114 protein-coding genes, 2 riboswitches and 1 other annotated feature (1 of these 117 running past the window's edge) are annotated in these 115343 nt (G+C 44.1%); of the genes, 33 read left to right on the forward strand and 81 right to left on the reverse strand.

Annotation, left to right across the window (positions count from 1 at the left end; all coding sequences use genetic code 11):
* Nucleotides 1-247: 247 nt before the first annotated feature.
* From EKC99_RS03075 to mgtE, 4 genes are all read right to left on the reverse strand, one after another.
* On the reverse strand, nucleotides 248-658 hold the full coding sequence (locus EKC99_RS03075) for a type II toxin-antitoxin system HicB family antitoxin (RefSeq protein WP_035046170.1): 411 nt from the start codon (nucleotides 656-658) through the stop codon (nucleotides 248-250).
* A 28-nt stretch (nucleotides 659-686) separates the two neighbouring features.
* The gene (locus tag EKC99_RS03080) at nucleotides 687-878 is read right to left on the reverse strand and encodes a type II toxin-antitoxin system HicA family toxin (RefSeq protein ID WP_035046168.1); all 192 of its coding nucleotides are present in this window, start codon (nucleotides 876-878) and stop codon (nucleotides 687-689) included.
* Nucleotides 879-1063: 185 nt separating this feature from the next.
* A complete protein-coding gene (fabI, locus tag EKC99_RS03085; protein WP_163150476.1) occupies nucleotides 1064-1840 on the reverse strand; it encodes an enoyl-ACP reductase FabI in 777 nt (258 codons plus the stop codon).
* 90 nt (nucleotides 1841-1930) lie between these two features.
* Nucleotides 1931-3256 (reverse strand): magnesium transporter, encoded by a 1326-nt coding sequence (gene mgtE / locus EKC99_RS03090; RefSeq protein ID WP_163150478.1) that lies wholly within the window; start codon nucleotides 3254-3256, stop codon nucleotides 1931-1933.
* A 110-nt stretch (nucleotides 3257-3366) separates the two neighbouring features.
* Between mgtE and EKC99_RS03095 the strand changes: the two genes are divergently transcribed.
* On the forward strand, nucleotides 3367-4533 hold the full coding sequence (locus tag EKC99_RS03095; protein WP_163150480.1) for an FtsW/RodA/SpoVE family cell cycle protein: 1167 nt from the start codon (nucleotides 3367-3369) through the stop codon (nucleotides 4531-4533).
* A gap of 38 nt (nucleotides 4534-4571) precedes the next feature.
* The gene (gene prpE, locus EKC99_RS03100; RefSeq protein WP_163150482.1) at nucleotides 4572-5306 is read left to right on the forward strand and encodes a bis(5'-nucleosyl)-tetraphosphatase PrpE; all 735 of its coding nucleotides are present in this window, start codon (nucleotides 4572-4574) and stop codon (nucleotides 5304-5306) included.
* Here the strand turns inward: prpE and EKC99_RS03105 are convergent.
* Genes EKC99_RS03105 through EKC99_RS03120 form a run of 4 tightly spaced genes read right to left on the reverse strand, consistent with a single transcriptional unit; the run spans nucleotide 5303 to nucleotide 7999 of the window.
* The gene (locus EKC99_RS03105; RefSeq protein ID WP_163150484.1) at nucleotides 5303-6181 is read right to left on the reverse strand and encodes an RluA family pseudouridine synthase; all 879 of its coding nucleotides are present in this window, start codon (nucleotides 6179-6181) and stop codon (nucleotides 5303-5305) included. The two genes, prpE and EKC99_RS03105, sit on opposite strands and share 4 nt — an antisense overlap.
* A gap of 12 nt (nucleotides 6182-6193) precedes the next feature.
* Nucleotides 6194-6985, reverse strand: a complete 792-nt coding sequence (locus tag EKC99_RS03110; RefSeq protein WP_009362167.1) for an NAD kinase — start codon at nucleotides 6983-6985, stop codon at nucleotides 6194-6196.
* A 6-nt stretch (nucleotides 6986-6991) separates the two neighbouring features.
* Nucleotides 6992-7630 carry a GTP diphosphokinase gene (gene yjbM / locus EKC99_RS03115; protein WP_009362168.1) on the reverse strand — a complete coding sequence of 213 codons (639 nt, stop codon included), beginning with the start codon at nucleotides 7628-7630 and terminating at the stop codon, nucleotides 6992-6994.
* A gap of 12 nt (nucleotides 7631-7642) precedes the next feature.
* On the reverse strand, nucleotides 7643-7999 hold the full coding sequence (locus EKC99_RS03120) for a UPF0738 family protein (protein WP_370628341.1): 357 nt from the start codon (nucleotides 7997-7999) through the stop codon (nucleotides 7643-7645).
* Between the two features lie 129 nt (nucleotides 8000-8128).
* On the opposite strand from EKC99_RS03120, the gene EKC99_RS03125 reads away from it, so the two are divergent.
* From EKC99_RS03125 to EKC99_RS03145, 5 genes are all read left to right on the forward strand, one after another.
* The gene (locus tag EKC99_RS03125; RefSeq protein WP_035064967.1) at nucleotides 8129-8719 is read left to right on the forward strand and encodes a CYTH domain-containing protein; all 591 of its coding nucleotides are present in this window, start codon (nucleotides 8129-8131) and stop codon (nucleotides 8717-8719) included.
* Nucleotides 8716-9327 carry a lytic transglycosylase domain-containing protein gene (locus EKC99_RS03130; RefSeq protein WP_163150486.1) on the forward strand — a complete coding sequence of 204 codons (612 nt, stop codon included), beginning with the start codon at nucleotides 8716-8718 and terminating at the stop codon, nucleotides 9325-9327. The genes EKC99_RS03125 and EKC99_RS03130 overlap by 4 nt, the downstream gene beginning before the upstream one ends.
* Before the next feature lie 56 nt (nucleotides 9328-9383).
* The gene (locus EKC99_RS03135) at nucleotides 9384-9785 is read left to right on the forward strand and encodes a globin domain-containing protein (RefSeq protein ID WP_009362172.1); all 402 of its coding nucleotides are present in this window, start codon (nucleotides 9384-9386) and stop codon (nucleotides 9783-9785) included.
* Nucleotides 9772-10614 carry a ClpXP adapter SpxH family protein gene (locus EKC99_RS03140; RefSeq protein WP_019417859.1) on the forward strand — a complete coding sequence of 281 codons (843 nt, stop codon included), beginning with the start codon at nucleotides 9772-9774 and terminating at the stop codon, nucleotides 10612-10614. The genes EKC99_RS03135 and EKC99_RS03140 overlap by 14 nt, the downstream gene beginning before the upstream one ends.
* Nucleotides 10615-11102: 488 nt before the next feature.
* Complete coding sequence (locus EKC99_RS03145) at nucleotides 11103-11267, forward strand: hypothetical protein (RefSeq protein ID WP_009362174.1); 165 nt, start codon at nucleotides 11103-11105, stop codon at nucleotides 11265-11267.
* A 30-nt stretch (nucleotides 11268-11297) separates the two neighbouring features.
* Here EKC99_RS03145 and pepF read toward each other — a convergent pair whose 3' ends face one another.
* Both pepF and EKC99_RS03155 read right to left on the reverse strand, forming a co-directional pair.
* Nucleotides 11298-13094, reverse strand: coding sequence for an oligoendopeptidase F (pepF, locus tag EKC99_RS03150; RefSeq protein WP_163150488.1), 1797 nt, complete (start codon nucleotides 13092-13094; stop codon nucleotides 11298-11300).
* A gap of 37 nt (nucleotides 13095-13131) precedes the next feature.
* Entirely contained in the window at nucleotides 13132-14316 is a 1185-nt protein-coding gene (locus EKC99_RS03155; RefSeq protein WP_163150490.1) for a competence protein CoiA, read from the reverse strand.
* A 223-nt stretch (nucleotides 14317-14539) separates the two neighbouring features.
* Here EKC99_RS03155 and mecA point away from each other — a divergent pair, with 223 nt between their 5' ends.
* A complete protein-coding gene (mecA, locus tag EKC99_RS03160; protein ID WP_009362177.1) occupies nucleotides 14540-15208 on the forward strand; it encodes an adaptor protein MecA in 669 nt (222 codons plus the stop codon).
* 57 nt (nucleotides 15209-15265) lie between these two features.
* Nucleotides 15266-16774 carry a cardiolipin synthase gene (gene cls / locus EKC99_RS03165; RefSeq protein ID WP_163150492.1) on the forward strand — a complete coding sequence of 503 codons (1509 nt, stop codon included), beginning with the start codon at nucleotides 15266-15268 and terminating at the stop codon, nucleotides 16772-16774.
* Between the two features lie 17 nt (nucleotides 16775-16791).
* On the opposite strand, the gene spxA is transcribed toward cls, so the two are convergent.
* Nucleotides 16792-17202: a transcriptional regulator SpxA gene (gene spxA / locus EKC99_RS03170; RefSeq protein WP_009362179.1), complete on the reverse strand. Its 411-nt coding sequence runs from the start codon at nucleotides 17200-17202 to the stop codon at nucleotides 16792-16794.
* Nucleotides 17203-17452: 250 nt separating this feature from the next.
* On the opposite strand from spxA, the gene EKC99_RS03175 reads away from it, so the two are divergent.
* Entirely contained in the window at nucleotides 17453-17644 is a 192-nt protein-coding gene (locus EKC99_RS03175; protein WP_009362180.1) for a hypothetical protein, read from the forward strand.
* A gap of 100 nt (nucleotides 17645-17744) precedes the next feature.
* On the opposite strand, the gene EKC99_RS03180 is transcribed toward EKC99_RS03175, so the two are convergent.
* The 5 genes from EKC99_RS03180 to EKC99_RS03200 all read right to left on the reverse strand — a co-directional run bounded on the left by EKC99_RS03180 (nucleotide 17745) and on the right by EKC99_RS03200 (nucleotide 23355).
* Nucleotides 17745-18686, reverse strand: a complete 942-nt coding sequence (locus EKC99_RS03180) for an ABC transporter ATP-binding protein (RefSeq protein ID WP_009362181.1) — start codon at nucleotides 18684-18686, stop codon at nucleotides 17745-17747.
* 3 nt (nucleotides 18687-18689) lie between these two features.
* Nucleotides 18690-19757 (reverse strand): ABC transporter ATP-binding protein, encoded by a 1068-nt coding sequence (locus EKC99_RS03185; RefSeq protein ID WP_009362182.1) that lies wholly within the window; start codon nucleotides 19755-19757, stop codon nucleotides 18690-18692.
* Between the two features lie 14 nt (nucleotides 19758-19771).
* Entirely contained in the window at nucleotides 19772-20689 is a 918-nt protein-coding gene (locus EKC99_RS03190; RefSeq protein WP_009362183.1) for an ABC transporter permease, read from the reverse strand.
* 2 nt (nucleotides 20690-20691) lie between these two features.
* A complete protein-coding gene (locus EKC99_RS03195) occupies nucleotides 20692-21627 on the reverse strand; it encodes an ABC transporter permease (protein ID WP_009362184.1) in 936 nt (311 codons plus the stop codon).
* Between the two features lie 87 nt (nucleotides 21628-21714).
* Nucleotides 21715-23355, reverse strand: coding sequence for a peptide ABC transporter substrate-binding protein (locus EKC99_RS03200; protein ID WP_163150494.1), 1641 nt, complete (start codon nucleotides 23353-23355; stop codon nucleotides 21715-21717).
* Nucleotides 23356-23860: 505 nt separating this feature from the next.
* Nucleotides 23861-24087, forward strand: a binding site (T-box leader).
* Nucleotides 24088-24134: 47 nt separating this feature from the next.
* Here EKC99_RS03200 and trpS point away from each other — a divergent pair.
* The gene (trpS, locus tag EKC99_RS03205; RefSeq protein WP_009362186.1) at nucleotides 24135-25124 is read left to right on the forward strand and encodes a tryptophan--tRNA ligase; all 990 of its coding nucleotides are present in this window, start codon (nucleotides 24135-24137) and stop codon (nucleotides 25122-25124) included.
* Between the two features lie 29 nt (nucleotides 25125-25153).
* On the opposite strand, the gene EKC99_RS03210 is transcribed toward trpS, so the two are convergent.
* From EKC99_RS03210 to EKC99_RS03245, 8 genes are all read right to left on the reverse strand, one after another.
* Entirely contained in the window at nucleotides 25154-25894 is a 741-nt protein-coding gene (locus EKC99_RS03210; protein ID WP_042534481.1) for a YjbA family protein, read from the reverse strand.
* Between the two features lie 76 nt (nucleotides 25895-25970).
* Complete coding sequence (locus tag EKC99_RS03215; RefSeq protein ID WP_009362188.1) at nucleotides 25971-26177, reverse strand: YuzI family membrane protein; 207 nt, start codon at nucleotides 26175-26177, stop codon at nucleotides 25971-25973.
* Between the two features lie 55 nt (nucleotides 26178-26232).
* Nucleotides 26233-26955, reverse strand: coding sequence for a DUF2268 domain-containing putative Zn-dependent protease (locus EKC99_RS03220; RefSeq protein ID WP_163150496.1), 723 nt, complete (start codon nucleotides 26953-26955; stop codon nucleotides 26233-26235).
* A gap of 70 nt (nucleotides 26956-27025) precedes the next feature.
* Nucleotides 27026-28267, reverse strand: coding sequence for a beta-ketoacyl-ACP synthase II (gene fabF, locus EKC99_RS03225; RefSeq protein WP_163150498.1), 1242 nt, complete (start codon nucleotides 28265-28267; stop codon nucleotides 27026-27028).
* A 33-nt stretch (nucleotides 28268-28300) separates the two neighbouring features.
* The gene (locus EKC99_RS03230; protein ID WP_163150500.1) at nucleotides 28301-29233 is read right to left on the reverse strand and encodes a beta-ketoacyl-ACP synthase III; all 933 of its coding nucleotides are present in this window, start codon (nucleotides 29231-29233) and stop codon (nucleotides 28301-28303) included.
* A 348-nt stretch (nucleotides 29234-29581) separates the two neighbouring features.
* Nucleotides 29582-30097 carry a type II toxin-antitoxin system PemK/MazF family toxin gene (locus tag EKC99_RS03235; protein ID WP_035046128.1) on the reverse strand — a complete coding sequence of 172 codons (516 nt, stop codon included), beginning with the start codon at nucleotides 30095-30097 and terminating at the stop codon, nucleotides 29582-29584.
* 14 nt (nucleotides 30098-30111) lie between these two features.
* Complete coding sequence (locus EKC99_RS03240) at nucleotides 30112-31071, reverse strand: BMP family ABC transporter substrate-binding protein (RefSeq protein WP_483296090.1); 960 nt, start codon at nucleotides 31069-31071, stop codon at nucleotides 30112-30114.
* Between the two features lie 84 nt (nucleotides 31072-31155).
* On the reverse strand, nucleotides 31156-31857 hold the full coding sequence (locus tag EKC99_RS03245; RefSeq protein ID WP_163150504.1) for an alpha/beta fold hydrolase: 702 nt from the start codon (nucleotides 31855-31857) through the stop codon (nucleotides 31156-31158).
* A 138-nt stretch (nucleotides 31858-31995) separates the two neighbouring features.
* Here EKC99_RS03245 and EKC99_RS03250 point away from each other — a divergent pair, with 138 nt between their 5' ends.
* Nucleotides 31996-32175: a YjzD family protein gene (locus EKC99_RS03250; protein WP_009362195.1), complete on the forward strand. Its 180-nt coding sequence runs from the start codon at nucleotides 31996-31998 to the stop codon at nucleotides 32173-32175.
* Between the two features lie 25 nt (nucleotides 32176-32200).
* Here EKC99_RS03250 and clpB read toward each other — a convergent pair whose 3' ends face one another.
* The 9 genes from clpB to argC form a co-directional block, all read right to left on the reverse strand.
* Nucleotides 32201-34783: an ATP-dependent chaperone ClpB gene (gene clpB / locus EKC99_RS03255; protein ID WP_163150506.1), complete on the reverse strand. Its 2583-nt coding sequence runs from the start codon at nucleotides 34781-34783 to the stop codon at nucleotides 32201-32203.
* A gap of 85 nt (nucleotides 34784-34868) precedes the next feature.
* Nucleotides 34869-35048, reverse strand: a complete 180-nt coding sequence (locus tag EKC99_RS03260) for a YjzC family protein (protein ID WP_003395421.1) — start codon at nucleotides 35046-35048, stop codon at nucleotides 34869-34871.
* A gap of 89 nt (nucleotides 35049-35137) precedes the next feature.
* Nucleotides 35138-36082 (reverse strand): ornithine carbamoyltransferase, encoded by a 945-nt coding sequence (gene argF / locus EKC99_RS03265; RefSeq protein WP_205597788.1) that lies wholly within the window; start codon nucleotides 36080-36082, stop codon nucleotides 35138-35140.
* Nucleotides 36079-39183, reverse strand: coding sequence for a carbamoyl-phosphate synthase (glutamine-hydrolyzing) large subunit (locus tag EKC99_RS03270; protein ID WP_163150508.1), 3105 nt, complete (start codon nucleotides 39181-39183; stop codon nucleotides 36079-36081). Before EKC99_RS03270 ends, argF begins: the two co-directional genes overlap by 4 nt.
* Nucleotides 39176-40243, reverse strand: coding sequence for a carbamoyl phosphate synthase small subunit (locus tag EKC99_RS03275; RefSeq protein ID WP_163150510.1), 1068 nt, complete (start codon nucleotides 40241-40243; stop codon nucleotides 39176-39178). The genes EKC99_RS03270 and EKC99_RS03275 overlap by 8 nt, the downstream gene beginning before the upstream one ends.
* Nucleotides 40244-40292: 49 nt before the next feature.
* On the reverse strand, nucleotides 40293-41450 hold the full coding sequence (locus EKC99_RS03280) for an acetylornithine transaminase (RefSeq protein WP_009362200.1): 1158 nt from the start codon (nucleotides 41448-41450) through the stop codon (nucleotides 40293-40295).
* The gene (argB, locus tag EKC99_RS03285) at nucleotides 41447-42238 is read right to left on the reverse strand and encodes an acetylglutamate kinase (RefSeq protein ID WP_205597789.1); all 792 of its coding nucleotides are present in this window, start codon (nucleotides 42236-42238) and stop codon (nucleotides 41447-41449) included. Before argB ends, EKC99_RS03280 begins: the two co-directional genes overlap by 4 nt.
* A complete protein-coding gene (gene argJ, locus EKC99_RS03290; protein WP_035064931.1) occupies nucleotides 42219-43445 on the reverse strand; it encodes a bifunctional ornithine acetyltransferase/N-acetylglutamate synthase in 1227 nt (408 codons plus the stop codon). The genes argB and argJ overlap by 20 nt, the downstream gene beginning before the upstream one ends.
* 14 nt (nucleotides 43446-43459) lie before the next feature.
* On the reverse strand, nucleotides 43460-44485 hold the full coding sequence (gene argC / locus EKC99_RS03295) for an N-acetyl-gamma-glutamyl-phosphate reductase (RefSeq protein ID WP_163150514.1): 1026 nt from the start codon (nucleotides 44483-44485) through the stop codon (nucleotides 43460-43462).
* 175 nt (nucleotides 44486-44660) lie between these two features.
* Between argC and EKC99_RS03300 the strand changes: the two genes are divergently transcribed.
* Entirely contained in the window at nucleotides 44661-45344 is a 684-nt protein-coding gene (locus tag EKC99_RS03300; protein ID WP_163150516.1) for a Crp/Fnr family transcriptional regulator, read from the forward strand.
* Nucleotides 45345-45362: 18 nt separating this feature from the next.
* Here EKC99_RS03300 and EKC99_RS03305 read toward each other — a convergent pair whose 3' ends face one another.
* Both EKC99_RS03305 and EKC99_RS03310 read right to left on the reverse strand, forming a co-directional pair.
* The gene (locus EKC99_RS03305) at nucleotides 45363-46070 is read right to left on the reverse strand and encodes a YwiC-like family protein (protein ID WP_163150585.1); all 708 of its coding nucleotides are present in this window, start codon (nucleotides 46068-46070) and stop codon (nucleotides 45363-45365) included.
* Between the two features lie 70 nt (nucleotides 46071-46140).
* Entirely contained in the window at nucleotides 46141-46896 is a 756-nt protein-coding gene (locus tag EKC99_RS03310; RefSeq protein ID WP_163150518.1) for an alpha/beta fold hydrolase, read from the reverse strand.
* A 108-nt stretch (nucleotides 46897-47004) separates the two neighbouring features.
* Between EKC99_RS03310 and EKC99_RS03315 the strand changes: the two genes are divergently transcribed.
* From EKC99_RS03315 to EKC99_RS03325, 3 genes are all read left to right on the forward strand, one after another.
* Nucleotides 47005-47811, forward strand: a complete 807-nt coding sequence (locus EKC99_RS03315) for a Cof-type HAD-IIB family hydrolase (RefSeq protein ID WP_163150520.1) — start codon at nucleotides 47005-47007, stop codon at nucleotides 47809-47811.
* An 89-nt stretch (nucleotides 47812-47900) separates the two neighbouring features.
* Nucleotides 47901-48053 carry a hypothetical protein gene (locus EKC99_RS03320; protein ID WP_009361918.1) on the forward strand — a complete coding sequence of 51 codons (153 nt, stop codon included), beginning with the start codon at nucleotides 47901-47903 and terminating at the stop codon, nucleotides 48051-48053.
* 1 nt (nucleotide 48054) lies between these two features.
* On the forward strand, nucleotides 48055-48228 hold the full coding sequence (locus EKC99_RS03325) for a DUF3813 domain-containing protein (RefSeq protein ID WP_019417884.1): 174 nt from the start codon (nucleotides 48055-48057) through the stop codon (nucleotides 48226-48228).
* A gap of 24 nt (nucleotides 48229-48252) precedes the next feature.
* On the opposite strand, the gene EKC99_RS03330 is transcribed toward EKC99_RS03325, so the two are convergent.
* Complete coding sequence (locus EKC99_RS03330) at nucleotides 48253-49086, reverse strand: YitT family protein (RefSeq protein ID WP_009361920.1); 834 nt, start codon at nucleotides 49084-49086, stop codon at nucleotides 48253-48255.
* A gap of 87 nt (nucleotides 49087-49173) precedes the next feature.
* Between EKC99_RS03330 and EKC99_RS03335 the strand changes: the two genes are divergently transcribed.
* Together EKC99_RS03335 and EKC99_RS03340 are read left to right on the forward strand one after the other, a co-directional pair.
* On the forward strand, nucleotides 49174-50037 hold the full coding sequence (locus tag EKC99_RS03335; protein ID WP_163150522.1) for a DegV family protein: 864 nt from the start codon (nucleotides 49174-49176) through the stop codon (nucleotides 50035-50037).
* A gap of 30 nt (nucleotides 50038-50067) precedes the next feature.
* Nucleotides 50068-50193, forward strand: a complete 126-nt coding sequence (locus EKC99_RS03340) for a DUF3941 domain-containing protein (RefSeq protein ID WP_003395443.1) — start codon at nucleotides 50068-50070, stop codon at nucleotides 50191-50193.
* A gap of 29 nt (nucleotides 50194-50222) precedes the next feature.
* On the opposite strand, the gene EKC99_RS03345 is transcribed toward EKC99_RS03340, so the two are convergent.
* Both EKC99_RS03345 and EKC99_RS03350 read right to left on the reverse strand, forming a co-directional pair.
* Nucleotides 50223-51878, reverse strand: coding sequence for a methyl-accepting chemotaxis protein (locus tag EKC99_RS03345; RefSeq protein WP_240468791.1), 1656 nt, complete (start codon nucleotides 51876-51878; stop codon nucleotides 50223-50225).
* Nucleotides 51879-51887: 9 nt separating this feature from the next.
* Nucleotides 51888-52853, reverse strand: a complete 966-nt coding sequence (locus EKC99_RS03350) for a BMP family lipoprotein (RefSeq protein ID WP_163150524.1) — start codon at nucleotides 52851-52853, stop codon at nucleotides 51888-51890.
* 167 nt (nucleotides 52854-53020) lie between these two features.
* Here EKC99_RS03350 and EKC99_RS03355 point away from each other — a divergent pair, with 167 nt between their 5' ends.
* The 3 genes from EKC99_RS03355 to metH all read left to right on the forward strand — a co-directional run bounded on the left by EKC99_RS03355 (nucleotide 53021) and on the right by metH (nucleotide 59004).
* Nucleotides 53021-53512, forward strand: coding sequence for a YajQ family cyclic di-GMP-binding protein (locus tag EKC99_RS03355; protein ID WP_009361924.1), 492 nt, complete (start codon nucleotides 53021-53023; stop codon nucleotides 53510-53512).
* A gap of 90 nt (nucleotides 53513-53602) precedes the next feature.
* Nucleotides 53603-53705: riboswitch (SAM riboswitch) on the forward strand.
* Nucleotides 53706-53774: 69 nt separating this feature from the next.
* The gene (locus EKC99_RS03360; protein WP_163150526.1) at nucleotides 53775-55622 is read left to right on the forward strand and encodes a bifunctional homocysteine S-methyltransferase/methylenetetrahydrofolate reductase; all 1848 of its coding nucleotides are present in this window, start codon (nucleotides 53775-53777) and stop codon (nucleotides 55620-55622) included.
* Nucleotides 55615-59004: a methionine synthase gene (gene metH, locus EKC99_RS03365; RefSeq protein ID WP_163150528.1), complete on the forward strand. Its 3390-nt coding sequence runs from the start codon at nucleotides 55615-55617 to the stop codon at nucleotides 59002-59004. The genes EKC99_RS03360 and metH overlap by 8 nt, the downstream gene beginning before the upstream one ends.
* 40 nt (nucleotides 59005-59044) lie before the next feature.
* Here the strand turns inward: metH and cobO are convergent, their stop codons facing one another.
* From cobO to EKC99_RS03490, 25 genes are all read right to left on the reverse strand, one after another.
* Complete coding sequence (gene cobO / locus EKC99_RS03370; protein WP_163150530.1) at nucleotides 59045-59566, reverse strand: cob(I)yrinic acid a,c-diamide adenosyltransferase; 522 nt, start codon at nucleotides 59564-59566, stop codon at nucleotides 59045-59047.
* A complete protein-coding gene (gene cobA, locus EKC99_RS03375) occupies nucleotides 59560-60309 on the reverse strand; it encodes a uroporphyrinogen-III C-methyltransferase (protein ID WP_035062932.1) in 750 nt (249 codons plus the stop codon). Before cobA ends, cobO begins: the two co-directional genes overlap by 7 nt.
* A complete protein-coding gene (gene cobT / locus EKC99_RS03380; RefSeq protein ID WP_075039291.1) occupies nucleotides 60302-61327 on the reverse strand; it encodes a nicotinate-nucleotide--dimethylbenzimidazole phosphoribosyltransferase in 1026 nt (341 codons plus the stop codon). Before cobT ends, cobA begins: the two co-directional genes overlap by 8 nt.
* Nucleotides 61317-62831, reverse strand: coding sequence for a cobyric acid synthase (locus EKC99_RS03385; protein ID WP_021094032.1), 1515 nt, complete (start codon nucleotides 62829-62831; stop codon nucleotides 61317-61319). The genes cobT and EKC99_RS03385 overlap by 11 nt, the downstream gene beginning before the upstream one ends.
* Nucleotides 62824-64182, reverse strand: coding sequence for a cobyrinic acid a,c-diamide synthase CobB (locus tag EKC99_RS03390; RefSeq protein WP_021094031.1), 1359 nt, complete (start codon nucleotides 64180-64182; stop codon nucleotides 62824-62826). The genes EKC99_RS03385 and EKC99_RS03390 overlap by 8 nt, the downstream gene beginning before the upstream one ends.
* Nucleotides 64179-65258: a cobalt-precorrin 5A hydrolase gene (locus EKC99_RS03395; RefSeq protein ID WP_021094030.1), complete on the reverse strand. Its 1080-nt coding sequence runs from the start codon at nucleotides 65256-65258 to the stop codon at nucleotides 64179-64181. The genes EKC99_RS03390 and EKC99_RS03395 overlap by 4 nt, the downstream gene beginning before the upstream one ends.
* Nucleotide 65259: 1 nt before the next feature.
* Nucleotides 65260-66027: a precorrin-4 C(11)-methyltransferase gene (gene cobM, locus EKC99_RS03400; RefSeq protein WP_021094029.1), complete on the reverse strand. Its 768-nt coding sequence runs from the start codon at nucleotides 66025-66027 to the stop codon at nucleotides 65260-65262.
* Nucleotides 66024-66725, reverse strand: a complete 702-nt coding sequence (gene cobI / locus EKC99_RS03405; protein WP_021094028.1) for a precorrin-2 C(20)-methyltransferase — start codon at nucleotides 66723-66725, stop codon at nucleotides 66024-66026. Before cobI ends, cobM begins: the two co-directional genes overlap by 4 nt.
* Nucleotides 66715-67926 (reverse strand): precorrin-6y C5,15-methyltransferase (decarboxylating) subunit CbiE, encoded by a 1212-nt coding sequence (gene cbiE, locus EKC99_RS03410; RefSeq protein ID WP_163150532.1) that lies wholly within the window; start codon nucleotides 67924-67926, stop codon nucleotides 66715-66717. Before cbiE ends, cobI begins: the two co-directional genes overlap by 11 nt.
* On the reverse strand, nucleotides 67892-69004 hold the full coding sequence (locus EKC99_RS03415) for a cobalt-precorrin-5B (C(1))-methyltransferase (RefSeq protein WP_163150534.1): 1113 nt from the start codon (nucleotides 69002-69004) through the stop codon (nucleotides 67892-67894). Before EKC99_RS03415 ends, cbiE begins: the two co-directional genes overlap by 35 nt.
* Nucleotides 69005-69006: 2 nt before the next feature.
* Nucleotides 69007-69654, reverse strand: a complete 648-nt coding sequence (locus EKC99_RS03420; RefSeq protein WP_163150536.1) for a precorrin-8X methylmutase — start codon at nucleotides 69652-69654, stop codon at nucleotides 69007-69009.
* Nucleotides 69655-70431, reverse strand: coding sequence for a precorrin-6A reductase (gene cobK, locus EKC99_RS03425; RefSeq protein WP_163150538.1), 777 nt, complete (start codon nucleotides 70429-70431; stop codon nucleotides 69655-69657).
* 10 nt (nucleotides 70432-70441) lie between these two features.
* Nucleotides 70442-71269: a sirohydrochlorin chelatase gene (locus tag EKC99_RS03430; RefSeq protein ID WP_163150540.1), complete on the reverse strand. Its 828-nt coding sequence runs from the start codon at nucleotides 71267-71269 to the stop codon at nucleotides 70442-70444.
* A gap of 5 nt (nucleotides 71270-71274) precedes the next feature.
* Complete coding sequence (gene cobJ / locus EKC99_RS03435; RefSeq protein ID WP_163150541.1) at nucleotides 71275-72795, reverse strand: precorrin-3B C(17)-methyltransferase; 1521 nt, start codon at nucleotides 72793-72795, stop codon at nucleotides 71275-71277.
* 6 nt (nucleotides 72796-72801) lie between these two features.
* Entirely contained in the window at nucleotides 72802-73581 is a 780-nt protein-coding gene (locus EKC99_RS03440) for an energy-coupling factor ABC transporter ATP-binding protein (RefSeq protein WP_163150543.1), read from the reverse strand.
* Nucleotides 73565-74287: a CbiQ family ECF transporter T component gene (locus EKC99_RS03445; protein WP_021094020.1), complete on the reverse strand. Its 723-nt coding sequence runs from the start codon at nucleotides 74285-74287 to the stop codon at nucleotides 73565-73567. The genes EKC99_RS03440 and EKC99_RS03445 overlap by 17 nt, the downstream gene beginning before the upstream one ends.
* On the reverse strand, nucleotides 74280-74549 hold the full coding sequence (locus EKC99_RS03450) for an energy-coupling factor ABC transporter substrate-binding protein (RefSeq protein ID WP_163150545.1): 270 nt from the start codon (nucleotides 74547-74549) through the stop codon (nucleotides 74280-74282). Before EKC99_RS03450 ends, EKC99_RS03445 begins: the two co-directional genes overlap by 8 nt.
* Nucleotides 74546-75274 carry an energy-coupling factor ABC transporter permease gene (locus EKC99_RS03455; protein ID WP_033383458.1) on the reverse strand — a complete coding sequence of 243 codons (729 nt, stop codon included), beginning with the start codon at nucleotides 75272-75274 and terminating at the stop codon, nucleotides 74546-74548. The genes EKC99_RS03450 and EKC99_RS03455 overlap by 4 nt, the downstream gene beginning before the upstream one ends.
* Nucleotides 75275-75291: 17 nt before the next feature.
* Nucleotides 75292-75654 carry a (2Fe-2S) ferredoxin domain-containing protein gene (locus EKC99_RS03460; protein WP_019417908.1) on the reverse strand — a complete coding sequence of 121 codons (363 nt, stop codon included), beginning with the start codon at nucleotides 75652-75654 and terminating at the stop codon, nucleotides 75292-75294.
* A 157-nt stretch (nucleotides 75655-75811) separates the two neighbouring features.
* Nucleotides 75812-75993, reverse strand: a riboswitch (cobalamin riboswitch).
* Between the two features lie 83 nt (nucleotides 75994-76076).
* The gene (locus EKC99_RS03465; protein ID WP_019417910.1) at nucleotides 76077-77111 is read right to left on the reverse strand and encodes a LacI family DNA-binding transcriptional regulator; all 1035 of its coding nucleotides are present in this window, start codon (nucleotides 77109-77111) and stop codon (nucleotides 76077-76079) included.
* Nucleotides 77112-77165: 54 nt separating this feature from the next.
* Nucleotides 77166-77435 (reverse strand): DUF4968 domain-containing protein, encoded by a 270-nt coding sequence (locus tag EKC99_RS03470; protein WP_240468792.1) that lies wholly within the window; start codon nucleotides 77433-77435, stop codon nucleotides 77166-77168.
* Nucleotides 77436-77454: 19 nt separating this feature from the next.
* Nucleotides 77455-78969: an alpha-amylase family glycosyl hydrolase gene (locus EKC99_RS03475; RefSeq protein ID WP_163150547.1), complete on the reverse strand. Its 1515-nt coding sequence runs from the start codon at nucleotides 78967-78969 to the stop codon at nucleotides 77455-77457.
* Between the two features lie 97 nt (nucleotides 78970-79066).
* Entirely contained in the window at nucleotides 79067-79909 is an 843-nt protein-coding gene (locus EKC99_RS03480; RefSeq protein ID WP_009361935.1) for a sugar ABC transporter permease, read from the reverse strand.
* A gap of 1 nt (nucleotide 79910) precedes the next feature.
* Nucleotides 79911-81194 carry a carbohydrate ABC transporter permease gene (locus EKC99_RS03485; RefSeq protein WP_163150549.1) on the reverse strand — a complete coding sequence of 428 codons (1284 nt, stop codon included), beginning with the start codon at nucleotides 81192-81194 and terminating at the stop codon, nucleotides 79911-79913.
* Between the two features lie 111 nt (nucleotides 81195-81305).
* Nucleotides 81306-82598 (reverse strand): extracellular solute-binding protein, encoded by a 1293-nt coding sequence (locus EKC99_RS03490; protein ID WP_163150551.1) that lies wholly within the window; start codon nucleotides 82596-82598, stop codon nucleotides 81306-81308.
* A 273-nt stretch (nucleotides 82599-82871) separates the two neighbouring features.
* On the opposite strand from EKC99_RS03490, the gene EKC99_RS03495 reads away from it, so the two are divergent.
* Entirely contained in the window at nucleotides 82872-84635 is a 1764-nt protein-coding gene (locus EKC99_RS03495; RefSeq protein WP_163150553.1) for an alpha-glycosidase, read from the forward strand.
* Here the strand turns inward: EKC99_RS03495 and EKC99_RS03500 are convergent.
* Nucleotides 84619-85467 (reverse strand): helix-turn-helix domain-containing protein, encoded by an 849-nt coding sequence (locus EKC99_RS03500; RefSeq protein ID WP_064221305.1) that lies wholly within the window; start codon nucleotides 85465-85467, stop codon nucleotides 84619-84621. The genes EKC99_RS03495 and EKC99_RS03500 overlap by 17 nt on opposite strands.
* A gap of 113 nt (nucleotides 85468-85580) precedes the next feature.
* Between EKC99_RS03500 and EKC99_RS03505 the strand changes: the two genes are divergently transcribed.
* A complete protein-coding gene (locus EKC99_RS03505; RefSeq protein ID WP_163150555.1) occupies nucleotides 85581-86933 on the forward strand; it encodes an MATE family efflux transporter in 1353 nt (450 codons plus the stop codon).
* On the opposite strand, the gene EKC99_RS03510 is transcribed toward EKC99_RS03505, so the two are convergent.
* From EKC99_RS03510 to asnB, 8 genes are all read right to left on the reverse strand, one after another.
* Nucleotides 86911-88377, reverse strand: coding sequence for a phytoene desaturase family protein (locus EKC99_RS03510; RefSeq protein WP_205597790.1), 1467 nt, complete (start codon nucleotides 88375-88377; stop codon nucleotides 86911-86913). The genes EKC99_RS03505 and EKC99_RS03510 overlap by 23 nt on opposite strands.
* Nucleotides 88353-89435: a glycosyltransferase family 2 protein gene (locus tag EKC99_RS03515; RefSeq protein ID WP_055440496.1), complete on the reverse strand. Its 1083-nt coding sequence runs from the start codon at nucleotides 89433-89435 to the stop codon at nucleotides 88353-88355. Before EKC99_RS03515 ends, EKC99_RS03510 begins: the two co-directional genes overlap by 25 nt.
* Nucleotides 89432-90097 (reverse strand): lysophospholipid acyltransferase family protein, encoded by a 666-nt coding sequence (locus tag EKC99_RS03520; RefSeq protein ID WP_163150559.1) that lies wholly within the window; start codon nucleotides 90095-90097, stop codon nucleotides 89432-89434. Before EKC99_RS03520 ends, EKC99_RS03515 begins: the two co-directional genes overlap by 4 nt.
* Nucleotides 90094-90822: a carotenoid biosynthesis protein gene (locus tag EKC99_RS03525; protein WP_055440494.1), complete on the reverse strand. Its 729-nt coding sequence runs from the start codon at nucleotides 90820-90822 to the stop codon at nucleotides 90094-90096. The genes EKC99_RS03520 and EKC99_RS03525 overlap by 4 nt, the downstream gene beginning before the upstream one ends.
* A complete protein-coding gene (locus tag EKC99_RS03530) occupies nucleotides 90809-91660 on the reverse strand; it encodes a phytoene/squalene synthase family protein (RefSeq protein WP_082435671.1) in 852 nt (283 codons plus the stop codon). Before EKC99_RS03530 ends, EKC99_RS03525 begins: the two co-directional genes overlap by 14 nt.
* Nucleotides 91660-93084 carry a phytoene desaturase family protein gene (locus EKC99_RS03535; RefSeq protein WP_163150561.1) on the reverse strand — a complete coding sequence of 475 codons (1425 nt, stop codon included), beginning with the start codon at nucleotides 93082-93084 and terminating at the stop codon, nucleotides 91660-91662. Before EKC99_RS03535 ends, EKC99_RS03530 begins: the two co-directional genes overlap by 1 nt.
* A complete protein-coding gene (locus tag EKC99_RS03540; RefSeq protein WP_240468794.1) occupies nucleotides 93084-94553 on the reverse strand; it encodes a phytoene desaturase family protein in 1470 nt (489 codons plus the stop codon). The genes EKC99_RS03535 and EKC99_RS03540 overlap by 1 nt, the downstream gene beginning before the upstream one ends.
* Nucleotides 94554-94687: 134 nt before the next feature.
* A complete protein-coding gene (gene asnB / locus EKC99_RS03545) occupies nucleotides 94688-96538 on the reverse strand; it encodes an asparagine synthase (glutamine-hydrolyzing) (RefSeq protein WP_035064824.1) in 1851 nt (616 codons plus the stop codon).
* A gap of 124 nt (nucleotides 96539-96662) precedes the next feature.
* On the opposite strand from asnB, the gene EKC99_RS03550 reads away from it, so the two are divergent.
* Nucleotides 96663-97184: a DUF2777 family protein gene (locus EKC99_RS03550; protein ID WP_163150566.1), complete on the forward strand. Its 522-nt coding sequence runs from the start codon at nucleotides 96663-96665 to the stop codon at nucleotides 97182-97184.
* Here EKC99_RS03550 and EKC99_RS03555 read toward each other — a convergent pair.
* Together EKC99_RS03555 and EKC99_RS03560 are read right to left on the reverse strand one after the other, a co-directional pair.
* Entirely contained in the window at nucleotides 97178-99124 is a 1947-nt protein-coding gene (locus EKC99_RS03555; RefSeq protein ID WP_163150568.1) for an EAL domain-containing protein, read from the reverse strand. The genes EKC99_RS03550 and EKC99_RS03555 overlap by 7 nt on opposite strands.
* A gap of 112 nt (nucleotides 99125-99236) precedes the next feature.
* The gene (locus EKC99_RS03560) at nucleotides 99237-99593 is read right to left on the reverse strand and encodes a YisL family protein (protein ID WP_019417927.1); all 357 of its coding nucleotides are present in this window, start codon (nucleotides 99591-99593) and stop codon (nucleotides 99237-99239) included.
* 149 nt (nucleotides 99594-99742) lie between these two features.
* On the opposite strand from EKC99_RS03560, the gene EKC99_RS03565 reads away from it, so the two are divergent.
* Complete coding sequence (locus EKC99_RS03565; RefSeq protein ID WP_009361952.1) at nucleotides 99743-100933, forward strand: ornithine--oxo-acid transaminase; 1191 nt, start codon at nucleotides 99743-99745, stop codon at nucleotides 100931-100933.
* An 86-nt stretch (nucleotides 100934-101019) separates the two neighbouring features.
* Here EKC99_RS03565 and EKC99_RS03570 read toward each other — a convergent pair whose 3' ends face one another.
* Nucleotides 101020-101883 carry a fumarylacetoacetate hydrolase family protein gene (locus EKC99_RS03570; RefSeq protein WP_163150569.1) on the reverse strand — a complete coding sequence of 288 codons (864 nt, stop codon included), beginning with the start codon at nucleotides 101881-101883 and terminating at the stop codon, nucleotides 101020-101022.
* A 185-nt stretch (nucleotides 101884-102068) separates the two neighbouring features.
* Here EKC99_RS03570 and EKC99_RS03575 point away from each other — a divergent pair, with 185 nt between their 5' ends.
* A complete protein-coding gene (locus tag EKC99_RS03575; RefSeq protein ID WP_020424565.1) occupies nucleotides 102069-102248 on the forward strand; it encodes an aspartyl-phosphate phosphatase Spo0E family protein in 180 nt (59 codons plus the stop codon).
* Between the two features lie 5 nt (nucleotides 102249-102253).
* Here EKC99_RS03575 and EKC99_RS03580 read toward each other — a convergent pair whose 3' ends face one another.
* Together EKC99_RS03580 and EKC99_RS03585 are read right to left on the reverse strand one after the other, a co-directional pair.
* Nucleotides 102254-103363, reverse strand: a complete 1110-nt coding sequence (locus EKC99_RS03580) for a DUF418 domain-containing protein (protein WP_163150571.1) — start codon at nucleotides 103361-103363, stop codon at nucleotides 102254-102256.
* Nucleotides 103364-103434: 71 nt separating this feature from the next.
* Nucleotides 103435-105027: a long-chain-fatty-acid--CoA ligase gene (locus EKC99_RS03585; protein ID WP_163150573.1), complete on the reverse strand. Its 1593-nt coding sequence runs from the start codon at nucleotides 105025-105027 to the stop codon at nucleotides 103435-103437.
* Nucleotides 105028-105164: 137 nt separating this feature from the next.
* On the opposite strand from EKC99_RS03585, the gene EKC99_RS03590 reads away from it, so the two are divergent.
* The 7 genes from EKC99_RS03590 (at nucleotide 105165) to EKC99_RS03620 (ending at nucleotide 107293) form a co-directional block, all read left to right on the forward strand.
* Nucleotides 105165-105389 carry a spore germination protein gene (locus EKC99_RS03590; RefSeq protein WP_009361956.1) on the forward strand — a complete coding sequence of 75 codons (225 nt, stop codon included), beginning with the start codon at nucleotides 105165-105167 and terminating at the stop codon, nucleotides 105387-105389.
* Nucleotides 105390-105392: 3 nt separating this feature from the next.
* Nucleotides 105393-105614 (forward strand): spore germination protein, encoded by a 222-nt coding sequence (locus tag EKC99_RS03595; protein ID WP_009361957.1) that lies wholly within the window; start codon nucleotides 105393-105395, stop codon nucleotides 105612-105614.
* Between the two features lie 12 nt (nucleotides 105615-105626).
* A complete protein-coding gene (locus EKC99_RS03600; RefSeq protein ID WP_035064814.1) occupies nucleotides 105627-105839 on the forward strand; it encodes a spore germination protein GerPB in 213 nt (70 codons plus the stop codon).
* A gap of 72 nt (nucleotides 105840-105911) precedes the next feature.
* Nucleotides 105912-106508 carry a spore germination protein GerPC gene (gene gerPC / locus EKC99_RS03605; protein ID WP_042534540.1) on the forward strand — a complete coding sequence of 199 codons (597 nt, stop codon included), beginning with the start codon at nucleotides 105912-105914 and terminating at the stop codon, nucleotides 106506-106508.
* Nucleotides 106505-106702 (forward strand): hypothetical protein, encoded by a 198-nt coding sequence (locus EKC99_RS03610; RefSeq protein ID WP_009361960.1) that lies wholly within the window; start codon nucleotides 106505-106507, stop codon nucleotides 106700-106702. Before gerPC ends, EKC99_RS03610 begins: the two co-directional genes overlap by 4 nt.
* Nucleotides 106699-107097, forward strand: coding sequence for a spore germination protein GerPE (locus tag EKC99_RS03615; protein WP_042534542.1), 399 nt, complete (start codon nucleotides 106699-106701; stop codon nucleotides 107095-107097). The genes EKC99_RS03610 and EKC99_RS03615 overlap by 4 nt, the downstream gene beginning before the upstream one ends.
* Nucleotides 107072-107293, forward strand: a complete 222-nt coding sequence (locus EKC99_RS03620) for a spore germination protein (protein ID WP_042888186.1) — start codon at nucleotides 107072-107074, stop codon at nucleotides 107291-107293. Before EKC99_RS03615 ends, EKC99_RS03620 begins: the two co-directional genes overlap by 26 nt.
* Here the strand turns inward: EKC99_RS03620 and EKC99_RS03625 are convergent.
* The 4 genes in view from EKC99_RS03625 to addA are tightly spaced (at most 12 nt apart) and all read right to left on the reverse strand, a layout consistent with a single transcriptional unit that may run on beyond the window.
* On the reverse strand, nucleotides 107290-107568 hold the full coding sequence (locus tag EKC99_RS03625; RefSeq protein ID WP_042534546.1) for an HNH endonuclease family protein: 279 nt from the start codon (nucleotides 107566-107568) through the stop codon (nucleotides 107290-107292). The genes EKC99_RS03620 and EKC99_RS03625 overlap by 4 nt on opposite strands.
* 12 nt (nucleotides 107569-107580) lie before the next feature.
* Nucleotides 107581-110940, reverse strand: coding sequence for an AAA family ATPase (locus EKC99_RS03630; RefSeq protein ID WP_042534549.1), 3360 nt, complete (start codon nucleotides 110938-110940; stop codon nucleotides 107581-107583).
* Entirely contained in the window at nucleotides 110937-112100 is a 1164-nt protein-coding gene (locus EKC99_RS03635; protein WP_009361965.1) for an exonuclease SbcCD subunit D, read from the reverse strand. Before EKC99_RS03635 ends, EKC99_RS03630 begins: the two co-directional genes overlap by 4 nt.
* A gap of 1 nt (nucleotide 112101) precedes the next feature.
* Nucleotides 112102-115343: the 3' portion of a helicase-exonuclease AddAB subunit AddA gene (gene addA, locus EKC99_RS03640; protein WP_163150575.1), read on the reverse strand. The gene runs 388 nt beyond the window's last position; the window shows 3242 of its 3630 coding nt (coding positions 389-3630); the start codon falls outside the window, past its right edge — the gene reads right to left on this strand; its stop codon occupies nucleotides 112102-112104.

The raw sequence follows: 115343 nt of genomic DNA on the forward strand, positions 1-115343 counted from the left end.
TTGGTCAAGGGCGAATCCGATTCCACCATCCCCTTTATTTCCCTTCAAAAGGTAGCCCGTGATGACTTTTCATAGATTTTTTGACGCTACCTTTACGAATATATGCGCAAAAAGAAAGGGGCATGCCATAATAAAAGCTGTTCGGCAAATGCCAAACAGCTTTTTGATTAGCGCGCTAAAACATGCTTCATTTAGTCCCTGGAGAATTTTTTCTTCATGTACGGATGAGGCTTTTTGTGTTTACACCTTATCGGTCAGTAGCTCCTAAATGTTTTTTTAATGCTTCTTGAAGAATTTGTGAATAGTTCACATTATATTGTTTGGCAAGGTCATCTAACCATTTCGGAATGGTTAATGTCTTTTTCACGGCTTTATTCTCCATTTCGTGACGGAAGGGTGGCATCCACACTTCGACGAACACAACGACTTGGTGTTTTTCTGTTTGAATTTCTGACACTTTTGAAGGTTGAGGGATTTCTTCATTTTCCTGTTCTAAGCCATATAGATGCAATGCCATCGCTTCTTTTGCCATTTGAAATGCTTCCTCTTCCGTATCTCCACAAGTAAAGCAACCAGGAAGATCGGGAAACTCAACAGATATTCCATCACTACCGTAATCGAAAATAGCTGGATAAATGTAACGATCTTTTTTATTCATTAGGTATTAACCTCCTTTTCGTACAGGTTTAGAGTAGTCCGGCCTGCTTAAGTATACTTTTTACCGTTTTTGCTGGTAGGTCTTTCTTAGGATGGGGGATGGTCACTAAACCAGGTTTGCTAGGATGTTTAAACTGATGATGGCTGCCACTCGTTCTTACTATGTACCATCCGTCTTGTTGTATCATTTTAATTAATTGTTTTGAAGAATAACTCTTCATTTCCCTCTCCCCTTGATTTTATTATAACACGTATTAAAGTACGTACAATATTTTTTCGTTTCCTTTCACCGTCCAAAATTTGTCGAAGTTTCATAGAAACAGTGGTTCATTGCTTGGCTCTCTAGTTTTTTTCAATTCCCCCTTACTGAAAAAAGCTGTTCGGCAAATGCCAAACAGCTTTTTGATTAGCGCGCTAAAATATGGTAACCCGAGTCAACGTGGATAATTTCGCCTGTCACGCCGCGCGATAAGTCGCTAAATAAAAATAGTGCTGTATCGCCAACTTCTTCTTGTGTCGTCGTGCGGCGCAGTGGTGCGCGTTCTTCAATTTCTTTTAAAATGGAGTTGAAGTCGCCGACACCTTTGGCAGATAACGTGCGAATTGGACCTGCCGAAATGGCGTTGACGCGAATGCCGTATTTTCCTAAGTCGTTCGCTAAATATTTCACGCTCGCTTCTAACGACGCTTTTGCGACACCCATGACGTTATAGTTTTGCACGACGCGCTCGCCGCCTAAATATGTTAACGTGACGATGCTACCGCCTTCTGTCATTAGCTCTTTCGCCGCTTTCGCCACAGCTGTTAACGAATAGGCGCTAATGTTGTGCGCAAGTAAAAATCCTTCGCGATCGACGTTCATATACTCGCCTTCTAAATGCTCTTTATTCGCAAATGCGATACAATGCGCCAAACCGTGAATGACGCCCACTTGCTCTTTGATTTGCGCAAAGCATGAGGCAATTTCTTCATCTTTCGTCACATCGCAAGGCAATACAAGCGCTGTGTCATCTTCTAACGTCGCGACTAATTTTTTTACTTCATTTTCAAATCGCTCGCCAGCATATGTAAAAATTAATCGCGCCCCTGCCGCATGAAGCGAACGCGCAATGCCCCAAGCGATGCTTCGTTTATTTGCCACACCCATAATGACGTACGTTTTCCCTTGTAACGATAATTGCATATTCGTTCATCCCCTTAAATTATGATTTGTTATTAGAACCTAGTATTAATATGATTATAACAAAAAATTCCCTACTTTCAAATAGGGAATTTATAATAAATAGTCCATAAACATTGTCGCTAAGCCAAAATAAATAAGAATGCTAATTAAATCGTTAATTGTCGTAATAAACGGACCAGAAGCAACGGCCGGGTCGATGCGCAGCTTATGCATCGCAAGCGGAATGAGCGCACCAGCGACTGTCGCCACAGTTAATGTCGCAAACAACGCCAATCCGACGAGCACACCTAAGAAAAACTGCTGCTTCCATACGTACACGACAATCGTCACGACGACGCCGCACGATAACCCAATAACCAGTCCCGTTAGCGCCTCGCGCGCAAGCATACGCCATTTTCCTTCTTTTTCTAAATCCCCCATCGCCAAGCGACGCACCGCTACCGCCAATGATTGCGTCCCTGTATTTCCAGACATTCCTGCAATAAGCGGAATAAACACAGCTAAAATGGCGACTTTTTGCAATGTGTCTTCAAAACGGCTAATTAAATTCGCGGTCATCATCCCTAAAAACAACAAAATAATCAACCATGGCAACCGCTTTTTCGCCGCTTCGAACGGGGTGTATTGAATATCGACATCAGGAACCCCTGCCAGTTTCGAATAGTCGTCTGTCGCTTCTTCAGAAATGACGTCGACAATGTCGTCAACAGTAATAATCCCAAGCAAATGATTGTTCGCATCAACAACAGGAAGCGCTAAAAAATCGTAGTTTTGCATTTTGCGCGCCACATCTTCTTGGTCTTCATCAACGAGCACAGAAACGACTTGATCGTTCATGACCTCATCAATCATCGCATCGTCATCCGATGTTAGCAATTCCCGCAGCGACAATACCCCGACGAGCTGACGTTGTTCGTTGACGACGTACAAATAATAAATCGTCTCCGCATTCGCTGCTTCTCTTTTTAAAATTTGCATCGCCGAACGCACCGTTTGATTCGCATGAATGGCGATATATTCCGTTGTCATAATGCTTCCGGCCGTATATTCTTTATAATGAAGCAACCCTTGAATATCTTTCGCCGCTTCATCGTCCATAATCGTTAAATAATTCGCTACTTCGTTTTTATCTAGTTCATTCAATACGTCCGCCGCATTGTCGGCATACATGTGCGCAAGCATTTGCGCCACAAACATCGGATCCATTTCCGATAAATAAATTTTATACTCATCTTCTTCAATGTCGAGATGGTCAAAAATTTCCGCCATTTCTGCTGGCGACAAATATTCGTACATGCGCTTTCTCACTTCGGGACTTTGTTCGACGTAAAACTTCGCCCGATCGTACGGATGAAGCTTTAAAAACTGTTTTCGAAACTCTTCCATTTTTTCATCTCGTAATGCTTGTCCTAACATGTTTTCCCTCCTCTCGACAAAAATCGCTTTTTTTATTATGCGCGAATCTTTGCCAACTTGCAAGCGACGATGTAAAATGATAATGCACGAAAAAAGCAGGGGGAACTGTGATGGAAAATGAAAAAACCGTTCAATCAAAAATAGATTATCATTTACTGTTTATTTTATTTTTAATTGCGATCGTGAGCGCCATCGCCATTGAAAGTGCGCGCGAGACGCTCCCTGCCAAACTGCAACATATTAACTTTGCGCAAAAACAGCTCATGTGGTACGGCGTCGGTGCCGTCGTCATTGCGGTGACGATGCTTGTCGATTACGACCGTCTATTTAAAATCGCTTGGTATTTATATGGGTTCGGGATGATTCTTTTGCTTGGATTAGAATTCAACGTCCCGGGTACATTAACGATTAAAGGGGCAACGAGCTGGTACAGCCTTCCGGGCGGAAACTTTCAGCCATCTGAGCTGATGAAAATTTTTATGATTATCGTCATTAGCCGCATCATCGTCAACCATCGGGAAAAATACCATGAACCGACGTTGCAAGACGACTTGAAATTGCTCGGAAAAATCGCGCTGTCGCTATTGCCGCCGCTTTTTTTACTTGCTCGTCAGCCTGATATGGGCATGTCGATGGTGTTTATGGCGATTGCTGGCTCGCTCATTCTCGTCTCCGGCATTCGCTTGCGCATCATCGCAGCCATTGCTGGTCTTGCCGTCCTCGGAGCGACAGCGTTTATCGTAGCGTTTTTATATTTTCCGGATGTGTTAAAAATTCAACAATACCAATTAAACCGTTTTTACGGCTGGCTCAATCCGTACGAATATTCAAGCGATCAAGGATTCCAGCTCATTAAATCGTTGCTTGCAATCGGCTCAGGGGAATTATACGGAAAAGGCTATAAAAATTTAGACGTCTATTTGCCAGAGTCGCATACCGACTTTATTTTTAGCATTATCGGAGAGCAATTTGGCTTTATCGGGGCAAGCATCGTCGTTTCGCTCTTTTTCTTATTAATTTACCGCATGATTCAAATTGCGTTAGAGTGCCACGATCCGTTTGGCAGCTACTTATGCGCGGGCGTCATCGGCATGATTACGTTCCAAGTATTTCAAAACGTCGGCATGACGATCGGCTTACTACCGATTACCGGCCTTCCGCTTCCGTTCGTCAGCTACGGAGGAAGCTCGCTTGCGACGTACATGCTCGCCATTGGGCTTGTCTTAAACGTCCGTTCGCGCACACAAAAATTTATGTTTTCTGCAGAACAATCATAGCCGCTTGCATGCGGCTATTTTTGTAGAAAGGAGGAACAATGTACGACATTATTGGCGATATTCACGGTTGTTTTCATGAATTGACGTTACTAACAAAAAAGCTTGGCTACGTTTGGGAACACGATATACCGATTCATCCAAACGGGCGAAAGCTTGCATTCGTCGGCGATTTAGCCGATCGCGGTCCCGAGTCATTGCGAGTCATTGATACGGTCGTTTCGCTCGTTCAACAAAACAAAGCGGTGTACGTGCCGGGCAATCATTGCGACAAACTATACCGCTTTTTTCTCGGTCGAAACGTGCAAATGACACACGGACTGGAAACGACGGTTGCCGAATGGGAACAAGCCGATGAGCAAACGAAAACGCGCATTCGTACGCAATTTATGAAACTGTACGAAAACGCGCCGCTTTATGCCGTCTTAGACGATGGAAAACTTGTGATCGCCCATGCTGGCATTCGCGCCGATTACATTGGGCAATTCCATCAAAAAGTAAAAACGTTCGTCTTATACGGCGACATTACAGGCGAAAAACATCCGGACGGCTCCCCTGTGCGACGAGACTGGGCAAAACATTATCGCGGCGATGCGCTCATCGTATACGGACATACGCCAGTGAAAGAGCCGCGCTGGCTAAATCGTACAGTCAACATCGACACCGGCTGCGTATTCGGCGGACGATTAACGGCGCTTCGCTATCCGGAAATGGAAACCGTCTCCGTCCCGTCAACGATGCCATATGTCGCAGAAAAATTTCGCCCGTTTGACTAAAGCAAACGGGCGATGTCGTCAGGAAGCGGCGAATGAAACGTCATCATGCGTTCAACGAACGGATGAAAAAACGTCAGCTCGCAACTATGTAACGCTTGGCGATCGATTTGTGCGCGCGAGCCGCCATATAAATCATCGCCAACGAGCGGATGACCGATATGAGAAAAATGGACGCGAATTTGATGCGTGCGCCCCGTTTCTAATTGAATCGACACGTGCGTCATCTCATTTTTCTGTTGCAATACTTCATAATGCGTCACCGCCCGCTGACCGTCTGGCCGCACTTGCCGCTCGATGATGCTATCCCCTTTTCGTCCAATCGGAGCATCAATCGTTCCAACGAGCGGGGTGACATAGCCGTGGCAAACCGCTTCATAGCGCCGTTTCACTTTTCCTTGTTTTTGTTGTTCGCTAAGTAAATGATGCACATGGCGATGCTTCGCGACAAGCACAAGTCCTGATGTATCGCGGTCAAGCCTTGTGACGATATGAACGGTCGTTTGTAACTGTTGCTTTTCGTAATGAAACAATAGCGCATTGGCGATCGTTCCATTCGGATGTTCACGCGACGGAATCGTCGACATATGCGGCGGCTTGTCAAGAACGATGACGTAATCATCCTCGTACACAATCGAAAGCGGAATCGGTTCTGCTGCCATGTCCGCACTTTTTTGTTCCGGTGGAAACGACACACACACTTCATCGCCTTCTTTCAGCACGTAGCGAACGGTAACCGGTGTACCGTTCACTTCGATGTTCCCACCTTTAAATTTAATATCCGTTAACGCCGTTTTTGAAATATGCTTTTCTTTTAAAAATTCACGAACGAGCATCCCATCTTGTTGCATGGTGACGATCCAACGAAGTTGAAACATACAAATCCCTTTCTATTGAATAAATGATTCGCGCACGCGCTTCCAAAACGGAAACGGACGGAAGCGCGCAAAACGAATTTTTTCATCAGCGACGCGGCATTGAATCGACTTGACATCTTTATGCAATAGCGATAAATGATCGATCGTAATTTGGAAATCGACGTCATTGACCGGCTTTAACATACACGTATGATGCGCAGGCAAAATAAGCGGTGAACCGATCGTACGAAACACGCGGTTGTTAATGGACGCCATTTCCGCCACTTGAATCGCCTCTAACGACGGATGTAAAATCGCCCCGCCGAGCGCTTTATTGTATGCGGTGCTTCCCGATGGCGTCGAAATACATAACCCATCCCCTCGAAACGTCTCAAATAAATCGCCACGAATTTCGACATCCATCACAAGCGTGCCGCTGACGCTTTTCACCGTACATTCATTGAGCGCTAAATATTTTGTTTCACGCCCGCCGCGCACATATCGAATCGTCACTTCTAAAAGCGGATATTCGACGATTTGATATGGCGTTTTCGCAATCGCAATGACGAGCTTTTCAATTTCATCAGGCACCCAATCGGCATAAAATCCTAAATGTCCTGTATGCACGCCGACAAACGCCGTTTGTTCCAGTCGGCTGCGATAACGATGAAACGCATACAATAACGTCCCATCCCCTCCGACAGAAATGACGATATCTGGCTCATCTTCATCATACGTTAAACGAAAATCCGTTAAATATGTACGAATTTTATACATACATTCGTTTGATATCGCATCCCCTTTTGATATGACCGCAAATTTCACGCGCCCTCACTCCTCGTTATCTTTTAACTCTTGCTTGCGCGAAAACGCTGCTTGCGCCTCTTGAATTTCAAAGCGAATTTTTGACATTTCTTCATCTAACAAATACGCGGCTTCCGCTGCCCGCTGCAATCGTTGCTTAATATCTTCCGGAAACTTGCCGCTATACTTATAATTTAACGAATGTTCAATCGTCGCCCAAAAGTTCATCGCAAGCGTGCGAATTTGAATTTCGACTAAAATGTTTTTTTCACCATAAATCATTTGTACCGGATAACGAATGACGACATGATACGAACGGTAGCCGCTCTCTTTTTTTTGCGTAATATAATCCCGCTCTTCGACAATTGTAAAATCGTTTCGTTGCCGAAGCAGTTGAACGACCGTTTTAATGTCATCAACGAACTGACACATCATGCGCAAGCCTGCAATGTCTTGCATTTGTTCTTCTAGTTGATCGAGCGGAATATTTTTCTTTTGCGCTTTATCTAAAATGCTTGCAATGGGTTTCACTCTTCCTGTCACAAATTCAATCGGAGAGTGCACCCCTTGCATTTCAAATTGGGCGCGCATCCCTTTTAACTTGACTTTCAACTCCTCTACCGCCTGTTTGTACGGAGCTAAAAAAAATTCCCAATGTTTCTCCATGAAACCACCTACTTACGCGAAAAATGCCGTTACCGCCTGTTCCATTTCTTCACCGTAGTTTGCATTTCCTTTAATATTATCAATTAAATATGCCACTTCTTCATGAATGCCTTCTAATTCAAGCGTGGCATCACGCCCAACGAGAAAGATCGGCTCGTTTGTCGCAAGTGCTTCCTTTAACGCTCCCCACACCGCTTTTGGCATCACAACATAAATAAATGCATCGCTTGCTTCTAATATGTATACGAACGCACACGCGTCGGAATCGACAAGCATATGCCGTTTTGGCTTCAAGCCTTGAAGCGTTTCGTCACATGACATATTCCATCCGTTTTCTTTTCTTTCAGCTGAATGTACATATATTTTCATGTTCTTTCCTCCGTCCATCTATGATGTCCGCCTTTATTTTACCACATTTCACCTACCGATGTTCACTAGTTGCACTTTTTCTCATACATGTTGATAATAAAAAGTAGAATGGTGTGAAGGAGAAAAAAGATGAAACAGGAACTTGAAATTGAATTTAAAAATCTGTTGACCGCTGAAGAATTTGCTCGTTTAACGACGGCGTTTGCGGTGCGCGATGATGAATGGAACGTGCAACAAAATTATTATTTTGACACTTTAGACTTTCAATTAAAACGACAAAAAAGCGCATTGCGCATTCGTATGAAAAATGACACATATACATTAACATTAAAACAACCATATCAAGACGGGCTGTTAGAAACGCACGAACGATTAACAAAACAAACCGCAACCGCGCTCATTTCGGGCACGCAACGACTTGAAGGCGAGATGGCAAACACGTTGCAATCGCTTCATATTGATCCGACAGCTGTCGTTTGCTTCGGTGCGCTAACGACCCGCCGCGTTGAACGCCCGTATAAAAACGGCACGCTCGTTTTTGACTTTAGCGAATATATGAACGTGTCGGACTATGAAATCGAATACGAAGCAACAGATCGAACGGAAGGCGAAAAAACGTTTACAGAGCTATTGCAGTCGTTTCATATTCCGAAACGAAAAACGAAAAATAAAATCGAGCGATTTTACGAAGCAAAATACGAAACGGAGCGATCGTCATGAACGTGCAACAATTAAAATTGCTTTTTGAACTGAAAGCGTTACAAAATTTACAAGGGAAAAAAGAAGCGCCGACAACATCGTTTCACGACTTGTTTCGCGAGTTGTTAACGACGGAAATGAATGAAGAAACCGAAACGATGCGTCCGTCACTTCCACTCATGACGACGCAAGAAACGAACGCACCAACATATGAGAAAGACAATGCCTCGCTTTCTTCAAACAGCATGCAGCAATGGATCGACGAAGCCGCTACAAAATATGATGTCGATCCGAAGCTCATTTATGCAGTCATTCGCCATGAGTCAAATTTTAACCCACAAGCAAAAAGCCGCGTCGGTGCGATGGGGCTGATGCAGTTAATGCCGAGCACGGCGCGCATGCTAGGGGTACAAGACGCATTCGATCCGAAACAAAACATTGAAGGTGGGACAAAATATTTACGCCAACTTCTCGATCGTTATGACGGGAATGTGGCGCTTGCGCTTGCGGCCTATAACGCAGGGCCGGGAAATGTCGATAAACACGGAGGCATTCCACCTTTTCGCGAAACGATAAACTACGTCAAAAAAGTCATGCAAACGTACTATGCCACAAGTCGCATCGTTTGAGATTCAACAAAGTCGTTGTTACAATATTGATATATTTCGGCAAAGGAGTTTTCTGTATGTTTCAATCCCCTTATGAAGCGCTCGGAGGCGAACAAGTTGTCGCAAAGCTCGTCGATGCCTTTTACGAACGGGTCGCCAAACATCCTGACTTGGCGCCTATTTTTCCGAAAGACTTAACAGAAACAGCGCGAAAACAAAAACAATTTTTAACACAATATTTAGGCGGTCCTCCGCTATATACAGCCGAACACGGACATCCGATGTTGCGCGCTCGCCATTTGCCGTTTCCGATTACGCCTACGCGCGCAAAAGCATGGCTTGCGTGTATGCATGAAGCGATGGATGCGATCGGACTAAAAGGACCTGTGCGAGATGAATTGTACCAACGGCTTATTTTAACTGCCCAACATATGATTAACACCCCAGAAGATGAGCGAAAGGAGCATGAAGGTGAATGAAAAGCGAATCGATCAACAAGAAGGAACGACAAAACAATTAGAAATTTACTTATTTGTCGATCCTCTTTGTCCGGACTGTTGGGCGCTCGAACCTGTTTTAAAAAAGCTTTGGATGGAATATGGGCAATATTTTACGTTGCGCCACGTCTTAACAGGTCAACTAGATCGGCTCAACGGCGTGGCGTATAAACGAATTGATCGACATGCGACGCGCATCGGCATCGCATGTGAAGATGAAGTGTTGCTTGAGACACCGCTTCCGATTCCATACGTTGCCTCCCTTTCCGTCAAAGCGGCGGAATTACAAGGGCGGCAAGCAAGCATCCGTTTTTTACGTCAACTCCAAGAAATTGTATTTATTCAAGGGAAAACAATGACAGACACAAGTACGCTTATTCAATGCGCCATCGATGCCGGTTTAGACGTGCAAGAATTTATAAACGATTTATCTTCACCGACCGCTGTCAAAGCGTTTCAATGCGATTTAAAAATTAGTGCGGAAATGGATGTTCGCGAAGTTCCTACGCTCGTCTTTTTCAATGAAAATATTGAAGATGAAGGCATTAAAATTTCAGGCTGTTATCCGTACGACGTATATGTCGATTTAATCCATGAAATGCTCGGATTTCATCCTCAACCATCTCCGCTTCCACCAATTGAACAGTTTTTACATCACGCTCAGTTCGTGACGATCGATGACATTGCGATGGTGTATAACATTCCGCGCTGCAAAGCGGAATGTGAATTAAAAAAGCTACGTTTAAAACAAAAAGTGGAACAAATCGGCTCGTTTTGGCGCTGGATTGATAAAGAAAAAAGACTCGGCTAACACCGAGTCTTTTTTCTTTGTCATAAAGACAACAAAGGGGATGGGAGAAATTTTTCACGGTCAAACAAAGGGGTATAAGTTTGTTTGATTGTGATTCACTTCACGTTTATATATTAACAAACTCCTTCATGTCTTGACAAGTGTTTTGTTTACTTGTTCACACATTTGTCATAATTATTTTCCCTTTTGCTTATTATGAATGAAGAAAAGCGGAAAGCGCCCCAATTTCGCCTAAAGGCAGCCCGCATCCTGCGGGCAACGGCGAAATGTCGCCATCCTTGGCTCCGCGAAGAGCGCACAAGCCCCACCGAGGAAAGCTCGAACCAAGCGGTCGCTTGGTTCTGCGTGGGTAACATCATTGAAGTGTCTCAATGTGTCGTCGCCGAAAGAAGGGGCGGAGCGACTCGAGCCGATGGCGCTTGGAGCTAGACAGCTCTCTAAATCTTACATTTTATACTTTCTTATCTTTTGAAGAAAGGGGGGATTCGATGCTCATTTTATATATCGTTTGGATCGTCGTTGCGCTCATTATTCACTTTTTTGCATTAATGCGGTTATTTCCGCTATTCATATCGATTCCGTTTTTATTCCTTTCTTTCTTTTCATTTTTCACTTATCTCAACAACCGCCATCGCTTTCGTGGGTTTCGGTAATCAGAAAAAAGGCGACCATTCCGTCGCCTTTTATAATAGTTGCTCCAGTTGTTGTAGTTTTTGTTCAAACACTTGGCACGCTTGTTCGATTGGCTCTGGAGATGTCATATCGACACCTGCTTTTTTCAACACTTCAATCGGATAATCGGAGCTTCCAGCTTTTAAAAACGCAATGTAGCGCTCGACAGCTGGCGCGCCTTCTTCTAAAATTTGTTTACTTAACGCTGTGGCCGCGCTAAAGCCTGTCGCATATTGATATACATAATAGTTGTAATAAAAATGCGGAATGCGCGCCCATTCTAATCCGATTTCTTCATCGATGACGACGCCATCCCCGAAATACGTTTTGTTTAGCTCATAATATTTTTCCGTCAATACTTTGGCGGTCAACGCTTCCCCATTTTGTGCCATTTGATGAATCATATGTTCAAACTCCGCAAACATCGTTTGACGGAACACCGTCCCTCGGAACGTTTCTAAATAATGATTTAATAAATATAACTTTTTCTTCTCGTCATCGATCGTTTTTAATAAATAATCGTTCAACAACGCTTCGTTGCACGTCGATGCGACTTCCGCAACGAAAATCGAATAGTTTCCGTACGGATACGGCTGATATTTGCGCGTATAGTAACTATGCACCGAATGGCCAAACTCATGGGCAAGCGTAAATAAGTTGTTCACATTATCTTGCCAGTTCATTAAAATGTACGGATTCGTTCCATATGAACCAGACGAGTATGCGCCGCTTCGTTTGCCGCGCGTTTCTTGCACGTCAACCCAACGGTTATCAAACCCTTCTTTCACGATCGAAATATATTCGTCACCTAGTGGCGTCAATCCTTTTAACAATATGTCTTTTGCTTCTTCATACGTCACTTTCATATCGACTTGTTTGACAAGCGGCGTATATAAATCGTACATATGCAATTCATCTAATCCGAGCACGCGCTTGCGCAATTGAACGTAACGATGCAAAAGTGGCAAATAGCGATGAATCGTTTCAATTAAGTTATCGTACACCGTTTCAGGAATTTGGTTTTTACTTAATGCCGCCTCTCGCGCTGAGCGATAGTTGCGAACGCGCGCAAAAAAGTTATTGCGCTTCACCGCTCCGCTTAACGTGCTCGCAAACGTATTTTCATATTTGCGATATGTATCGTATACCGCTTTAAACGCATCATGGCGCACGCGGCGATCTTCGCTTTCGAGAAAACGAATGTAACGGCCGTGCGTCACTTCCACTTCTTCTCCGTTTTCATCTGTAATCGTCGGAAAACGCAAATCAGCATTATTTAACGCCCCGAACGTATTGCTTGATGCGTTCATCACTTCCGCCGCCTGTGCAAGCAACGCTTCTTCTTTTTCCGATAACACGTGCGGACGTTGGCGGTTCATTTCATCTAATTCATGCGCATACAAACGAAGCGGCTCGTATTGTTGTAAAAACGTGCGCAACACATCTTCATCCATCGCTAAAATTTCTGGCACGATAAACGCCGTCGCTTGACCTGCTTCCGCATACAACCCTTCCGCTCTCGTTTCCAATCCTTGATAAAGCGAATTAGCCGTATCTTCGTCATGGCGCATATGTGCGTACGCATATAATTTTCCTAGTCGCATGAACACATGGTCGCGATATTGTAACGCCTCGTATAACATCTGTGCGCTTTCCCCTAATCTGCCTTTATACTCCGAAAATTTCGGAAGCAGTGCTTGAATTTGTTGAAATTCTTTCTCCCATTGTTCATCCGTCGCAAAAATATCTTCAAGACGCCACGTATACTCTACCGGAACGTCTTTGCGTGTCGGCAACGTTTTTGCCATATCAATCACCTCTTCCATCAAAATGTTTACTTATATATTATTCTCGTTTTACGAAAAAATCCTCTTTTTTGCTTACAATTCGTCGCAACACTTGTTCATCTCCACGAATCGCTTCTTCCATGTTTTGCGGAAGCGACCATGACCGAATGCGCTGAAACGAACTTTTTCCGACTTTTTTTAAAAAACGAAGCGAAACGAGCGCATGTAAATAGTCCATGAGCGCATAGGAATAATGCGTTTTTGTAACGAGCGGAAGCGGGCGAATATGAATGAGATTTTGACGAATGAAACGCTGCAGTCGATCATATAATTGATGAAACGAAAACGTCACATGAAGCGGAATATTCATCATTTCAAGCAACATATACGTTTGCCAAACAAACGGCGGCGTCTCAAACCAATACGAATGGCGAAGGGGGATGCCTGCTTCATGCGGAAATAACGATGGAGTCATATGCGCTTCATACACGATGCGACAAAACGTGCGGTTCGTTCGGTAGTAGAGAGGAGACATGCGCCACTGCTTCTTTTTTATGTTCCAAGCGTCAAAAAGGGCGGTTTGTTGTCGGTTCATTCGTTTTCGCAAAGAAGAAAACGAGAGCGCATGAAGCGGAACCGTCGTCCACTCCCCATATGCAATCGTTGCCGATAGCGGAATGAGATGATGAAGAAACGACATGGTGCGCTGCGTTGAGCAATAAAACGGGATCATCTCTTGGTCGTTGAAAAAAAGCCACAGAAACGAAGACAATCGAAAAAACAATCCGCGACGCTGCACATGTGACGAATGAACAATCCAAATTGGGATCATGTTTGCGTTCATATACGCTTTCGTTCGTTTCGTAAATAAAGAGGATGAAATTGTGGAGCATTGATACTCTAACGCATACATCTTTTGCTGATGGACGACAAATATATCTGGCCGTTGTTGAATGTGTGACAAATACGTTTCCACCCCGACTTCTAGCCGTTCATTTAACAACCATTCGTACAGCTGTTGTTTTCCTTGTAAATGTGCGATCGTTTCTCGCTCTGTTTCAATGATACATTTTGCTTCATGGGCAAAATGCGGCATGCGTTTTTTACCGATTTTCAACTGTACCCGCTTGCGACAAACGGGACAAAAAAACGATTCGGTCGCTCGCCATACATGTAACTGTTCAACCGTCCAATCGTCTAATAACGAACATACTTCCCCATTTTTAAACAAAGCAACAAACATATAACCTCTCCTTTCTCCTCACATGTTTTCAACAAAATGAACAATTGTCCTGCAAGAAATACAAAAAATAGGGGAACAACTAAATTTATTGAATTAGGCGTTTTTTATTTCCCTTCTTTCACATTTTGTCATACAATAGAAGTACAAGATGTGGGAGGATGGGCGAATGCTCAGGGGTGAATTCCCTTCCTGAATGGATAATTATAGAAGGGAGCTGAGGAACATGGAAATCGAACGCATCAATGAATATACGTTGAAGCTATATATATCGTACGGAGATATTGAAGAACGCGGATTTGATCGCGAAGAAATTTGGTACAATCGCGAACGAAGCGAAGAATTATTTTGGGAAATGATGGACGAAATTCACCAAGAAGCGGAACTTTATTTAGAAGGCCCGCTTTGGATTCAAGTACATGCGCTTGAAAAAGGCATTGAAGTGCTCGTCACAAGAGCGCAAATTTCTAAAGACGGAACGAAGTTAGAACTTCCAATTAACGATGAACGATTTAAAGATTTACCTGTCGATGAAAAAATCGAGCAAATATTAGATCAACATTTTAACATCATTAAAACATCATCATCGACAGCGCCTGAAAATCCGCTACAATTTGTCATCCGCTTCAAAAATATTGAAGACGTCATCGCCCTTGCTCATCGTCGCGATTTTTCAACATTAAACAATCGCCTATTCGCATTTGAAAACAGCTACTATTTATACGTCGAATTTACAGAAGAAGATGCCGATCGCGACATTGACAATATGTTAAGCATATTGCTTGAATATGGGCAAGATTCCCAAATGACGATTCATCGTCTTGAAGAATACGGAAAAGTCGTCATCGAAGAACAAGCGCTAACGATGATCGCAAAACATTTTCCAAACTCATAACGCCGATTTCAATTGCTTGAAATCGGCTTTTTTTCCGTAAGGTTAGGTGAACGAGACATGAGAAATGCTTTAAAAGTGGCACTGTTTATCCTTATTTTCATCGGCTTTTTAACGATAACGAAAGACTATTGGGAAGGCTGGCTGCTCGGAACGTTCAGCTTATTTGTCACCTTGTCAGTCATTTTTATTTCATTCGTCATCTTTTTAGAAAACCGCCATCCGACAAAAACGCTCACATGGCTCGTTTTGTTCGGCAGTTTTCCGCTCGTCGGCTTTATTTTTTATTTATTTTTCGGGCAAAATTATCGCAAAAAACGACTTTTTCGAAAAAAGGCATTGCTTGATGAACAAACGTTTCGCAAACTTGAAACAAATCGTGCCGATCAAGAGCGAAAACTGTATATGAAACCTCATCAACAACCGTTGTTACAACTAGCGAAACGATTGACGCAAGAGTCAATCTCTACGGCGACAAAAACACGCGTGTTAACGAATGGAGAAGAAACGTTTGCCGCCATTTTTGCGGAATTAGAAAAAGCAGAGCATCACATTCATCTTGAATATTACATCGTGCGCGATGACGACATCGGTCAACGACTAAAGCACATATTAATGGCGAAAGCAAAAAAAGGGATACACGTCCGCTTTTTGTACGATGCTGTCGGAAGTTGGAAACTATCGAAAACGTACATACAGGAAATGCGCGAAGCAGGCGTCGATATGATTCCATTCTCCCCTGTTCGCTTGCCGTTTTTAAACAATACGATCAACTTCCGCAACCATCGCAAAATTATCGTCATTGACGGAAAAGTCGGTTTTGTCGGCGGGTTAAATATTGGCGACGAATATTTAGGGAAAAACGAATATTTTGGCTTTTGGCGCGATACGCATTTACTCATTTCCGGTGAAGCCGTTCGCACGTTGCAACTTATTTTTTTACAAGATTGGTACTACATGACTGGGCAACAATTATTGACGTTGAACTATTTAAGCGCTCCGACCGTCGCTGATGATGCGCTCGGAGGCGTTCAGCTTGTCGCTGGTGGACCGGATACGAAGTGGGAAGTCATTAAACATTTATTTTTTGCGATGATTACATCGGCTCAACGTTCCATTTGGATCGCCTCTCCATATTTCATTCCAGATGAAGATATTTTAACGGCGTTAAAAGTGGCGGCATTAAGCGGTATTGATGTGCGGCTTCTTGTGCCGAAGCGACCAGATAAAAAAATTGTTTTTTACGCTTCCCGCTCTTACTTTCCTGAATTATTAGAAGCAGGAGCAACGATTTACGAATATGAAAAAGGGTTTATGCACAGCAAAATTATCGTCGTAGACGGGGAACTCGCTTCGATCGGCACAGCGAATATGGATATGCGCAGCTTCCATTTAAACTTTGAAGTAAACGCATTTTTATATCAAACGCCAAGCGTACAAACGTTAGTCAATGATTTTATGAACGATTTTCATCATTCATCAAAAATTGATATAGCCCAATTTCAGCAGCGCCCGCTTTGGATGCGCATCGCTGAATCAACCGCTCGTCTTCTTTCCCCATTATTATAAAAGGCTTAGCGTGTACGTTACGCTAAGCCTTTGCTGTTGACGAGCTGCTGTGCTTGACGCAATTGATACGTCCGCACTTTTCTCGGTAAAAAGCGGCGAATTTCATCTTCGTTGTAGCCAACTTGCAGACGCTTTTCGTCCATAATAATCGGACGGCGCAACAATCCTGGATGTTGGCGAATAATTTCATACAAATCTTGTAACGGCAACGAGTCGACTTGAATGTTTAGCTTTTGAAAAATTTTCGATCTCGTTGAAATAATTTCATCCGTTCCGTTTTCTGTCATGCGCAAAATGCTTTTAATTTCTTCAATCGTTAACGGTTCCGCAAAAATGTTACGCTCTTTATACGGAATGTTATGCTCTTCTAACCATGCTTTCGCTTTTCGGCAAGACGTGCAACTTGGCGATGAGTACACGATGACCATATATATCACTCCCTTAAAAATGGGTTGCTTCCATAGTTTTCTGTATTAAAACACATCTTATTTTAAAATGAGTTTAAAAAACTTTACAACGTACATTATACAACAAAAAAGTTTAGAAAGATACACCTTTTTTTCACTTCACACATATAATATACGGTTGTCCGATATAAATGGTTTCATTTTTCGTTGCTTTCATTTGAAATTTTCTCTACAATAAAAATAGACATGGCAAACAAAGGGGGTTTTTTGTATGGCGCAATTTTTTATTGACTTTACGATTGTTGCCATTTTAGTCATCGGCATCACCGCGCTTATGGGTGTCATTTTAAACGGCATCGGTGAAAACATATTTGGTGGACAAAAAAAGCGGTTACATACAGCGATGAGTGAACATATTCAAACCGGCTGGAAAACAGTTGGCGGAAAAAAAGCTTCGAGATAATCTCGGGGCTTTTTTTAAAAACAAAATAGTCAAACGAATCAAAATATTGTATAATACTTTAGTACATCAAACGAAAAAAGCTAATCTCTCAAACGAGAGATTAGCTGTACATCGCTTTATATTTTTCATACTCTGCTTCTGAGCAATAGACGAAATGACCTGGCGTAATTTCGCGCATGCGCACGTCTTCGCCTTCTTTATAGTTATGTTGCGTCGGATCGTAAATGATACGTTTACGCGTCCGCTCCGTTTCTGGATCTGGATGCGGAATGGCAGATAAAAGCGACTTCGTATACGGATGAATCGGATTTCGATACAATTCTTCCGCATCCGCAAGCTCAACCATTTTTCCGAAATACATGACGCCAATTCGGTCGCTAATGTATTTCACCATCGACAAGTCGTGGGCGATAAATAAATACGTCAATCCTTTTTCGCGTTGCAACTTTTTCATTAAGTTGACAACTTGCGCTTGAATCGATACGTCTAACGCCGAAATTGGCTCATCGGCAATAATAAATTCTGGCTCGACCGCAAGCGCGCGCGCAATGCCGATCCGCTGACGCTGACCGCCTGAAAACTCATGCGGATAACGGTTCGCATGTTCACGGTTTAATCCAACCGTCTCAAGCAGTTCATATACGCGGTTCATGCGCTCTTCTTTCGACGATGCTAAGCCGTGAATATCGATTCCTTCTGCAATAATATCCGCAACAGTCATTCGCGGGTTTAATGACGCATACGGATCTTGGAAAATCATTTGCATTTTCCGTTTTAACTCTTTCGCTTCTTTCGCTGACTTTTTCCGATGCACGCTTAACCCGTTAAACAACACTTCGCCGCCTGTTGCTTCATATAACCCAATAATTGTGCGCCCTGTCGTCGACTTTCCGCATCCCGACTCACCAACGAGACCGAGCGTTTCTCCTTTATAAATATCAAACGTGACATCGTCAACGGCTTTAACGACTTGGCCTTTACCGACTTTAAAATATTGTTTTAAGTTTTTCACTTCAACGAGTTTTTGTTTTTGTTGTGCCATTTTTTACTCACTCTCCTTTACAATCATCGGTTTATCGTAGTTTGAGGAGAGTTTACGCAACCGTTTTTTTACTGCTTCAGGTGGCTCCACTTTCGGTGCATCCGGATGTAGCAACCATGTTGCCGCATAGTGTGTATCAGAAATTTTAAATAACGGTGGCTCTTGTTCAAAATCGATACGCATTGCATACGGGTTGCGTGGCGCAAAAGCGTCCCCTTTCGGTGGATTTGTTAAATCCGGTGGCGAACCTGGAATGGCAGCTAACTCCTTTTTATCATCGCTATCTAAGCTTGGCATCGATGCAAGTAGACCCCATGTGTACGGATGGCGTGGGTCATAGAAAATTTCATCGACCGTTCCCATTTCGACAATTTTTCCTGCATACATAACAGCGACGCGATCTGCCATATTTGCAACAACGCCTAAGTCATGGGTAATAAAAATAATGGACGTACCCATCTTCTTTTGCAAGTCTTTCATTAACTCTAAAATTTGCGCTTGGATCGTCACGTCTAGCGCTGTCGTCGGCTCATCAGCAATGAGTAACTTCGGATTAGATGCAAGCGCTACGGCAATCATTGCACGTTGTCTCATTCCACCAGAAAACTCGTGTGGGTATTGGTTAACACGTTTTTCAGGCATCGGAATACCAACAAGTTTTAATAACTCAATCGCACGTTCTTTTGCTTGCGCTGGTGACATATTTTGATGTTTGATGAGAACTTCCATAATTTGCTTACCGACTTTCATTGTCGGGTTTAATGATGTCATCGGATCTTGGAAAATCATCCCGATATCTTTTCCGCGAATTTGTTCCATTTCTTTATCGGTCTTTTTCACGAGGTCTTCCCCATTAAATAAAATTTGACCGTTTTTGATTTTTCCAGGCGGCATCGGAATGAGGCGCATAATCGTTTGCGATGTAACACTTTTTCCTGATCCCGATTCACCTACAATCGCAAGCGTTTCACCTTTATTGACGTGAAAGCTTACGCCGCGAACTGCTTGTACTTCTCCACCATACGTTTGAAAGGATACTTCTAAGTTTTTTACTTCAAGCAATTTCTCCATGTCCTCACCCCTCTTTACTTACGCAATCTTGGATCTAATGCATCGCGCAATCCATCACCAACAACGTTAAACGCAAAAATCGTTAAGCAGATCATCGTCGCTGGGAAGAATAAGCGCCATGGATAATATTGTAATGCTGATACACCGTCAGAAGCCATCGTTCCCCAACTTGCAAGCGGCTGCGGAACACCAAGACCGAGATAGCTTAAAAACGCCTCAGTAAAAATAGCGGAAGGAATCGTTAACGTCATCGTTACAAGGATTGGACCCATGGTATTTGGAATTAAATGTCTAAACATAATACGTGACGTGCTTGCCCCTAACGTTTGTGCTGCAAGAACGTATTCTTGATTTTTCAACTGAAGTACTTGTCCACGCACAATGCGCGCCATGTTAATCCAACCTGTAATCGTCATGGCCAAAATCATCGTTCCTAATCCTTGCTCCAATACAACCATTAACAAAATAACTAAAAGCAAGTACGGAACACCCCATAAAATATCGGCAATACGCATCATAACTTCGTCTGTACGTCCACCACGAAAGGCAGCAATTCCTCCCCATAACACACCGATAAACAAATCAATAAGCGCTGCAGCAACACCGATAAACAGTGAAATGCGGGCACCGTACCATGTACGTGCAAAAATATCGCGTCCAAGCTCATCTGTCCCAAACCAATGTTCAGCAGATGGAGGCTGATTTGTATTCATTAAATCGTTTGTTCGATAGTCATACGGTGTCATCATCGGTCCAAAAATCGCCATAAATATAAGGAGAAAAAGCAAAACAAGACCAAACATCGCTAATTTATTTTTACGGAAACGGATCGATACATCTTTCCAAAACGAAAGGCTTGGCTTCGAAATTTTTTCCGCTTCACTTAAATCAACCGATGCAGGCTGAAACATTTCTTTTGGAATTTGCTGCATAGTTACTCTCCTTTCTTCCCACCGGCTAATTTAATGCGAGGATCAATTAATCCGTAGGCAATATCTACAAGTAAAATCGCTGCTAATAAAATGATGCTGTAAAACACCGTTACCCCCATAATAACTGTATAGTCGCGGTTAGAAATGCTTAATACGAAGTGACTTCCTAACCCTGGGATACCGAAAATTTTCTCAATGACGAAACTACCTGTAATAACCCCAGCAGATAATGGACCGAGATATGAAACAACAGGCAATAATGCATTTCGAATCGCATGACGCACTGTAATTTGCGTGCGAGACAATCCTTTTGCTTTCGCTGTTCGAATATAGTCGTTGCTTAACACTTCAAGCATGCTTGAGCGAGTTAAACGTGCGATAAACGCTGTCGGTCCTGTAGCTAAAGCGACCGCTGGCAAAATCGTGTGCATAAACGACTCCCAACGAGCAACTGGGAAAACACCAAGTTTAATTGCTAAAACATATTGAAGTAACGAAGCCATAATAAAGCTCGGTACAGAAATTCCCATTACAGCAAAAATCATTGCTGCATAATCTTGCCATTTATTATGATTCAATGCAGCAATAATTCCGAGCAATACGCCCATACCAACTGCAATAAATAATGCTTCCATTCCTAGAAAGAATGATACAGGGAAGCCATTATTAATTAGATCGTTAACGGTTTGCCCTTTATATTTAAATGAAGGTCCGAAATCCCATTGAGCAATTGATGTTAAATAATCGACATATTGCTCATACCATGGTCGATCTAATCCATAAAACTCATTTAAATTTTTTTCAATTTCTGGTGGAAGTTGTTTCTCACCAGAAAATGGTCCGCCCGGTGCGGCTCTCATTAAGAAAAATGTAGCTGTAATAATTAAAAATAGCGATAGCAACATATAAAGCAAACGTCTGCCTATATACCGCAACATATTGAAACACCTCCATTTTTTACAAATGTTCTATATCGTGAAATGAAGGTATATGGGACACCCCATATACCTTCATCATTCACCTTTTTATTCAAAGTATGCCCATTTGAACTGAACTTCTCCAAGACCTGATAATTGAACGCCTTTTAAGTTTTCTTTTTGCACCCAAGTATTTGTATAGAAGTAAATTGGTGCAATTGGAAGCTCATCCATTAAGATTGCTTCTGCTTCTTTTAACATTTGAATGCGTTTTTCAGGATCTTTTTCTTTTTGTGAATCGATCAACAACTGCTTATATTTTGGATTTTCCCAGTTTGTATCGTTGTTTCCACCTTTTTTGTCACGATACAACTCTAAGAAGTTGATCGGATCGTTAAAGTCGCCTAACCAACCCATACGTCCGATTTGGTAGTCACCAGAATGCAACTTGTCGATGTAAACGTTCCATTCTGCGTTTTCAAGTTTGACTTCAATACCTAAGTTTTTCTTCCACATATCTTGAATTGCTTGAGCAATTTTCGCATGTGCTTCAGATGTATTGAATGACAATGTGATTGGTGGTAATTCTTTCACATCTTTCAAACCAAGCTCTTGAAGACCTTTTTGTAAATGCTCTTTTGCTTTTTCAACATCGTTATCTTTGAAGTACCCTTTTGTGTTCTCAGGGAACATCGTTGGTGGTACTGCTGCCATTGCTGGCACTTGCTCACCTTTTGTAATGTTCTCTACGATCGCTTTACGGTCAATCGCATATGTGAGCGCCTTACGAATATTGATGTTGTTTAACGGTGGTTTTTCTGTGTTGAATTTGTACCAATACGTACCCGCAATCGGTTGCACATTTAGTTTTCCTTCTTGTTTCAATTGTGGTAACGCATCAGTTGGTAAGTTACCAGTTGGCGAACCAGCCCAATCCAACTCACCGTTGTTGAACATCGAAAGTTCTGTGTTCGGATCGTTAACCATAACCATTTCAATTTTTGTTAATTTTACATTATCTGCATCCCAGTAGTTTTCGTTCTTTTCAAGAACGATTTTGCTGTTATGCTCCCATGATACCATTTTGAATGGACCATTGGAAGTGTACTGGTCACCAGCATTTTTATACCAATCTGGATTTTGTTTCGCAATTTTGCTGTTTACTGGATAGTACGTGTAAAACGCTGTTAACTCTAAGAAATAAGGTGTTGGGTTTTCAAGTGTCACTTGTAATGTTTTGTCGTCAAGTGCTTTGACACCAACATCTTCAGCTTTCGCTTTTCCTTCGTTAAACGCTTGACCGTTTTTAATGTAGTAAAGTTGGTAAGCGTATTGAGATTGGTTTTGCGGATCAAGTGCCCATTTCCACGCATATTCAAAGTCATGCGCTGTCACAGGGTCACCGTTTGTCCATTTTGCATCGCGTAATGTGAATGTGTATGTTGTTAAATCATCAGAAACTTCATATTTCTCTGCAGCAGCCAATTCTGGTTTACCGTCTTTAATGACTGTTAAACCTTCGAATGTTTGGCGCAATACTGTACCAGACGTAGAGTCATTCGCTAAACCTGGATGCAAAGAGAATGGCTCTGTGTTAATGTTGATGCGTAGTTCTTGCGGAACTTCCGCTTTTTTGTCTCCTCCTTCTTTCGTGTCAGTAGATTCTTTTTTATCAAATCCACCACACGCTGCAAGGAAAAGACTCAACACTAACATGAGGCTAAATAAAAGTGAAAGTCTTTTCTTCAATGGATTTCCCCCCTAAATATATTTTTCCCAAGCTCCATTTTAACAAACTTGCACATTTACTCGTCAATGCCCCAATTTGTAGAAAAGAATATTTTTACTAAATAGTCTGACTTTTTATATTGTACATCATGTGAATTTTCTTAAAAAAATTCACGCAAAAAGCCCACCCTTATGTAATGAGCGCTGCCTTCCCTCATACAAATTAGGAGCAATTGTTAAGTAAATGTTACAAATTTGTTAAACGGTTTGCTTGTTAAGCTTATTATAAATAGTTTAAAAATTTATTGCAAGAAAACTTTGATGATTATTTTTAAAAATAGTTTCCTGTTTCTTTTTTATATTAATAAATTAAAGCGTTCACGTTTGAAAATTTTATTTCATTTTTCCTAAACATGCAATAAAAATTGCATGTTTATTTTATAAAAACGTTTTCAATTTGTAAAGACTTTGTCACAAATGTCGCTCCCTTGCCAAGTAAACGATAAATATTGTAAGATAAAAGAAAACCGATGCGATGACAAAGAATAGTACATATAACGAGGCGTTCAGAGAGCTTGTGGACGGTGCGAACAAGCCGCTAGTTGTATGGAATGGGCTTTCGAGCATTCAAGTTGAAAAAAAGTAGGCTTGAACGTTTGCCTTACGTTACAAAGGCGCCATGCATACGCATGGGCAAAGTGATTGTCGCAACGACAATAACTAGGGTGGCACCACGGTTCTATCGTCCCTAAAGATGATAGGACTTTTTTTATTGTCAAAAAATGAAAAGGAGTGATTCGATGAAGACGATTTTTTCAGGTATTCAACCAAGCGGTGTCATTACGCTCGGCAACTATATTGGAGCGATGAAACAATTTGTTGAACTACAAGACGATTATAACTGCTACTTTTGTATCGTCGATCAACATGCGATTACCGTTCCGCAAGATCGGCTAGCGCTTCGGAAAAACATTCGCAGCTTAGCTGCCTTTTATTTAGCGGTCGGCATTGATCCGAACAAATCAACGTTATTTATTCAGTCCGAAGTGCCTGCGCATGCGCAAGCGGGCTGGATTTTACAATGCATCGCCTACATTGGCGAATTAGAGCGCATGACGCAATTTAAAGACAAATCTGCTGGAAAAGAAGCCGTAAGCGCTGGGTTGTTAACGTATCCGCCACTTATGGCAGCCGACATTTTACTTTACTCGACAGACATCGTTCCTGTCGGTGAAGATCAAAAACAACATATTGAGCTCACGCGCGATTTAGCGGAGCGATTTAATAAACGATATGGAGACATTTTCACGATCCCAGAAGCACGCATTCCGAAAATCGGCGCTCGCATTATGTCGCTCACTGACCCGACGAAAAAAATGAGCAAATCCGATCCGAACCAAAAATCGTACATTACGTTGCTTGATGATGCGAAAACGATCGAGAAAAAAGTAAAAAGCGCCGTCACAGACTCAGAAGGCGTCATTCGCTATGATAAAGAAAATAAACCGGGCGTATCGAACTTATTAACGATTTACTCCATTTTAGCAAACGAACCGATCGAGCGATTAGAAGAACGATATGCTGGAAAAGGGTACGGGGAGTTTAAAGCCGATGTCGCTCAAGTTATTATTGACGCATTAACGCCAATTCAAGAAAAATATTACGAGCTCATGGAAAGCTCGAAACTAGATGACATTTTAGATGAAGGAGCCGAAAAAGCAAACCGCGTCGCAAGTAAAATGTTAAAGAAAATGGAAAACGCCATCGGTTTAGGAAGAAAAAGACGATAAAAAACTCAGCTCCACGCGGGCTGAGTTTTTTAATTCACTTTCGGCTCTTGTTCCATTTCCCATAGTTTCTCAAAAAAAGGTTGTCCTTTGACGAGCCGTTCGCATAAATGAACGTGCCGCTCTGACCATCCGTATTTCGCTTCTTCATACAAACCGTTCCACGCTTCTTCAAACGACATTTGTTGAATGTATGCATACTTTTCTGGCGCCCATTCGGTGTACCAATAGCGCACTTCAGCGACATTTTTCGTTCCGTACAACTGGTCAAGCGCCATAAATAATAGTTGCTTCAATTGCCGCTCTTTGCGCGTTAATCCGCTCATCAATGCAGGATGCGGCGATAAAATATGATATTCTTTTTCACTTTGTTGAAATGGATATATGCGCACATCTTGTTCTTTGACCATCTCATAAACGAGCTGTTCTTGGCGTGGAATGAGCCGGCTTTTTCGAATCGGAATATGATAGCCAATCGTATCAATTGCCACAATGCCACAACCATCTGTCGCAATAAAACAATAATCAAGCTGGATGCGCTCATGATTTTTGCGCACGTACGCTTTTTGATATACATCTTCAAGCAGCGGCTTCGGAATTTCCGACAAACTATTTTCTAAGTAACGAAACAGCTGTGGGCTCACTTTTAATACAGGCACTTGATCTAACAGCTCAATCGCATCATCTTTTCTCCACTCATAAAAGTGGCAAACGTTATACCCGTTTTCTTCCCCTTCAAACCAATTCACCCAAACATCGTGAAGATATAACATGCATAACCCCTCACTTCGAACGATTTGTTCACAGTATGGTCAGAGGTCGTTCATTTTATTCCATTTCACCCTAAATTTAACCATCGTCATGAGACGGAAAATAAATGCTTAACCACGTCATAAACAAACCGATCGGCAAAAAGTAACATTCCACTTTTGTGCTAATAAACACGAGATATTCTTTCCAATCTGAACGTGATGCCATAATATTTAAATACGCAATCATCGTCGTCCCGCCAATGACCGACATCCCAAACCCAAGCAAATAAAAAAAGAAACGCATTCGCCAGTCCCCCTTGTCCACTACTATATGTATGAACAAGCATGCAAACGATGCGTTACATAAAAAAAATTTCTTCTGATTTCATTGAAAGTAGCTCCATCATCGTCTTTTTTTCTAGCGCTCGCTTGACGACCATATATCCGACCGCATAACCAAGCATGCGCGGATAAAATGCTGAACCGTATAAAAGCGCGCGGTAACGAGCATCGTCTGGCCGAGTAGAGAGGTTTGGAATCATCCATTTTTTCATCCATTGCTTTAGTTGTTCTTCTGTATAATATGTCGTCCATGTTGCGACATATTCGCTTCCGAGTCGCTCCTTCACCGCATGTTCTGCTAATCCTTCCATCACGATGCGATCAAGAAGCGTATAGTCGCGCTCGTCTTTCGGATCAGCATGTAAACGACAAACGTGGTTATATTCGTGAATAAGCAGGGCATAAATATGTTCGTTCGATACGTGAGGAAGCAAAAATAAAAATAGTTGATCGCGAAAAGCGACGCCTGATTTTCCACCAAATTCATGTTGTAGAGAACGGTTTGTGGCATCAGCAGGGAAAATAAATACAGGCACATCTGGGCCATCCCACTCTTTTTGGAGTTCTGTGAACTTTTTGGCGACAAACGCCCATACGTTTTTTTCTGCGAGCTGTTTCATCGTATCATGTTGGTTGCGCCGAGCCATGCCGTGCGCAAATAAATGGCGTTGCACATCTTCTTTTATTTTTTTTCGCCATCGATCATCGACAAACCAATCTTTCGTATTTACCACTCCCATGACACTCCTCCTTTCGTTATCGCATTGTACGATAAACGAAAGGAAAATGTGAAAAAGGATGAGGCGAACCTCATCCTTCATATTTTTTGAAAATAATCGTTGCATTATGTCCACCAAAGCCGAGCGAGTTGCTTAATACCGCACGCACATGTTGTTTGCGTGCCACGTTCGGCACGTAATCTAAGTCGCATTCTGGATCTGGTGTTTCGTAATTAATCGTTGGCGGAATGACGCCGTCGTGAATCGATAAAATAGAGAAAATCGCTTCAACAGCACCTGCTGCGCCAAGCAAATGTCCCGTCATCGATTTCGTCGAGCTGACAGCTAGTTTGTATGCGTGTTCGCCAAATACTTCTTTAATCGCCATCGTTTCATATTTATCGTTATACTCTGTGCTCGTGCCGTGCGCGTTAATGTAATCGATGTCCTCTGGTTGCATATTTGCATCATGAAGCGCTTGACGCATCGCACGCACACCGCCTTCTCCGCCAGGTGCTGGAGCGGTAATATGATACGCATCGCCTGTCGCACCGTAGCCCACAATTTCAGCATAAATGCGCGCACCTCGTTTTAACGCATGTTCTAGTTCTTCTAAAATAATAATGCCAGCCCCTTCGCCCATAATAAATCCGTCGCGATGTTGATCAAATGGACGGCACGCTGTTTTTGGGTCCGGATTAAACGAGAGCGCTTTCGCTGCGCTAAATCCGGCAAATGCCATATGTGTAATTGGCGCTTCTGTTCCGCCTGTAATCATCACATCGGCATCGCCACGCTCAATGACTTTAAACGCATCGCCAATCGAGTTCGTTCCTGTCGCACAAGCGGTGACCGTACATGAGTTTATTCCTTTTGCCCCAAGCATAATCGACACTTGCCCGGCCGCCATATCCGGAATCATCATCGGAACGAAAAACGGGCTGACGCGACGATATCCTTTTTCTAAAAACGTTTTCAGCTGTTCTTCGTACGTTTCCATCCCGCCGATACCTGAACCGATCCATACGCCGACGCGCGCAGCGTTATCCTCCGTAATTTGTAAATTTGCATCTTTTACTGCCATCATGGAAGCGGCGACCGCATATTGCGTAAATCGATCCATTTTGCGCGCTTCTTTTTTATCGATAAATTGTTCCACTTGAAAATCTTTTACTTCCGCTGCTACTTTCGCAGGAAAATCGTCCGCGTTTAACCGTGTGAGCGGACCGATGCCGGATTGTCCAGCAACGATGTTTTTCCATGTCGTTTCAACATCATTTCCTAACGGTGTGACAGCCCCTAATCCCGTGACGACGACTCGTCTTTTTTTCACCACTCATCACTCCTTTGTTTCATCATACCATCGTTATTTGCCCCAGCGCAATGCAATAGCGCCCCACGTTAATCCACCGCCAAAGCCAACCATAATGATAAGGTCATCATCTTGAATGCGTCCGGCTTCCACTTCTTCTACAAGTGAAATCGGAATGGAAGCAGCGGATGTATTTCCGTATTTATTCACTGTAATCGACATACGATCAACAGGAAGTTCGAGCCGTTCGCGTGCCGCCTCCATAATGCGAATGTTCGCCTGATGCGGAATTAAAAAATCGACGTCCGCTTTCGTCAATCCTGCTTTTTCTAATACGCGAATGCATGACTCGCCCATTTGGCGCACCGCAAACTTAAACACTTCCCGTCCGTTCATGACTACATAATCGTCTTGATATAAATATTTTCCGCCTGTACCGTCTGCTCCAAGTTCAAACGATACGATGCCGCGTCCTTCTGAAACTTCTCCCATCACGACAGCTCCTGCGCCGTCTCCAAACAACACCGCCGTATTTCGATCGCTCCAATCGACGATTTTTGATAATTTCTCTACACCAACGACAAGCACGTATTTGTACGTATTCGTTTCAATAAATTGTTTCGCGGTTACCATCGCATACATAAACCCTGCACATGCCGCGCTTACGTCAAGCGCCGCTGCATGCACCGCTCCAAGCTTTTCTTGCAACATACATGCGACAGATGGAAAAGCGCGATCCGGCGTCACCGTCGCCACTAAAATGAGATCAATTTGTTCAGGAGAAATGCCCGCATCATCAAGAGCGCGCTTTGCTGCGATATAACCCATATCGGACGTATCCATATCATTTGAGGCAATGCGCCGCTCTTCAATCCCTGTGCGCGTCCGAATCCATTCATCTGACGTATCCATTCGTTGTTCTAATTCTTTATTCGTCACAATACGTTTCGGCAAATATCGTCCAATTCCAATAATTCCTGCACTCACGGAAATATCGTCTCCTTTTATTATCAAACTTTATTACTTGGTACTAATTTTACTTTCTTTTTTCATTTCATGCAATAAAAAAATGCGGGCTTATTTTCAAGCCCGCATGCGTCATCATATACGCAGCGTTAAACTGCGGATTGCGTAATGTATATATAGTATATGCACATTCGTTAAATATTTGCATAAGCATTTTTTCATAATGGGGGAATAAAAAACGAGAGACAACCGAACTAGGCTGTCTCTCGGAATGCGTAATGATACACGTAACAAACCGTTACGAACATGTAATGTATTCTCATTATAATGGTTTTGTAACATGTATGTCAAGTTTTCATCTATGTACAATTACTTTCTCAAAGCAGGGGAAGTAGTATAAAGTCGTTTAATCTCTGTTAAAATTTTATCCATGTCTTTATTTGAGACTGTTGCAAAATCTCCTCTTTTACGCAATGGGCGATCGATTCGATCTTTTGAAATGACACGGAAATGTTCCACTAAAGCGGTGTTGTTTAACCCTTCTAAATCAATATGATACCAAAATCCATCATTCAGCCTTTGCGTCGTTAAAGGAACGACCGCACATAACGGAGAATTTTTTTCTGAGCGAATAATTAAAACAGGACGATGCTTGTCTTCTTCATGTCCAACATTGACTCCTAAGTGCGCCCAGTAAATTCGACGATATAGAATGGGGAAATTATGCTTTTTGTTTTTTTCTTTATAGCGCAATTGAGCTTTTTTCAACATCCATTCCACATATTGCAAAGCCTCTTCTTCTTGCTGGTCGTTATTTATCCCATCTAACACCTCAAAAAGTTGGATAAAGAAACCATCAATTTTCTTTTTTAATTCCTCTTTCATTCACACCCTCCCCCCTACTCATTCGGCAATTTTCCTGTTGCTTTATATCGTTTAATTGCTTTTGTTATTTTTTGTTGGAAAGGCTTATCGACAAGCGGGCTAAACGTTCCGAGTTCGACGACACCGTCTTGAAAATCAACATATGTCGTTCCAGACGTTAATTCCCCATCGATAAATTTTTTCGCAACAAGTTCATATAGCGCATCGACATGTTGGACGGTGCTCGTTAGTACCGTTCGTTCCCCTAAATCTGCTTGATCCGTTACGTAACCAATCGCATAAAGACCGTGCTCTTTCATTTTTTCAATCACTGGTACGCTAAATTTATCGCCGGCCGGATATACGACATCCACCCCTTCAGCAATCATTCGTTCGGCAATGGCTATGGCCGTATCGATGTCATCCCAACTTTGTACATATTGTACGTCGACGTGAGCATTTCCGTTCTCATATAACACCCCTTCGAAAAAGCCGTCCACTTCCGGCTGCCATTCAAATGCGGCAATGACGCCAATTTTGTTCGTTTTCGTCATATGCCCCGCTACCATGCCGCCAAAAAACCCCATCGCATGCCCAGCGAAATTGAAGCTCGTTACATTTTTCTTTTTCGCCTCTCCGTTAAAAAACACAAAATGAATATTCGGATATTGATCTGCGATCTCATCGAAATACTCCCCATACTCGCTTCCATGACCAAAAATTAAGGTGACGCCTTTTTGGTGAAATTGTTTTACCGCATGTGCCGCCGCTGCTTTTGAATTTACCCCTTCGCGATAAAACACTTGCGCATCAAACTTCGCTTGAATGCGAAGCAATCCTTTATACCCTTTCGTTCCCCACACTTGATCATCAATCGTATCCGAAACGAGCAAACCGACTTTTTGTACATTCCCCGATGATAATTGGGCAGGAGCGCAAGCAGATAAAATAAAAAGTAGTGCAAAAATGAAATATGTATATCGCCACATCAACATGCAACACTCCTTTTTCCGTCTCATTTTTTATTTTACTTGCTTTCTTTCTTATCGGTAAAGAAAAAATCCCCATGTGTATGGGGACTATACGTCGTTATATTGTTCATAAAACGCGTGAACGGCTTGCGCAAACGTATATGTTTTTTCAGGCAAATGATATGAAACAGGGACGCCAAACGCTTGTGCATACGCTCTTGCATGAATCGTTGGAGGATATGGATTCACTCCTGACACTTGCCAAATTTTCATCGGTACGGTTGGAGCATAAAGCGGAGGGAGATCCAATTCCTCTTCTGTTGTTCCGTACGCTTGCTTTAATTGACGCATGAACCGTTTATAAAAAAATTTATGCTCTTTTTCATATTGCAGTTGTGCCTGTAAGTGCAAACAAGGATTTAATAGCGCAATCGCACGTATTTGATCGCGTAAATCGTTCATCAACTGCAAGGCGACAAGCGCCCCCATTCCTTCTGCTAACACATAAATGCGCTCATTTAAAATTTCCGTTTTTAACACATAATAAATAAGCTGTTTGGCTAGTTTGACCGCTTTTTGACTTCCCCAATTGGCGCCGTACAAATGTGAGTAAAAAATCGTATAGCCATGTTGTAATAAATCGTTTAACAACTTGTTTTTCCCAATATGTTGCATCCATAAGCTCGTTTTGTCATCGACGAAGTGGGATACGTCTCCTAAAAGAAGTAAGGCAAATCCGTTTGGTCGGTCTGGGACATGAATCACACACCATTGCTCGCTGAATTGGAAAAATCGTTGCTTCTCTGTCATAATCGTCCACCTTAAGCACATCATTGTACAATATATCGTATGCGATTTTCTTTTTCGTGTACTAGGCGTTGCAATTTTTCGTTTTCGTCTCTTCACCATTTATGTTAAGATAAAAAAGAGTGTAAAGGAGGGAATGGCATGCGTATTTTTTGGACGTTTTTCTGGACGTTTTTATTAGTAAACATGGTGACATACGTCGTGAGCTCGATGATCGGCGTGGCGTACCATTTCGAAACAGGCACAACATTAGCAGTCGTTGCAACCGTTCTCATTTTATTGATTGCACAACTCATTCCGAACGAACCTGTGCATCATTAAGAAAGGATAAACGGCATACGTCCGTTTATCCTTTTTTTACGACCAATTCGTCTCCTTCGATATCAATCGTGACGGTGTCGTAGTCTCCAATACGTCCCGCAATGATTTCACGCGCAAGCTTCGTTTCAATATGTTTTTGAATAAACCGTTTGAGCGGGCGAGCGCCGTACACATGGTCAAACCCATGTGTCGCAATGTACGTCTTCGCTTCGTCCGTTAACGTAATCGTCATATGTCGTTCCGCAAGTCGCTCCTCTAATTGTTTCATAAACTTATCCACAATGCTTTTCACTTCGCGTGCGGTTAACGGTTTAAATAGTACAATGTCGTCTACTCGGTTTAAAAACTCTGGTCTAAAATGCGCCCGCAATTGTTTCAACACTTGTTCGCGCGCTTCTTCGCTTATGTCTCCATGCGCATCGACCGCTTCTAACAACGTATGCGAGCCAATATTTGACGTCATAATGACGACTGTATTTTTAAAATCGACCGTTCTTCCTTGCGAATCCGTCATGCGACCGTCGTCTAACATTTGTAGTAAAATGTTAAACACTTCCGGATGCGCTTTTTCGATTTCATCAAGCAAAATGACCGCATACGGCTTTCTGCGCACCGCCTCCGTCAACTGTCCCCCTTCTTCGTAGCCAACATATCCTGGAGGCGCGCCGATTAAACGAGAAACTGCATGTTTTTCCATATATTCTGACATGTCGATGCGAATCATTTGTTCTTCGCTATCGAAAAGCGCTTCCGCTAACGCCTTCGCCAATTCTGTTTTTCCGACACCTGTCGGACCGAGGAAAAGAAATGAACCGATCGGACGATTTGGATCTTTCATGCCAGCGCGTGCGCGCAACACCGCATCGCTCACGAATTGTACCGCCTCATCTTGTCCGATGACGCGCTCATGTAAAATGTCCGTTAAGCGCAACAACTTTTCGCGTTCGCCTTCAACAAGTTTTGTCACCGGAATGCCCGTCCATTTTGACACGATTGTCGCGATTTCTTCCTCCGTTACTTCTTCGCGCAACAACCGTCGCTCTTTTTCTGTTTCTTCTAGCTGTTTTAATTGTTTTTCAAGTTGCGGAATGCGTCCGTGGCGCAATTCTGCCGCTTTATTTAAATCGTAATTGTTTTCCGCTTCTTCTAACTCGCGCTTCGCTTTTTCTAACTGCTCACGCAACGCACGCACTTGTTGAATCGCTTCTTTTTCTTTTTCCCATTGCGCTTTCATCGCATTTGCTTTTTCACGCAAATTCGCGAGCTCTTGCGATAACGATTGCAAGCGCTGTTTGCTCGCTTCATCTTGCTCTTTTTTCAACGCCGCTTCTTCAATTTCAAGCTGCATCATTTTTCGCATCACTTCATCTAACTCTGTCGGCATCGAATCGATTTCCGTTCGAATCATCGCACACGCTTCGTCAACGAGGTCAATTGCTTTATCCGGCAAAAAGCGATCAGAAATGTAACGATCCGACAACGTCGCCGCCGCAACGAGCGCGCCGTCATGAATGTTCACGCCGTGATGAATTTCAAATCGCTCTTTTAAGCCGCGCAAAATCGAAATCGTATCTTCTACCGTCGGCTCTTCCACGAGCACTTGTTGGAAACGGCGTTCGAGCGCAGGGTCTTTTTCAATATATTGACGATATTCATCAAGCGTCGTTGCTCCAATACAATGCAATTCTCCGCGCGCAAGCATCGGTTTTAACATATTCCCAGCATCAAGCGCCCCATCCGTCCGTCCCGCACCGACGATCGTATGCAGTTCATCAATAAATAAAATGATGCGCCCTTCGCTTTTCTTTACTTCATTTAATACCGCTTTTAACCGTTCCTCAAACTCTCCGCGAAACTTTGCCCCTGCAATAAGCGCACTCATATCTAACGCAAAAATCGTTTTATCTTTTAACCCCTCTGGCACGTCTTTACGCACGATACGTTGGGCAAGCCCTTCAACGATCGCCGTTTTTCCAACGCCCGGCTCTCCAATTAAAACCGGATTGTTTTTCGTCTTGCGCGATAAAATGCGAATGACGCGGCGAATTTCGCTATCGCGGCCGATGACTGGATCAATTTTTCCTGCTTTCACTTCCGCTACTAAATCGCGACCGTATTTTTGCAGTGCTTCATATGTCGCTTCCGGATTTGGACTCACCACGCGTTGATTCCCCCTTATGTCCATAATCGTTTGTAATAGTTTCTCTCGCTCAATTCGATAGCGCGACAATATATGTTTCGCTTCTTTGTCGTCAATGAGCGCAAGCAACAAGTGCTCAACGGATATATATTCATCTTTCATTTGTTTCGCTTCTTGTTCCGCTCGAACAAGCCATTGTTGCAAACGGCTCGTGACATATATTTTTCCGGCCTCCGAACTAGAAATGACTTGCGGTTTTTTGTTGAGCTGTTTGTTCCATTCATCTAACAAACGGGAAACGGGAATAGACATTTTTTCATAAATGCGCCTTGCAAGCCCATCTTCTTGTTGTAAAAGCGCGACACAAACGTGTTCAACGTCCACTTCCTGATGCTGCTTCTCTACTGCTAACGATTGCGCTTGCATGAACGCCTCTTGCACTTTTTCCGTCATTTGTTGCATATTCATCGCGCTCACCCCTTTGACTTTGACTTTTTTTGACCTTTATCTATTACGTATTATAACGAGAAAGCCACCCTTATGCAAGGATGGCTTACGGTTTTGGAAAGTACGTCCATATCCGATTATGATTCGACGTTTCAGGGAAACGGTCACCTGCTTTTAGTTTTAATTTTTTCGGATTTTTCACTTGATCTCCTGTCTCGCCAATTTCAATATATATCCCGTTGTTTGGCGCTTTTTGTCCGGGGCGAAAATGTCGACTTTGTCCCATCCGTATCCCTCCTCATCGTCTGATCATTTCATAATATGTCCGTTTTGTTTCAAAACGATGATGAGAAATAACGGATCGATATCCAAATGCTACAGCAACGAAACGAGCAATGCTTTTTGTGCATGAAGGCGGTTTCCAGCTTGTTGGAAAATGTACGAACGCACGCCATCAATCACACCTTCTGTCACTTCTTCGCCGCGGTGAGCAGGCAAGCAATGTAAAAACATAAAATCGCTTTTCGCTTGTTGAACGAGCGTTTCATTTACTTGAAACGGCGCGAAGATGTGCATCCGTTCGTCCGCTTCCGCCTCTTGCCCCATGCTTGCCCATACGTCTGTGTATACAACGTCTGCATCGACAATCGCTTCATACGGATCGTTTGTTACAACGATCGTTGCACCGCTTTCGCTTGCAATGTTTTTCGTTTCGTTGACAACCGCTTCTTTCGGCTCATATCCTTTCGGTGAAGCGACCGCACAATGCATGCCGACTTTTGCCGCCGCAAGCATTAACGCATGCGCCATATTGTTTCCGTCGCCGATGTAGGCAAGCTTTAGCCCTTGAAGTTTTCCTTTCACTTCATAAATCGTTAATAAATCAGCAAGCGCTTGGCACGGATGGTCATCATCCGTTAACCCATTAATGACAGGAATCGTTGCATAATGAGCAAGCTCCTCTACTTTTTCATGCTCGAATGTGCGAATCATAATCCCATCCACATATTCCGATAATACGCGCGCCGTATCCGCAATCGTTTCTCCACGTCCAATTTGCAAATCGCGGCTACTTAAATGGAGCGCATGCCCCCCTAATTGAACCATGCCAACTTCAAATGAGACGCGCGTTCTCGTTGACGGCTTTTCAAAAATCATCGCGAGCGTTTTGCCACTTAGCGGCGTGTATCGTTCGCCGTTTTGTTGCTTTTCTTTTAATTCAAGCCCCAAATGAAGCAAATACTCAATTTCTTCCTTCGAATAGTCCGCTAACGTTAAAAAATCTTTTCCTTTTAACTGAATCGTTGCTGTCATATTCATTTTCTCACCACTTCACGTAAATTTTTTAACCAATCTTGAATGGAACAAACGGAAAAATGTTTTGTCGACCACGCTTGGAAAAACAAATGCGCGGTTTCTTCTTCCGTCAATACGAGCACATGTCGAGCGAGCGCTTGTTTTCTTCGCCATGCACTTTGTTCATCACGCATGAAACTAACAAATGCGAGCGCTTCTTTTTTCGCCACCCATTGTTCGAACGGTTCATCTGTGACGATCGTTATCCCTTGTTGTTTCGCTTGCTCGCTCAACGCTTTCGCCTCGTCTCGTGCATCAACATATATTTCATACGCTTCTTTTTTCTTTACGATATATGGATAAAATGCTTTATATGCCGCTTCTTGCACCGTTTTTGCGATGCTAATCCCTTCTCCAGTGGATTTCATTTCCGGACCGACAAGCGGATCGACACCCGGCAATTTATGTGTCGAAAACACGGGATACTTTAAGACAACATACGGAATAGAAACCGATTGTTTGACGTCTTCCGACAAATATTTCCCAAGCAATACGTTTGTTGCGAGTTGAACCATCGGCACACCTGTCACTTTACTTACGATTGGAACGGTGCGGCTTGCGCGCGGATTGACTTCTAATACATACACATCCCCATCTCGCACAATAAACTGTACGTTCATTAGTCCTTTAAAATGAAGCTTATTTGTGATCCGCTTCGTATAATCGATCATTTTCGCTTTTTCTTCTTCCGTAAACAATTGAGCAGGCAACCATGCATAACTATCACCGGAATGGACTCCTGTTTTTTCGACATGTTCAATGATTGTCGGAACGAACACATCACGTCCGTCACAAATCGCATCAAGTTCCCCTTCTTTTGCGCGCACATATTCATCGATTAACACCGGATACACCATTTCTTGTTTTATAAGTGAAGCAAGCTGTTGTTCATCATAAACGATATGCATTCCACGTCCGCCAATGACATACGATGGACGAAGCAAAAGCGGATAACCGATATGTTTCACTTTTTCCATTAATTCCGCTTCGTCGTTTGCCGTCGTTCCTTTCACATGTGGAATGTCAAGCGACTGAAGAAGCGCATAAAAACGTTCCCGATCTTCTAGTTGGTCAATGATCTCGCTATTCATGCCAACGATTGACACGCCGTACGATTCAAGCTTGTTCGCTAAGTTAATGGCCGTTTGGCCGCCAAACTGCACGATGACCGCTTCGACGTTTTCCGCTTCCACGACATTTAACACATCTTCTACCGTGAGTGGCTCAAAATATAAACGATCGGCCACTGTAAAGTCGGTGCTGACGGTTTCTGGGTTATTGTTCATTAAAATGGCTTCATATCCTGCTTGCTGCAAAGCGTACACGCAATGAACAGAGCTATAATCAAATTCAACCCCTTGCCCAATGCGAATCGGACCTGAGCCGAGAATAAGCATTTTCGGCTGATCGCTTGTCTGTATTTCACTTTCGCCAAAATATGTCGAATAATAATACGATGTTTTAGCTGAAAATTCAGCTGCGCACGTATCGACCATTTTATAGGCTGGAACAATGCCGTATGCTTTTCTTTTTTGACGCACATCTTTTTCATCAACGTTCCATATATAAGCTAAATACGCATCAGAAAATCCTTTTTCTTTTAGCATGCGAAACGTTTGTTCATCAATTGAATGAAGCGTCGTTTCTTTTGCTTGTTGTTCAAGTGCGATGAGCTGAGCGAAACGAGTTAAAAAATATAAGTCGATTTTCGTCCATTCATATATTTGTTCTGTCGCTATACCGCGGCGGAGCAGCTCGAGTATCGCGAAAAAACGGCGATCGTCTCCCGCTTTGACGATGTCTACTAACACCTTTGTCGACTGTTTCGCAAGCGCTGGTGAATATAAACCGATATGATCTAGCTCAAGCGAATGGAGCGCCTTTTGTAACGCTCGCTCGAAATTACGGTCGATCGCCATCACTTCTCCTGTCGCTTTCATTTGCGTGCCGAGACGACGATCGGCAAACGGAAATTTGTCAAACGGAAAGCGCGGGAATTTCACGACGACATAATCGAGTGCAGGTTCAAAGCTCGCATACGTATGTCCTGTCACTGGATTCACTAGTTCCGAAAGCGTATAACCGACCGCTAATTTTGCCGCCATTCTCGCAATCGGATAACCCGTCGCTTTGGATGCGAGGGCAGAGGAGCGGCTCACGCGCGGATTCACTTCAATTAAATAATACTTTTTACTTTTTGGATCGAGCGCAAATTGAATGTTGCATCCTCCGACAACACCGAGCGCCGAAATAATTTTAATGGCCGCTGAACGCAACATATGATATTCGACATCCGTCAACGTTTGCGACGGCGCAACGACGATCGAGTCGCCCGTATGAATGCCGACCGGATCGATATTTTCCATATTACAAATCGTAATGCACGTATTCGTATGGTCGCGCATCACTTCATACTCAATTTCTTTAAATCCCGCGACACTCCGTTCCACTAAACATTGTGTAATCGGGCTTTCTTGCAATCCTTTTGTGACGATGTCGACAAGCTCCTCCATCGTCTGTGCGATGCCACCACCTGTTCCCCCGAGCGTATATGCCGGGCGAACGATGATCGGAAACCCGATTTGTTTTGCAAATTGTACCGCTTCTTCAACTGTCGTCACAATTTCGCTTTCTGGCACCGGCTCGTTTAATTCATACATTAACGCCCGAAACGCTTCACGGTCTTCGCCGCGTTGAATAGATTCAATCGGTGTACCGAGCAAGCGGACGTTATACTTTTGTAAAATGCCTTGTTCATGTAAAGCGAACGCTAAATTGAGTCCCGTCTGTCCACCAAGCGTCGCTAATAGCCCATCGGGTCGCTCTTTTGCGATAATTTTTTCCATGCTTTCTACCGTCAGCGGCTCAAAATATACTGCATCCGCATGTACTTCATCCGTCATAATTGTCGCTGGATTGTTGTTTGCTAAAATGACGCGATATCCTTCTTCTTTTAATGCTAAGCAACCTTGCGTTCCCGAATAGTCAAACTCTGCCGCTTGCCCGATGACGATCGGACCAGAACCGATCACAAGAATCGAACGAAGCGTTGAATCTTTAGGCATATACTTTCTCCTTTCTCGCTGCTTTCATCATGTCAACAAATTCAGCAAAAATAAATTGCGTATCGTTTGGTCCAGGATGCGCTTCCGGATGATATTGCACGCATAAAATCGGCTTCGTTTCATGGGCGACCCCTTCCACCGAACCGTCATTGACGTTAATAAAACGAACGGAAAGCGGCGTATGGGCTAAACTTTCCGCCTTCACAACATAGCCGTGGTTTTGCGAAGTCATAAACACTTTTTTCTTTTTCGCATCATATACTGGTTGATTCGCTCCGCGATGCCCAAACGGCAATTTTTCCGTATCCCCGCCGTAAGCGAGCGAAACGAGCTGATGCCCAAGACAAATCGCAAGCGTTGGATACCGTTCGATCACCGCTAAAATATTTGGCAAATAACGGGACAATTGTTTCGGGTCTCCCGGTCCGTTCGATAACAATACTCCGTCTGGATCCAGTTGTTCGACCGTCTGTAACGTCGTATCGTACGGAACGACCGTGACGCGACATCCGTACGCCATTAACGAATGAACGATCGATTTTTTATATCCGAAATCAAACAAAACAACGTGCATATGACCGTTTCCGTACGTTTGGATGTCCGCTGTGCTCACAAGCGGCACGGGCGCTTGTTCTTCCACTTGTACGACCGCCTCCCGACTCGCTGAAATGACAGCAGGCATCGCCCCGTGTTCACGAATTTGTTTCACAACCGCTCGCGTATCGACATGTGTAAGAAGCGGAACGTTCCATTTTTGCAAATATTGTTTTAAACTGTACGTCGCTTCGTAATGAAACCCCGTCTCCTCCGCCTCGTAAACGATCACTGCCTTCACATGCGGCTGTTTGCTTTCAAAATCGACTTCGTTAATCCCATAGTTTCCAATAAGAGGATACGTAAATACGATGATTTGATTTTTGTACGACGGATCTGTTAACACTTCTTGATACCCTGTCATTCCTGTAAAAAAGACGACTTCTCCCGCAATATCTCCCGTCCATGCCGTTTCCAATTTCCCGACAAACGTTTTGCCGTTTTGCAAATGTAAATACGCCTCCATGTTCACACCCCAAACGAATGTTTATTAAACAAAAAGAATTTTTATTCATTTATACGTATAAAAAATCGCGTTCATACGACGTTAACGCTTCTTGTAATATATGAATCGCTTCGTCAAGCTCCTCTTTCGTCACGATGAGCGGTGGCAATAAACGAATGACGTTCGGCCCCGCTGCTAAAGCAAGAAGCCCACGCTCATGAATATGCGGCAATATATTCGCAACTGGTTCACTGCATGCGATGCCAATCATGAGCCCTAAACCGCGCACCTCTTGCACCATTTGAACACCTTTTAGCTGTTCGGCTAATTTTTGTTTAAAATATGCCCCTTTTTCTCGTACTTCCTGTAAAAATGACGGTTGTGTCACAACGTGAAGCGTCGCTTTCGCCGCCGCCATCGCCAAAGCGTTTCCGCCGAACGTTGATCCGTGCACTCCGGCGCTAAACGTCGGTACGACATGTTTCTTTCCGATCATCGCCCCGACAGGAAAACCGCTTCCTAATCCTTTTGCGACGGTAATGATATCAGGGGAAAGATCGAACTGCTCATACGCAAACAACGTTCCTGTTCGACCGATGCCCGTTTGCACTTCATCGACGATCAACAATGCTCCGTACGTTTCGCAAAGCTGTTCGGCTGCCTGTAAAAATGACTTTTCTCCGACAACCACACCGCCTTCGCCTTGCACGACTTCAACCATGACAGCTGCCACCGTTTCATCCATTTCTCGTTGTAGCGCAGCGATATCATTAAACGGCACGTACGTAAACGTCGGCACCAACGGGCCAAAGCCGTCGTGAATTTTCGCTTGCCCGGTCGCTGACATCGTCGCAAACGTTCGGCCGTGAAACGACTGTTCGCACGTAATGATTTTAGAACGTCCCGTATGTTTGCGCGCGAGCTTGATCGCCGCCTCGTTCGCTTCCGCACCGCTATTGCAAAAAAACACCGCATCGCCAACGGAATGTTGCACAAGAAGAGAAGCGACTTCTTCTTGAATGGGGAGATGAAATAAATTAGACACGTGCCATACTTCGTTTAGCTGCGCCTCAAGCGCCTGCTGTACAGCCGGATGGCGATGGCCGAGATTACATACCGCAATGCCTGCGACAAAATCGAGATATTGTGTTCCGTCTATTGCAATCAGTTTCGTCCCTTCCGCTTCGGCAACCGTAATCGGAAACCGTTGATACGTTGGAAAAATCATACGTACACCTCTTTCTTCATCATCGTTCCGTGCCACGTTCCTTCTTTATAAAATGGAACTTTTCCGCTTACAATAGCGACTTCGTTGACCGAGTTGAGCGCACGAAGAGCAGCTTTCACTTTCGGAATCATTCCTCCTGAAATCGTTCCATTTGCGATCATCGCTTCAATCATATGAGCGGTTGCTTCTTTGACAACTTCTCCGTCGTTTAAAATGCCTGCGACGTCTGTCACAAAAACGAGTTTGTCAGCCGAAAGCGCCTGTGCAATCGCCGCCGCCGCTGTATCTGCGTTAATGTTATACGTCTGGCCATGCTCATCCATTCCGATCGGTGCGATAACAGGAACGTATCCTTGACGCAGCAACGTATGGACGAGATTCGCATGAACGTGTACGACTTCTCCTACATAACCGAGCGTCTGCACGTCGATTGGTTTCGCTTGTAACAAGCGATCATCCACACCGGACAAACCAACAGCACGAATATCGTTTGCTTGCAACAGCGAGACGAGCGTTTTGTTCACTTTTCCGTTTAACACCATTTCGACAACGTCTAGCACGTCTTTTGTCGTTTTTCGCAATCCGTTTACAAATTCAGACGGAATGTGAAGCGCATGTAGCAACTGTCCAATATCCGGTCCTCCGCCATGCACGATGACAACATCAAGACCACTGTTTCTTAATTGTTGCACGCTCGTAAAAAACGATGGGGATAACTCATGAAGCACGCTGCCGCCGCATTTGATCACAATCACATGAATCCCCTCCTTACGTGCGATAGCTTGCATTAATTTTAATGTAGTCGTACGTTAAATCACAGCCCCACGCCACTCCTTCTCCATTGCCGACATGCAAATCGACTGTAATCACCACGACATCTTCCATTAAAGCGGCTTTCGCTTCTTCTTCCGAAAACGGCACCGGTTGACTTTGTTTTAACATTTGAATCGATCCGATCCATACGTCGACGCAATCTGGGTTTATCCATGCTCCGCTATGTCCAACCGCTCCAATAATGCGACCCCAGTTTGCATCCGCTCCGTATACCGCTGTTTTCACTAAGTTGGAACCGACAATATGTTTCGCTGCCCATTTTGCTTCTTCGTCCGTTCGCGCTCCTTTGACGCGCGCTTCAATTAATTTCGTAGCCCCTTCTCCATCGCGAGCAATTTGTTTCGCTAAATGTTCGCACGTTTGACGGAGCGCTTCATAAAAGTTCGCCCAATCTGGATGTTGCGGGGAAAGCGGCTCGTTGCCTGCTAATCCGCTCGCCATGACGATGACCATATCGTTCGTTGACGTTTCTCCATCGACTGTAATTTGATTAAATGACACGTTCGTAATGGAACGAAGCGCATCTTGCAACACGTCTGATGGGACGTTTGCATCCGTCGTAATAAAAGCAAGCATCGTCGCCATATTTGGATGAATCATTCCCGATCCTTTTGCCGCTCCTGCGACCGTCACGACTTGACCGTCTATGACCGTTTCATAACACGTTTTTTTCATGACGAGATCCGTTGTTAAAATCGCTGTTTGAAAATCAACCGCTCCATCTAATTGTGCCGTCGGTTTCAATTTCGGAATGCCCGCACGAATATTTTCCATCGGTAAACATTCACCGATCACTCCTGTCGATGCAACAGCAACGAGATGTTCTGGAAGCCCAAACACTTCCGCGCACAACTTTCGCATTTCGTATGCGTCTTTTAATCCTTGTTCCCCTGTACATGCGTTCGCATATGCACTATTGACAATGACTGCTTGAAGCTTTTGTTCGACCGCAATGCTTTGTTTCGTCACTTGAAGCGGTGCCGCTTGAAACACGTTTTGCGTATAAACGGCCGCACACGATGCCGGCACGTCGCAAACGATCACCCCTAAATCTTTTTTCGTATAGCGTAACCCTGCATGCACACCAGCAGCTTGAAATCCTTTTGGCGTGACAATTGTTCCATCTGCGACATATTTCACTTTTTCTTCGATCAACTTCATCTTCTCCACCCCATTTACGGATACATCGGCATCGATGTTAATCCGGTTTGTTCCTCTAATCCAAGCATGACATTAGCGTTTTGAACGGCTTGCCCCGCCGCCCCTTTCACTAAGTTGTCGATTACGCTCACAACCGTGATGCGATTCGTTCGTTCATCGTAACTGACTCCAATATCGCAATAGTTTGAACCGTACACGTCTTTCGTGCATGGGAAAGATCCTGCTTCCCGCACGCGCACGAACGGACAATGTTTATACGTTTCTTTATATAACTCTATGATTCTATCAAGCGATACGATGCATGCTGCTTCGGCATATATCGTCGCCATAATGCCGCGCGTCATCGGGATTAAATGCGTGCTAAACGTCATCGGCCCCATTTGTTCGTTCCAATCACGTAACATTTGTTCAATTTCTGGAATATGTTGATGTGTATTCACTTTATATATTTTTACGTTTTCATTCGTTTCCGCAAAATGAACGCCAAGCGATACTCCACGTCCTGCACCCGATACACCTGATTTCGCATCAACGATGACAGAATGAGGCACGATCCACTTTTGAATGACAAGCGGCGCTAATCCGAGCAACGTCGCTGTCGGATAACAGCCGGGATTGGCGATTAAACTAGCGTTTGCAATGCGCTCGCGATTCCATTCCGTTAAACCGTATACCGCCTGTTTGAGCACTTCTTCGTTTGGCGGCGTTTTTTTATACCACTTCGCATATACGCTTCCATCGCGCAAACGAAAGTCTCCAGATAAATCAATGACTTTATGTCCCGCCGCAAGCAATTTTGGCGTCCATTCGCTCGATACGCCGGGTGGCGTCGCTAAAAAAACAAGCTCGCCTTCGATATCGTCGCTTCGAATATCGCGCAAGACGAAACGCTCCTCCATATGCGGATACACGTCATGCAGCGAAACACCTGCTTGTGAAGATGAATGAACAGAAGCGACGCGCATGTGCGGATGATGTTGCAATAAGCGAATGAGCTCAATGCCCCCATAGCCTGTCGCTCCGATAATGGAGACTTTCATGAAATAGCTCCCCACTTTCTGTATATTGTTATAAATTTAGTTATCATTATAATACTGCATAAAAATAAAATCAAATGTATATTTAAATATTTTTTCATTTTTCTCATTCATTTATTGACCGAATATGTATTTTTCTTTTTAATGGAAGTAGACAATAATTAAAGGTGGTTAGTGTATGACAATTCAACCGATCTCCTTATCCGATCTTCTTTCCCTTCCTCACCATATGATTGATATGCAAAAAGGAGAATATATATTTCGCGAAGGAGATGCGGCAAACGAGCTATATGTTGTATGTGAAGGGAAAGTGCAATTAAGCAAAACGACGGAGGAGGGGCGCGAACTATTGCTTCGCATTTGTGAACAAGGCGATGCGTTTGGGGAGGTCGTTCCGTTTCAATTGACGTGCATCTGTACGGTAAGTGCAAAAATGATGGAAGGAGGAACGTTAGCTGTCATTCACAAACAGCAACTTGAAGAAAAGCTGTTGACGGATCATGCGTTTTCGTTACAGTTTATGCAATGGGTTCGTTTGCAATTGCAACGAATGCAAACGAAAATACGTGATTTAATTTTGCACGGAAAAAAAGGAGCGCTGTATTCGACGCTTATTCGCTTAGCGAACAGCTACGGTGTCGAAACAGAAGACGGCATTTTCATTGATATGCCAATGACCAATCAAGAGCTCGCCAATTTTTGCGGCAGCGCACGTGAAGTCGTCAGCCGTCTGCTAAAAGAATTAAAAGAACTCGGCATCATTTCTGTCGAAAAAGGAAAAATCACGATTCACGATGTGCAATTTTTAAAAGATGAAATTCGCTGTGAAGGCTGTCCGATTGATATATGCAACATGAAATAAGCCGACACATTTGTCGGCTTAATAAACGATCATAATGACGAGCGCAAAATAAACAGCATTTACAATTTCATAAATCCCTACTTTTTTAATCGACATCGCTTTTCCATAAAAATAAATCGCTCGCACAACACTTGGTACATATGCAAGAGCAAGCCAACCGTTTCCCATTGCCACACATGCGACAATGATGATCGTATGAAACAACCATGATGCCCACTTATAGCGTGGGTTATTTTTTTCGCGAATCATCGTTTTGACGTAAAATGTACTTCCAATGAAAAATAACATAGAGGCGATAAATAAAAACCACGCTTTTTCATCGATGTTCCCTGTACCGATGTAATAACTTCCAAGCCCACCGATCGAAAAGTTTATAATTGCAGCGACATCATTTGTAAACGAGCGCTCTTTTTTCTTTTTCGCAAAATACATATTTACGATAAAAAACGGAATCATGGCTAAACCGAAATACATGAGCGTTGGCTTGTAAGCAATCGGAATGGCAACAAACACGCCCGCAAGCGATGCATACAAAATAAACCATTTTTTATGACGAGCGTTCGCTTGCTTTTTCATCATTAACATCCATATATATGTCGCTAAATAAAGAAAAAACCATGCGCTAAAGAGCGGCAAATGAAGCCACGTCGCTTGGCCGATATCGATTCCGAATAAAAATGGAATAAGTAACATCGCCCAAGCGCCATGTTGTTTTGGAATAACCATCATTATCCCTCCTTCTTCTTCGATTGTACCATCCTCCTTCTTTTTTCTTTGTGACGTCTGTCACATTTTTTTATAAATGTGTGACAAACCATTGAACCGTTTGTAAAAACGCCTCGCGCGTCACTTTATGTCCCGCATGTTCATCGATAAGCATCATAAGCGGCTCATGAAACGGCTCAATTTGTTTGTAAAAGGCGTATGTATAATCAAACGGAACGACATCATCTTGTTTTCCGTGCCAAATGAAAAGCGGACGGCCGTTTAATTTTTCAGGTTGCAATGATAAATCGTACGTCATTAACGTGTTGCGCAACGTTTCAATTTGTTCATTCGAAAGCGGCAACGTCATCCCTTTTCGCTCAGCAAATTGCAACTGCAAATCGAAAAACGTTTGATAGCACGGGCTGCCCATAAGCGAGCCAGCGACGCGAATCCAATCATATTGCGTTAACGCACCAAACGTCACGATGCCCCCCATCGATGTACCAACGACACCGATGCGATGAGGATCGACAAGTTTTCGCTCGACTAGTTCATTTTTTATCTCTTCTAGTTCACGAATGGTCGTTAACACAATGTCCCAAAACGACAAATGCAATTCATTGTCAGAAAGCGGATTTGGCCGTTCCCCATGATAAAGCGCATCCGGCAACACGACGCGATATCCAGCTTCGGCAAGCAAATAGCCGAAATGAAGATTATGTTCTTTTGCGCTTGTAAATCCATGAATAAAAATGATAAGTGGGCGCATATGATGTTTATCATCTTCTTTCACTACATGCAAACACGGAACGTTTGCGATCGACTCACGAATAATGGATATCATGTTCTCATCTCCCATTTTATGTTTTAACATTATCTTACCATATAGACAAATATTTTGGAAAAACGATACACTAATAACGAATGATTTTAACGAAAAGGGGAACAAACGATGGACCAACATTTAATTGCAATTGATTTAGACGGTACGTTATTAAAAGATAATAAAACAATTTCTGATCGTACATATGACGTCATTCAAAAGGCAAAACAAGCGGGACATATCGTCGTCATTGCGACAGGACGACCGTATCGCGCAAGCAAAATGTATTATGAACAATTACAATTAACGACGCCGATCGTCAATTTTAACGGAGCATTCGTTCATCATCCGAAAGACGACAGCTGGGGAATGTACCATACGCCGCTTCAGTTAGAAACGGTGAAAGAAATTGTGGAAGTAAGCCGAAAATACAACGTGCGCAACATTTTAGCAGAAGTGATGGACGATGTATATTTTCACGAACATGACGAACAGTTGCTTGATTTGTTTAATTTAGGAAACCCAAATGTATATATCGGAAACTTGCGTGACATTTTACGCAAAGATCCGACGAGCATTTTAATTTTATCTGATGAACAAAACGTTGGACGCATTCGCACATATTTATCAGAGGTGCATGCGAACGTCATCGACCATCGCAGTTGGACAGACCCTTGGCATGTCATTGAAATCGTCCGAACCGGCATTCATAAAGCGGTCGGTCTTGAAAAAATTGCTTCTTTCTACGGCATTCCACGCGAACGCGTCATCGCTTTCGGCGATGAAGACAACGATATCGAGATGTTAAAATGGGCAGGTGTAGGCGTGGCCATGGGCAATGCGATTGAACCGTTAAAAGCGATCGCAGACGATGTAACAAAAACAAATGAAGAAGATGGCGTCGCTATGTATTTGCAATCGTTATTAAAGTTATAAAAAATTCCCTTACGTATTGTGGCGCAAACATGAACAAACTATCATCGACGCCATATGCGTCATAAGCGGCAAACAAGGGGGAATGTCGTGTGGGCAAACGAAATAAATCAAAACGTTTCATTCAACAAGGTGCCGACGCTGTCTATAAACATGATGAGCGCATTCCGTATCATATGACGTATGAAGAAGCGGAACGACGCAAAGCAGAAAAAGCAGACCATACAAACCTCGGGGGATTTTAATATGGGCAATCCGTTATTTCAACAAGCGAAAAAAGCGGTCGCCAAAGCGAAAGAGGAAAAAACAGAACGCGCCATCGCTGTGGCAAAAAATACGCTCTCATCCGCTTTCGCCAACGCCAACGATGCCGAACGGAAACAACTGCACGACTTGCAAGACGAACTCGATACATTGTAAAAAGCTGCGCCTCGTGCGCAGCTTTTACTCTTTTCGGAAAAAGCCGACTACTTCCGTCGTTTGCATAATGTTCGTAAACGCTTTTGGATCGACTTCTTTAATAATTCGTTTTAAATCAAACAATTCATAACGTGTAATAACGATCATTAACATATCTTTATCTTCATTTAAAAATGCACCTTTTGCTGGAATGACGGTAATGCCGCGAATCATTTGCGATTTAATCGCCTGCTTCATCTCTTCCCCTTTTGTCGTAATAATGAGCGCCGTAAGCTTTTGATGGCGCGTATGAATGGCGTCGATGACACGCGTCGTGACATACAACGTCACAAGCGTATAGAGCGCCTTTTCCCAACCGTACATATATCCAGCCGTTAAAATAATAATCGAGTTAAGGGCAAAAATGTACGTCCCAACGGAACGATCGTTCACGCGCGACAACACGAGCGCAATAATATCTAATCCGCCGGTTGACGCCCCCCACTTTAACGTCCAGCCCGTTCCGACCGCTGCAATCACCCCACCAAATACCGCATTTAATAAAATGTCTTCCGAAAGCGAACGAACGGGAATGAGCTCGAGAAATAACGACATAAACACCACGCTTAAAAAGCTGTAAAAAGTAAACGACTTCCCTACTTTCTTCCATCCTAAAATGGCTACCGGAATGTTAAATAAAAAAAGCAGCAATCCGGTTGAAATCGCATAAGGTGTATAGTCGCCAACGACTTTTGAAATGAGCTGCGCCGCCCCAGCAAACCCGCTCGTATATACGTTTGCTGGAATTAAAAATAAATTCATGCCGATCGCATTTAATAATCCGCCAATCACGACGACAAACAATTTTTTTACATCCACAGAACATCCTCCTACAAAGCGATAAGATTGTTTTTTTTCATCACAATCGATACACTTAAAATAAGTACATACATAGGGGTGATTGAAATGAATATTAAAATTATAGCGGATAGTGGGTGCGATTTGCCACTTTCTTTTATACGAGAAAAACAAATTGCTTTTTTACCGTTAACTGTTCATATAAACGACCACGATTATGATGATCAACTGACGATTCAACCGAAGCAAGTGTATGAAGCGATGCGCAAAGGCGAAGTGCCGAAAACGTCGCAAGCGAAACCTTCCGAAATGAAAGAGCTATTTACAACACTTGCGAAAGAAAACATTCCTGCCATTTATATTGCTTTTTCTTCCGCTTTGTCAGGCACATATCAAACAGCCGTCATGATGAAAAACGAAGTGCTTGAACAATATCCTCATGCCAAATTGACGGTCATCGACTCGAAATGCGCATCACTCGGGCTTGGACTTGTCGTAAAAAAAGCGGTTGAGCTAGCTGAAAGCGGCATAGCATACGAGCATATCGTGACAACGATTGAAACGTATTGTCGCCATATGGAACATATTTTCACCGTCGATGACTTACAATATTTAGCGCGTGGTGGGCGCGTCAGCAAAACCGCTGCGTTTGTCGGTGGAGTGTTAAACATTAAACCACTCCTTCATGTCGAGGACGGAAAATTAATTCCGATTGAAAAAGTGCGCGGACGGAAAAAAGTATTGAAGCGCATGATTGAGCTAATGCAACAGCGCGGAGCAAACGTTGAACACCAACTGATCGGCATTAGCCACGGCGACGATGAGCAAACGGCGCTCGAACTAAAAGCGATGATTGAAGAAACGTTCGGATGCAAACAATTTTTCATTTCTGAAATTGGCGGTGCGATCGGAGCGCACGCCGGACCGGGAACGATCGCCCTCTTTTTCTTGAATAAACAGCTTGAGCAATGATTACACTACCGATAAAAGGAGGGCGAGACGATGACAAGCGATAACGACAAAAAAGCAAAAGACAATAATGCAAAAAGACATGAAAAAAATATGGAGCGCGAAAAAAACCGCCAAGCCGGTAAACGCGCCTATTCAAAAGAAACGAATCATTTGTAAAAAAAAGATGCTCGCGAGGAGCATCTTTTTTACTTCATTTGGAACTTTGCCATCGTTTGTTGTAAGTCGTCTGTTAGTTGGCGCAACGTCGTCACTTTTTCGCTCATTTTTTTGAACGCCTCTAACTGCTCAACCATGGAAGCGGCAATTTGTTCGCTTCCTGCGGCTGACTGTTCGACAACCGCACTAATGCTTTCAACGTTTTGTAAAACGTTTTTGCCGAGCTCTTTTGATTCGTTCATGCCGACGACAAGCGCTTGAATATCTGTCGTAATATGATGCACTTTATTTTCAATTTGTGCAAACGCATCGGTTGTCGTTTCAATCGCTTTCGCTTGCGCTTCGGCAATGTCCACCCCGCGACGAACCGCTTCTGTCACATTCGTTAACCCCGATTGAATAAGCTGTACCATCTCAAAAATTTGGCTTGTCGCTTTTGACGATTCTTCCGCAAGCTTGCGCACTTCTTCAGCAACGACAGCAAATCCTTTGCCCGCTTCCCCTGCTCGCGCCGCTTCAATTGCCGCATTTAACGCAAGCAAGTTCGTCTGCGTTGCAATATCAGCGACCGCTTTGGCCATATCTTCAATTTTGCTTGCATACGTCGCAAACTGCGCAGTCGATTGTTCAATCGAAGCGGTCGCTTTCGTATTTTCATCAATAAATCCTTTTTGCTCTGCTAAAGCGGCTTGTCCATTTGTAATCGCTGCGACCGCTTCATCGCTATAACGGGCTGTTTGCTCCGTCCGACCGACGTTCTCCTGTACAGTTCCTTCCATGCGTTCAATGAGCTGTACCGCACTTTGCAAGTCTTCGGAAATGCTTTGCGCCCCTGCGGATAATTCGTTTGTTGACACAGCGACTTGGTTATTAATTTCTGTTAACACTTTTGTTTCTTCATCAATTTCTTTCGCAAACGCTTCGACTTGCTTACTGACGGTATCGACCGATTGAAGCAATGCATTCAATTGATCGGCCATCGCCGTAAACGCCGCATTTAAATCGGCCAATTCGTCTTTGCCGCTATACTTCACAGGTTCAATACGCAAATTGCTGTTGGCGATTTGTTTTGCGTTTTCTGCGATTTTTCGCAACGGCGTCGACATTTTTTGCGTTAAACGGACGCCGCTAAATCCCGCAAACAATAATACGACAGCAATCGCCACAAGTGAAATCGTAATGACGCGATCAATTTGCTTTTGTAACGTTTTTTGCATGTACGTATAATATTCGCTCACATACGTGTTGACGACGTACACATCGTTTAATACCCCTTCCGCGCGCATCGACTGGCGGCGCACTTCCGCTACATCGTTTGCATCAAGCGCTTCGTTCGATTGTTTCGCAAGCTCAGCAAACTTTTTATTCGCTTTCTCAAGTGCAGAACGAAAATACGGCTCAGTTAACCCTTTATTTAATGCTTGAAGCAGCTTTTCCGATTCCGCTAAATGAACGATCACTTCTTGTTTATTTCCTTCTGTCGGACTGTAAGCATAGTTGCTTAAACTTTGTTTCGTCGCTTTTAGCTCCGCCTGCAAATGTTGCGCTTTCATCATGAGCGGAACAAAATCTTGATTCGACGATTGAATCGAAAGCATATTTATAATGATAAACACGATAATCGCCCCCGCAATGACGGGTGTGGCTAATGAGTGAAATAATAACCGTTGTTTAATCGTCATCATATTCCTCCTTTATTTTGCGATGCCGTTTGTCGCTTTTTCTTTCCACTTTTCAAGCGTTGCTTGTTGCTCTGGAGTGAACGTCACGACGCGAATCGGCGCCAAATCAACACCGTTTTCTTTTAAGCCAAGCTGAACCGTCCCTTTTGGCACTTCTTTCGTTTCGACGTATTGTTTAATGACTGTATATAATGCGACATCAACATTTTTTAACATCGATGTGACGACTGCTTTTTCCGCATAAAAATATTGATCGCTATCGACACCGATCGCATATTTTTTATTCATTTCCGCCTCGCGAAGCACACCGACACCTGTAAATCCAGCCGCGGCATACAAAACGTCGGCCCCGTTTGCGATCATTTGTTTCGCAATTCGTACCCCAAGTTTATCATCACCGAAATTGCCAGCGTACACTTCTTGCACTTTTGCTTCTGGTCTAACCGCTTTTACCCCTTGAATAAAGCCGTTCGCAAATTTGCGAATAAGCGGCACATCCGCTCCGCCAACAAAACCGACGTTGTTTGTTTTCGTCAACATGCCAGCCACTACGCCAGCTAAAAAGCTTCCTTCATCTTCTTTAAACGTAATCGATGTAATGTTCGGTAAATCAGATACCGCATCAATTAAGACGAATTGCTGTTTCGGATATTTTTTGGCGACTTTTTCTAAATCTTGTTGCACCATAAAACCTAATCCGATGACGAGATCGTTCCCTGCTTCAACGAGCTCTGTTAACCCTTTTTCATACGTCTCGGTTTCTTTTAACTCACGATAGTCAAAAAAGATGCCTAGCTCATCGCGCGCTTTCATTAATCCTTTAAACGCCGAATCGCTAAACGATTGATCACCGAGTCCGACGTCTGACAACATAATGCCTACTTTTATTCGCTCTTTCGGTTGAAAAGAACTCGTTTGCGAACACCCTGCGGCAAGCAATAAAACGAATGCCATCATGAGTGGAATCATTTTTTTCATCAAATTTCCTCATCTCCTTATTTTTCGATCAAATCCCGCTTCATTTATTATATCGACATGTTTCGACATTTTGTTTACTTTTTATATATAAAGATTTTGTAAAGTTGTTCGTATGCCAACAATCGACTATAATGGAAGCACAACGAATTTATGCCGAGGTGATTCATATGTCAAAAGAAAGTTCGTTTGATATTGTGTCGAAAGTCGATTTGTCAGAAGTGACGAACGCCATCAACATCGCGTTAAAAGAAATTCAAAACCGCTACGACTTTAAAGGAAGCAAAAGCGACATTTCACTTGAAAAAGATGAGCTCATTCTCATTTCTGACGATGAGTTTAAACTTGAACAGCTGAAAGATGTGCTTATCGGCAAACTCATTAAACGCGGCGTGCCGACAAAAAACATTCAATACGGAAAAGTAGAGGCTGCATCTGGCGGAACGGTGCGCCAACGTGCGAAACTCGTCCAAGGCATCGACAAAGACAATGCGAAAAAAATTAACACAATCATTAAAAATACAGGTTTAAAAGTAAAAAGTCAAATTCAAGAAGACCAAATTCGCGTCAGCGGCAAAAGTAAAGACGATTTACAAAAAGTAATCGCCGCCATTCGCGAAGCAGATTTACCGATTGACGTTCAATTCGTCAACTACCGTTAAGAAGGCACTCGGCCTTCTTTTTCTTTTCTCAAATAAAATAGTTGAATATTTCTAAAAAATCAGTTACATTTATGAGTAACTTCATACAACATCTTATCGAGAGAAGGGGAGGGACTGGCCCGATGAACCTTCAGCAACCTGACGATCGTCAAGGTGCTAAGTCCAGACAAGCGATTCGCTTGGAAGATAAGAAGGAGCGCGTCAAGTCTTCTTCTTATGGAGAGGACTTTTTTACTTTAAACAAAGAAACGGAGGAATGGACGTGGGATTGTTAGATGATTTAAAAGAACGCATCGTCATCGCGGATGGAGCGATGGGAACGTTATTATATGCGCACGGCATCGATCGTTGTTTTGAAGAATTAAACGTCACAAAGCCTGAAGAAATTGTCCATATTCATGAGGCGTATATTGAATCAGGCGCAGAAGTCATTCAAACGAACACATACGGCGCCAACTACGTAAAACTAGCACGTTACGGGCTGCAAGATGACGTAAAAAAAATAAACGAAGCGGCGGTCGAACTGGCGAAACGAGCGGCAAAAGGGCGCGCCTACGTGCTCGGTACGATCGGAGGACTACGGAGCACGAACAAAAGCACGATTTCGCTTGAAGAAGTGAAACGAACATTTCGTGAACAGCTGTATGTGTTGTTAAACGAAGGTGTCGATGGGCTTTTGCTTGAAACATATTACGATTTCGAAGAATTGCAAACCGTTCTTTCCATCGCTCGCAAAGAAACGACGTTGCCGATCATCGCCCACGTCACGTTGCATGATATTGGCGTCCTGCAACACGGGATGCCGCTTGCTGAAGCGCTGATCGAATTAGAACGACTTGGGGCCGATGTCGTCGGCTTAAACTGCCATCTCGGCCCATATCATATGTTGCGCTCACTAGAAGAAGTACCGATTCCTACACGCGCTTTTTTATCGGTATATCCGAACGCGAGCTTGCCGCAATATCGCGACGGTCGCTTCATTTACGAAACGAGCGAACAATATTTTGAAGAAACGGCGCGCGCCTTTCGTGAACAAGGAGTTCGGCTCATCGGCGGCTGTTGCGGTACGACGCCAAAACATATTGCCGCCATTGCTCGCGCCCTTTCCGATCGTACGCCTGTATATAAAAAAGAAGTCAAACAGCGCCATCCGATCGTCGTCCAAGAAGAAAAACAAACGACAGCCCCTTCTCTTGCCGACATCGCTCGCACGCGACGGTCGATTATCGTCGAGCTCGATCCACCGAAAAAGCTCGGCTTAACGACATTTTTAGAAGGCGCAAAAGCGTTAAAAGAAGCGAACATTGATGCCTTAACGCTTGCCGACAACTCGCTTGCGACACCGCGCATTAGCAACGTCGCTGTCGGCACGATCGTCAAACAACAACTCGGCATGCGTCCGCTCATTCATATTACATGCCGCGATCGAAACTTAATCGGCTTGCAGTCGCACTTAATGGGACTTCATACGCTCGGCATGACCGACGTGCTCGCTTTAACAGGCGATCCGTCAAAAGTAGGCGACTTTCCAGGTGCGACGTCCGTCTACGATTTATCATCGTTTGACCTCATTTCGTTAATTCGCCAATTTAACGAAGGACTGTCGTACTCAGGCAAACCGCTCGGACAAAAGACGAACTTTTCGATCGCTGCCGCCTTTAATCCGAACGTGCGCCATTTAGATAAAGCAGTAAAGCGGATAGAGAAAAAAATTGAATGCGGGGCGCACTACTTTTTAACACAGCCGCTTTATAGCGAAAAACAAATCGAAGACGTGTATGAAGCGACGAAACATTTACCGACGCCGATTTACATCGGCATTATGCCGCTCACAAGCGCTCGCAACGCCGACTTTTTACATCACGAAGTGCCGGGCATTACATTATCTGATGACATTCGCAACCGCATGGCGATGTGCGCAAACGACCGTGTTCAATCAACGAAAGAAGGATTAGCGATCGCCAAAGCGCTCATCGATGCCGCGTTCGATTTATTCCAAGGCATTTATTTAATTACCCCATTTTTACGTTACGATATGACGGTCGAACTCGTTCGTTACATTCATGAAAAAGAGCGGCTCGCAAAAGAAAGGACGGTTTATTATGGCTAGTTTATTTGAACAGCTCGAAAAGAAAATTTTAATTATTGACGGTGCAATGGGAACGATGATTCAAGCGGCCAACTTAACTGCGGACGATTTTGGCGGTGAAGCATATGAAGGATGCAACGAATATTTAACGATCACCGCCCCACACGTCATTTCTCACATTCATGAAGCGTATTTTGCCGCAGGGGCCGACATTGTCGAAACGAATACGTTCGGGGCAACGCGCATCGTCCTAGACGAATATGATCTCGGCCATTTAGCGCTTGAGTTAAATATCGAGGCAGCGAAACTTGCAAGACGAGCAGCGGAAAAATATACGACAACCGATTGGCCGCGCTTCGTTGCAGGCTCGATGGGTCCGACGACAAAAACGCTTTCTGTCACAGGCGGAGCGACGTTTACGGAGCTCGTTGCTGCGTATGAAGAACAAGCGCGCGGGCTATTAATTGGCGGCGTCGATTTATTGTTGTTAGAAACGTGCCAAGATACGTTAAACGTCAAAGCCGCCTTTCTCGGCATTACCGAAGCGTTTCAAGCGGTCGGAAAACGGGTGCCGCTGATGATTTCTGGAACGATTGAACCGATGGGAACGACGCTTGCCGGACAAACGATCGAATCTTTTTTTATTTCCATTCAACATATGAAACCTTTTGCCGTCGGTTTAAACTGCGCCACAGGTCCGGAATTTATGACCGACCATTTGCGCTCGCTCGCTTCATTAGCGAACACAGCCGTCAGCTGTTATCCAAACGCTGGGCTTCCTGACGAAGAAGGGCACTACCACGAAACGCCAGACATGCTTGCGAAAAAAATTCGCCAATTTGCTGAAAAAGGATGGCTAAACATTGTCGGCGGCTGTTGCGGCACGACGCCACAACATATTCGTGCCATCGCTGAAGCGGTGCGCGACATTCCACCTCGTGTCATCCCGAAACAGTTTGCCATGCATGCAGTATCTGGCATTGATGCGTTGATATACGATGAAACGATGCGGCCGCTTTTTGTCGGGGAACGAACGAACGTCATTGGCTCACGTAAGTTTAAACGGCTCATCGCGGAAGGCAAATATGAAGAAGCGGCAGAAATTGCGCGCGCACAAGTGAAAAATGGAGCGCACGTCATCGACATTTGTTTAGCGGACCCTGACCGTGATGAAAAAGAAGATATGGAACAATTTATTCAACAAGTCGTGAAAAAAGTGAAAGTGCCGCTCGTCATCGACTCAACCGATGAGGACGTCATCGCCTGTGCGTTATCGTATTTCCAAGGAAAAGCGATTATTAACTCCATTAACTTAGAAGACGGGGAAGAACGATTTGAAAAAATTGTCCCGCTTCTTCATCAATACGGTGCAGCGGTCGTCGTCGGCACGATTGACGAACAAGGAATGGCCATTGAAGCGAAACGAAAGCTGGACATCGCCCTTCGTTCATACGATTTACTCGTCAATAAATATGGCGTGTCACCGCACGACATTATTTTCGATCCGCTCGTCTTCCCGATCGGTACAGGAGATGAGCAATATATTGGCGCAGCAAAAGAAACGATCGAAGGCATTCGCCTCATTAAACAACATTTGCCAAACTGTTTAACGATGCTCGGCATTAGCAACGTCTCATTTGGTTTGCCACCTGTCGGACGCGAAGTGTTAAACTCCGTCTTTTTATACCATTGCACGCAAGCAGGGCTTGATTACGCGATCGTCAACACGGAAAAATTAGAGCGCTTTGCGTCCATTCCTGAAGAAGAGGTGCGCTTAGCAGAGGCGTTGTTATTTCACACAAACGATGAAACGTTAAACGCATTTATTCAATTTTATCGCGATAAAACGAAACAACCGAAACAAACAAACGTCCATATGACGTTAGAAGAGCGGCTTGCCACATACGTCATTGAAGGAACGAAAGATGGGCTCATCGAAGACTTGACGCTCGCCTTACAAACGTACAGTCCGCTTGACATTATTAACGGTCCACTGATGAACGGAATGGACGAAGTCGGTCGCCTATTTAACGATAATCAGCTCATCGTCGCCGAAGTGTTGCAAAGCGCAGAAGTGATGAAAGCGGCCGTCGCCTTTTTAGAGCCGTATATGGAAAAAAACGAAACGAGCGTCAAAGGAAAAGTGTTGCTAGCAACAGTCAAAGGCGATGTGCACGACATCGGAAAAAATTTAGTCGATATTATTTTAAGCAACAACGGGTTTCACGTCGTCGATTTAGGCATTAAAGTCACGCCTCAGCAGCTCATTGAAGCGGTGCGAAACGAACAGCCAGACATGATCGGCTTATCCGGACTGCTTGTAAAATCGGCTCAACAAATGGTGCTCACTGCGCAAGACTTAAAACAAGCGGGCATCTCCTTGCCAATTTTAGTTGGCGGCGCCGCTCTTTCACGCAAATTTACCGATACGAAAATCGCGCCCGAATATGACGGCATCGTTTTATACGCGAAAGATGCGATGGAAGGATTGACGCTTGCCAACCGTATCGTCCAACAAGACATTTCTTATGAGAAAAAAGAAAAAACGAAACAAACAATCGAACGGCAAAGCACAGTCGCTGTCATGACAAAGTCAAATGTGAAGCGGGCACCAATTTACGTTCCGACCGATACAGAAAAACATATATTAAAAGACATTCCGCTTTCACATATTGAACCGTACGTCAATTGGCAAATGCTTCTTGGCCACCATCTCGGTTTAAAAGGAAATGTAAAAAAGCTGTTGGCAGAAGGAAACGAAAAAGCAATCATGTTAAAAGAGTTGATCGATGAGCTGCTCGCTGAAGCAAAACAAACAAAATCCCTTGCACCGAAAGCGGTATATCAATTTTTCCCAGCCAGAAGCGACGGCGATACGGTAATCATTTACGATCCGCGCGATCAACAAACGGTCATTGAAACGTTTACGTTTCCAAGACAAACGAAAGCGCCGCATTTATGCTTAGCAGATTATCTTTCGAATGAACAAATCGACTACGTCGGGCTATTTGCTGTGACGGCTGGAGCAGGAGTGCGCAATATGGCACAACGTCTAAAAGAAGAAGGACAATTTTTAAAAAGCCATGCCATTCAAGCGCTAGCGCTTGAACTAGCGGAAGGATTAGCGGAACGCGTCCATCAAATTATGCGCGACCGTTGGGGCTTTCCGGATTCTCCTGATTTTACGATGGAACAACGATTTGCGGCGAAGTATCAAGGACAACGTTTTTCTTTCGGCTACCCTGCTTGCCCAAATCTCGAAGACCAAGAGAAACTATTCCGTCTTTTACGCCCAGAAGAAATCGGCATTCATTTAACGGAAGGGTATATGATGGAACCAGAAGCGTCCGTTTCCGCCATCGTCTTCGCCCATCCGGAAGCAAGATATTTTAACGTGTTGTGAAAAAGCTGACTTTGATCAGCTTTTTCACAACATCCATTGTTTACAAATCAATTCCTTTGATCGCATGAACGCCTTTATGATAATAATGTTTTACTTCTTTCATTTCCGTCACTAAATCGGCAAGTTGAATGATGTCCTCTTTTGCCCCTCTTCCTGTCACGACAACATGCGTATGCGCTGGCTTATTTGCCAACGTATGCACAACATCTTGCATTGGCAAAACATCATCAATCGGAAACGACGAAATGGCTAAAGCAACATTTAATTCGTCTAAAACGACGACATCGTATAAACCAGATAACACATGTTGTTTCGCAAGCGCCCACCCTTTTTGTAGCGCTTGGCGATGTTCTTCTGGCGTTTTCGTCCACGTGAAGCCAACCCCTGTTTGATGCACGTCAACACCAAGTTGTTGCAATATTTTCGCCTCGCCATATGGACGGTGCGGCGATTTAATAAATTGAATGACGATCACTTTTTTTCCATGTCCCGCAGCGCGAACGGCAAGGCCGACCGCTGCGGTTGTTTTTCCTTTTCCATCCCCCGTATAAACAATCACCATTTTTCTTCCACCCACTTTAATTGATCGTGTAAGCGGACGACATCTCCGACAACGATAATGGCAGGGGAAGAAAGTTGTTTTTCATGAACGATGTCAACGATTGTTTGTAACGTACCAACAACGGTTCGTTGCTCTGTCGTTGTTGCCCATTCGATGACTGCCACAGGCGTCTCGCCATCTTTACCATGACGTTGTAGTTGTTCACAAATATAAGCGATGTTTGCCATCCCCATATAAAATACGATCGTATCTGTTGCCTCGCTTAATGCGTCCCAGCGAATGCGATCACGTTCCCCGCTCTGATGTCCTGCAATAAACGTCACCCCTCCAGCATAATTGCGATGCGTCACAGGAATGCCAGCATATGCCGGAGCAGCGACGCCAGCTGTCACACCTGGGACGATTTCATACGGAATGCCGTATGCGCGTAAATGCTCCGCCTCTTCCCCGCCGCGACCGAACATAAACGGATCGCCGCCTTTTAAACGGACGACCGTCTTTCCTTGCAACGCATGTTCAACAAGCCATTGATGAATTTGTTGCTGAATGTTCCCATGCTTTCTCGGCTCTTTGCCGCAATATAAAAGCGTTGTTCCTTCTTTTGCGTAAGTCAACAGCTGTGAACTCACGAGCCGATCGTAAATAATGACATCCGCCTTTTCAATACATTCACGTCCGTATACAGTAATGAGCTTCGGATCCCCTGGACCTGCCCCAACAATATATACTTTTCCTTTATTCATCATGATCGCTCCCTGTCGCTACGTTTGCTGATGAAAATGTCGCCATATGAAGCATCGCCAGCGCCATATTGACAATCGGAAAGGCCACCGCCGCTCCACTTCCTTCTCCAAGACGCATACGTAAATCAAGAAGCGGCTCTTTATGTAACAACTCAAGAGCGATGCGATGACCCGGTTCTTGCGACCGATGCCCCGCAATCATATAATGAACGACCCGCTCATCCAGTCGTTCGGCGATTAACGCCGCGACGGTACAAATAAAGCCATCAAGCAAAATCGGAATGCGTCGCTCTGCGGCTGCGATCATCGCTCCCGCCATCGCCGCAATTTCAAACCCTCCGATTTTTGTCAATAAATCGATGGCATCAGACGCACTCGGCTTATGTTTTGCAAGGGCACGTTCAATCACGTCTCGCTTACGTTTCAATGCTTCATCACGAACACCGGTTCCTTTGCCGACAAGTTCAGCCACGTTGCGGCCGCTTATCGCTGCTAACAGAGCGCTAGCTGTCGTCGTATTGCCGATCCCCATTTCCCCAACGATCAAACAGCGGATGCCGTAATCAATTATAGCATTTGCTTGGCGATATCCTGCTTGCACTGCTCGCTCCGCCTCTTCTTTCGTCATCGCTTCCTCATCGGCAAAATTGTTCGTTCCATATGCTACCTTTTCGTCGATGACACGTTCTTCATGAATATCAGTTGCCACGCCAACATCGACAACTGAAAATATGGCGCCAATTTGTTTGCTAAATACGTTAATGGCAGCTCCGCCACGCACAAAATTGAGCACCATTTGTGCGGTAACTTCTTGCGGATACGCAGACACCCCTTCTTTCGCAATACCATGATCGGCCGCAAACACGAGCACGCCCGGCGGCGTCACGTTCGGAAAACGCTCCCCTGTCATTTTCGCAATGTCAATTGCTAGCTCTTCAAGTCGTCCAAGGCTTCCACGCGGTTTCGTTAGTTGATCAATATAGTTGCGTACTTCTTCCCCAATTTGTTCATAAAGCATGATTGTCTCCCCCTTGAAATTCCATCATTTTTCGTTCAATTGTTGTCACATTGACGCTCGCTTCGACGCAATTAGCTAGTTCATCAAATGCCTGCATGCGCAATTGTCGATAAAGAGCTCGTGTAGGAAGTGACGGAAGTTGTTTTTTTCTCCGCACGTCGTTTAATAAATGATGGCGAAACGCATCGTTATGAAATAGATCGTGCATATATGTTCCAATAATGCGTTCATCTTTCGTTTTACAGCCGTCTGTTTTTCCATTGAGCGAAATAAGCGGCGCACCGCTTTTTACGATCGAACGTCCCATATGAATTTCATACCCACTCACATGAAACGTTTCGCGTTGAAACGTCAATATCCCTTCACATAACACCGTCGTTTTTTCACAAGCGAGCGTCGTTTCAATCGGCAGCAAATTTAATCCCTCTATCTCATCGAGTGACGTTTCGACATGAAACGGATCTTTTATACGTTCTCCAAGCATTTGATAGCCACCGCAAATACCGATCATGATCGTATCGCTTCGTTCATATAAACGGCGGATCGCTACAAATAATCCTGTTTCTTTTAAAAACTGCACATCTTCAATCGTATTTTTACTGCCCGGCAAAATAAGTATATCTGGCTCACCTAACAACGACGCGTCCGTCACAAACCGCACCGAACAGTCCGGCTCGGCAAAAAACGGATCGATATCAGTAAAGTTAGACATGCGCGGATATTGAATGACCGCTACATCGATCGCTTTCGTATCATCTTTTTTTGTCGCATAACGAGAAAGTGTCACAGAATCTTCCGCATCGATGCGCAAATGCACATATGGAACGACGCCAAGCACCGGCACGCCTGTATATTGCTCGAACCAACGCAATCCCGGCTGAAGAAGCGCAACATCGCCACGAAATTTATTAATGATCACCCCGATGACACGTTTCCGATCACACTCATCTAACAACTGCAATGTGCCAACTAAACTCGCAAACACTCCTCCGCGCTCAATATCACCAATTAAGACAACGGGAGCATTCGCCATGCGTGCCACGCGCATATTTACAAGCTCACGATCGTTCAAATTTACTTCCGCAGGGCTTCCCGCTCCTTCAATGACTAGTCGATCGTATTGTTTCATTAATACATCGAGCGACTGTTGAATAATGTTCAGTCCCGTATGAAAAAACTCGGTTCGATAAGCACCCGCTTGCATGTTTTTGTACGGTTTTCCATGTACAACAATTTGCGCTTCTTGATCGCGGCTCGGCTTAATTAAAATTGGATTCATATACGTCGTCGCTAACACGCCTGCCGCTTCCGCCTGCACTCCTTGCGCGCGTCCGATTTCTTTTCCGTCAATCGTTACGTATGAATTAAGTGACATATTTTGCGACTTAAACGGTGCCGTTTTCCAACCTTTGCGGGCAAATATGCGACAAAAAGCTGTCGCGATCACACTTTTCCCCGCATCTGAATGCGTTCCTTGAAACATAATCGGCAGCGCTTTACGCATCGCCTTTCACCTCGCAGCACGCCTTCAACCACCGCTCAACAAGCAAAGGGTTCGACGGAAAATAAAAATGAATGTAACCAGCGACTAACCGCTGATCCATATATCCGTCTCGTTTACATCCGCGCAGCCCTTTCGCTTCATATGAAAATTTTTCTTCTTCGCGTCGAATAAACGTTGAATAATGAAATTCATGTCCTTTCGCTTCATCTTGTTCAAACAAAAAGTTTCCTTCCATTCCTGTCACTTCGCGATATCCGAGCGCCACAAGCTTTCGATGCATACACACGTGCCCCGGAATGACGCCGACCATCTCGTAATATTGCCCGTCAGTCGTTTCGATGCCTTCTGTTAAATACATAAATCCACCGCACTCGGCAAGCGTCGGTAAACCGCGCTGAATGGCTTCGGCAACCGATCGTTTCACTTTTTCGTGACGCGCAAGCTCCGCGGCAAATTCCTCTGGAAAACCTCCGCCAATGTACAATCCGTGCACATCGTTCGGCACACATTCACCGGCAAGCGGAGAAAAATAAACGAGCGTTGCCCCATACGCCTGAAGCATTTCTAAATTTTCTTCGTAATAAAAATGAAACGCTGCATCTTTTGCGACAGCCACGCGCACATCGTACGTTTGTTTTGGTGTAAAAAACGGCTCGCTATGAAGGACGGTCGTTTCCGCTAGTTTCCATATAGCATCTAAATCGACCGTTTGATCGATGCGCTCACCAAGCCGTTCAAAAAACGGTTGAAGCTCTCCACGTTCCACAGATGGAACAAGCCCTAAATGACGCTCTGGAATCGTCAAATCGCTTTCTTTTAACAAATAGCCAACGACAGGAATACCGCATTGTTGTTCAATCGCTTCTTTGACGAGGCGAAAATGCCCTTCGCTCCCAACGCGATTCGCAATAACTCCAACAATGCGAACTCGTTTATCAAACAGTTGAAATCCGCGCACAACTGCCGCAGCGCTACGCGCCATGCCTGAACAGTCGACAACTAACAAGACAGGGCTTTCGGTGATCATGCTAATTTCTGCAGTGGATCCTTCATTTGTCGTTGCTCGCTTCCCGTCAAATAACCCCATCACCCCTTCAATAATCGACAAATGCGCTCCTTCGCTCCCATGGCTACATACGTGGCGCACAATTTGTTCATTCCCCATCCAACTATCTAAGTTGCGCGAACGTCTTCCTGTTACCGCGGTATGATACGTCGGATCAATATAATCTGGCCCACATTTAAACCCTTGAACAACATATCCTTTTTGTTTAAACGCACTCATTAAACCGAGTGTTATCGTCGTCTTTCCAACACCGCTCCCCGTTCCTGCAACGACAATTCTCCTCATTTCCGTTCCTCCCAAAGTGCAACAGAAATCGTTACATTTCCGCTCTTTTTTTTCGTTAACACAAGCTTATTTTGTCCGCTATATCGCTTCGCTGCAGGTTCGCTCACCCCATATGCTCCCGTGTAGCGGAATACCGTTTCCGAAGGCTCATCGATCGGAACAGTGTTTAACTGCTCAGGCGTGTAAAAAATAAGCGGCCATTGATATTTATTTGCGACAGCTAACAACCCTTCTTCATCTTTTTTTAAATCGATCGTGCATAACGCTTTGACACTTTTCATTGAAAAACGAAGCTGTTGTAGCGTTTCATCAATGACGTGTTCAATTTCTTCTGCGCTCGTCCCACGATTACAGCCGATACCAATGACAATCACTTTTGGACGATATAACACCCCGTTTTGTAAAATCGCTTCTTCCTCTTTTTCGAGCAAGCGATGCGTGACAATAAGCGCCGCATCCGGCTTCGCTTCAAGCGCCTCAGCAATCGAATCATATTGCCGAATGTTTGATGGAATCGGCGTATCATACGTCCACCAATTTCGCTCTCCCGATTCTTGTACAATCGCGACATGTTGCTCATTGACAACCGCAGCGCTCACAGGCGTCAAATTGTTTTCATTTTCCCATTCCCATCCGAACGAGCGACCGAATAAGTCAACCGCAATCGTTTGCTGCACATCGGATGCTGTCGTAATGACCGGACGAGCGTCAAGCAAATTCGCCACTTTTTTTGTCAGCTCATTGGCTCCTCCTAAATGACCAGATAATACACTAATGACATGTTCTGCTTTATCATCAATCACAACAACAGCAGGATCTGTTTTTTTGTCTTTTAGCAACGGAGCAATCATTCGTACGACGGCACCGAGTGAAATGATGAGAATCAGCCCGCGATACGTTGAAAACAATTGCGGCAACAACAATCGAACATTTCCTGAAAATAAATGAATTCCTTTCTCGTGTTCGTCCCCTTTCGCAAATTTATCCGTATAATAAATGTGCGCATGCGGAAGTTGATCGTATAGCTTTCTCGCAATATGTACCCCGTGTTTTGTAATGGCGACAACAGCATACATCTCACTTCCCTCCCTTGCGATAGCCGTGAGTAAATGTTTCATCGTACAATTTCGAGCGATACGATTCATCTAGTTCATTCGAAAGCGCCCATCCCGCTAAAATAAGAGCGTGTTGGCGAATGCCGTGACGCTGCATATCTTCATGAAGCATACCAACCGTTGTGCGTACAATTTTTTCGTCTGGCCACGTCGCCTTATACACAACAACGACAGGCGTTCGATCGCTCCATCCCGCTTCAAGAAGAGCAGCAGTTATTTTTTTCGTTAACGTCGCGCTTAAAAATAGGGCAATCGTACAATGATGTTTAGCAAGAGAAGCGAGCTGTTCTTTTTCTGGTACAGGCGTTCTTCCTTCTGCACGCGTAAAAATAACCGTTTGCGTTAAGTTCGGCACCGTCAACTCCACTTGCGCCGCAGCGGCAGCAGCAAATGCTGAACTGACTCCTGGTACAATTTCTACGTCGATTCCCTCTTTTTTCAAAAGAGCAATTTGTTCCAACGTCGCTCCATAAATCGACGGATCGCCTGTATGAAGCCGCACGACAACGTGTCCTTTCTTTACTTCTTCACACATAAGCGAAACGATTTGTTGTAAATGCATGCCAGACGTACGAAAAATACGCGCTTCTCTTTTCGCATATGTAAGCAGCTCTTCATTGACGAGTGAATCAGTATAAAAAATCGCATCCGCTCGCTGCAACAACTTCATTCCTCTGACTGTAATTAAATCGCTCGCTCCCGGACCAGCTCCAACAATATATATTTTCACTTTCTCACCACCATCAACGTTAAATATGGCAACGACACATGTTCTAATTGCCCGATGTCCCATAGCACTTCTTCATGTGACGTCACTTTCGTCACAACTGCCGCTTTTTTTGTTAAGTTCATCTCTTTTAAAATCGATAAAAGAAGCGGCATCACTTTCGCGACTTTTAAAAAAATGACACAATCATGCGCTTCGATCGCTTTTTTCATTGCGTCGTAATCATCTCGTGCGGGAACGATCGCAATCGTCTCATCCCCATCAGCTAGCGGTAATTGCAACCGTGCTGCCGCCCCATTGATAGAAGAAACACCGGGAACGATTTCGATCGATACATCTGGATATTTCATTTGCATCGTGCGCATAAAATGAATACACGTGCTATACAAAAGCGGATCTCCTTCCGTCACGAATGCAACATGTTTTCCTTGGCGCAAATGTTCCCATACATCATTTACCGTTTCATCCCATTTTTCGCGCAGCACGTTTTCATCTTTTGTCATCGGAAAAACGAGGCCAAGCATATGCTTTTCGGATGGGGAAAAGTATGCCTCTACAATTTGTTGCGCATAACTTTTACTGCCGTTTGTCTTTTTCGGATAGGCAATGACATCTGCTTCTTTTAAACGCCGAAACGCTTTTACCGTCAATAGTTCAGGATCGCCCGGACCAACGCCTATGCCATATAACTTACCGATCATTTTTTTCATCCTTTCGTGCTGAAATAATATAAATTGGATTTAACGCATCAAAACGTGTCAATTGTAAAATCGGTTTGCTTCGTGAAAATTGGGCAAGCAAAATATCGGCATGATACCCATATTGCCGAAACGCTTCCATCGCTTCATATAGCGTTTCAATCGTCACCGCATTCACGACGATGCGTCCCCCTTGTTTTAACCGTGCGCAACAAACCGCAACAATATCCCGTAAACTTCCTGATGTCCCTCCAATAAAGACGGCATCTGGATCAGGAAACTGTTCTAAATGTTCTGGCGCTCGACCGTGAACAAGTGTAAAATCCGCACGAAACTTTTTCATATTTTTCTGACATATTTCTATGTCATGAGCGTTTTTCTCAATCGCAAATATGGCTCCTTCACGAGCCATTTTTGCTGCTTCAATCGCTACCGATCCTGTACACGTCCCGATATCCCACACGACGCTTTTTTCATGAAGGCAAAGCGCTTGCAAGCTTAAGACGCGAACTTCTTTTTTCGTAATAAGCCCTTTTTCTGGTTTCCGCTGAAAAAACTCTTCATCCTCTATACCAAACGTCCAACTCGGTCCTTTATGGACACGTCGTAAAACAACAATATTTAAGGAAGCGAACATACCATCTTTCATCTCTTCTAACGTCATAAATCGACAACGTTCGTTTTCTCCCCCAAGGTTCTCCCCAACAAACGCCTCATATTCTGTCATCCCATATTCTAAAAGATATGAAGCAATCGCACGTGGATCGTTCGTTTCATCTGTTAAAATGGCTACTTTTTCTTTTCCATCTATACGCTGAGCAAGCCCTTTTATCGAACGTCCGTGCAAACTAACGACATATGCATCGTGCCAGCTTTCCCCCATTTTCGCAAACGCCCATTGGAGAGAACTGACAGAGGGATATACTTCAATCGGAACTTTTTTCGCTAAATAACTACCGATTCCGTAAAATAGCGGATCACCGGATGCTAAAATGACCGTTTTTTTCGGCTCGTTTACAAGCGTTTCAAAAAGCGATGATAAGTTGCTTCGAATGACGATTTTTTCCCCTTTGTAGTGCGGAAAAAAAGATAGGTGCCTTTCTCCGCCAACGAGCCGCTCGCTTTCATGAATCCATCGTTCATACAGCGAAGGAAGAGAATTTCTTCCATCAGCTCCAATTCCGATTAATTTCATTCGCTCCATCGTTTCGCACCGCCCTTCCTAACCGTTGTCCTTTTAATGTATAAAGTGTCGTTTCAACGATCATTCCTCCATTCACTTCCCGCAACGCATGTTGACAACAATAATCACATAACAAATCGAAAAACGATAAATATCCTGCTTCATACATCATATCTCCAACTTGTGACGCAGTATTCGCTTGTTTCACCGCTTCAATGAGGGGCTTCGGAGCACCCGCTTGCTTCGCAACTTCTGCCAAAAATTGAAAGTCAACAGGCGCACTTTTAGAATGAACCATCATGATGCCTTGGGCGACTTTTGAAAATTTCCCCATCATCCCAACGAGCGACACCGTTTGAATCCGAAGCCTTTTACATTGTTTCAACGTAAATCCAACAAAATCGCCCATTTCAATAAATGCTTCTTCTTTCAAATGAGGATATTGTTTCATCGCATACGTTTCGCTTCTTCCGCCTGTCGTGAGAACAACGTGATCACAACCGCAAGCAACCGCCACTTCGAGCGCGCGTACAATACTTGCTCGGTACGCGGACGTGGAAAACGGAACGACGATGCCACGAGTTCCTAAAATAGAAATGCCACCAACGATCCCAAGGCGCGCGTTTAACGTTTTTTTCGCTATTTCCTCTCCATTTGGAACAGAAATGATAATGCGTACTCCACGTGTTAAACGATGCTCGATCAGTAAATGACGGGCGACGTCCGTCATCATTTGACGCGGTACGGGATTAATCGCTGCTTCGCCAACTGGAATAGGCAATCCCGGTTTCGTTGCTCTTCCGACTCCTTCTCCTCCGTCGATATGAATTCCTTCTTCCGCCCAGCAAACTGTCGCAACAATAGAAGCACCGTGCGTCACATCAGGATCGTCCCCCCCATCTTTCACTACGGTCGCGCTCGCTCGATCTTTCTCAATTTCACAAGAAACGATCGGAAAAGTGACTTCCCGCCCGATCGGCAACATAATTGTCGCTTCTGTTTGTTTCCTTCCAGTAATAAGCGCACATAACGCCGCTTTTGTCGCAGCCGTTGCACATGCACCAGTCGTATATCCTTCGCGCAATTTTTCTTTCTCCATACTTATTCTCGCTCCGCTAAAATAGACAAGGCATTTAAAGCGGCAACCGTAACCGTGCTCCCCCCTTTTCGTCCAACGTTCGTAATAAACGGCACGTCAAGCTTTGCTAATTCTTCTTTCGATTCCGCTGCCGAAACAAAGCCGACCGGTAAACCGATAATGAGTCCTGGGCGCGCTTCCCCTTCTTTCACGAGACGAATAAGCTCAAGAAGCGCTGTCGGCGCATTCCCGATCGCAAATATTCCTCCATCCGCCTCCTTTACTCCTTTGCGCATCGCAACAATTGCTCGCGTCGTGTTTAATCGCTTCGCCTCTTTCATGACATCATCATCAGAAATATACACGTGCACACTCCCACCATATTTTTCAAGACGTGCTTTGTTTATTCCAACTTGCACCATTTGCACATCAGCAACGACTTTTTTTCCTGCGCGAATCGCTGAAATGCCCGCTTCAATCGCACGTGGATGAAACAATAAACTTTTCCCTAATTCAAAATCAGCGCTCGCATGAATGACGCGCTGAACAACCGCATATTGTTCGTTTGTAAACGAGTGTTCTCCGATTTCTTCATCAATGATTTGAAAGCTTTTTTGTTCAATTTGTTCTGGCTGAACAGTTAACGGGCGAAACGTTGTTCGAAAATCCATTTATTTTTCTCCTTTCATTTTTATTTCCTCTAACGCGCGAATGACGTCAGAAAACTCGTGATAAACGACGGGATAAGAAAGTTTCGGCCGACGAATAACGACCGTTTCAATGCCAAGTTCTTGGGCTGCTGCAATTTTTTCATCGACAAATCCAACTTGTCCGCTTTCTTTCGTCACAAGAAGCGTCACACCGAAATGTTGCATCAAAGCAATATCTAATTGTTTCGTAAATGGACCTTGCATCGCGATAATGTTTTCTTGCGGAAAGTGCAATTGCTCACACAATTCCATGTTGTCTTTTCGCGGCAACATGCGGGCAATTAAACGAACATCAGGAAGCGGAAGCAACATCTCAGCAAAAATCGGCAACGTTTTACTTCCCGTCGTCAACATCACTACCCCTTTTTTATTTGCTGCATACTGCGCTGCGGCTTCATAACTATCAACAAATGTAACGCGATCGTACGTAATGACGCTTTCTTTTCGTTCATACCGAATGTACGGAACATTTGCTTCTCCTGCCGCTTTCATCGCTTGACGCGACGCTTCTTCCGCAAACGGATGGCTCGCATCAACAATCGCTGTCACTCCTTGTTGTTGAATAAGCTGAACCATTTCACACGCTGTTAAACGTCCGACATGCGCATGCAATCCAACATGTGCCATTTGTTCTGCTGCATGCTCCGTCACAACTGTTGCAAACACATCATATCCAGCATCGCGAATCGCTAAAGCCAATTGACGTGCATCACTCGTTCCAGATAGCATCATAATCATTCGTTTCACCTCAATGTTCGTGATGATGGTGATGATGGTGATGGTGTTCAGCGACATGAATGCGATATTGACACGTATCGCAATTCATTGACACGAAATCACCTATTGCTTCTTGTAAGCGATCGAGCACAATCGTTTGTAGCGACGGATGAAAGCCGAAATAATGCGCCAGTACAAATGACATGTGCGGATACATGCTTTGAAACTCAGAAACTTTCTTTTCTAATCGCTTAATAAGCACACCTGTAAATAAAAAGTAAGGTAAAACAACGATTTTTTTTGCTCCGAGCTTGACACATCTGACAACAGCCTCATCTAATGAAGGATTTGTGACGCCCATAAACGCTGGTTCAACGATCGCCTGTTTATTTCGCTCCCAAAATAAACGGGCAATTTTATATAAATCGCTATTGGCATCTGGATCGCTCCCGCCGCGCCCAAGTAAAATGATCGCCGTATGCTCATCTAAAACAACCTCTGCTTCTTTTAAACGATCTTGTAAAATCGTAAATGTTGCATCGTGAATGCCAAGCGGTCGTCCATACGTAAACGAAACGTGCGGATAGCGTTGTTTCGCTTCATCAATGGCTGCTGGAATATGTAATTTCGAATGACCAGCTGGTAGCAAAATAATCGGAATGATGACGACATCTTTCGCTCCCTGTTCCACACAATGAGCAATGCCGTCAATGACCGATGGAACACCAAACTCTAAAAAACATGTATGCACATAAAACGCTTTATCGATTTGCGGACGGATCGTTTGTACAAACTGGCGAACTTGTTCGTTCCCTTCTTCATCACGGCTTCCGTGTCCAACAAATAAAATAGCTTTCATCTTTTTCACTCCCCACATGCAGCTGGCTCTACTTTCATTGTTTGTCCGTAAACAAAGCCACCGACTTCTTTTTTTCGTTCAAAAAATGTATGGAAACGTTCTTTTGTATATGCTTCTTCCTTGTATTGCTCAATAATACGTGCAATCGTGGCAACAATGTCATCTGGATGAATTCCTTCAGCAACAAGCTGACCCGGATGAGCGTTTCTTCCCACTGTTTTTCCTCCTAAAAATAAATCAAATGCCCCTTTTCGATAAACGACGCCAATATCTTCATTTACTGCACCGTAACACGCCATACCGCACCCATTAAATCCGAGACGTAACTCTTTCGGTAAAGACGTCCCACCAAATTGCTTATACAACTGTTCAGCATAAGGAATGGCATCTTTTTTCTCCCCGTCGCAAAAATCGCACGCTTTCATCACAAGCACATCCCCAACTGGCGCAACTGTTAATCCTGCTGCTAAAAAAGAGGCAATGACTTCATCCGGTCGCTCTGTTTCCATTGTCACCTTTAAATAATGATCAGGAGTATACACAATCGTCCCTCGTTCGCCAACGATGCGTGCAATATTCGTCATTTGTTGTGGTGTCAACGTTTTATTTGCCACTCCCGGACTAATCGCTACTTCTAACCGTTCCATCTTTTTTGGAGACGTCACTTTTTCATATGCTTCTTCCGCTAATGTGCGCACGTTCGCGAGCGCCCACGGTTCTGCTTCTGGCCGTAACCGTTCATGCGGCTTTAACGGTTGGACAGCGCTTGATAGCGTATATTTTCGCTCGTAACCGCGCGGGGTAATCATCAAACCATCATGAACGAATGTAGAAGAGTTTCCGATAATGACAGTCGTTAGCATACCAATCTCATGTTGTAACATATCTCCTAAATTTGTAATGACGACATGTTGCCGCTCGCGATACGCGCTTTTGACAAGTCCAACGGGCGTATTTGGCGAACGATATGTTAATAAAATGCGCTGCGCTTCAACGATTTGTTGCGTACGGCGGCCACTTTTTGGATTGTATAGCGCAATGACAAAATCCGCTGCGGCAGCCGCTTCAATTCTTTTCGCAATCATATGCCACGGAGTTAAATGATCGCTTAAACTAATCGTACATGCATCGTGCATAATCGGTGCCCCTAACAAAGCAGCGCAAGAATGAATCGCTGAAATACCTGGGATAACTTCCACTTCGACTCCTGTTTCTTTTTTCCATCCTTTTTCAATTAACACTTCATAAACGAGTCCCGCCATTCCATAAAGTCCAGCATCTCCGCTTGAAATGACAGCTACCTTTTTGCCGCGCTCCGCTTGCTTGATCGCCTCTTGGGCCCTGCTTACTTCTTCCGTCATTCCAGTACAAATGACTTCTTTTCCATGAATGAGATCCATTACTAAATCAACATACGTTTTGTATCCGACAATGACGTCGCTTTCCGCTATCGCTTCACGCGCCCGTTTCGTCATATGATCCACACTTCCCGGTCCAAAGCCAACAACAAACAGTTTTCCCGCCATATATCTTCACCCCTTTTTCCATCGTTCAATCCATTGCGCGAATTGTTGTTCAGTATACGTCTTCTTCTCATACTCCCATATGCGTAAAAGAAGCGGTAATGGGAAATGAAGTTCACGAAATATATTCGTTTGTGTAAATACAAAGGCAGGTGTTCCGTGCAAAACGATGCGCCCATCATGCATGACAAACACTTCGTCCGCCCACTGCCAAACAAAATCGAGATCATGTGTAATAACGACAAGCGTCGTACCTGCTTCGTGCAACTCATTTAATTTACTGATTAAGCGCTCGCTTTGCAAACCGTCTAAATAAGCAGAAGGCTCATCGACAATAAGTAAGCGAGGTTGCGGAGCCATAGCTACCGCAAGCGATAACCATTTTTTTTGTCCAAGACTTAAGTGGTGAATCGGTATATCTCTCCATCGATGAAGTGAAAACTGCTCCATCACTTCATCCATCCGCTCACGATTTGATTCCAAACTAATCGCCAGTTCTTCTTCAATGGTCGGAGCTAAAAATTGGTGTTCTGGGTTTTGAAAAACGACGCCGACATGTTGTCGTAACTCGCGCCTTAACCGCCGATCTTCTACCTTTTTTCCTTCCCAATACACGTCTCCTCTCGTCGGACGGTAAATGCCGTTTGCATGAAGGAGCCATGTCGTTTTTCCACAACCATTTTTCCCAATTAACGCATATTTTTTCCCACGCTCAATCGTAAGCGATACACCTTTTAGCACATATGCGCCGTTTTGGTACGTATAATGAACATCATGAAACGTTAACATATAAGCCCTCCATCATAAGTAAAACAACGAGCCACACACATGTTTCGATCACATATTTTCGCGGCAATTGTTCGTCCGCACAAATCGGAAAAACAAATGATGCGTTCCTCGCCTCTTGTGCAATGATCGTTGCTTCATAGTCGCGCATCGTTTGGCGAAACAGTTGTGCAACGGCAAGTGAGGCGAGGCGCCAACTTCGTTCGCCATTTTTTATTCGCACCGTCATAAACAAATGCATCGCTGCTTTTTCTAACACAAAAATGAAGCGATACGTCAACAACAATAGCTCAATAAATGCTTTCGGGACGTGCCATTTGCTTAATGCATGAGCAATGCGAAAAAACGGCGTTGTGATCGCGAGAAAAAAGAGAGTAAACGAACTTGCCAATGCCCTCAAGCAAATCGTCGCCACTTCCGCCATATTTTCACCGACAAAGTGAATCGTTCGATCAACGGTAAAAAGAAGTGGAACACAGCTTCCGATCATGATAAGAACTATAACAATAAAAAAGTGAACACAAACACGCCAAGGTAAGCGCGCATGATAAAGAAGCCAGACGAATAGCCAAACGATAATGATACAGCGAACGACATTCGTTCCACATAACGCCCATATGAGCAACATACACGTAAGCATCAATTTAAATGTGACATTTAATTTAGCAAGCTTGTTTCGATAAGCCCATTCGTCAAGCCAACTAACCATTTCGCTTTCGCCCTTTATATAGCCCGATAATATATCCAATCACTCCAGCACCGAGCGCTGCTTGTACCGAAAATAGCAACGTCTCTACCTCACCGCCTGGCGGCTCAAATAAAACATGAAACCACGGTTCATAATGCGGAGCGGTTTGTTGAATCATTTCTTCCGCAAGCGTATCAGTCCCAGCGAACTCCGTATTTTTCACAATAAATAGCGGCAACACGATCAACAGAGCGGCAATGAACAACAATAGACGATTGCTCATTTAAAAAACACTCCTCTCTCCTCTAACACATCTAACTCTCGCTTCGAGTACGTATGCAAAAAGTTCCATACAACAACGGTAAGAAGTCCTTCCGTAATCGCAAGCGGAACTTGTGTCAGTGCAAAAATGGAAGCGAATTTCAAAAATGCGCCCCATACGCCGCTTGTCACATCTGGAAATGCTAGGGCGAGCTGAAACGACGTCATGACGTATGTCGCCAAATCAGCCATCATCGCTGCTAAAAAGACGGATATACGCACGGATATTCCACACTTTTTACATATAACAAACAAACCGTACGCAACGAGCGGACCAACAACAGCCATAGAAAAAGCATTCGCCCCTAGCGTCGTCAAACCTCCATGCGCCAGCAAAAGCGCTTGAAATAATAGCACTGCTGTACCGATGACCGTCATAATAAACGGTCCAAATAAAAGCGCACCAAGTCCTGTCCCAGTCGGATGCGAGCTACTTCCCGTCACCGATGGAATTTTTAATGCCGAGAGAACGAATGTAAACGCCGTCGCGAACGCAAGAAGTAGTTTCACCTCCGGCTTTTGTTTCATCAAATGTGAAACATGGCGCATGCCAACAAAGAAAAATGGCAAAAAGAGTAACCACCAAACGAGCGCCCAATGCCAAGGTAAAAATCCTTCCATAATATGCATCGCATATGCAGATGGAGAAAGGGCGAAAAGAATGTACACAGCAATACAAATCGTCATCCACCATGTTTTTTTTCTCACTTTTCTTTCCCCCTTGTCGCCTGACTATATTTCGGCATCTTAAAATTTTCATCATATGTGTACGTCACGTAATCACATAACATGTCGCCATCACGTATATGTTTTCGGACAATGTCCCGTGCAACGTGCTCATCGATCGTACGATACCAAACACCTTCTGGATACACGATAACAACACACGCATCTTCACAGCGACCGTTGCACCTCGTTCGCGTCGTATGCACGTCGGCATGTAGTTGAAGTTGATCAATTTCATCACGAATGGCTTGCGTCACCTCCTCTCCTCCCTTTCGCATGCAGCTCCCTCCGTTGCAAATGAGCACATGATGCTTCGTTCCTTGCAAATTCCACGTCGCCATATATCTTCGCTCCTTTTATCAAAAATAAAAAAAGCACCCCTAGGCAGAGGTGCAGAAAAAACGAAAGATTCAAAAAATAGAGCATACGCCATCTAAGCATACATCATCGCTATAACGTCCATCGTTCCCGCACGTCTACCTATATTCCCGTAGGCAGCCGACGTATCGCAAGCAGGCAGGTCTCCTGGCTTAGGTTCATCATTTCGCTGCGCCTTCCCAAAAAATCAGTGGCACGTTGCAACGAAACTCCCCATCACAGTGGCGGGTACCGCGACGGCTTTGCACCGTTCTTCCCTTTTCAGCATACGTTTGTATGCACCGTACTTGCTCATCGTATATGCGTTTTCAAAGAACATGATGTTAATCATATGATACACCATTTTTTTCTTCTTGCCTATCCTGTTTACGAAAAAAGCACCTTCTTATTCAGAAGGCGCTTTGTAGTAATCGCACGAAAATCGTTTCACGAGCGTATGTGGAATGATAATTCGTTTAATCGGCTCATTCGGATTTTCGATTTGTTGTATTAAATTTCTTGCCGCTTCAAAGCCAAGTTGGAAAATGTTAATGTCTACCGACGTTAACGGCGGACGGGAAATTTCCGATAAAAGGACGTTGTTAAAGCTGACGATCGATAAATCCGTTGGCACGCTTAAGCCCATTTCTGCAAGCGTATTTAAGACACCGAGCGCCATTAAATCGTCGGCGACAACGAGCGCAGTTGGCGGCTCAGCGAGTGAAAGCAGCTCTTTCATCGCCTCTTGTCCGCCTTCTTTTAAAAACTCTTCATGTACAATGTAATCTTTTCGATACGTCAGCCCTGCCGATTTTAACGCTTTTTCATATCCGCGCAAACGATCCATCGTCACAATGAGATTGACGTTTCCGCCGACAAAAGCGATGCGCTCATGACCGAGTTCAATTAAATATTCTGTCGCCTCGCGCGCCGCGCGCACGTTATCGTTATCGACATGTGTAATTTCCTCCGCTTTTTTATGCGGTTTCCCGATGACGACAAACGGCACGTCTTCTTTTTGCAAATACGCCATAATTTTATCGTTCGCACGCGAATACAGCAAAATGACTCCATCGACGCGCTTTCCTTGTACCATATGCACGACGCCATCGTAAATTTCCGCTTCCGTTTCCCCCGTCGATAACTGCAGCGCATATTGACGATCGTGCACCGCTTTACTGATGCCGCGAATGACTTCTGGGAAAAACGGGTTTTGAAACGCCTTATCCGCTGAGCTTGGCATAATTAAGCCGATGACTTGCGTCGACTTATTTGCTAAGCTGCGCGCGATAAAATTCGGATGATAGCCAAGCTCTTTCATCGCCTCGCGCACTTTTTTCTTCGTTTTCTCGCTAATGCGCGGGCTATCTGCGATGACACGTGAAACAGTCGATGGTGCGACATTCGCTCGCTTCGCTACATCTTTAATTGTTACTGTCATAAAAAATCCCCCATCTCTTACAAAACAATTGCCGCTTCCTCTACCGCTCGTTGTTCACCGTTTACAACAACCGTTGACGGTATCGTGTTTATGCATCGCAACGACCGCAGGACTGACAGAGACGTACTTTTGGTCGAACGGATCGATCGTCACTCGAACGATATCATCACGATAAAAATGTATTTTACCCGATGCCCGCTCGCACGTAAATGCAAATATTTGCTTTTTTCCTTCAATTTTTTGCACATGTCCAATCGGTTGCCATCTTTCCGATTCATCTGTCTGATCGACCGGCCGAATCGCAAAACTTGTATCTTCTAGCATGCTCTCTCCCCCATCATCATTATGCTTTTCGTTTGCGCGCGAAGTATAAAAACAGACCAAATGCCGTATATACCGCAAGAAGCGCCGCAATAAACGGAATGTTTAATCCCGTTTTTGGCGCAAGCACGTAAATTTCCGCCGTTTCGCGATCTAAAATGATGTCGTACTTGCCGTCTTTGCTGCGCACTAAATCTCCCGCCAGCAACCCGCGCAATTCTTTTCCTTGTTCTAGCTCATCGTCGAGCGTCACTTTTTGCGTTTTTGATGTATTGTTAATCGCAATTACCGTCGTTTCCTTTTCATACGTCCGTTTAAACAGAGCCATGCCGTCTTTTTCATAAAGCAATTCAAAATCACCGCGACGAAGCGACGGAAGTTTTTCACGCAATTCCCCGAGCTTTGTCACATAGTCAACGAGCTCTTTATCGGTACGGAAATTCATTAAACGACGGTTATCTGGATCTTCCCCGCCATCAAGCGCAATTTCTGTTCCATAGTACATGATTGGCATGCCCGGCGCTGCAAACAAATACGTCAATCCGAGCTTTAAACGCGTCACCGGATTGATGCGATTTTGCAACGCTAAACGCGTAAACCGAACGGTATCGTGATTATCTAAAAACGTTCCGAGCAAATACGGTCGATCATAAAACGCCGCATTTCGCTTCCATACGTTGTAAAGCGGCTCGATCGATTGATCGACGTTTGAAAAAATGGTTGACGCCTCTTTGTAAAACGGAAAGTCAATTAACGCATCGATGCCATGCTTCCCATATTCCGCGACATAGCGCGGATCGTCATGCCATACTTCTCCAAGAAGGAAAAAGTCTTGTTTCACCGACTTCACTTCTTTTGAAAACTCGTCCCAAAACGATTTTGGCACATGTTTCACCGTATCTAAACGATATCCGTCAACGTCTGTTTCTTTTATCCACCATTTCGCGACATCGAATAAATACGCTTTCACTTCCGGATTTTCTTGCGCTAAATCCGGGAGGCCAAACAACCAACCGTTTTCTACTTCTTGTTGGTTCGCCCAATTAAAAATGTCTTTTTTCTCATGAAACCAATCTTTTTTCGCTGGATCATTTAGCCACGGATGATTGTAGCCCGTATGATTGACAACGAAATCTAAAATAACTTTCATATCGCGTTTATGCGCTTCTTTCACAAGCCGTTTGAAGTCATCAACCGTTCCAAAATGCTCTTCTACTTTATAAAAGTCTTCAATCCAATAGCCGTGATACCCGCCCTTTTCATTCGCAAAAATCGGCGTCAGCCAAATGGCTGTAAAGCCCATTTCCTTTATGTAGTCGAGCTTGTCAATAATCCCTTGCAAATCACCGCCATGGTATGCTTTCGGATCATGCACATTGACATCGTAATCGTTTTTCGGATTCCCGTTATTAAAACGGTCGACCATAATAAAATAAATGCGCTCATCTTGCCACGCTCGCTCCGTTTTCGCACTCGCTGGCGTCGTCACGGACAACAACAAAACAAAAATAAGTAGCGCACGAAATACACGTTTCATTTCATTTCACTCCCCATTCATTCCAAAGCTTCTTATGTTAATATATCTCTAAATAGTAAGAAAGGAAAGAACCAAAACGATTCTTTCCTTTCGTTTCTCATCCTTTTGTTCCACCTGCCGTTAAACCAGAGACGAAATACTTTTGGAATGAAAGGAAGAGAATAGCGATCGGCACAGCAATTAATACCGAACCTGCCGCAAACGTTGTAAATTCGCTACCGAACTGCTTCGCCACTAAATCGTACAATCCGACCGCTAGCGTATATTTTTCTTTGCTGCGCAGCAAAACGCTCGCTAAAATGAAGTCACCAAACGGTGCAATAAACGTAAAGAGCGCCACGACCGCAATAATTGGCTTCGCAAGCGGTAAAACGATTTGGAAGAAAATGCGCAAGTGCCCTGCTCCGTCAATTTTCGCCGATTCATCAAGCTCTTTCGGAATCGTATCTAAATATCCTTTCATGAGCCACGTATTCATCGGAATGGCACCGCCGACGTATACGAGAATTAACCCTAAATGCGTATCAACTAATCCCGTTAAAAGCGCTAAAATGAAAATCGCAATGAGCGCCGCAAAGTTTGGAATCATCTGCAAAATTAAAAACGTCATGAGCCCGTTTTGACGCCCGATAAAACGATAACGCGAAAATGAATACGCCGTTAAACTAACTAAAATGACCGAAAAAATCATCGTCAACGTTGAAATTTTTAACGAGTTCCAATACCAAGTCAAATAGTCGCTTTGCGACGTATCAAACAATTTTTTGTAATGGGCAAGCGTGGCGTTGTCTGGAATCATTTTCGAACCGGACAAACTTTGCCCCGGGTTAAACGACGAGCCAACGACCCAAAGAAGCGGATAGACGATAATGATCGTCATCACCAAAATGACTGCATACGACAACGTAAGCCGAATGAGTTTTTGTCTTTTCATATCCATATTACATCATATCCTCTTCTTTAAATGATTTTGTTCTTCTAAACTGCCATAATGCAACAGATACGACAACGAGCGAAAGCAATAACGTAATCGCCGCTGCTTTCGAATATTGCGCAGATGTCATCGTTAAACGATAAATCCATGAAATTAAAATGTCTGTCGCACCGGCATTTTGCCCGGATACCGCAGGGCCGCCACCATTAAATAAGTAAATGATGTTAAAGTTGTTAAAGTTAAACGTATATTGCGTAATTAAAATCGGCGCTGTGGCATACAACACAAGCGGAAGAGTAATTTTTGTAAACTTTTGCCAACTTGAAGCACCATCGACTGTCGCTGCCTCGTACAATTCGTTCGGAATCGCCTGCAATACCCCCGTTGTCATCGCAAAGACGAATGGGAACCCGAGCCACGTTTGAATCAAAATAAGGGCAACTTTCGTCCAAAATGGATCGGTCATCCACTCGATCGGTCCGATGCCTAATGATGCTAAAATCGTTTTATTAATGACCCCGAACGATTCGTTAAACATGCCGGAAAAGACGAGAATCGTCACGAACGCAGGAACAGCCCAAGGTAAAATGAAAATCGTCCGAATGATCGCTTTTCCTTTTAAATCTTTTTGGTTCACAATAATCGCTAAGAAAATACCGAGCGCAATTTGCAACGTCGTTGCCCCGAACGTCCAAACGATCGTCCAAGCAAGGACGTTAATAAACGTTTTTCGCCAAAGATCGAGCTTCACTAAATCAATGAAGTTTTGAAACCCAACCCAGTCAACGAGTTTAGCTGGCGGAGAATGATATAAGTCATAGTTTGTAAACGCCAATAAGACAACGAAAATAATCGGGAAAATGACGACGAATACAAGCAAAATAAAACCTGGTGAAATCATTAAATATGGAAAGCCGTTGTCGACGAGCGCACGATATTGCTCGCGCAACGAGCTAATTTTCAACCCTAAATCGCGCTTTTGCCCATTTTTATAAGCATCGCGCAAGTTAAACGCATAAAAACCGAGACCAAACACGGAAATAATAACGGCTAAAATCCCTTCGACAAGCAAGAAAATGGAATGGTCACGTCCAACGACTTCGCCGAGTGTAAAGATTCCCCACCATCCCATATTTAATAAATCTTTAAAAACGATAAGAAAAGACGCAGCTAAAATAAAAAATGAAATACCTTTCACGTATTGACGATTATACAATTGACCAAATCCCGGAATAATGGATAAACCGAGGGCAATTTTCCGATGATTCGATTGATACATTGGTGTTTCCATTGATTTTGTCTCCTTTCTAAACAATGGCGAGGAGCGCACTTAAATGTGAATGAATAAACAAAGAAAAGAAAGTTGAAGCAGTACCTCTACAAGAGAGGTACCGCTCGTTTCTTACTTGCTTGGATGGTTTGTTTCAATGTTCGTTTTAATTGTTTTTACAGCTTCATCAAGCGCTTGTTTTGGCTCTGCTTTTTGGTTTGCGACAAGTTGAAGTGCTGTCGCCATTGGTCCCCACACTTCTGCCATTTCAGGAATGTTTGGCATTGGAATCGCATATTGCGATTGGATCGCAACCGCTTTCGCTCCTTCATCTTCTGCGATTAACGGATCGTTAATGAGCGACTTCACAGGCGGAATTTCGCGCGTTAACTCAAAACGTTTTTTCGCGTTTTCTTCGTTTGTAATAAACTCAATAAGTTTTGTTGCCCACTCTGGATGTTTCGAGAACGCAGATACGTGCCAGCCTTTTACACCCATAAACGTTTTCACAGGCTCACCGTTTGGCAATTTTGGCATTGGCGCGACACCGATATCAATGCCTGCATCACGCATACCTTGGAACGCCCATGGACCGTTCATGACAGATGCTGCTTTTCCTTCGTTGAATAAGCCGTCCATCGCTGAACCGCCGTTTTCACCGATAATTCCTTTCGGGAACAACTCTTTATACCATTTTTGGATATACTCTGTTCCTTTCACTGCTCCTTCGTTATTTAAGCCAATATCGTTGCGATCTAACGCACCGTTATTGTTTTTAAATACGTAGCCGCCCATCCCAGCGATAACGCCATGTGCGAAATAGAAGTTATCCCAAAGCGCTAAGAAACCGTATTGATCGCCTTTTGTAAACTGTTTTGAGAACTGATACAATTCGTCCATCGTTTCTGGCGCTTTGTCCATTAATTTTTTGTTATAAATGAATACAGGAGTTTCTACTGCTTTTGGAAGTCCGTATAACTTTCCATCATACATTTGCGCCGCAATCGAAGATTCTGTAAACGTATCTAATACCGCTTGATCGACGTTAATTTCACGAATTAATCCTTCTGTCACGAGCTGACCGATTTGGTCGTGCGGAACAGTAATGACGTCAGGACCTGTGCCAGCCGGACCATCTAGGCGAAGTTGATCGCGTTGTTTTGTTGCCATTTCAACTTCTTTGTACTCCACTTTAATGCCGTATTTTTCTTCAAACGCTTTAATCGCCGGTTCTAACGCTACACCGCGCTTCACGTCTTCCCAAACGACAAGCTTTTCTGGTTTCGGCGGCATGCCGTCTTCCGTTACTTCTGTTTTTCCTTCATTTTCGTTTTCTTTTGGCTTTGCCTCATCTTGTGGACCACAACCTGCCATCACACCTGCAAGCAACGCAAGCGATGAAAAAATGGATACCGTCTTTTTCATTTCGACCCCTCCTGTGTTTTAAGCAATACGTACAAACGCTTTCATTTTTGCGAAAACGATTGCACAATCTTTATCTTTATTATACAAACATTTTCCGCTTTGACAACTGTTTTTTTCATCTTTTTTTGAATGAATGTTGACTTTTTTATCTCTTTCATTTTACGCTTAACATAAGCATTGTATCCGCTTCCTTAAACGAAGGCAGAAAACATGTCCAACTATGTGACAAAAGCGCAATCGATTGCGCGAAAAATGGAGAGGAGTGATTGAAACATGTTAAAAGAAGCGATTTACCACCGTCCAAAAGATGCGTTTGCTTATGCATACGATGAGCGAACGTTACATATTCGTTTACGGACGAAAAAAGATGATGTCGATGCTGTCTTTCTTCTTTTCGGCGACCCGTACGTATGGGAAGATGGGGCGTGGCAATTTGATAAAAAACCGATGCAAAAAAGCGGTTGTGACGCGCTATTTGATTATTGGTTTATCGCTGTGCAACCACCGTATCGCCGCTTGCGCTACGGATTTGAATTGCACGATGAAGAAAACGTGCTTATCTATACGGAAAAAGGCTTTTATGAAAAAGCGCCAACAGACGATACCGCATACTACTTTTGTTTTCCATTTTTAAACCGCATCGACGTTTTTGACGCACCTAGCTGGGTGAAAGACACCGTCTGGTATCAAATTTTCCCTGAACGATTCGCCAACGGCGATCCGAAATTAAATCCACCTCATACGCTCCCATGGGGAAGCGTCGATCCGACAACAACAAGCTTTTTTGGCGGCGATTTTGAAGGGATTATGAAACGGCTAGACTATCTTGTCGAGCTCGGCATTAACGGCATTTATTTTACGCCTATTTTTAAAGCCCCGTCGAACCATAAATACGATACGATCGACTATTTTGAAATTGATCCGCAATTTGGCGATAAACAGACGTTTAAACGGCTCGTTGATGCATGCCATGACAGAGGCATTCGCATCATGCTTGATGCGGTATTTAATCATAGCGGCTACTATTTCGCTCCGTTTCAAGATGTATTAAAAAACGGGGAAAGATCACGCTATAAAGATTGGTTTCATATTCGTCAGTTTCCGTTACAAACAAAACCAATTCCAAATTACGATACGTTTGCGTTCGTGCCAGAAATGCCGAAGTTAAATACAGAAAACCCGGAAGTGAAACAATATTTATTAGACGTCGCAACATATTGGATTCGCGAATTTGACATCGACGGATGGCGATTAGACGTAGCAAACGAAGTCGATCATCAATTTTGGCGCGAGTTTCGCCAAGCGGTGAAAGCGATCAAACCGGACGTGTACATTCTCGGTGAAATTTGGCACGATGCGATGCCGTGGTTGCGCGGAGATCAGTTTGATGCCGTCATGAACTATCCGTTTACAAACGGGGCGCTGAACTATTTCGCGAAAGGACATGTGCGCGCCAGCGAATTTGCGAACACGATCATTCACGTATGGCATAACTATCCGCAAAACGTAAACGAAGTCGCCTTTAATTTGCTCGGCAGCCACGACACGCCGCGCATTCTCACCCAATGCGGCGAACAAAAGGAAAAAGTAAAACTTATGTTTACGTTCCAACTTTCTTTCAGCGGATCGCCATGCATATATTACGGAGACGAAATCGGTTTAACTGGCGGTCAAGATCCGCTTTGCCGTAAATGTATGGTATGGGAAGAGGAAAAACAAGACCGCGATTTATTCGCACACGTCCAAACGCTTATTGCACTGCGCAAACAATATCGTGCCTTGCGCTTTGGCGAATTTCATGTGTTAGAAGCAAACGATGAAACGAATCATATCGCTTACGTGAAAACATATGAAGACGAAACGATCGTTTGCGTGTTAAACAATGCAGACGCATCGCTTACATGGACCGTTCCATTTTCACTTCAAGACAAAACGGTCATCAACCTTTGGACGAACGAACAAATAACTGAACAAACGGTGACAATTGAGCCGTACGGCTTTCGTATGTTACTTGTGCAGCCTACGCCCGCTGTATAAAACGGCGATACTCGCTTGGCGTCATCCCTTCTAATTTTTTAAATACACGCGAAAAATATGCACCATCCTCAAATCCGACTTGTTTAGCAATCGCCGCGACCGTCTCGTTGGTTGCGGCTAATTTTTTCTTTGCTACTTTCAGCCGATAATCATGTACATATTGCAGCGCACTCATTCCGATCGTTTTTTGCATACAGCGTGAAATGTAGTCAGGATGAAGTCGGAGAGCATAAGCAAGATGCTCCATTTCAAACGATTGATCATAATGACGATGAATATATTCCATCGCTTCTCTACATACATGCTCGGCAGCTGTCGGAATATGAAGCGTTTGTTTTTGCAATTGAACGATCCATTGTGCAAATAACAGCTGTTGCGCCAACGAATGATCCGGTGTTTGTTGCTCACGAACGATATGTTGCAACATCGTCTCCATTCCTACTTTGTTCAACTTTCCGTATTGTGGAATAAATAAACGATATTGCGCATAATCGACATACGTTGCCTCTCGTTCAATAATATCGCTCCATCCATACGGCTGTTTTTCACCAAGCTCGTATTGTGGCACTGAAAAATGAATCCAAATAAAGTACGTATCTTCACCACACGGTTCATGCCCATAATGTTCAAACTGTGGGCATAAAATGACGTATTCTCCTTCCCGAACGGTAAACGTTTCTTCGTGTTCCGTCATATATAACGTTCCTTTTTGCACATACAGTAAATCAAATACCGAAAACGTGCGTCGAAAATGTTTCATTCCTTTTCGAAAAACCGCCTCACCACCTTTAATGAAAACGGGAAACGGCGGAACGGAAAACGATATATACATAAGCGCCCTCCTTTAAGTCGGAAATGTACAAAAGTTATCGTCTTTTTCTCTTTTTTTCATTATAACAATCCATTAAAATAAAAACAGTTTGCAAGTCGGAAATCGTAAAGGGGTTGTCTTGTTTGGCAAAAAAGCTTTCTTTATTTGCGCTCACTTGGCCCATTTTTATTGAATTGACGCTTCATATGTTGACGGGCAATGCCGATACGTTTATGCTTAGTCACTACACAGATGAAGCGGTTGCGGCTGTCGGGGTGGCCAATCAGTTATTGTTTATGGTCGTTGTCATGTTTGGCTTTATCGCAACAGGAACATCGATTTTAATTGCACAATATGCTGGGGCAAACGATGAAAAAACAGCTTCCTATATTGGAGCTACTTCCATTTGGGCAAATTTATTATTTGGCGTCGTATTAAGCGTTGCGCTTTGGATAGGAAGCGATCATCTCCTTCAAGTAATGAACGTTCCAAACGAGCTAATGGCTGATGCGCGTGCTTATTTATGGATTGTTGGTGGTTTTTCATTTGTGCAAGCGCTCATTATGACGCTCGGGGCGATATTGCGCAGCTACGGGTTTACACGCGATATGATGAATATTACGATTGGAGTCAACATATTAAACATCATTGGCAACTATTTCGTATTGTTCGGACCGTTTGGCTTACCGGTTTTAGGTGTTGAAGGGGTCGCTTGGTCAACAACGATCAGCCGGATGATCGGGCTTGTTGTTGGATTTTTTCTCATCATGAAACGTCTCTCGCATCCGCTCCCGCTTTTATCGAAAGAGGCGCTTTCATTTGCTTACGTCAAACAATTATTAAAAATCGGCATTCCATCTGCCGGTGAACATGTCGCTTACAATACATCACAACTTGTCATCACCTATTTCATTACGATGCTTGGCACAGAAGCGTTAACGACAAGAGTATATACGCAAAACATCATGATGTTTATTTTTTTATTTAGCGTTGCCATTGGGCAAGGGACGCAAATTATCGTCGGGCATCTCGTTGGGGCGGAACGCTTTCATGAGGCGTATACCCGCTGCTTGCGAAGTTTACGGCTCGCCGTCATCATTTCGTTTACCGTTGCGGCCGTGTTTTCCGTCTTTTCCGATCAACTGCTTTCCATTTTCACAAGCAACAATCGGATGATTGAAACAGGCGGGACGCTCATTTTACTCACGATGCTTCTCGAACCCGGACGTTCGTTTAATCTCGTCATCATTAACTCTTTACGCGCGGCTGGCGACGTAAAATTTCCTGTCTACATCGGTATCGCATCGATGTGGGGGATCAGCGTCCCGCTCGCCTATATTCTTGGCATTTCGTTCGATCTCGGCTTAGTTGGCATCTGGCTCGCCTTTACGGCGGACGAATGGCTGCGCGGCTTGCTCGTCTATTGGCGCTGGAAATCAAATGTATGGCGCACAAAATCGTTCGTCAAAAAGGAAGCGACAGCTTAACACCGAGCAAATGATGAGCGACATTTTGTCCACTAATGACAACCATTGGCGATCCACCTCCTGGGTGGGTCGTCCCTCCAACGAAATATAATCCTTTCACTTCTTTACATGCATTTGACGGACGTAAAAACGTATCCCGCCGCCGATTCGACGCCACGCCATACAATGCGCCGCGATATGCGCCAAACTGTTCAGCAATATGAAGCGGAGTGATGACGCGTTCGACGTCTGGCACAACGTTTAATCCGTATGAGCGAAGCCGTTCATACACAAGCTGCTTATATGCTTGTTCATCGACTTGCATACGCCCATCTTTTGTGAGTGGCGGAGCATTCACTAACACAAACAACGATGCCCCTTCTTTCGTAAATGGTGGCGCGCAAACGTATATCGTCGGATGTTCACTATACCTTCCAGCAAGTATATGTTCAAACTCTTGTTTATAATTAGGGGAGAAAAACACGTTGTGATGCGCTAAATCATCCCATTTTTCTTTCGTTCCAACTAACATGACAAAGGCGGAAATGGACGGCTCGGCTCGTTCATACGAGCGATCGTGAGGATCAACGAGCTCGCGATACGCCTGTAACAAATCGGCATTCATAATCACGACATCCGCTTCTACCTTTTCCCCGTCTTCAAGCTCCACTCCTTTCACCGCTCCGTTATGCACAATGACACGCTTGACCGCTCGGTTTGTATGTAACGTTGCCCCTGCTCGTTTTGCAAGCATCGCAAACGTATCGGCAATACGAGCATTTCCCCCTTCTACGTAATATACGCCATCGACCATTTCTAAATAAGCGATCATGGCAAACGTCGCTGGCGCCATATACGGCGATGAGCCAATGTACGTCGCATAACGGTCGTACGCTTGAATAACATGTTCGTTTGTAAAATAACGTTGAAAAAAATGATGTAACGTTTCGAACGGGCGCGCATTCAATAAAGCAAACGCAAGCGACGGCGACATATAATCAACAAAAGAGCGAAACATGCGCGGAAAAAAGTACGTTTTCGCGAGTTTATACAGCCGCTCCACTTCGCGAATAAAATCGTCGTATCGCAACGCCCCGATGCGATCAATACGCGCAAGCTGCTCTTTCATATAGTCGCGATCGCTTGACAGAAAAAACGTTGTGCCGTCTTCGTACACGTTTTTCGTATGGACAGCCAATTTCCGAAACGTCATGTAATCTTCAAGGCGCTCACCTGTTTGCTCAATGACGTGGCGAAACACAAACGGCATCGTAATCGTATTCGGCCCAAAATCAAAATAATAGTCGCCAAGTTGAACGGGCATTAACTTCCCGCCAAAATGGCGATTTTTTTCAAATAACTGCACATCCACACCGCGATGGGCGAGCGTCACAGCGGCAGACAACCCACCGAGCCCACCGCCAATAATGACGACTTTTTTCACGTGTACGTCCTCCCTTTCCATTCATAACGTTTCGCGCGCATCGATGCATACATTAATGCGATAAACGCTCCTGCACTTATCGGCATCCAATAACACGTCGAAATCGAGCGCTCCGTCTTCCATTCGACATACGCTTTTTGAGCAATAACGATGATGAGTGGCGTCGCATACGCCGCTCCATACATAAATGACAACGGAGCAACAACAAGCGGTGCGACGTAAAATAGTCCGTAAAACATCGTGAGCATCACGACAAAAAACGATGAGCGATTTAACCCGACATATACATTTTTTAAAAAACCTTCCCATACTTCTTTATTCGTTTCATACATATAACAAACAACATGTGTGCTTACGTTCGCAAGGATGACACGATACCGATGTTCTTTCATTTTGCGGGCAATCATTACATCTTCAACAAGCTCACTTTTTACAGACGCATGCCCACCGATCGCTTCATACGCCGCGCGTTCAAAAAACAAACACGCCCCATGCGCTGCGGTCGCCGAACGTATATGCGTATAATTTGCTAAAAATAAAGGCAAATGAAACAAAATAAAAAAATGTTGCAACGGCACGAGCCATTTGCCGATCAACGGAAGCGACGACGGATGAAACGACGGAAAGCCCGTCACTAATTTCGCATCATACGCGGCTGCGACCGCCAACAATTTTTCAATGACTGCGGGCTTTAACTCGACATCCGCATCAATAAAAAACAAATACGCCCCTTTCGCCTGTTTCGCCAGTTGATGACACGCATGCACTTTCCCTACCCAACCGTTAGGAAGAGGCTTCCCTTGCCATATTTGAAAACGATCGTCTTCTTTCGTTTCTTTCAACAATAACTCATACGTGCGATCAGTCGATTGGTCATCAAGAAGCAAAAATTCGACTGACTCATACGTCAACTGCTTTAACGAACGAACGAGGCGCACGACATTCCGCTCTTCATTGCGAAGAGGAACGAGGACACTGACAAGCGGGCGAGCGACGATTTGTGGACGTTTCGGAAGCGAAATAAGAAACAAAGCGTTAAAAACGGTCCAAATGAAAAAACTTACCCACACCCCGATCATAACGCCCCTCCGTTCCAACGTGTAAACGATTGAAGCTGTTCGCTCACAACCAACCTCTTCACTTCATCTAGTTGTGCGGTGCAAATGCGTTCGAGTTCAGCCGTTTTTTCCTTCCGATCGCTTCCCACCATATGAGCCGCCCATAACGGCTCGCCAATATGAATAAACCATTCCGGCTTACGATGGTGACGAAAACTATGGTAAAACGCAAGCGGTATGATCGGCACGTTCGCTCGTTCCGCTACATATATGGCCCCTGTAAAAAAATGAAGTGGACGTTTTTCAATATGTTGTTCTTCCCCTTGTGGAAACATCCAAACACTTTTTCTATCGCACAATAACGAAACGGCGTAGTCAAGCGACTTCATTATTTCTTTTCGTTTCGTCCGATCAATCGAAAAACCGCCAAGCTTACGAAAAAACGGATATTGTTTTAACCCTTCTTCACTCATCATCGCATAACTATTTTGTTGAAACAGAAAACGGCTCAATTGAAAGGCGATTAGCCCATCCCACCATGAACTATGATTCGCGACATATAACGCAGGTGTTCGCACGATGCGTCCACGCACATATAGCCGATGAAACGACGTGCGCAACAACCATGTGTTGTAAAGGGAAAACATCCATTCAAACGAACGACTTTTTTTCGCTTTAATCATGCCGACCGTCTCCATTTCCAAAAAATAAACGTCGCAAGCGATAACCCAAGCAAAAAAGCAACGTACAATTGTTCTAGTAAAGCAAGAAATAAAAACATCGCGTCAAGAAGGAAAAACAGGACAATGGCTCTCCTTTCTGAACTTGCCTTGCGCCCAGGAAGAACGAACAATAAAAGATGAATGACAAACGCAACAACAAACCACCCAGCAAAATTTTGAAGCGGAACGTTATAATATATGCTCGTTCCTTCCCAAAGCCAATATTGTTTCGCAACATATGCGACCGGGTCAATCACTAAATCTAATACAACCGCCAAAGATGCGCCAACAACGGAAGCAACAATAGGTCTCATTGGCGGAACGAAACGTAACGCGAGCGCATGCGTACAACCGATCACGGCAAGCCAAGCGAACCCAATCGCTATTGGAACACCAAATATGGTCAGACCAAATTGATTCGTATAATCATATGAGCCAAAAATGAAACTATACGTCGCCCCAACATACTCGACCGCCATCGTACCAATGAAGATCGCAATTGTTGCGATGATCCCCCGTTGACCGTACCTTTCAATTAAAAATAATGCACCAATCATTCCCGCAAGCATTAAAAAAACAACGTTCGCCCATTCTAACCACGGCGGTAGAAGATGAAAACCGACGAGTACAAGTCCGCATCCATACCAAATGAGAAAAAGGCGGTATAAGCGCTCACCCCACTTCAACGTTTTCGCCCCCAATTTGTTGGAGCAACGCTTTTTTTCGTTCTTCCGACACAAACGCCCGCTTCGCAAATACGTCATATTGTTGCTCACGAACAACGTGTAAAATGCTTTTGTACATCAATGTCGCTCCCCGTACGGCAAAACGTGCTGAAAGCGGATAAAGCGAAAATGCCGCTTCGGCATACGTATATTTCTCTTCTGCCTTTTGTGCAATATGTTCCCATAAATCAATAAATGCGTTCGTCACCCGACCAAAAGCGATATCTTGTTCACTTACTCCATACACGCTCATCCATTCACGCGGTAAATAAATACGACCACGCGCTATATCTTCTCCGACGTCGCGCAAAATGTTCGTCAGTTGCATCGCTTCTCCAAGCGCGATGGCGCTTTCTTTTAACTGCTCGCGACGATGCGGGGCTAAAATCGGCAATAACATTAAGCCAACGGTGCTTGCGACACAATAACAATAACGCAACAACTGGGAAAACGTATCATAACGATGAACAGTCAAATCCATTTTTTGTCCTTCAATCATATGCGAAAACGGTTCAGCGTCCATATCATAGCGGGAAAATACGTCGCGAAGCGCTACCCACATAAAGTCATTTTCTGTATATCCCCCTAAAAACGATTCCCATTGTTTTTCAAACTGTCGTAGTTGTTGATGTGGCTGTGTTCCTTCATCAACAATATCATCGACGCGACGACAAAATGCGTAAATCGCCCAAATGGCATTACGATCATGTAACGGTAAAACGGAAAATGCCCGATAAAACGTTTTCGAATGATGTGCCGTCACCGCTTCACATTGCGCATACGCTTGCCTGATATTCATCATTCTCCACTCCAATCACGAGATATTTGTTGTGCACATAACTTTGCCCCTTGCATGACAACCGGCACCCCGCCACCGGGATGAATCGACGCACCAACGCCATATACGTTTTCGTAACGTGTCGACTTCACTTGTGGGCGAAATGGGCCGGATTGAAATAACGTCGGTGCAATCCCAAACATGCCGCCATCATACAACCCTTCTCTGTGCGCATCAAGCGGCGTACGCACGTGCATCCACTCGATCGCCTGTTTGACATTCGGAAACGCCCGTTTTTCTACTTCATCGACGATGCGGGCGATCCAACGATCTTGTTTCGTCCAATCGATATGCCGTCCAGCTGGTACAGGAATTAACACATACAACACACTTTTTCCTTCAGGTGCGAGCGAACGATCGACCGCTGACGGATAAAACGTATAAAATGACGGATCTTGTGGAACGACTTTGCGATCAAATACATCGCCCATATGTTGTTGAAAATCATGGGGTAAAAAAAATTGATGAATTGGTGCATCGTACGTTTTCCGAACCCCCATATAAAGCAGTACACAGCTCGATGATGGGATCCATCTTCTTTTTTTCGTCATCATCGTCGGCTCATCGGTATTCATAACAAATGCATCAAAACGATACTTTTCTCCTTTCACATAAAGCGCCTCAACAGTCGATCCGTTCACTTCATACCGCTCGATTTTCGTTTGCAGTCGGACGGTGACACCCGCTTCTTCTAGCTTTCTTGTAAGTAAAGAAACGAGACTTGCGTAGCCACCTTTTACGTAATACACGCCGTGCGCATGCTCGCTAAACGAAACGAGCGAGTAAAGCGATGGCGTTGCATACGGATTGCCGCCAATATATAACGTTTGTAACGAATAAGCAAGCTGCAACCGTTCATCGTGAAAATAACGGGCCATGTTCGTTTTCACAGATTGATAGGCGCGCATGCGCGAAAAAAGCGCCATCGTTTCTTTCGTGAAAAACGTTCGTTTCTTTAAGAATGTTTTTTTTAAAATGAGCTCATCGCCCTTTCCGAAAATTTCCTTCATCTCATTCATAAAACGTTGAAATCCTTTTTCTTCCCCTGGAAACAGACGAGCAATTTCTTCTCTTTGTCTTTCCTCATCCGCATACTTTGTGTACGATATACCGTCTGCAAAATGAATCGTATACATCGGATCGCACCGAACAAGCTCGTATTCATCTTCCGTTACGCCAACGTCGGAGAGAAACGTCCGCAATTTTTCTGGCAACAATACGATCGTTGGACCGGCGTCAATGCGGAACTCGTCTCGCTCCATAAACGAAAGCCGACCGCCAAGCCGATCATTTTTCTCAAAAACTGTCACATGTGCCCCCCGCTTTGCAAGCAATAGCGCCGTCATCATGCCGCCAATGCCTCCACCGACGACTGCAATGTTCATTATGCTTCCCTCCGCTTCGGCAAGTCGCCAACTGGAATAAGCGGTTGACGATGTGCTTGTAGTATGCCGTTTGCTGTAATACGAGCTGATTCAAAAATAGTCGGCAAACCGCTTCCCGGATGCGTCCCGCCACCGACGAGCCAACAATGATTTAGTTCTTCAAATTCGTTATGTGGACGAAACACCATCATTTGCGACAACTGATGGCCTAAATTAAACGTCGCTCCTTCATAAACGAATACATCATGCTCCCAATCATGCGGTGTAATGATTTTTTCGCATTCAATATGTCGCTCCATCTGTTTCCACCCTAATTTTTTACATAGCGTATCCCATAGTTTTCGGCGAAACGGCTCTTTCTCTTTTTCCCAATCAATACCGCTCGTATTGTTCGGCACAGGCGCTAAAATGTAAAGCGCACTTTTTCCTTTCGGAGCGACCGTCGCATCTGTTGCGGCAGCATGTTGCACGTAAATGGACGGATCGTGTGGAATCGTTTTTTCTTTCGTAATTTCATCGACGTTTCGCTTGTAATCGTCCGCAAATATAATCGTATGATGAGCAAGATCAACCGGCTTGTTTATCCCGACGTACATCATAAATGTCGAACATGAATATTTCTTTTTTTGCAACTTTTCTTTGCGATATTTTTTTAATACACCGTCATCGACGAGGTTCGTCATCGCATGGGCAAAATCAGCATTTATAATGACTTCATCCGCCATTACTTTTTCACCGTTTTCTAATATGACCCCTTTCACAGTCGTTCCGTCAAGCCAAAGCTTTCGCACCCCTGCGCTCACATGCACGCGCCCTCCATATTCTTCAACGATGCGCGCCATCGCTTTTGGAATTTCATTTAACCCGCCGATGACGTGATAAATGCCGTACGCATGCTCCATGTAAGATAAAATGGAAAACGCACCGGGACATTCCCATGGGGACATCCCTAAATATTTCGCTTGAAACGTAAACGCTAACCGAAGGCGCTCATCATCAAAATATCGGCTTAATACATCGTATAGTGATTGTGACAACGTCAACTGCGGCAACGCTTTTAACACGGCCGGACGCAAATAGTGGTACAATCGATCCATTTTACTTTGCAAAATCGGTGCGAGCGCCTGCAACTTCCGCTCATTTTCATTGATAAACCGCTCATAACCGTCTTCGTTCCCAGGAAATAGCACAGCGATTTGTTCTTTCATTTTTTTCCGATTCATCGTCATCGCTAACTTGACATCATGAAAAACGAGTTCATACATCGGATCTAATTCGACAAGTTGGACATAGTCGTGTATGTTTCTTCCTGCTGCTGCAAATAACTCTTCAATGATATGAGGCATGCTTAAAAACGTCGGACCGATATCAAAACGGTATTCACCGAGCTCAAATCGTCCATTTCGTCCTCCTACGTACGGTTTTTTCTCAAATACAGACACATCATATCCTTTCGCAGCAAGCAACATCGCGGCAGCAAGCCCACCAGGTCCCGCTCCGACGACAACAATTTTTTTCACACTATTCACTCCTATTGAACAAAAGTTATACAAACATTATACAAGATAAATTAAAAACAGGAAAGAAAAAAGACAGCCGTTTTTTAGCTGTCTTTTAAATGAATGTTGTAATGCTCAAACCACTCATGAAATTGAACGAAATACGCTAACAGCTGCGGACCGGACATGAGTTGACCGAACCACGGGATGCGAAACGACTGTCCTTTCGTTTCCACTAATTCCTTTAACTTCTTTCGATCAAACAGTTCATATAAAACGGACGAGCGATTCGTTAAAATCGTCTCTAGCCGTTCAGCAACGATGTCCGTATAACGCGGATGATGTGTTTTCGGATATGGGCTTTTTTTCCGATACAACACGTCATCTGGTAAAATTCCTTCAAGCGCTTTGCGTAAAATTCCTTTTTCACGATTGTTGTACATTTTCATCTCCCACGGAATGTTCCATACATACTCAACGAGGCGATGATCGGCAAACGGTACGCGCACTTCTAAACTTGCCGCCATGCTCATGCGGTCTTTCCGATCTAACAACGTCGTCATAAACCAAATCATATTTAAATAAAACAATTCGCGGCGGCGCGCTTCTTCTGCGCTTTCTCCGTCTGCGTGAGGAACTTCACGAAGCGTTTCTTTATAACGCATATCGGCATACTCATGAAGCGGAAGTTTTTCACGCCACGTTTCATTGAGAAGATCGAATCGCTCATCTAACGAGCGCATCCACGGAAATCCGTCTCGCTCAAAATCTTCTTTTCTATGGAACCACGGATAGCCTCCGAAAATTTCGTCTGCACATTCACCTGATAAACTAACGACAAACTGTTGCTTTATTTGACGGCAAAACCAAAGAAGCGACGAATCAATATCCGCCATTCCCGGCAAATCACGGGCAATGACTGCTTCTTTTAAATCATCGGCTAATTGTTGTTGGGAAATGATGCACGTATGATGAACGGTTTGGAATGCATCCGACATTTGTTTAATCCACGGTCCGTCACTGTTCGGTTGAAATGCGTTCGCTGTAAAATATTGTTCATTTTCTTCGTAATCAATGGAATACGTATGAAGAGGAGCTTTCCCTTCACGTTCAAACGCCTTCGCTGCAATCGCCGTAATCGCGCTCGAATCGACCCCACCCGATAAAAACGTACAAACAGGTACATCGGAAACGAGTTGTCGCGTAATCGCATCGATCAACAACGTCCGAATATGTTCTACCGTTTCATGAAAGGAATGCTCATGCGGTGCGCTTTTTACGTTCCAATATCGCCATTGACGTACGCCGCTTTGCTGAACGATCATCGCATGAGCCGGGCGCAATTCATAAATCGTTCGAAACACGCCATGCCCCGGTGTGCGCGAAGGGCCGAGCGCTAAAATTTCACATAAACTTTCACGATCAATTTCGGCACGAACGTTTGGATGAGCCAAAATCGCTTTTATTTCTGAAGCGAATAAAAACTCCCCTTGTTCATAGCGATAAAACAACGGCTTCACTCCTAAACGATCGCGCGCTAAAAAGAGTTGCTTTCGTTCATCGTCCCACACCGCAAACGCAAAAATGCCGTTCAGATGATCGACACATTGTTCACGCCATTCCATGTATGCGGTAAGCAACACTTCCGTATCGGAATGCCCTTGAAACGTATATCCGTTTTTCAATAACTGTTTTCGAATATCTTCTGTATTATATAGCTCTCCATTATAACAAATCGTATAACGATGACCATTTTTCATTCGCGTCATCGGCTGTACGCCACCTGCTGGGTCAACGACAACAAGCCGCTTATGTCCAAATGCGACATGATCGTCAAGCCATACGTTCGTATCATCAGGCCCCCGCAACGAAAGCGTATTGGCCATCGCAAGCACCGTGTCTTTCTCTTGGCGTATATGTCGCCCAAAATGAACCCATCCGGTAATTCCGCACACATTCATCATTCCCTTCTGTTGTGAACAAGTATGAAGCATGCTTTTATTTTATGCATCGTTTATATAAATGATGAGTTGTCTATAATGGCGTACGGAAGGAATTGACATGAAGGAGGAAATCATCATGGATCGCCTTGCATCATTGCGCACACAAAAACGGGCTTACGTGTACGGTGTTGTTGAACAAGTAAACGGAGAATGGATATTTTTCGATGACGAAGATGAAGCACATGAATTAACGAGTTTACCTGAGGAAGTCGAACTTTTTCGCTTCGGGCAATGGGTAAAAGGATGGCTTGGTGAAGATGGGGACATATATGTGACAGAACGGTACACATTAAAAAACGGTGATCGCCTTCGCTACATCAAACCGTTGTCGCACGCATACGAACAATGGCTGTCACAGCTACCCGATCACGCGTTTTTCCATTTTATTCATTTAATTAACGAATGGAACTTTTCCGTATACGATTGTTTGTATTGCTACAATTATATGTTATTTGCTGAAAAAGGGGTGAATTTTTTAATGTTTGATAACTCACTCGATATGTGCAACGTGCAACATTATTTTGACGACAAACAACATCGATTCGAGCTTACGTTGCAAACAGGGAAAAAAGTCATTGGCGTTCAACTCGATCATTGAATAGTAGATTCGCTTCCTTGTAACACTTGTTTTTCAAATTGTTCCGCAGGAAGCGGTTTGAAAATCGCATACCCTTGCGCATAATGACATTTTAATCGTTTCAACAATTTCATTTGTTCAGCCGTTTCTACACCTTCTGCAACAACTTTTAGGCGCAAGCCATGCCCCATCGTAATAATCGATTTGACGATCGCAATGTCCGAACGATCTTTATGAAGTTGGTAAATGAACGATCGGTCAATTTTTAACGTATGAATTGGCAAATGTTTTAAATAGCTAAGCGACGAATAGCCTGTGCCAAAATCATCAATCGACACATGTACACCAAGCTGTTGAAGCTGCTTCATGACGTGAATGCTGTAATACATGTTGCGCAACATCGAGCTTTCTGTTAATTCCAAATGTAAACAATGCGCAGGAAGCTGTGACTGTTTCAGTGCTTGTTGCACATCTTCAAAAAACGTCGGATGTTGAAATTGCGTCGCTGAAACATTGACAGAAACCATGAATGAATCAAATCCGAGCTCGTGCCACGTTTTCGTTTGCATGCACGCTTCAGTAAGCACCCAGCGCCCAAGATCGTGGATGAAGCCAATTTCTTCTGCGATTGGAATAAACTCAAGCGGGGAAACAAGGCCGATTTTCGGATGTTTCCAGCGCAACAACGCTTCACTGCCAATGATTTTTCCGGTCACTAAGTCCACAATCGGTTGATAAACGAGAAAACATTCGTTTTTTTCAAGCGCCTTTCGCAAATATCGCTCAAGCTCGACGCGATACATCACTTGCTCGTTCATTTTCGTCGCATACAATTTCACGCCGTTGCCGCCTGTTTGTTTCGCGCGATTCACCGCTGTATCTGCATTTTTTAATAGCGATTGGGCATCGACACCGTCCGCTGGGTAAAAACTAATCCCGACGCTTGCGGTTAAAAAAAACTCTTTTTCTTCATATACAATCGGCACGGCAATATGTTGAAGCAACTTTTTCGTCCATTCAACGACCGTATGCATATCCACTTGCTCAGTAAACAACAGGCTAAACTTATCGCCACCGAAACGACCTAAATGGGCCCCTTGGGGCAATACGTTTTTGATTCGTTCCGCTATTTGTTTTAATATTTCATCCCCGCCGTAATGGCCGATCGTATCGTTCACGATTTTAAAACGATCCATATCCACAAACAATACTGCAAGCGTGTTGCCTGTTTCTTTCGCTTGATCGATCGCTTGTTTTACGATGTTTGTAAAATTCAATCGGTTCGGGAGCCCCGTATCGACATCGTGATAGGCGATATATTTTATATGCTCTTCCGCGCGCTTTTGTTCAGTAATGTCGCGACCGATGCCATAAATGCCCACCTTTTTTCCGTCAACGATAATCGGAACGTTTTTAATTTGGAACAAATACACTTTTCCTGATTTCGATGGAATTTCTAAATTGTATTGTTGCACTTTCCCTTTTAACGCGCGATAAAAATAGCGGCGCACGCGCGGAATATCTTCTTTTTTAATGTAATGAAGCGAGTTTGAATGCAAAATCTCCTCTGCCTTATACCCAAATACTCGTTCAAACGCAGGATTGACGCTTGTGAAATTGCCTTCTAAATCGGTGGAATATACAATATCTGGATTATGTTCAAATAAAGAGCGGTAATATTGTTCAGATATTTTCATTTTTTGACGCATTTCGTCCATATCCGCCCGACAATCATCAAAAACGAGGGCACAAATGACGGCTTGTTCCGATGCATCCCCAATCATCGGAAAAAGCTGCGCTTGAGGCAAATGATGCTGCACGTACTGTTCCATTTGCATCCGAAACGAAGGAGAAAGCGAGGAAACGAAAATCGTTAGCTGGTCGTACTCATATAAACGATAGTCGCTCACCCATCGTTCCCAATCCGCAAACGTGTTGCAAACGGTTTGAAATAATTTCATCCCCTTTTTCCCACTCTTTCTTTCTCTTTATATTTTTAGAATTATCATTCAATTTTATTATAGCACATTTCCATATGGTAGAAAAAGATAAAAGTTGGCGAATATGCCAACTTTACGAAAAGAAAGAAAAGCCAAACGGTAATTTAAATCCGAGATATAACACGACCACAAACGCAACAATGAACTGAAGCCAAAGAACGTTCGTGTTTTTTCCTTTCGCCGTCCGAACGAGAATCATTTCCATCGTTCCGATCACCCATAGACCGACAATCACTTTCACGATATAAAGGAACGGGAATGAGGACATGCTATGTAAAATCCAAGCGCCTGTCGCAATAATGAAAATGTAAAATAAGCGCAATAACATGTGTACCATTTTTGTTTTTTCATGTCCTTTTGCTTGAAACGCAATCGCAACGACAAATAAAATGAGCGCAACAACCCACGTCGTAATATGTGCATGTGTCATAAATATGCTCCTTTCTATCAACCTTATATATGCCAATCATAACATGTCTGTATGACATTTGAAAAAGAAAACGCTCACCTTTTCTATTTACTTTCTATATTCACTTCAAGTATGTTATATATGTGACTACCGAAATAGGAGGGATTGACGTGAAAACAGCACAAATCATCGAACTAACAGAAAAGTACGGCGCAAACAACTATCATCCTCTTCCAGTCGTTTTATCGAAAGGCGAAGGTGTATGGGTAGAAGATCCTGAAGGGAATCGTTATATGGATATGTTAAGCGCTTACTCCGCGGTGAACCAAGGACATCGCCATCCGCGCATCGTCCAAGCGCTCATTGAACAAGCAAATAAAATTACATTAACATCACGAGCATTCCATAACGACCAACTCGGTCCATGGTATGAAAAAGTCGCGAAATTAACGAAAAAAGAGATGGTTTTACCGATGAACACAGGGGCAGAAGCGGTAGAAACAGCCGTCAAAGCGGCGCGCCGCTGGGCGTATGACGTCAAAGGCGTTCCTGCCGATCAAGCGGAAATTATCGTTTGTGAAGATAACTTCCACGGTCGAACGATGACAGCTGTATCGATGTCGTCAAATCCAGAGTACAAACGCGGATTCGGTCCGATGCTTCCAGGCATTAAAGTCATTCCGTTCGGCGATGTAGAAGCGCTTAAGCAAGCGATTACACCAAATACAGCAGCGTTTATTTTTGAACCAATTCAAGGGGAAGCAGGCATTAACATTCCGCCAGAAGGATTTTTAAAAGCCGCATATGACGTATGTAAACAACATAACGTGCTATACATCGCCGACGAAATTCAATCCGGTCTTGGCCGTTCTGGTAAAATGTTTGCGTGCGATTGGGAAGAAGTCGAGCCAGATATGTACATTCTCGGTAAAGCGCTCGGTGGTGGCGTATTTCCAATTTCATGCGTCGCTGCAAACAAAGATATTCTCGGCGTATTTAATCCGGGATCGCACGGATCGACGTTCGGTGGAAATCCGCTCGCTTGCGCTGTTTCGATCGCTGCGCTTGATGTCATCGTTGAAGAAAAATTGCCAGAGCGCTCATTTGAGCTCGGTCAATATTTCCAAGAAAAATTGCGCGAAATTCATCATCCGCACATTAAAGAAGTGCGCGGAAGAGGACTATTTATCGGTGTTGAACTGCACGTTGCGGCACGCCCATATTGTGAAAAACTACAACAAGAAGGGCTATTATGTAAAGAGACGCATGATACAGTCATCCGCTTCGCTCCACCGCTCGTCATTACAAAAGAAGAGCTCGACTGGGCCATTGAAAAAGTGAAAAAAGTATTTGAACAGTAAAAAGCTGGGGCACCCCAGCTTTTTATTTGACTACATTCCGTAACGTCGTATGGCAGATATATCTCCAATGTTGGATACATTACTTTTTATTTGACTACATTCCGTAACGTCCCGATTTGATCAATCGTAATTTCAATCACATCCCCCGACTGTAAAAAGCGCGGCGGATTCATTCCTTTTCCAACACCGGCTGGCGTTCCTGTCGCAATGACATCCCCCGGCTCTAACGTCATCCCTTTCGACAACGTCGCAATAATTGTTGGAATGTCGAAAATAAATTGCGCTGTCGTTGCCGATTGTCTCACTTCGCCATTTACTCTCGTTTCAATATGTAACGCATGCGGATGAGCGATCGCTGACCGATGAACGATCCACGGTCCCATCGGACATGACGTATCTAAGCTTTTGCCAAGCAAATATTGTTTATGTCTTTCTTGTAAATCGCGCGCAGTCACATCGTTTACGATCGTATAACCAAACACGTAATCAAGCGCCTGTTCTTTCGGAATGGCTTTCCCCTTCTTCCCAATCACAATCGCAAGTTCTCCTTCATAATCTAGCTGATCGGTCACATCCGCATGGCGTAAAATCGGTGCCCCATGCCCGATCACTGTCGTTGGCGCTTTCGAAAATACAATCATATTTTCGCGATCCGCTACGCCTCCCATTTCTTGCGCATGATCGGCATAATTTTTTCCGATGCAAAAAATGTTTTTTGTCGGACGTGGAATCGGCGCAAGCAACTGCACATCGTGAAGATCATACGTCCACTCTCGCTGTGCGCGCTCAAGCACACGCTGCACTTTTTCAATAAACGATTCGCCAAGTTCGAGACATTCGATCATCGTATTCGGTATCGTTTCATCCGCTTTCGATAAATGAACGACCTTTTGCTCGTGTACAACCCCGACAAACACATCCGATCGTGCGTATGCTGTCACAAATTTCATTTTCCATCCCCTCTTTCGTATGATCGAACATCACTATTTTCTCTTTTTCACGTGTAAACTCCTTTGTAAAAAAATTATTTTTCAGCATATTATACTATTTCCTTTTTCTTCAGAATATGTATAATAGTTTATACATACAGTTGTTTACAGACTGTTAACGAAAATGAAAAATGTTGGTGAAATTTATGTCTCTTTCCCTCATCGAAAAGAAAAGACGACAATTAATTGAATTGGCGCAAACGTACGGTTTTTCTGCGAAAGAAACGATCCAATGCAGTCAAGAGCTCGATGAATTGTTAAACAAACATTTAAAAGAAGCCGTGCTTTTCCATAAAGAAAAAGAGGACAAGCCTTGTACGACATGATCTGTTCATGTCGTTTTCTTTTGTCCGTACGTCATCCATCGCCATACTCGCTCCATCGGTCCGATGCGATATGTTTTCAACCACCAATGGCTCCATACGACTTGAATGACATATACGATACATGCGACAGCGAGCGCTTGTTTCGGTGTTACTTTTCCATACCATCCGAAGCCATATGAATAAAACAACGTCGTACAAATGATCGATTGCGTCAAATAATTTGTTAACGCCATTTTGCCAACAGGAGCAAAAACATGAACGACTTGCGATGCCATAAGCGAAAACGCAGTAAAATAAAACAAAGCAAGCGCAGGTCCTCCAATCATATCTTGCGCATACGTTGTCACAATATTTTTTTCGACACAAGGCAACATTTTAAAAATGACGCCGACAACGAACGAACCGATGCACCACTTGTTTATCGTTGCGCGATTTATGTTCATGTCATGAAACCATTTTTCTTTTGCGATATATGCCCCAAATAAAAAAAACGGCAAAATCGTTAAAATAAAAATGAACGCTTGTGTAAACGAGTTGACGTACAACCAATCATACGCTCGCTGCATAAAAATTTGTTCCCATGTCCCTTGTTGGTAGTTCGCGACAGCTTGCTTCGCTAACGTCGGCTCTGAAAAATCGACATCGCCATATTGTTTCCACATCACCCACATCAAAATCGTTGAAACGCCAGCCCAACCGCCCCAAAGCGAAAGCGCAAAGCGCCGCAACGTCTTTGCCCTTGCCCGAAAAAACGGAAAAAGAAACAACCCAACGATCGCATAACCAATTAAAATATCGCCATGCCAAATGAAAAACGCATGAAACATCCCAAATAACAACAACGCAAACAAGCGGCGTAAAAAAGTGATCCGGAATTTCTCGCCCCCTTTGTCAAGCATGATCCATGCTCCCCAGCCGAACAACATCGAAAAAAGCGGATAAAAGCTCGCTTGCGCAAATATATCAACAAATGCGAGCAGGAAGCGATCAAGCCCATCTTTCGCAAACACCGTGGCATCGACATACAGCGTCGGAAGTGAAAAATCAAGAACGTTCACAAGCAAAATGCCAAACAACGCAAAACCACGCACCGCATCAATCATTGAAATACGCATAATCTCCCTCCTTTTCCATTTCAGCGTAAAGAAAAAAAAGACCGCTGTCAATCGACAACGGCTCTTCCTTATTAATTCACATATCTTCCTGTCTTTCCTATCGATTGCCAATATTCGTTACGCAAATGTACTTTTTGTATTTTTCCTGATGCGGTTTTTGGCAATTCTTGAACGAATGTGACGCCGGTGATGGCTTTAAAATGGGCAAGTTTTTCGCGTGAAAAGGCGATCAACTCTTGTTCGGTCACTTCTTTTCCTGGACGGACGACGACGAACGCATGCGGCGTTTCGCCCCATTTTTCATGCGGAACAGCAATGACTGCCGCCTCTAACACCGCTGGATGCTCGTACAACACCCCTTCAACTTCAATCGATGAAATGTTTTCCCCACCGCTAATAATAATATCTTTTTTCCGATCAACGATGTCGATGTTGCCATATGCATCGACAGTCGCCATATCTCCTGTATGAAGCCAGCCGTTACGAATCGTTTCCATTGTCGCTTCTGGATTTTTCCAATATCCTGCCATTACGCCGTTGCTGCGCACAATGACTTCTCCGATCGACTTTCCGTCACGCGGCACTTCTTCCCCGTGCTCATTGACGACTTTCACTTCACAGCCAATCATCGCATAACCTGCTTTCGCTTTCATGCGATATTGATCGCTAAGCGGCAAATGTTGCAAATGCGAACGGACGGTAGAAACCGTGCTCAATGGCGATGATTCCGTCATACCGTACACTTGAATAAACTCCCAACCTAATTCTTTTTCAACGCGCGTGACAAATGCTGGCGGCGGCGCAGAACCTGCAATGACGACACGCACATCATGCTCAATTGTTGGCACATGTTGCTCATAATATTGCAACAGCGTATTTAACACCGTTGGCGCCATATGCATAACGGTCACTTTATATTTATTGACGTATTCAAAAATGACTTCAGGAATCGCTTTACGCAAGCAAACGTGCGTCGCTCCGTTCGCTGTATAGTAAAACGGTGCCCCCCATCCGTTTACGTGGAACATCGGCAAAATATGCAAATATACATCCCGATCCGACACGCGTAAATGGTGCATCGTACTTAACGCATGCAAATAGTTGTTGCGATGGGTCAACATTACCCCTTTTGGATTTCCTGTCGTTCCGCTCGTATATAACAAACTACATACGTCGTTTTCATCGATATCCGGACGAACAAACGGCTCTGTCGTATATTGAGCAAGCCATGTATCGTAAGCGATTTCATCAATGTCGTCCGTTTTGCTGTGCACAATGATATGCTCAACTGTTTGCAACTCGTTTTTGACTGGCGCAATTAAATGATATAGCTCCGCATCGACGAACAACACTTTACTTTCGCTATGGTTTAAAATAAATACGTAATCGTCTGGCTTTAAACGAATGTTTAACGGTACCATAATTGCCCCTGTTTGAAACACCCCATAAAACCCTTCAAGCATTTCTAACGTATTTGGGGCTAAATAAGCGACACGATCTCCTTTTTTCACTCCTATATCGCTTAACCCGTGCGACAATTGGTTCACACGTTCATACAGCTCGCGATACGTCAACGATTTTTCTTCGCTAATGACGCCGACTTTATCCCCATAAAGCGATACGGCGCGATCTAAAAAATGCGTTAATACTAATGGCACATTCATCCCCAATCCCCCACTTTTTTATCTAAAAATTATCATTTTTCAGAAATATTATAACATATCTTTCTTTTTGTGGAGCACATTTCTTTCATTGTTTTCATATAATTAGGTAAGGAAAAGTGAGAGAAAGGACGATGGCCATGCCTTCCTATATTGCAGGTCCAATTAAAATTACGAACGTCAGTAGCGACGCGACCGTCAATTTCGGCGATACGTTGCAAATCGCACCAAAAAGTTCATCGAAATCGCTCGCCGGCGCTGGCGGCGGAAATACAGGAGATTTTTTACAAACGAACACGTTCATCAGCTTTACAAATACAATCGATCCAGACATCGCCGATGGCAACGTAAAAAGCAAGGGATAGCCGATGCCTGCCATTGTTGGAGCAGTCCAAATTAACAGCATCGGAAGCGGCGGCGTGTTTCATATCGGCGATGTATTTGCCATCTCTCCATACAGCGTAGCGAAAACGTTTGCTGGCGCTGGTTCATTTAATACAGGAGACGGCTTGCATATTTATAACCAATATAGCAACACGAATACGAACGACCGTGATATTGCCGATAGCAATATTACCGGAAACGCCTAGCGAGGTGGGAACATGAACTTTTATATTCAACAAACGATTTCCATTCATCAATTAAAAATCGGCTCGCTCACGAACTCATCCGTCCTTCAAATCGGAACGACCGGAAAGGTACAACCGCTCGCCACATTAAGCAATACCGGACAATTTACCGAACCCGCTCCGGAAGCAAAAATCAATATTCAAGGGGAAGAAGGACCGTTCGTCCCGCTTCAATCCCCTGTATAAAACAGTGCTACTTCTTTTGGCTCGGCCATAAACTAGAAAATAAACGGGCCGAAAAAGAAGGAGGCAGCGCGCATGTGGCACGATTACTTTAAACAGCTCGAGGCATATTTAAAATGGCAACAACAAAAAATGCAATCGCTTGAACAAGCGATACATGATTTACAACAACAATATGAACAGTTAAAAAAAAAGCCGCGCACAACGATTGAAAAAATTGAATATCATTTTGATCAACTAAAAGTGGAAACGTTAGAAGGAACGTTAAATATCGGTCTAAATCCTGCAACGTTCGGGGAAGATACGATTGAAAATTTTGCGGTTCCAAAAACACAAACAATTATTCCACAACCGACACCGCAACCGACACCGCTCTTTCGCAACATTCAAACAGCCGTTCATTCATATTTAAAAGAAGAAGGAGAACACATCATCGCCCGCATCGAGCAAACGTATGAGCGGTCGCTTGATCCAACATATCGCCAATTTATATTGCAAGATATTGCTCGACAAATTGATGATCGCATTCATTTTTATTTGCGACAATATGGGGAAAGCGAAACAGAAAACGAACAATTACAACAAAACATTATCGCTTATTTAAAACGAGACATTGAACATTCGATCGAGACATTTTTAAAACATTTACCACGAGAGGAGACGAACGAATGAATATGACAGTTGTGAATCATCATTTATCGGTTGGTCATATCGCCATCGGGGGGGTGGCGAGCGCCTCGCTCGTTTTAATCGGCGATAGCGAAACGATCCAATTAGCTTCCGCATTCGACACACCGCCAGAATCGTTAATTATCGGTCCGTTTCCACAAAAACAAAACAATAAAAAAAATGAGGAAAAGCGATGAGCCGCCTTTCCGTCGTTCATTTACTAAAAGCAAATGCCGTCTCCTTTAGCTCTGTCGTGCAAGTTGGAGACAGCCAACACATTCGTCTTTCTGGGCGGGCGCTTGCCGTTCAAAGACAATTTGAATATGTCGACAGCAACGAATTTCCGCTCGCCTTTCCGATCTTTACAAAACTGATTCCGCTTCCACCTGTTGATCATGAACACGTTTGTCGTTATACGTTGCACGATTGCCCGCTCATCGCTGTTCATTCCATTCGCATCATCGGGGTTTCTTCTACATCTGTCGTGCATATCGGTTCCACGAAAAATGTAGAAGCGGAATCACGAGTCAAACATATTCGTCAGCTGACAGAAAGGAGAGAACGACATGCCCGCTCTCGTCGGTCCGATTAAAATTAACCTCGTCGCTAGCGGCGCCGTCATGCAAGTAGGGGATACGTTATATGTCTCACCGAAAATATCATCGAAAACATTCGCTGGCGCAGGCGCGTTTAATACAGGCAATTTTATTATCGCCAACAACGGCATTAGCTTAACAAATACGCTCGATTGCGACGCATTCGATCAAAACGTTGCCGGCAATGCTTAACGCTTTTGCCGCTTCGCCTTTTTTATTTTCGGCAACCGATCAGCTGGTTGTTTTCGAATCCACCGAATAAATGACGCGATGCGTTCATCATGTTGTAACCGCTCGATCGTATATAGCCGACTCGCTAATTCCTCGTTCGTATATAACGCGTGAATTTGCTTATGGCAAGGAAAGCATAGTTTGGCCGTTTCTGTTCCGCCATACTCTTTCGGCGTTAAATGATGAGCGGTGAACACAACATCGTCTCTCCCGCACAGTTCACATATTCCTTTCATCGCCCGTCTCCTTTACATCACTTCAAGTTGGACTGTCGTTCCTTTTCCAGACGGTTCTGCTGGTTTTACAATGAGCCGTTTCGGCATGCGCGCATGCAACTCTTGAACGTGGCTAATGACCCCGATCGCCATATGTTCTCCTCGCAATCGTTCTAATGCGGTCATGACGACATCTAACAACTCCTGGTCAAGCGTGCCGAATCCTTCATCTAAAAAGAAAAATTGCAACGGATATTCCCCGCGCAGCTGAATTTGCGCCGATAGCGCTAACGCTAACGATAAAGATGTTAAAAACGTTTCGCCTCCCGATAATGTCGTCACCGGACGACGTACACCTCCGTTTGCATCGTCACGAATGACAAAACCTCCTTCGGAATCTAGCTCAATCGCATAACGCTGTCTCGTCAATTCCCCAAGTCGTTCCGATGCATAGCGCGTCACATGAACGAGCTGTTCTTCCGCAATAAATTCAACGAAGCTATTTCCGCGCAACACTTTTTGCAGCTCCTCGTACTGACCGACGAGCTTTTCTAGTTGCATTCTTTCTTGGTGCAATTGTTCAAAGCGCGCATGTTTCGCCTCTAAATCAGCGACGATCGCTTCAAGTGAACCGAGTTGCCGCATATGTTCGTCCACTTGTTGCTTCGCTTGTTCGTACGCGCACATCGTTTCTTCCCATTGTTGTTTCGTCATGACGACGCCATTCATCGCCTCATTTAATCGCTGCCATTCATTTTGTAGCTTCATGAGTATATCTTTATATTGTTGAATGTCATGAGCGATTTGTTGTTTCGTTTGTTCATCTAAGCGGGACGCAAGCACATCATCCACCGTTTTGAAAACAGTTTTTTGGAATTGTTCTGCCAACATTCGTTCCGCTTCTTGTTTTCGCTTCTCTCCTTCTTGTAAAGCGACATCTGCGGCTTGTTTGTCCGCTTGCAACGTGTGCAGTTGTTGTTGTAATGACATCCATCGGGCATACGCCTCTTCTTCTTCACGCTTGACACGTTGTAACGTTTCCTCTATACGAATGAGCTGTTGTTTTACAGACTCCTCATCCATTCCTTCTGGCAGCGTTTGTTTATATTGTTCATATTGTTGCTGTTGCATATTCCATTCAGTTGTCCATTCTGCTTTTTGTTTTATGACCTCTTGATACGTTTCTTTCCATTGCTCTAATTCCGCTCGTTTATTATCTAGTACGGTCACGCTTTTTTCAATGCGCTGTTGCAACTGCTGGGCTTCCTGTTCGCGCTTGCGAAGGTTGCGAACGATGTCATCGACTTGTTCAAACGATACATCTGGATACGCCTCATGCCACATCTTTTTTTCTTGTTCGATGCGCGTGCGTCGCTCTGCACATTTTTCCTCTAATTCAGCCATTTGTTGACGAACGGTTTCCATTTGATACGCATATTGTTGCTCCTTTTGTTTTTGCTCGTTCCATTTTTCGATATAGCGATACATCCGATCGCGGCATGCGATATAATCTTGTTGCAACGCCTTCCCTTCGATTTCGATTTCTTTTAAAGAAGAAAGCGGTGCTTCTTCCACTTCTCGTTTCACTTTTTCCACATCGACACGTTGTGGCAAAGGGTGGCGTACCATCATTTCAGACAACTGTTCGACTTGCATTTTTATTTGCTGTATTGCCGCAACGAGCTGTTCTCCGATTTGAATAGAACGGTCGATCCGTTCGAGCGCTTCTTCATCGAGCGCCACTTGTTGTCTTTTTGCTCGATTTGGATGATGCGTCGAACCACAAACCGGACAAGCTTCCCCATCGCGCAAGCGTTCAGCTAACGTCGCCGCTAAATCATGTAGACGTGCCGCCTCCATTTGCTTTTTTTCCTCTTTCCATTGATAGACGAGCACCATCGCTTGCTTTTCCCGCTCACAGACGCGATGATACAACCATTCTACATGACGAAACTCTTCCGCTAGACGCGCTTCAAGTTGTTTCATTTGTTTTATTTCTCGTTCATACGTTTGTTTCATCGCTTCATATGTTTTCAGTTTTTCTTCTTTTTCCTTTTCGATTTCTTCAAGCGCTTGCCGCTGCAATTGAATGTGTTTCTTTTTTTCATCCACTTGTTCCAAACGCTCTTTTACATGCACGTCAACTTTTTTCTCTTCCCATTGTTTTTTTAATTCCGCTTGTTTTGCACTCCATGTTGTATATTCTTGCGTGCATGTGTCAACGCGAAGGCGCGCTTCTTGTTCTTTTTCCTCTATCTCTTGCAAACTCGCGCGTAGCTTTGCTTGTTGTTGTTCAAGCGACCGCATAAGCGCCAACGTTTGTAGCGCTTGTTTCAGCTGCTCTTGTTTTTGCAACGATTTCGGTTCTTCTTCGTTCTTTTTCGCACGACATTGTTCATATTGTTTACTTGCTTGTTCATACATCGTGCGCACTTGCTGTAATTGGGCATCTCGTTCCTTTGCTTTTTGTTGCCAATGTGCAACCTCTTTTTCGCTTCGTTCCACTTGTTCAATATACGGAGCAAGACGTTCAGCTTCTTTGCTTCGTTCATACGTCTGCTCAAGCTGTTTCATCCGTTCTTCTTGCTTTCTCCACTCATCAAGCTGTTGTTCTACTTTTTCTTTTTCGCATTGCCATTGCCATAATTGTTTTTCTTTTTCGTATCGTTCGTGAATGTCGCGCAACTCGTTTTTCGCTCTCTCTAGCGCCTCTTTTCTTTCTGTCAACGCTTGCTTTTGCTTTTCGACTTGTTCTTTCGAAGCGTCGCCAAGCCCAGCTTGCTCCCCTTTGATCGCCTCTAACTTTGCGGACGCGTCTGCCAATTTATTTTTTAGTTTTTTATTTAATTCGTCGCCATATCGTTCAAGATGAAACAAGCGCTGAAGCATTTGACGGCGCTCCGATCCTTTTAACGACAAAAATTCAGCAAACTTTCCTTGCGGCAAAACGACAGCTCTTGTAAAATCTTTCATTTCTAAACCGAGCAACTGTTTTACTTGTTCATCAACAAGACGCGTCTTATCTGCGATGACGACGCGCTCGTTTCCTTCTTCGATGAAGCGGCTGACGACAGAACGAATGCGCAGCGCATCCGCGCGCTTAAACGAGCGCTCAACCGTATATCGCTTTACTCCTTCCGCATGTTGTAATTCAAATGTAAACGAAACGAATAGTTCATTTTCCGCATGGTTCATAATTCCGTTCGTCTGATTTGCCGCGCGTTCGACATTTCCGTATAACGCGAGCGTCATCGCATCTAAAATCGACGACTTTCCGCTTCCTGTCGGACCGAAAATGCCAAACAATCCCCCTTCGCATAGCCGTTCGAAATCAATCGTTTCCTTCTGGCGAAAACTATGCAACCCTGCAATCGTTAAACGAATCGGTTTCATCGTTCATCCTCCTCAGCAACGAGCTGCAAAAATAGTTGAACGAGCTCTTCAGACGGCTTTCCTCCGCCTGTTTGCCGTTCATAAAAACGCGTAAACAACGTTTCAATCGGAACATCGGTGCGCACTTCACGCACAACATCGTCCTTTTTTAAGTAATTCGGGCGAATATGAACAAATCCGTCATAACATTTGCGCAACCGATGTGTTTCTTCTAACGTTAACGATTGCTCGACATCAATTTCCAAATCAATCCACGCCCCGCGGTCGCGCCCTTCCTCGATCCAACGATACACTTGTGCTAACCCTTCTGTCGCTTTCCATTTCACGAGCGGACGTCCTTTCGAAAGCCAACATTCTGAAATGACAGGAGCACAGCGCGGCTGCACGTCAACGATCGTTACCGACTTGCTGTATCCTGCTTCGGAAAAACTGTAGGCGAGCGGTGAGCCGGAATAGCGTGCCGGCATGACCGCATGTTTCACATCTTGAGGACGGTGCAAATGACCGAGTGCGACATATTGTGCGCGTTGAGGGAAGCTCGCTGGCGACACCGTATATGCTCCGCCGAGCTCAATCGGGCGCTCGGAATCGCACGTTGCCCCTCCAGCGACATATAAATGGCTCATTGCAATATTGACGGCATCTTCTTGAAATGATGCATTCATTTTTGCAAAAATCGCACGAATGCGTTCATCATATCGTGCGCGCAACAACGTTTCATCACATTCATCGGAAAGCAATTCGTTCAAGCGCGACTCTGACGGATACGGAAGGGCAGCAACAATTAATGTTTCACTAGTTTTTGGAACATACAAACGTTGCACAACATCCGTTGGAAATCCTAACAACGTAATCGCATGTTTTGCTGCAATCGGAGCGGCCGCGCTTAAACGCCCCGGATGATCGTGGTTTCCCGCAATGACAACAACGTGACGTTTTCCGTGATCGCTCAAACGTGAAAGCGATTCATAAAAAAGCTTTTCCGCATCAGCAGGTGGATTGACTGTATCAAACGCATCGCCAGCAAGCAATACGACATCGATGTTTTCTTTTTGTACAATTTCTACTATTTCATCGATCACCGCTTCTTGCTCGGGTAAACGGCTTCGCCCTTCAAGCGTTTTCCCTAAATGCCAATCAGCTGTATGCAAAATACGCAAATTAATCCCCTCCCATCGCTACAAGTAGCGCACCGTCAAAAGCGTACACGTACGTTTCTGTCACTTTCTTTTTCCAAATCGCTTCAATCGCTTCACGATATAACGCCAATTGTCCTTCGTATCGTCGCTTTAGTTGTTGTTTAGGATCGTTCATCCACGATATGCGATCTGTTTTATAGTCAATTAAAACGAGCCCTTCTTCATCTTCAAATATGCAATCAATGACTCCTTGAACGATCACCGTTTCCCCCTCCATCTCCTGCGCCAAATAAAACGGCACTTCCCGTTCAAGTCGCTTCGCCCGTTGCATTCGCCTGCCGACCGAAGTGTGAAAAAAGGCAACGATGCTTTCTATATCAACCGCTTTTGCTTGCTCTTCGGTGAGCCATTCTCCGTTTATCATGCGCGCGATTTGCTCCTGCACTGCGTGAACGGTCACTTCTTTTGTTACGTCAATATATTGCATCACAAGATGCATAATCGTTCCTCGTTCGGCTGGCGTCATCGTTTTCGCTTGTAAAAAGCGCGGCCGTTCAACGATTTTTTTTCGAAACGGCTGTTCTGCATGTCCACCGTATATGTCTCGCTGCCGTTTTAATTCCGATACACTTTGTTTCGCTCTTAACGTCGTTGCGCTCGCATACGTATACGTCCAAGAAAGGCGGCGCTTCACTTCTTCTTCATATTCGCTTTTGATCGCCACAGGTTGCAGTTGTTGAATCGCTTCAACGATGTCACGATGCTCATTCGCTTGCTCATCTTCTTGCTCAAGTGAATGCGCTGACACAACGTGCATCTCCCATAGCGATGTATGCGGAAGCATCGTTTTCGACGGACAAATGCTTTGTGGATGACGGATGAGGGCATAACCGAGCCAATCCGCATAGCTTTTTGCCTTTTCAATGACATACGCAGGAAGTTCCCACGTGGATGTATAAGTGACTTCTTGCCATTTTTTCTTTTCCGCTTCGATATCCTTTACCGTCGATACGATATATAACTTTTCTTTTGCACGCGTCAGCGCAACGTATAAAATGCGCATTTCTTCCGCAAGCATGTGAAGTTTCATTTTTTTCTTAATCGCTAGCTGTGCGATCGTCGGATAACTTGCGCGCCACGTCGGATGAACAAAGCGCATCCCTAATCCGAAATCTTTATCTAATATGTAGTCGCCGCGCAAATCTTTCGTATTAAATCGTTTTGCGGCACCTGCTAAAAAGACGATCGGGAACTCAAGCCCTTTACTTTTATGAATCGTCATCATGCGCACCACATCTTCTTGTTCCGTGAGCGAACGCGCCGCTCCAAAATCGTCTTCGCGCTCTTTTAGCCGCTCAATAAAACGTAAAAAACGAAAAATGCCGCGAAACGATGTTTTTTCATATTGTTTTGCACGGTCATACAACGCGCGCAAATTCGCTTGCCGCTGTTTTCCTCCCGGCATTCCGCCGACGTAGTCGTAAAAGTTTGTGTCACGATACAATTGCCAAATGAAATCAGCAAGCGGCTTTTGTCTTGCCGCTGTACGCCACTCCGATAAATACGAAAGCCAACGTTTCACTTTTGCATAAAGCTCATCCTCTTGTGACTGCTCGATAAAAGCGAGCAGCGCCTCATAAAATGCCCCGTCTTTTTTCGCCAAACGAATGCGCGCCAACTCATTTTCGTCCAATCCAACAATGGGTGAGCGAAGCACCGCTGCCAGCGGAATGTCTTGATACGGATTATCAATCACTTTCAAAAGCGATAACATGATAGACACTTCGGTCGCTGAAAAGTAACCTGTCGACAACTCGGCATAGACAGGAACGTTTTGCTTCCGAAATTCTTCTAACATCGCTGAAGCTGACGACATCGAGCGACATAAAATGACGATGTCGCGATACATCAGACGCCGTTCTCCTTTTAAGCGACGGTCGTAAACGAAAAATGGCTCGGCAAGCAGTTGTTTGATTTTTTTGGCGATCCACCGCGCTTCAAGCTGAACGGCTGTCACATCTTCTTGTTCCTCTTCGTCGCTTTCTTGTTTTGCTTCATTAATCCACACACATTCGACCGGCACTTGTTTTTCCGGATAATCACGCGCGCCAAAGCGAAGCGCCGCATCATCGTCATAGCGCATGTCCCCGACCGTTTCCGTCATGAGTTGCCGGAAAATAAAGTTCGTTCCGTCTAATATTTCTTTTCGGCTGCGAAAGTTTTTCGCTAAATCAATGCGCAATCCACCCTCGCTGTCTTTCGTAAACCGCTCATATTTTTGTAAAAAAAGCGACGGTTCCGCAAGACGAAAGCCGTAAATCGATTGCTTTACATCGCCGACCATAAACAAATTGCCTGTCGCTTCATCGTCGTTACATACGAGCCGTAAAATAGACTCTTGCACCATATTTGTATCTTGGTATTCGTCAACGAGCACTTCAACAAATTGCGCTCGATAATAAAGAGCCGCTTCCGACGGCTTGAACTCATGTTCCGCAGAACGATCGCGTAAAATGTGTAAACAGTAATGTTCTAAGTCTGAAAAGTCAACGATCCCTTTTTCGTCTTTTTTCGTTTGCAATTGCTCGGCAAACCGGCGCACCATTTGTATGATCGTGGCAACCATCGGCTTCATCTCGCGCAAATGGCGCACGTATGTCGCCGGTTGAAACGAAAACAATTCTTCTGTTACGCTGCTTATTTCTTTTTTCACTTGCTCGCGCAGCTTTTTTACCTCATCAATTAATTGCTCGTCATATGCTCCATCTTTCGGCTTTCTTTTTGCCGTCGCAAACGATACGTTTTTGATCGTTTCATGTAGCTTTTGCCACGATTCAGCGCGCGCCTCTTTCAGCTTCGCAATCACTTGTTGGTCGCTAACGAGCGTCTCATACAAATAATCCGGTCCACCTGGCTCTTTCGTTTTTTGCAACGCTTGCGCCAAACGTTGTTCCGCCGCCTCAAGCGCCAAATCAACCGCTTGAAAAAGGTAATGGGCATACGGTAAATCGTCGACGCGCACCCCTTCTTCGACATCGTACATATGAACGATTTGTTGTAACCATTCGTTCGGGTTTGGATGGGAACGAGAAAATTCATATAGCCGTAGAATAAGCGTTTGTAAATCCGCATCTGTCCGATCGCTCGTATATTTGTCAACAACAGCTAAAAATGCTTCATCGTTTTCCGCATAATATTGTTCAAATAACGTTTCTAACACTTCTTCTTTTAACAGCGCCATTTCCCCTTCATCCGCGATGCGAA

Source organism: Anoxybacillus sp. MB8 (assembly GCF_011006755.1).
Taxonomy (GTDB): domain Bacteria; phylum Bacillota; class Bacilli; order Bacillales; family Anoxybacillaceae; genus Anoxybacillus; species Anoxybacillus gonensis.

What these genes read in the sequence shown, in the direction of transcription:
- EKC99_RS03535 (WP_163150561.1), bottom strand. Translation starts at nt 93,084, where the DNA reads ATGAACATTGCAGTCGTCGGTGGAGGCATTGGCGGCATGATGACGGCG.
- EKC99_RS03140 (WP_019417859.1), top strand. Translation starts at nt 9,772, where the DNA reads ATGAAGGTGAATGAAAAGCGAATCGATCAACAAGAAGGAACGACAAAA.
- EKC99_RS03390 (WP_021094031.1), bottom strand. Translation starts at nt 64,182, where the DNA reads ATGAGGAGAATTGTCGTTGCAGGAACGGGGAGCGGTGTTGGAAAGACG.
- EKC99_RS03130 (WP_163150486.1), top strand. Translation starts at nt 8,716, where the DNA reads ATGAACGTGCAACAATTAAAATTGCTTTTTGAACTGAAAGCGTTACAA.
- prpE (WP_163150482.1), top strand. Translation starts at nt 4,572, where the DNA reads ATGTACGACATTATTGGCGATATTCACGGTTGTTTTCATGAATTGACG.
- EKC99_RS03345 (WP_240468791.1), bottom strand. Translation starts at nt 51,878, where the DNA reads ATGATGACGATTAAACAACGGTTATTATTTCACTCATTAGCCACACCC.
- EKC99_RS03245 (WP_163150504.1), bottom strand. Translation starts at nt 31,857, where the DNA reads ATGACAGAGAAGCAACGATTTTTCCAATTCAGCGAGCAATGGTGTGTG.
- EKC99_RS03340 (WP_003395443.1), top strand. Translation starts at nt 50,068, where the DNA reads ATGACAAGCGATAACGACAAAAAAGCAAAAGACAATAATGCAAAAAGA.
- EKC99_RS03440 (WP_163150543.1), bottom strand. Translation starts at nt 73,581, where the DNA reads ATGTTAACGTTTCATGATGTTCATTATACGTACCAAAACGGCGCATAT.
- mecA (WP_009362177.1), top strand. Translation starts at nt 14,540, where the DNA reads ATGGAAATCGAACGCATCAATGAATATACGTTGAAGCTATATATATCG.
- EKC99_RS03555 (WP_163150568.1), bottom strand. Translation starts at nt 99,124, where the DNA reads ATGAAATTATTTCAAACCGTTTGCAACACGTTTGCGGATTGGGAACGA.
- EKC99_RS03510 (WP_205597790.1), bottom strand. Translation starts at nt 88,377, where the DNA reads ATGGAAAGGGAGGACGTACACGTGAAAAAAGTCGTCATTATTGGCGGT.
- EKC99_RS03145 (WP_009362174.1), top strand. Translation starts at nt 11,103, where the DNA reads ATGCTCATTTTATATATCGTTTGGATCGTCGTTGCGCTCATTATTCAC.
- EKC99_RS03310 (WP_163150518.1), bottom strand. Translation starts at nt 46,896, where the DNA reads ATGATATCCATTATTCGTGAGTCGATCGCAAACGTTCCGTGTTTGCAT.
- EKC99_RS03325 (WP_019417884.1), top strand. Translation starts at nt 48,055, where the DNA reads ATGGGCAATCCGTTATTTCAACAAGCGAAAAAAGCGGTCGCCAAAGCG.
- EKC99_RS03240 (WP_483296090.1), bottom strand. Translation starts at nt 31,071, where the DNA reads ATGTTGATGTGGCGATATACATATTTCATTTTTGCACTACTTTTTATT.
- EKC99_RS03335 (WP_163150522.1), top strand. Translation starts at nt 49,174, where the DNA reads ATGAATATTAAAATTATAGCGGATAGTGGGTGCGATTTGCCACTTTCT.
- cobO (WP_163150530.1), bottom strand. Translation starts at nt 59,566, where the DNA reads ATGGTGATTGTTTATACGGGGGATGGAAAAGGAAAAACAACCGCAGCG.
- EKC99_RS03465 (WP_019417910.1), bottom strand. Translation starts at nt 77,111, where the DNA reads ATGACAGTAACAATTAAAGATGTAGCGAAGCGAGCGAATGTCGCACCA.
- EKC99_RS03475 (WP_163150547.1), bottom strand. Translation starts at nt 78,969, where the DNA reads ATGAAACGTGTATTTCGTGCGCTACTTATTTTTGTTTTGTTGTTGTCC.
- EKC99_RS03095 (WP_163150480.1), top strand. Translation starts at nt 3,367, where the DNA reads ATGGAAAATGAAAAAACCGTTCAATCAAAAATAGATTATCATTTACTG.
- argB (WP_205597789.1), bottom strand. Translation starts at nt 42,238, where the DNA reads ATGCAAGCTATCGCACGTAAGGAGGGGATTCATGTGATTGTGATCAAA.
- cobK (WP_163150538.1), bottom strand. Translation starts at nt 70,431, where the DNA reads ATGATTATGATGCTATCTGGAACGAGTGATGCACGTCAATTGGCTTTA.
- EKC99_RS03080 (WP_035046168.1), bottom strand. Translation starts at nt 878, where the DNA reads ATGAAGAGTTATTCTTCAAAACAATTAATTAAAATGATACAACAAGAC.
- EKC99_RS03250 (WP_009362195.1), top strand. Translation starts at nt 31,996, where the DNA reads ATGCGTATTTTTTGGACGTTTTTCTGGACGTTTTTATTAGTAAACATG.
- spxA (WP_009362179.1), bottom strand. Translation starts at nt 17,202, where the DNA reads ATGGTCATCGTGTACTCATCGCCAAGTTGCACGTCTTGCCGAAAAGCG.
- EKC99_RS03395 (WP_021094030.1), bottom strand. Translation starts at nt 65,258, where the DNA reads ATGTATGCTGTTGTCGCCATTACAAAACACGGGGTACATATTGCGAGA.
- EKC99_RS03280 (WP_009362200.1), bottom strand. Translation starts at nt 41,450, where the DNA reads ATGATTTTTCCAACGTATCAACGGTTTCCGATTACGGTTGCCGAAGCG.
- cobA (WP_035062932.1), bottom strand. Translation starts at nt 60,309, where the DNA reads ATGAATAAAGGAAAAGTATATATTGTTGGGGCAGGTCCAGGGGATCCG.
- EKC99_RS03595 (WP_009361957.1), top strand. Translation starts at nt 105,393, where the DNA reads ATGCCTGCCATTGTTGGAGCAGTCCAAATTAACAGCATCGGAAGCGGC.
- fabI (WP_163150476.1), bottom strand. Translation starts at nt 1,840, where the DNA reads ATGCAATTATCGTTACAAGGGAAAACGTACGTCATTATGGGTGTGGCA.
- EKC99_RS03430 (WP_163150540.1), bottom strand. Translation starts at nt 71,269, where the DNA reads ATGAAAGCTATTTTATTTGTTGGACACGGAAGCCGTGATGAAGAAGGG.
- EKC99_RS03235 (WP_035046128.1), bottom strand. Translation starts at nt 30,097, where the DNA reads ATGAAAGAGGAATTAAAAAAGAAAATTGATGGTTTCTTTATCCAACTT.
- EKC99_RS03490 (WP_163150551.1), bottom strand. Translation starts at nt 82,598, where the DNA reads ATGAAAAAGACGGTATCCATTTTTTCATCGCTTGCGTTGCTTGCAGGT.
- EKC99_RS03575 (WP_020424565.1), top strand. Translation starts at nt 102,069, where the DNA reads ATGTCTCTTTCCCTCATCGAAAAGAAAAGACGACAATTAATTGAATTG.
- EKC99_RS03500 (WP_064221305.1), bottom strand. Translation starts at nt 85,467, where the DNA reads ATGTATATATCGTTTTCCGTTCCGCCGTTTCCCGTTTTCATTAAAGGT.
- EKC99_RS03135 (WP_009362172.1), top strand. Translation starts at nt 9,384, where the DNA reads ATGTTTCAATCCCCTTATGAAGCGCTCGGAGGCGAACAAGTTGTCGCA.
- metH (WP_163150528.1), top strand. Translation starts at nt 55,615, where the DNA reads ATGGCTAGTTTATTTGAACAGCTCGAAAAGAAAATTTTAATTATTGAC.
- EKC99_RS03590 (WP_009361956.1), top strand. Translation starts at nt 105,165, where the DNA reads ATGCCTTCCTATATTGCAGGTCCAATTAAAATTACGAACGTCAGTAGC.
- cobJ (WP_163150541.1), bottom strand. Translation starts at nt 72,795, where the DNA reads ATGGCGGGAAAACTGTTTGTTGTTGGCTTTGGACCGGGAAGTGTGGAT.
- EKC99_RS03350 (WP_163150524.1), bottom strand. Translation starts at nt 52,853, where the DNA reads ATGAAAAAAATGATTCCACTCATGATGGCATTCGTTTTATTGCTTGCC.
- EKC99_RS03470 (WP_240468792.1), bottom strand. Translation starts at nt 77,435, where the DNA reads ATGCTAGAAGATACAAGTTTTGCGATTCGGCCGGTCGATCAGACAGAT.
- EKC99_RS03570 (WP_163150569.1), bottom strand. Translation starts at nt 101,883, where the DNA reads ATGAAATTTGTGACAGCATACGCACGATCGGATGTGTTTGTCGGGGTT.
- EKC99_RS03550 (WP_163150566.1), top strand. Translation starts at nt 96,663, where the DNA reads ATGGATCGCCTTGCATCATTGCGCACACAAAAACGGGCTTACGTGTAC.
- EKC99_RS03210 (WP_042534481.1), bottom strand. Translation starts at nt 25,894, where the DNA reads ATGTTATATCTTCACGATGTTTGGGTGAATTGGTTTGAAGGGGAAGAA.
- EKC99_RS03480 (WP_009361935.1), bottom strand. Translation starts at nt 79,909, where the DNA reads ATGGATATGAAAAGACAAAAACTCATTCGGCTTACGTTGTCGTATGCA.
- EKC99_RS03630 (WP_042534549.1), bottom strand. Translation starts at nt 110,940, where the DNA reads ATGAAACCGATTCGTTTAACGATTGCAGGGTTGCATAGTTTTCGCCAG.
- EKC99_RS03530 (WP_082435671.1), bottom strand. Translation starts at nt 91,660, where the DNA reads ATGAATATCAGGCAAGCGTATGCGCAATGTGAAGCGGTGACGGCACAT.
- EKC99_RS03625 (WP_042534546.1), bottom strand. Translation starts at nt 107,568, where the DNA reads ATGAAAGGAATATGTGAACTGTGCGGGAGAGACGATGTTGTGTTCACC.
- EKC99_RS03305 (WP_163150585.1), bottom strand. Translation starts at nt 46,070, where the DNA reads ATGGTTATTCCAAAACAACATGGCGCTTGGGCGATGTTACTTATTCCA.
- EKC99_RS03270 (WP_163150508.1), bottom strand. Translation starts at nt 39,183, where the DNA reads ATGCCTAAAGATTCAACGCTTCGTTCGATTCTTGTGATCGGTTCTGGT.
- EKC99_RS03585 (WP_163150573.1), bottom strand. Translation starts at nt 105,027, where the DNA reads ATGAATGTGCCATTAGTATTAACGCATTTTTTAGATCGCGCCGTATCG.
- argJ (WP_035064931.1), bottom strand. Translation starts at nt 43,445, where the DNA reads ATGAAGTTGATCGAAGAAAAAGTGAAATATGTCGCAGATGGAACAATT.
- EKC99_RS03315 (WP_163150520.1), top strand. Translation starts at nt 47,005, where the DNA reads ATGGACCAACATTTAATTGCAATTGATTTAGACGGTACGTTATTAAAA.
- EKC99_RS03275 (WP_163150510.1), bottom strand. Translation starts at nt 40,243, where the DNA reads ATGGAGGCGTATTTACATTTGCAAAACGGCAAAACGTTTGTCGGGAAA.
- EKC99_RS03180 (WP_009362181.1), bottom strand. Translation starts at nt 18,686, where the DNA reads ATGGCACAACAAAAACAAAAACTCGTTGAAGTGAAAAACTTAAAACAA.
- EKC99_RS03215 (WP_009362188.1), bottom strand. Translation starts at nt 26,177, where the DNA reads ATGCGTTTCTTTTTTTATTTGCTTGGGTTTGGGATGTCGGTCATTGGC.
- EKC99_RS03175 (WP_009362180.1), top strand. Translation starts at nt 17,453, where the DNA reads ATGGCGCAATTTTTTATTGACTTTACGATTGTTGCCATTTTAGTCATC.
- clpB (WP_163150506.1), bottom strand. Translation starts at nt 34,783, where the DNA reads ATGAATATGCAACAAATGACGGAAAAAGTGCAAGAGGCGTTCATGCAA.
- cls (WP_163150492.1), top strand. Translation starts at nt 15,266, where the DNA reads ATGAGAAATGCTTTAAAAGTGGCACTGTTTATCCTTATTTTCATCGGC.
- pepF (WP_163150488.1), bottom strand. Translation starts at nt 13,094, where the DNA reads ATGGCAAAAACGTTGCCGACACGCAAAGACGTTCCGGTAGAGTATACG.
- EKC99_RS03615 (WP_042534542.1), top strand. Translation starts at nt 106,699, where the DNA reads ATGAGCCGCCTTTCCGTCGTTCATTTACTAAAAGCAAATGCCGTCTCC.
- EKC99_RS03495 (WP_163150553.1), top strand. Translation starts at nt 82,872, where the DNA reads ATGTTAAAAGAAGCGATTTACCACCGTCCAAAAGATGCGTTTGCTTAT.
- EKC99_RS03455 (WP_033383458.1), bottom strand. Translation starts at nt 75,274, where the DNA reads ATGACGATTTGTATTGCTGTGTACATTCTTTTCGCCCTTTCTCCATCT.
- EKC99_RS03220 (WP_163150496.1), bottom strand. Translation starts at nt 26,955, where the DNA reads ATGGGAGTGGTAAATACGAAAGATTGGTTTGTCGATGATCGATGGCGA.
- argF (WP_205597788.1), bottom strand. Translation starts at nt 36,082, where the DNA reads ATGAATATGACAGCAACGATTCAGTTAAAAGGAAAAGATTTTTTAACG.
- EKC99_RS03560 (WP_019417927.1), bottom strand. Translation starts at nt 99,593, where the DNA reads ATGACACATGCACATATTACGACGTGGGTTGTTGCGCTCATTTTATTT.
- EKC99_RS03445 (WP_021094020.1), bottom strand. Translation starts at nt 74,287, where the DNA reads ATGGTTAGTTGGCTTGACGAATGGGCTTATCGAAACAAGCTTGCTAAA.
- EKC99_RS03520 (WP_163150559.1), bottom strand. Translation starts at nt 90,097, where the DNA reads ATGATTAAAGCGAAAAAAAGTCGTTCGTTTGAATGGATGTTTTCCCTT.
- EKC99_RS03190 (WP_009362183.1), bottom strand. Translation starts at nt 20,689, where the DNA reads ATGCAGCAAATTCCAAAAGAAATGTTTCAGCCTGCATCGGTTGATTTA.
- EKC99_RS03610 (WP_009361960.1), top strand. Translation starts at nt 106,505, where the DNA reads ATGAATATGACAGTTGTGAATCATCATTTATCGGTTGGTCATATCGCC.
- EKC99_RS03185 (WP_009362182.1), bottom strand. Translation starts at nt 19,757, where the DNA reads ATGGAGAAATTGCTTGAAGTAAAAAACTTAGAAGTATCCTTTCAAACG.
- cobT (WP_075039291.1), bottom strand. Translation starts at nt 61,327, where the DNA reads ATGCTTTATGAACAAATTGGGGAAGAAGTACGCAACTATATTGATCAA.
- argC (WP_163150514.1), bottom strand. Translation starts at nt 44,485, where the DNA reads ATGAAAGTCTCCATTATCGGAGCGACAGGCTATGGGGGCATTGAGCTC.
- trpS (WP_009362186.1), top strand. Translation starts at nt 24,135, where the DNA reads ATGAAGACGATTTTTTCAGGTATTCAACCAAGCGGTGTCATTACGCTC.
- EKC99_RS03515 (WP_055440496.1), bottom strand. Translation starts at nt 89,435, where the DNA reads ATGATCGGGGTGTGGGTAAGTTTTTTCATTTGGACCGTTTTTAACGCT.
- EKC99_RS03620 (WP_042888186.1), top strand. Translation starts at nt 107,072, where the DNA reads ATGCCCGCTCTCGTCGGTCCGATTAAAATTAACCTCGTCGCTAGCGGC.
- EKC99_RS03485 (WP_163150549.1), bottom strand. Translation starts at nt 81,194, where the DNA reads ATGGAAACACCAATGTATCAATCGAATCATCGGAAAATTGCCCTCGGT.
- EKC99_RS03300 (WP_163150516.1), top strand. Translation starts at nt 44,661, where the DNA reads ATGACAATTCAACCGATCTCCTTATCCGATCTTCTTTCCCTTCCTCAC.
- cobI (WP_021094028.1), bottom strand. Translation starts at nt 66,725, where the DNA reads ATGATCGGTAAGTTATATGGCATAGGCGTTGGTCCGGGCGATCCTGAA.
- EKC99_RS03420 (WP_163150536.1), bottom strand. Translation starts at nt 69,654, where the DNA reads ATGGATTTTCGAACAACGTTTCGCCCGTTAACTGTTCAGCCAGAACAA.
- gerPC (WP_042534540.1), top strand. Translation starts at nt 105,912, where the DNA reads ATGTGGCACGATTACTTTAAACAGCTCGAGGCATATTTAAAATGGCAA.
- EKC99_RS03460 (WP_019417908.1), bottom strand. Translation starts at nt 75,654, where the DNA reads ATGGCGACGTGGAATTTGCAAGGAACGAAGCATCATGTGCTCATTTGC.
- EKC99_RS03415 (WP_163150534.1), bottom strand. Translation starts at nt 69,004, where the DNA reads ATGGAGAAAGAAAAATTGCGCGAAGGATATACGACTGGTGCATGTGCA.
- EKC99_RS03125 (WP_035064967.1), top strand. Translation starts at nt 8,129, where the DNA reads ATGAAACAGGAACTTGAAATTGAATTTAAAAATCTGTTGACCGCTGAA.
- EKC99_RS03105 (WP_163150484.1), bottom strand. Translation starts at nt 6,181, where the DNA reads ATGTTTCAACTTCGTTGGATCGTCACCATGCAACAAGATGGGATGCTC.
- mgtE (WP_163150478.1), bottom strand. Translation starts at nt 3,256, where the DNA reads ATGTTAGGACAAGCATTACGAGATGAAAAAATGGAAGAGTTTCGAAAA.
- EKC99_RS03155 (WP_163150490.1), bottom strand. Translation starts at nt 14,316, where the DNA reads ATGTTTGTTGCTTTGTTTAAAAATGGGGAAGTATGTTCGTTATTAGAC.
- EKC99_RS03120 (WP_370628341.1), bottom strand. Translation starts at nt 7,999, where the DNA reads ATGAAAATATATGTACATTCAGCTGAAAGAAAAGAAAACGGATGGAAT.
- EKC99_RS03450 (WP_163150545.1), bottom strand. Translation starts at nt 74,549, where the DNA reads ATGAGCAATCGTCTATTGTTGTTCATTGCCGCTCTGTTGATCGTGTTG.
- EKC99_RS03580 (WP_163150571.1), bottom strand. Translation starts at nt 103,363, where the DNA reads ATGCGTATTTCAATGATTGATGCGGTGCGTGGTTTTGCGTTGTTTGGC.
- EKC99_RS03540 (WP_240468794.1), bottom strand. Translation starts at nt 94,553, where the DNA reads ATGTTGCTTGCTGCGAAAGGATATGATGTGTCTGTATTTGAGAAAAAA.
- EKC99_RS03355 (WP_009361924.1), top strand. Translation starts at nt 53,021, where the DNA reads ATGTCAAAAGAAAGTTCGTTTGATATTGTGTCGAAAGTCGATTTGTCA.
- EKC99_RS03260 (WP_003395421.1), bottom strand. Translation starts at nt 35,048, where the DNA reads ATGGGACAAAGTCGACATTTTCGCCCCGGACAAAAAGCGCCAAACAAC.
- cbiE (WP_163150532.1), bottom strand. Translation starts at nt 67,926, where the DNA reads ATGGAGCGAATGAAATTAATCGGAATTGGAGCTGATGGAAGAAATTCT.
- EKC99_RS03195 (WP_009362184.1), bottom strand. Translation starts at nt 21,627, where the DNA reads ATGTTGCGGTATATAGGCAGACGTTTGCTTTATATGTTGCTATCGCTA.
- yjbM (WP_009362168.1), bottom strand. Translation starts at nt 7,630, where the DNA reads ATGGAGAAACATTGGGAATTTTTTTTAGCTCCGTACAAACAGGCGGTA.
- EKC99_RS03075 (WP_035046170.1), bottom strand. Translation starts at nt 658, where the DNA reads ATGAATAAAAAAGATCGTTACATTTATCCAGCTATTTTCGATTACGGT.
- EKC99_RS03600 (WP_035064814.1), top strand. Translation starts at nt 105,627, where the DNA reads ATGAACTTTTATATTCAACAAACGATTTCCATTCATCAATTAAAAATC.
- EKC99_RS03385 (WP_021094032.1), bottom strand. Translation starts at nt 62,831, where the DNA reads ATGCGTAAAGCGCTGCCGATTATGTTTCAAGGAACGCATTCAGATGCG.